We start from the raw sequence: 115,343 nt of genomic DNA, 5'->3' as shown, positions 1-115,343 counted from the left end.
AGCGGTGGTGCTTGTCATAACCATAACCATAACAATAACCACAGCCATGCTGCTCACCCACAGCAAGCTTGTTGCCATGCTGCAAAAGGTGAAGCGCATAGTGATAGTGGTTGTTGTGGTCATGCCAAGCGTGCACAGCCGAAAATTGGCATGACGCGTTTTGGTCGCTGAGGAGAAAACATCATGATTTATCTAATCGCCTTCGGGATCTTCGGCATTATGATTTTACTGATGATGATTGGTCAGCTGCTGACCAAACGCCAGATACAGGGGAGCTGCGGGGGCTTAAGCCAAGCCGGTATTGAGCGAGTATGTGACTGCGAAGAAACCTGCGCCGAACACCGCCTATACCAAATCAGTGAACCTTCCGCCGCGCCTTCTGCGCCAGAAACGGCGGCCAGCAAAACTGCGCAGCAATAAACGCAGGCAACCCGTTATCACACGCTGCAAAGCGGCAGACGGAGTGACCGATTTTCTGATACCATGCGACACAATATGTTCCGCGTTAACACGCGCGTTTAAGAGAGAGTGACGCCATGAGCCAATTAGGAAATGATCTGCAGGCCAATCTGGCCCTGTTTGCCGCTGAAACCCAGCAGACCGGCGTGGTCTGGGGCCTGTGTCAGGATGAAGTGGACTGGCTGTCAATGGAGTCGACCCAGTTTGAAGACGGCGAAGTGATGCCGTTTTGGTCTAACGAGGCGGATGCCCGTGTCCATTGCGATGAAGAGTGGGCAGATTTCGTGCCAACGCCGATCCCTCTGAACCTGTTCATGAACGAATGGCTGCTGACCCTGACCGAAGATGGCGTTCTGCTGGGTCTGAACTGGAATGCCGATCTGGAAGGTGATGAGCTGGAGCCAGAAGCAGTCGCTAAGCTGTTTATCTAACGGTGTATGCCACTAATCTCTGCGCAGCCCCACGTGGTTGGTTGAGATAAAATCGCTCAGTATCGACATGCTGTATGACTGATAACAAAGGGCTGCGCTAACGCGGCCCTTTTCTTTTCCGTACGCGCAAGTAAGTACAAGTAAGCGTGCATTCTCTTTTCCCGCTTGATCTCTTCCCTAATATTCCTGTCGCCCATTTCTGATTCTTTTTATGCATGCCCGTTTTCACCGCATACAGCCATTAGCGCAAAGATTATTCCCGTATAGGCCATCACCGTAAAAGGTAGACTGCGATCAACAGGTTATCTACCACCGCCACCTTCCCTTCTTCTTCGGTATATTCATATTTAGGCATACATTTTGCTTAACTCATTAAAAGTCATACAAAACAGTTTAATAAAACCTAAAAACACGACGTTATGACGAAAAGTGACAAATAAATAACTCTTATTCTCATTTGCCGCCGAAAACAGGATGTAATTCATGACAGCATGCCGGTATTTTGTCGCAGCCACACTGTTAGTCAGTAGCGGATTATTCTGCCAAGGATTACATGCGCAAGGGCTACTGGGCGCGGATGTGCCGCGGCAAGCGATTCAAGACAGCAGCCGCCAGCTCAATCGCTGGTTGGAAGAGCAGCGCTATCGCCAGTTAGAACAAGGCAGCAGTGCGCCGCTATCCGCGCCCGCCGCCGTGCTGCCCGAATCAGAACAGTGCCTGCCGCTATCCGCCGTCTATTTGCGCGGCGTAACGTTACTGGATAAACAGAGCCTTCACGCTTTGCCACAAGTATCGCCGCAGTGCATCACTACCGCAGCGCTCAATGCGTTGATCCGCCAACTCACCGAGGCTTACTTGCAACGCGGTTACATCGCTGCGCGCGTGATTTTGCTGCCAGTAGATGCAAAAGGCGCCCTCACCTTGCAGGTGATTGAAGGGCATCTGGAGGCAATTGAAGGCGATAGCACACTGGTCAACAGCGCCACCTTGCTACCGGGGAAAACGGGGCAGCCGCTGAATATCCACGATCTGGATCAAGCGCTGGATCAAGCCAACCGACTCGCAGCGAACCACGTGCAAGCCGATATCCTGCCAGGACGCACCCCTGGTGGCTCGGTGATCCATTTGCTGAATACCCCCGACAAACGCTGGCACCTAACCGCCAGCACCGACAACGAAGGCCAAAAGAGTACCGGCCGTTGGCAAACTCGCCTGAGCGCTGCGTTGGACAGCCCCCTCGGCCTGTCAGACAGCCTGAATATGAGCGCGGCCACCACGCTAACCGATGATACCGAACGCTATAATCGCAGCTATACCCTGCTCTACAGCGTGCCTTATGGCTACGCCACTTTCAGCGCATTTGCCAGCCACAGTGATTATCTCAACACGCAGCCGCTGCAGATTTACTCCGTGCAGCTCAGTGGCCACACCGATCAAGCCGGACTGCGCGCCGATTATGTGGTGGCGCGAGATCAACGCAGCATCAATACCCTGTCAGTGCAACTGACGCGCAAACAAAGCCGTAATTACTTCGCCGATGCTTTACTGGGGATCAGCAGTCCAACCCTGAGCGTGCTGTCACTCAGTGCCGCGCGAATGCAAATTCTCGATCGCGGCTTAGTCAGCCTGAGTGCCTCGGTCGATCAAGGTACGCCGTGGCTTGGCGCTGATGCGCCGCCACCGAGTGGCCTGTCTGGTCTGCCCGACAGCCACTTTACCAAATTCACGGTAAATGCCGACCTGTACCGCTACTTCCAGCCTGCCGGTTTGAACCTGCAATGGCACAGCCAGCTGGCGGCGCAATACAGCGCCGATCCCCTGCCGGGGATCGAGTGGTTTACCGTTTCAGACACCTATGCCGTCCGTGGCTTTTCATCGAGCAATGTGGCCGCCGACAGCGGCGCATTCTGGCGTAACGATCTCACCTACCGACGCCCGCTGCTGGGCGGCGAGCTGCGCCTGCTAACCGGTGCCGATATCGGCCAGACCTTACGCGGCGCGACTCATAACCCGACTTACTATGCCGGCGGCCTGACCGTTGGCTCCGATTACCAATATCAGGCCGTACAGGCCGGAATCCGTGTCAGCCGTGGCCGTATGTGGTCAGCAGGCCGGCACACGACCGAACCGCTGCGGGTACTCGCCCGTTTTAGTGTCAGCTTCTGACGTGCGGATCAAGGAGAACAGTGTATGACTCACTTTAAACTTTCAGCTGCCGGCAAACTCACCGTGGCGTTAGCCATTGCCCTTACCGTTACCACGCCGGCCAGTGCCGCGGGGATCATTGCGGGTGGTACTAATCAGCCACAGGTCAGCACCAATGCGCAGGGAACCGATATCGTTAATATCGTTGCGCCTTCCGCATCCGGGCTATCACATAACCAGTATCAGAACTATTCGGTGGATGGTTCAGGCGCAGTCCTGAACAACGCCCTGCAAGCCGGTCAATCGCAACTAGCCGGTCAACTGCAAGCCAACAGCAATTTGCACGGACAAGCCGCTAAAATCATCCTGAACGAAGTGGTAACCCGTAATCCATCGTTGCTGCTCGGTCAGCAAGAGGTGTTCGGTATGGCCGCCGACTTTGTGCTGGCTAACCCAAATGGCATTACCTGTAATGGCTGCGGCTTTATCAATACACCGCGCTCTTCTCTGGTGGTCGGTAGCCCCAACGTCAGCGATGGCAATTTGCACGGCTACACCACATTGAATAACCGCAACGCCCTGCAAATTGGTCAAGGCGGGGTGCACGGTGCCGATGTGCTGGATCTGATCGCACCGAAAATCGATGCCCGTGGCCCAATTACTGCCGGACAAGCCATTCACGCCATCAGCGGCCTGAATGAGGTCAGCCTTGACGCCAAGATCACCTACAGCGTCCCTGTCGGCGGTAATGGCCTCGACAGCTATTACTTAGGCGGGATGCAAGCCGGCCGTATTCGACTGGTTAGCACCGCTGCGGGCAGCGGCGTCAACATCAGCGGCGCACTCAAAGCCGCGCAAGGCATTGATGCGGACAGCCGTGGCGATATGACCCTAACTGCCGCCAACTTGCATGGCGGCGACATCAACCTCACTGCCCAGAATCTGACACTGCGCGGCGAAGTGCAGCACCACGAACAATCATCACAAGGTGCGGATAACTACCAAAATTACCGCGGCGGTATCGATCGCGGTAGCCATCAGCAAGAAGAGAGCCTGACCCGCAGCAGCCTGCACGGTAATGACATTAAATTAGTCAGCCGTGACAATCAGCACCTCTCCGCTACTGATGTGGACGGCCAGCAAGTCACCCTACAAGGGCGCAATGTCACTCTCGACAGCCAAGTCACCCGCAACAGTCAGGAAAAACACGATAACCAGTGGTTCTATTCGTGGGAGCATAACGAGTCATCCTCATCACTGAATGAAACCCAGCACGGCACCCAAATCCGCGCCGCCAAACAAGCGCACGTGATTGCTGACCAAGATGTGACCCTCACCGGTAGCCGCATTGATAGCGGCAACGATCTGAGCGTTAAAGCCGGCGGTAAACTGACCTTACAAGGCGCGCAGGAGCAACACCGTAGCCAACACACCCTGTATGTGAAAAATGAAACGGCGGCCCTGCGTAGCGGCACCGAACGCCAAGAAACGCAAGACGATAAACTGCAGCAGGCAGCTCTGCACAGTGGTGGGCATTTAACCTTACAAGCGGGAGATAATCTGCGCGCGGATGCCGCCGATTTGAAAGCCGCCGGAAATCTGAATCTCAGCAGTGCAAAACAGCTGCAACTGGGCATTCAAGAAGTCCAAACCCTGAATGCCAACGAAAATAACCATCGCTACTGGGGTGGCATTGGTGGCGCAAACGAAGCAGAGAAAAGCCGTCGTAGCACACAGGTACAAGGGACACACCTGCAAAGCGGACAAACGCTGACCCTGAACGGTCAACAAGGTGTCGAATTGGTGTCTGCCGATGCGAACGCTCGCCAAGGGGCTTATGTCAGCAGCAACGGTGATATTCACATTCGAAGCGCTAACAGCAGCACACAAGAGCGGGATCACAGCCGTACCGGCACTGCATTTAACATCACCAAGCACGCTGAAACCACTGCTGCGCAGGATACCCGCAATCAAGGCAGCGATCTGCGAGCAGAGCAAGACCTGAAAGTCAGTGGCGGGCAAGACGTCACCTTAACTGGCAGCCGCCTGCAAAGCCAAGGCACCACCGAGATCAACGCAGGCAAAAACCTGCACATTGAGCAAGGCTCCAACACTCATCAAAGCAGCAAAGAAACCGCCGACTTGCACGGCACCACCTATGCGCACAAATCCGGTGACAGCGAATACCGCGCCGGCGCAGGTTTAGAGTTCACCCGTGACAGCCACAGCGAAAGCGCGCAAACCGCCGCGCACAGCCAGCTCAGCGGCCAAGACCTGACCTTGAAAGCCGGTGAAAACGTAAGCGTACAAGGCGGTGAGCTGAGCAGCAAACAAGACGCCACGCTGAGAGGCAAAAATATTGAACTGACCGGAGCGAAAGAAAGTCACAGCCAGCAAGATTCCCATCTGCAAACCGGTGCCGGAATTTATGTACGCGGAGGACTGGATCAAGCGGGCTTAGGCTTAGAAAGCAGCACCACTCACAGCAGTGAGCAAAGTGCGTCGCAAACCGAACAAGGCACCCGTACCCACACCGGCGGTAACCTCACCCTGAACGCCAGCGACACCTTAACCCAACAAGGCGCGCAACATAGCGTGCAAGGCAACTATCAGGAAAATGCCGCGCAAAGCTCGCATCTGGCCAGTGCCAACCATAGCCAGAGCAGCACATCGCACACCAGCGTGACCACCGATCTGGGAGCTGCGGTCGATTACAGCGCTATCACACGTCCAGCCGTAGAGGCGGTGAAAAAGATCACCCATGCGGATGTCGACGGCGGCAAAGCCTCCTTCAATGAAGCGAAACAAGGCATTCCAGAGCTGCAAGGTACGCTGCAAGTGAATGTCGATCACAAGACCAACAGCCAAGAGCAAACTACCCAGCAGGGAACCCAAATTCAAGCCGGTAACATTGCTGTGAATACGCAAGGAAAACTGACCGACCAAAGCAGCCAATATCAGGCCACCGCCGGTAATATCGATATCAATAGCGGTAGCTATGAACACCGCGCCGCGCAAGATGAAACCCGGACTCACCAAAGCCACACCACCGGCAATCTGTCGGTGACAGCAGCCACTACCACCGGTGAAGATCTGCGTTTAAGCGGTGAACTTGGCATCAACCATCAAGGTGAAAACCAATCCCAGCAGAATAGCCATCAAGGCTCTTTGCAAGCCGCGCACAACGTGAATATCACCAGCCACGGCGATAGCACACTGCAAGGCGTCGCAATCAACGCCGGACACGACGCTAACCTGCAAGCAGGCCAAAAGCTGACTATCCAAGGCGGTGAAAGCCACGCGCAAGGTAACAGCTACCATGCGGGCGGCAGCCTGAATGCGAAAGGCACGGTATTGCCTGTTCCTACCGACGTCAGTGGCGGCGGCTCACTCAATCTGGGTTATGCCAGCAACAGTCAAGATGGTGGACAAAGCACGCAGATTACCGCCGGTAACAACCTGAATCTGCATAGCGGTCAAGGCCTCAGCGTACAGGGAACAGACTTGCAAGCTGGCCACAACGCGGCGCTGCGTAGCGATCAGGGCAGTGTCAGCCTCAGTGGCAGCCAGTCGCAGCAAAACGCGCAAGGCGGCAATATCGAACTGGCACTGAATGCCAACCGCAAACAAACTCCAGCTTCTGATAATGCTGTAACCGAAACAGCACCTAGCACAGCCAGCGCCGTCAGCAAGGTGGTCAAGACTGGCAGCGGCTCAGTTAAACTCGATGGCAATTTGCACCGCGAAACCCGCCAGCACAACAGCAGCGTGCAAGCGGCTAACGTAACCATCGACAGCGCGCAAGACACTCGCTTGCAAAATAGCAGCGTAAAAGGCGAGCAAGTCGCTATCACCAGTGGCGGTAACCTGCAACTCGATAGCCGTGAAGATAGCGTGCTGGATCTGAGCGCTAAACTGAACGCCGGTGCAACCCATACCGATGCCAAGGATGACAAAGGCAATAGCGCGACCCTCGGTCAATCCATCCTGAAAAATGGCACTTTAGATAGCGAAGGCCACGCCCTGCGTAGCCATGAAGTGACCCAGAGCAGCCAAATTGACGCACGCGATGATGTGACATTGCAAACCGGCGGCGAAACGCGCCTGCACGCAGCGCAAATTCACAGCGAGCAAGGTCAGGTTAAACAAACCGGCAGTGCCGCCGTGCTGACCGATAACCAAGGCCACAAAGACGAAGCCAGCTGGAAAGCGGATATCGCCAACAGCCTGCGTCGTCTGTTCGGGGGCAAAGACAGTGAATCAAAAGAAAAACTGCCCGTTTCCGGTCAATATCAACCCACTGATAGCGTAACTCATTCCTCCATTACCGAAGGTAAAGCGCAGTCATAAGCCTGCGCGAGCATATCGCTTAAAACACGAACGGGGAGCTTAAGCTCCCCGTTTTTTGTGCAATCGGTTCTTTTGTGCAATCAGATTTTCCGCTCACATTCCCAGCAGCACGTATTTGGTTTCCAGATAATCCTCTAAACCGTATTTCGAGCCTTCGCGGCCTTGTCCGGACTCTTTCACCCCACCAAACGGCGCCACTTCCGTTGAGATGATGCCACGATTAATGCCCAGCATGCCCACTTCCAGCTCGTCAACCAAACGCCAGATCCGCTTCATATTCTGGGTGTAGGCGTAACCGGCCAAACCGCTCAGGGTGTTATTGGCACGCACAATCACTTCATCGTCATGATGGAAGCGGAAACAGGCGGCAATCGGCCCAAACGTCTCTTCTTGCGCAATCAGCATACTGTCTTGCATCTCACTTAATACGGTAGGAGCAAAGAAATTGCCGCCCAGCGCTTTGCCGCCACAGCGCAGCACCGCGCCCTGCGCCAGCGCATCAGTTACGTGCGCGCTGACTTTGGCTACCGCATCGGCATTAATCAACGGGCCAATCTCGGTGTGCGGGTCTAAACCATTACCTACCCGCAAGCGGCTCACCGCTTCCGCCAAACGTGAGGTAAACGCCTCATACACCGTATCGTGGACAAAAAAGCGGTTCACGCACACGCAAGTCTGGCCGGCATTACGAAACTTGGCGGCCACCGCCCCTTCCACTGCCGCATCAATATCCGCATCGTCAAATACGATAAACGGCGCGTTACCGCCCAGCTCCAGCGAACATTTTTTCAAGGTCGGCGCGGATTTTTGCATCAGCATCTTGCCCACTGCGGTGGAGCCAGTGAAGGAAATCTTCCGCACTTGTGAGGATGACAACCACACCTCGCCAATGGCGCGCGCATCGCCGGAGATCATATTCAGCACGCCATCGGGCACGCCAGCTTGCTGCGCCAGTACGGCCAGCGCCAGCGCACACTGCGGCGTTTCTTCAGACGGCTTAACCAGCAAAGTACAACCGGCGGCCAGCGCAGCACCGGCTTTACGGGTGATCATCGCCAGCGGGAAATTCCACGGCGTAATAGCGGCGACAACACCAATCGGCTGTTTGACCACACAGATACGGGTATCGGCCTGCACCGAAGGAATAATATCCCCGTACACTCGCTTGGCTTCTTCGGCAAACCACTGCAGGAAACTGGCCGCATAACGCACTTCGCCCCTAGCTTCTTGCAGGCTCTTGCCCTGCTCTTCACTCATCAACACCGCCAGTGCTTCGCTGTTATCCAGCATCAGCTGATACCAACGATACAAAATCTCGCTACGCTGAGCAGCAGGCAACTTTTTCCACGCCGGTAACGCCTGCTCCGCGGCGGTCAGCGCTTGGGCGGCTTCGGCTGCGCCCGCAAACGCAACCCGTGCGCGCACCTCTTCAGTTGCAGGATTAAACACCGGATAGGTATTTTCGGAAGCAATCCACTGCCCACCGATAAAATGGGATTCTTTTAGCAGGTTATTCATCACGTTATCGCCCCATTGTTCTTCTGGCTGAAAATAATAATTTGTATAATAAAAGATTAGGCGTTCGCAGAGATAGCGCTGTTGAAGAGTTCTGTTGTAAGGGAAGATGAGTGCCGATGGATTTTTCTGCTGCGGCTGCCGCCTGTTACCCCGCCCAACATGCCCTGTATCGCACATGAGGCCCACCAACCCAATAGGGCTAGGCTGCCGATATAGCGCCGCGATTCACACACTGTCACGGACATCATCACAGTACATACACGCGTTATACCCTAGCAGGCCACTTTGTTTTTGGCTCTGATCGGTGCCGCAGTATCAGTTAAGGATAATCAGGATGTTGCCATCTTTCGTTGGTCACCGGTCGTGCCGGTCACTCAGTTTGCCTCGTTTGTCTTATCCGGTGCGCCGCGCATGGCTTGGCATTGCCCTCGCCGTCAGCAGCGTGCCCGTCTGGAGCGCCGAGCCGACCACCAGCACACCGCCTGCCGCCAGTGCTTTGCTTCCCGCCAGTCAAGACATCAGCTGGCCAGCCGGTACCCCGCTGACCATCGAGCTGGAAAAAGGTCGCTTAAGTGTGATTGGCCGCGATGACGATAAGCCTACTGTCACCCTGACCATCGACTCCATGGAGCTCACGCGCCCAGAAAACGACCCGGCGCGCAAGTTGTCAGAGCTACCACCACTGGTGCGCGAGGTACGCATCCAGCCCGAGGGCAAAGGCCAGCGCGTGATTTTACCGACGCCGCCATCACTGGATCTGATGCAAGTCAGCGGCGTTCATGCCAACTTGAGCGTTCCTAAACACTTTACCGGCGTGCTGAATATCCGAGGCAAGCTGGTAGATCTGGATCTGCACTCGTTCTCCGGTACTGTATCGGCCAGCACGTTGAGCGGTAAAACTACCGCCCGCGATTTGCACGGCATTATCCATCTGTACAATCAGCTCGGTAGCCTGCAAACCCACAATCTGAACGGCACCCTGCGTCTGCAACAAGCCGTAGGCGCACTTACCGACACCGCCAGTCAAGGCAAGGTCTCTTATAAGGTTATCCGCGGTCAGCTAACGGTGGATAGCCAAGCCAACGAGATCAGCATCGAGCAAGTTGACGGCACGCAAAAAATCCAAACGACACAAGCCACTCGCTTGAGCGATAACCTGCAAACCGGTCAGGCCACACTACTGCTGCCCGCCAGCCTGCAACAGGGCGATATTCAGACCGTCAACGCCGCGCTGTCGATACAAGTCGCGCCAGAATTTGCCGGTACGATACAGCTCAATGGCGGCGCCGGTGGCGACATCGTCAACCAGCTGACCACTGAACAAGCGCAACCTATCCATCTGCCATTGCCAGACAAAGCCCTGACGCTACAACGCGGCGCTGCCGATACCAAAATCACCGTCAGCACCATCAACAGCACGATCACGCTGCTACCGGCACAGGCACAGTGAGATGTCATCACGCGCACCAATTTTACGCATGTCCGTTTTTAAGACAGGGAAAAGAATGATGGATACCCGATTAGCGCGCAGTCGCCCGCGCGCTCACGCTCGCTTGCTGTTTGTCAGTGGGCTGCTTAGCTGCATCGCCCCGTGGTCGGCGCACGCGGCGCAAGAGAATACGGCTGACAGCGCAGTGAACGCCACCGCCACGCGTGCGCTAACCGCGCCGGCCAACCACCCAGCAACCAAGTCAGAGCCTCCCTCGTTCGACAGTTTGCTGCAAAGCAAGCCGGTGCATGGGCCGTTAACGCTACCCAATAGCGATGAGCAAGCGACGCTGGGCTTTTATCAGCAAGGTAATCAGGTCTACGCCCTGTACAGCCGCCCCGATTATCAAGATGAAAGCCAGACCTATCACGATCTGATTGATAGCTTTACCGATGCTCACATCACCGCGGTATTTTTCCAAGATCTCGATGGCGGCGACAATAATGAAGTGGTGGTGATGTACAAAGATAAGCAAGGTCAACACCTGCGCGCCTATGCCATGATGGATGGCAGCTATATCCCGCTCAACGCCATGCAATCCAAGCTCAATGCGCTAGCGCCCAGCATCCAGCCCTTTACGGTAGCTGCCAGCCGCAAAGCCTTGCGCACCTTACAACCGCAAGATTACCGCGTCAGCTATGACTTACCGGCAGATAGCCCATCGGATATCAAAGCGCTGTTACGTGGCGAACTGCAAAGCCCCGCACAACCGGCCGGCTATCTGGATGAGCAAGGCTACCCTGTTGATAAGGCCGCGATCGCCACATTTGCCATTACTCGTTATCCAGCACTGACGCGCTCCGTCACCACCGCCGATGGCCGAGTCCTGACCTATGTGTTAACCCAAGTCTTAGCCCGTAACGGCGGCTGTCAAGGTGAAGATTACAGCTTTAACACCTTGAAAATCGGCTATATGCGCGCCGACCTCCCGCCCGCCATATTTGACTACGACGACGAAGCGTCATTAATCAACCATCCTCCGTCGCCCAAACCAGAATACGACGGCCCGTATCTGCAATTCAGTGTCACTAACTGCTATGCCATGCCACAGGAATACGGCAACTACGTGCAAGGTAAACAGCAAGGACGCTGGGAATCTGTCTATCCCGACGAAGGCATTTTGCAATCCGCCGGCAACTATGTTGACGGCCAACGCCAAGGCACTTGGACCGAATGGGATGACGCCAGCAACAACAACTGGCACGGCCAGTATAAAGACAATTTCAAAGAGGGATTATGGCTGCTCACCACCGATAGCCAACCGCCGGTGGTGCTGGCGCGGGAAAATTACCGTCATGGCCTGCGTAACGGCCCTGCCGAACGCTATACACAGCTTGCCGAGGATGATGCACCAAGCTCGGCGAACACCGCCAATGCGCTGCGGTTGATCTATAAAGGCGAATACCGCGATGAGAAGAAAGTCGGTCATTGGATAGAAACGGTCGATGGCAAACGCCAAGAGTCAGACTATCAGGATGACGTCCTGCACGGCGTCCAGAAAAAGTATAACGCGGACAATGTACTGATCCAGCAAAGTACCTACCAGCATGGCCAGCTGCAAGGTGAAACGCGACGTTTTTATTCATCGGGGCAATTATTGCAAATAACCAATTACCAGCAGGGTCAACCGGTGGGCGAAGAGTTTTATTTCTATGATGGCCAAGTCAAAACCGGCCCATTACGGTCTTGGCAAAACTGGAAACTGATCAAACCGGCTGACCCCAATGCCCACTGCGATCCGCAAGACGAAGAAGAGTGTACTCTGGCTGGCAAGCCACGCCCCGTCAGTATTCTCTTCGGCGAACAGCGCGAATATGCGGAAAACGGCCGCCTGACATCTTTGTCTTACCAAGCGGGGGAGACCAAAGAAGGCAATGCCTACCGCTTTAATGATCGCGGCCAATTATACGATGTGTCGGCGTATTATCACGGCAAACAGCAAGGCCTCAGCTCAGGCTATGACGTCGACAAAAAAGAGCCCCGTTTGGTGCGAGTCATGTCGCAATGGGACAACCGGATCTCCGGCGTGAGTTACGGCTTTGATAGCAATAAAAACAGCCTGCGCTACATCGGCCAAGCCTGTCAAAAACCGGATGAAACCTATGCCGGCCAGCCTTATCTCTGGGATAACGCCGGCGCCAGCTGTGGCTCACAATTTACTTTCCATCCGAACGGACAGGTAGAGCGGATCACGTGGAAAGACAGTGACTGGGATATCACCGAAGTGGTCTACGGTGAAAGCGGTGACCTCGGATTCGAACTGCGCTATGCGGGCAATAATGTCTTTTTTAAAAACCGCTATATGACGGGCAGTAAGAGCGAGTCTATATGGATTACCAAACTGACCAGCCCTAAGACCCGTACCGAGAAAGGTCGCACCTTTAGCATACCGGTCAACTCCGATAGCGACGGGATTGGCTATAAAAAATACTATACCGATGGTCGTCTACTCGATGAGTCCATCTTCAACGGCACCGACCACCACTGCTGGCGGCGTTACGCCAAAGACGGCAGCATCGAAAATAGCAACAACAATTGTGACGGGGTCCCCCCATTGACAACAAACCCAGCAGAGACTGCAAACTCAGCAGAGGCCTCCGTCAGCCAATAAACGAGCAGCGCACATAAACGCGACCTAAAAATCAGCGATAAATTGCAATAAATCGCACAAAACAAAAAGCGGCCTTCGTATCTCGACGTGCCGCTTTTTTATCCTAGTGCATCATTCAGGTCTACCAGCGCCGGACGCTCGGTTACCGCCCGCGCCCTTTAACGGTACAAACGGATCATCGGCAGACAGATCTCCAACTGATACTCCAGCTCCGCTAAAAAACCGCCTAATATCCGCGACAGTGCGGGGTAAAAATCCCCTTCGGTGGCCTGCTGCAACAGCTGCACAAAGCGCCAACTCCACGGCAACAGATGCTCACGTAACAGCTCAATGACCGCCTCTTCGCGCTCTTGCTCCAACAGATAGGCCAGCGTCAGCAGCATCAGACCGATGTGATCTTCCGGCTCACCGGCAGTGTGGTGCAATAACAGTTGCTGGGTCTGCAAAAAAGCGCGATAGCGCCGAGTCGAGGCCGCATCCAGACGGTTTTCCGCATCCTGATAGACCGAGCCCCACGGCGGAACCGGTGCCAAACCCTGCTCCGGTGCGGTAAACAGCACCCGAAACGAATAGGCTTTATCTTCCGTAGTCAGGTGCAACACGCGACACCAATACGGAACTTCATCTTCCTCGGGCCAATCGGCCAATTCCGGCAAGCGGGTCAACGCCGCCAAAAATGGCTCCGCTGCCGCCGAGTCCGGCGCGTAATACAACAATCCACCCAGAATGCGGGCTACACTGGCACTCATAACGGCCCCTGCTCCTGTAGGCATCAGCGGTAACGATGTCGGCCTGATCCGCCTTTGCGTTACCGGCACTCCTGTCCGCAGCGCAGTTTCCCGCTACGGACAGACTCATCCTTGTATTTGAACATCACTCTTGTTAAATAAGCCTCCGCCATCAGCGGCGCAGAGCTTTATTCGTATTACCTTACGTCAGACCCTATTTTATCTGCAACTGGGCATAGCAACATTTTGCTCACATACCGCATCAGTTGCTCATTCTATAAACGGCATGCTCACCCACGGCTCTGATGGACGACTTTTCAGGAAGTCACTTTCCCATGCCCACTGCTGATGCGCCCGCAAAAAAGCCGGTGCATCAAAGGCATGCCCATTCGCCCGCCCAAAGCGCGCAATAATCGTCAGCTGTTTAATATCCTGAGCATCGGCCACTTTACCGTCGACAGAGCCCGCAGGTTGATACGGCACATTCCACACCGCATTCGGGTCTGACACATACGGTTGTGGATCTTTATCGTACTCAGCACAAATATCACGTGATGACGGATGATCGGCTTTATTCAGGTAGACATCGTAGGTGTCGGCCAACATCGCTTTACCAACCTCGGTATTGATCTTGCCGTCATATTTTTCCATCAGCTGGATCCAGCGCAAACGGCGCGCGCCCTCTTGCTGACGGATATCGTTGTAATCGGAATCCGTGCCTTCGATATAACGGATCCGTGGATCTGCCGAGACGTTTTCACCGGTGTAATAGCCTGACGCTGTCTCGTTAAAATACTGGTACACCCGACCTTGGCCAAACTTAGCAATCCGGTTGTTATTAATATCGCCAATCAACCAAGTATTCGCATAACCGCCGTTATTGCCCTCTTGCATCAGCTGCACCCACTTATCAATGTTGGGCGCATACTGCGCAGCTTGCCGTACCCGAATAAATTCAGGGATCCCGCCCGCACTCCAATCTGACACATTGGCAATAGTGGTTTCGACAAACGCCAGCCCAGCACCGGTTTCCCAAAAATCGGTACCAGACTCAATCATGCCCGGCACAGTCTGGAAGGCCATCTTGTAGCCTTTATCTGGCGTGATATTCAAAATCACATTATCAAATTGCCCTGACCAGAAATCATCGAACGTTTCATGCCCAATCACGATCCCCTTGCCAGCGGTGGCCTTACCGGTCGCCACAAAGGCGCTGCAATTACCGTGCGCCTCAGCGCGCAGTGCGGGCGCAGCCAACTGCCCCAGATCTTGCTTGTTCACACTGGGATAAGGCGACGGAAATTTCGAAGCATTAATCAGCCCCGGCTCCACCCACTTGCTGTACTCTTGCATCCCCACCGATGGCCACCAATAACCGGTCAGCTCAATCAAATCGTTCCAAGTGACAATGTCATCCAGCGAAACCTGCAGCCCCGCAGCGCTCAGGCCATCGGCCACCCCTTGCATCTCTTGCAACAACTCGGCGGGGATCTTCCCTTCGGTCTGCTCTATCGCCGCTTTTTTCCACGCGTGATAAGGCACACCGGAGGTTAAGTAGGTCATGCTCCATAACCCTTTCCACGCCGATTTAAAATCGGGCGCAATCAGATAGCCATATTGAAAACCACGGGCATAGGGCTCGCCTTTAATCCCCACATGCCACCAACCGGCTTTTTTCTCTAACTTGCCACCTGCCAGCCATTTTTTCTGCTGTTCTGTCAACGCCTTTTGATACAGCTCACCGGCCACCGGCAGATTAATTTCAGCCGCCGATTCAGGCGGAATATAGTTCTCTTGTTGTTGGTTAACCTCAGGCGCTGCCTGCGCAGCTAATCTCGGGGTAGCTAAGGCCGGAGTGGCCAGCATCAGGCCGGCCATGCTCAGCGCTGCCGCCACTGATCCGGCCAACCGAGAAATTCGGTGATTTGCATTCATGTTCAATAACTCCCTCTGCGTGCCCACAGGCACAGCACATTACGTGGAAAGACGGGGCGAGATCTGAATATCACGCTACTGCGCATGACTATGCGCGCATAACCGGCAGGAAATCCTGTGCCGCACCATGTACGAATGTAAGCAGACACACAAACTGTGTCTGGTCGCCGAGGGAAAAGCCAAGCAAAAGAAAATAAAATCAAAGGGATGAAAAGCAAAAAGCGGCTTTTATTTGCAACGCAGCGCTATCTGCTGAAGCACAATCCCACCACTTTCACAGATAACAACATTCTGTTGCAAAAATAAGCGAAATGCGCAAATCTCATGCAGAGGGGCCACGCATCAACCATACTTAACGCTAGGCAAACCGACAGCCAGCAGCGTAATCGGTGATAGATAGCGTAAGCCCATTCACGGACGAATTTTCCTCTTCGATAGGCGGTGTGACGATGCAGACAGTATCTTTCTCCGTTATGTCGCAAGCTCTTAGCCTGAGCGCGACAACACAACATATCCGGCATGCAAGCGTACGCGGCTTGGCGCGGTGTACCGCTCTGGGGCTAGCCTTGCTGGCATGCGCGTTACCGACGTATGCCGCAACGCAAAGCGATGCCAGACAAGAGCGAGTGCACTATGAGTGCGGCGTATTTACCCCACAAGCGGTAGAGGCTACCTATCAATACAGTGAGAGCGGCCCACAGCACGTGGTGTTACGTTATCAGGGTGAAGAGTTGATATTGCCCTATGTCGAGCGCAATGGACGCGTACTGACTTTTATCAGCGAAGGACACAAGTGGGAAGTCGACTACCCGCATCCTGCGGTCCCCGGCCCACTGGATAATGGCCGCCTATCACAGCGCCAGCCACATCAAGTCAAAGGCTGGCTCTTGGCTATCGAACAGCCATTGGAGCGCGAATGCATGGCGCATACCCAAGTTGCCACCAGCGGGTGAGATGAACGCCAGTACTGGCTAAGCGCGATCTTGTGCGCTGACGAGAAAATTGGCCGCGGATCTCAGCGAGTATCAATCAAGCGCATATGAATTACAGATGAATAAATAGCTCAGCCAAAAACAACCACGCCGCAGTCAGAACTCCCAACTGCGGCGTTTTTTTATCTTTAGCGCATGTATTTAGCCATGCGATTTAGCATACCTTGTGACCACAAGGATTATTGCCTCAAAGGTTATTACGACAAGAGTTATTGCGACAAGGATTCGGCCTGCTGGGGCGTGGATGGCTCGATATTCAGCACCCGATTGGCAATGGTTGCCGCCATGATCGACCCATTCACATTGAGCGCCGTCCGCCCCATATCCACCAGCGGCTCGATCGCCATCAACACCCCCACCAGCGCAATCGGGAAGTTCAGCGCCGACAGCACTATCAAGGCCGCAAAGGTACCGCCACCACCAACGCCGGCCACACCAATCGAGCCCAGCGCAATCGCCGGTAACAACGTGGCTAAAAACGCCGGATCGAGCGGGTTAATCCCCAAGGTTGGCGCAATCATCGCCACCATCATCGCCGGATAAATCCCCGCGCAGCCGTTTTGCCCCATGTTGGCGCCAAACGACGCGGCAAAGTTAGCGATACTGTCTGGGATCCCCATACGTTTTTGCGCTTCGATACTGAGCGGAATCGACGCGGCACTACTGCGAGAGATAAAGGCAAAAGTCAGCACTGACCAAACATTTTGCAGATAATGCAGCGGATTTTTCCCCAGCAGCAACAAAATCAGCATGTGCACCACAAACATCAGCAACATCGCGGCGTAACACAAACCGATAAAACTCAGCAGGCTCAAAATATCTTGCAGACGGTAATGCGCCACCACGTTGATCATCAGTGCCATCACCCCATACGGAGTCAGGGCAATCACGGTGCGCACCATCTTCATCACCCACAGCTGCACGGCATCAATGCCTTTACCGATCAGCGCGCCTGCCTCCGGCTTATCATGGCGCAGTTGCAACAACGCCACCCCAGCCAGTACCGAGAAAATCACCACCCCAATCACTGACAATGAACGGCTACCGGCCAGATCGGCAAACACATTGGTGGGGATCAGCGATAACAACAATTGTGGCAGACTCAAATTCTGCACTTCTGCGGCGCTGCTTTGCAGCTCAGCGCTATTTAGCCCGCCGTGGCTGAGCAGCCCTTGCGCGGTCAAACCGCCAAGCGAGGTCGTCAGCACACCGACAAAACCGGCGATCATCACCAACACCAGCATTGCCGCAATCACCACCGCGCTGATCCGCCCCAGCGAACGGGCATTTTCCAGCTTATTAATGGCCGACAAGATGGAAATGGCGATCAGCGGCATCATCACCAACTTCAGCAAGCTGATGTAGCCGCCTCCAACAATTTTCAGCCAGCTCAACGCCAGCACGACCTGCGGATCATCGGCGCCAAAGAAATACTGCATGCCGGCACCAATGGCGACACCCAATACCAAACCGATTAATACCAGACGGGATAATTTACACTCTGCGGCCTGCAGTTTGATTAACAGCCAGCAGCACAATAGGAAAAGGATACAAACAGAAAGGGTTAACCAGGGCATGTTACACTCGAAATAGCCTTGCAGGTCAATACTGCAAATTATTCATTACCATAAGAGTACCGTGTTCAACAGACGGCACTACCTGTGCTTACCGCCGCGCTAATCGCGCAGGCGGCTTTCTGCCCTACTTGTCGAAAGACGAAATAGCGAAGTCGAAATTGGCAAACCCGAGAAAAAACGCATTTATCTCTCGCTGCTGTATACGAATAACATCGCGGTAAGGCAGAAATACACGCCGGTAGTTTATTCCTCTTGTTTCACATAGTCACAATAAAAAACAATATAAACAGGACGATAAACCAGCGCTAACCCTACTAAAAATTAGATAACTAGCATATTGCTCGATAAATAGCCGCCAAACAGGTATGTATTGGCCTGTGTTTGGGCGGCTATTGCGTTTTTATCGTGGGCACAGATAGGCAACACCAATGCCGTTTTTCTAACGGCAATTCATTCTGCGCACGATAATGCGGCGTTACTGCGATTTTCCCTTTACCGCCTGCGACTGCCAGCGAATTTGCTCACCGGAAGCCAACTGCGCCAGTACACTGAGTGGCGGCAAGGTGTTGCCCGCTACCTGCTGCGCTTGCTGACTAAAATTGGCGGTAATCAACGAACCATCACTGAAACGCGTTTGCTGAACTAGCCCATTGGCGGTCAACCAGCGCAACTGCTCCAGTTGCTTATCCCACAGCTGGCGGTGCAACGGTAAAAAGGCTTGCTGGTAATGTTGCAGCGCCTTAATCCGAACACTGCCGGCTTTCGCCGTATTGCGATTTAAGTGCACCATCGGCGGCGTGTTGTAGAGCATCGCGGTGATATCACGCCAGCCTTGCACATCACTGAACTTCAGGCTGTCGCTGTGCCAGTGGTGGCTGCTGATGATCTCGTCATGAAACACCGCTTGATACAGCGGTAATCGGTATTGCGGCGCAAACAACAGCTGCTGATACGGCGCTTTAACCTGTGCCGGACGAAAGAAAAAGTCTGGCTGATTATCCGGATACCACGCACCGAGAAAATACGGCGACTGACGATTTTTGGTCATCTCCGGATCGCCCCAGCCAAACCCGACCGTCTCCAGACCATGAGCAAAGGCCAAGCCACGTGCCGTCACCGCATTGCCGTCTTCCGAGCCAGTCACCCAGCCTTGCGCCGCGAGCCATTGTAGACGCGCGTTAAAATCTGCCGCCATCACACTGGCATGCTGATCCAACGGCGGCTGCGCGTTTGATTTTGACTGCCCTTGTGACTTGTCTTTTGTCTTCTGTTTTGACGCGAGAGCGCTGCGTGAACGGTAATCATTCAGCGCCATGCCAGCGGCATCGACATCCATAAACAGGCTATTAAACTTGCCAGTCTGCATCAGCGCCTTCACCCGCGCCTCGGCATACGGACGGATACAGCCCGGATTCAAATAACTGCCCTTACCACGAAACCCCGGTAACGGCTGACCGTCGGCTTGGATAATACCGCAGCGTTGGCGCCACGCATCGGGGATCTGCGCGCTCAACCAACTGTCATTAACGCCCGCCGGAATGGCCGTACCATACGAGTCATAACTGGCCAGCAAATATCCTGCCGCCCGCCCCGCCTCAACCACCTGCGGCTGATAAAACGCCGGCATCCAGTTATCCAGACCTAACCACAGATGAGTTAATCCTGCTTGTTGCAACGCGGTCAGCATGCCCTGACTCAATCCGCTGCCCCACAAATTATCAGCCAGCAACCAAGCACTGGCGTGCTGGCGCAGATAGGCACGCCGTTGCTGCGCCGCCTGAAATTGTGCCGCGATACTCTGCGCGCCTTCCGCGCGCGGTAATGACACCGGAAACTGCGCATTCAATGCTTGATTAAGCGCCTCGACCAACACCCGGCGCGTATAGCGATTGGCCGGCTCTTTTGCGCTAGCTAGCGGCGTCAGCTCACGTCGTGTCGCGGCATCAAGATGACGGGCTAATTGCGGATCATTGAGCAAAAAGGTGGCTAACGCGGGCCAGTTGGTCACATCATCCACATCAATCAGATCGCGTCCAAACAGGTAGACGTGCGAGGCACCGATTAATTTGGCCACCTCGGGGTTAGCAGCAATCTTGGCACTTAGCGGCTCGCGCAGACCAACCTCTTGCCGCCACTGCCGATAACGGCGCGCACCAGACAGCCAATCATTGCCGGTATGCAGCAAAACCGTCAGCTCGGGAGCCGGACTGAGCGGGTCAAAACGATGCTCAGCTTGCATCGCCACGTTGCCATTTTGACGGGCGGCAAATGCCAACTGATTATCAAACGGCGTCAGTAAAATCAGACTGGTATAGAGCGCAGCGTTTGCACTCGTTGTGGTAGCGTGAGTTGTAGTGGTTGCCGTAGCGGCCGTATTCGCCACACCTATATTGGCAGCCCCTAAATTAGCCAAACTTAAGCGCAGCGTCCAAAACGGGAGTTTCAAATCTTGAGTGGTATTGCTGCCATCGTAAGATTGCTGCAAAAATGTCGCCCAGCGCCGATCGGCAACCGGCACCCGCATCCCTTCACTAAACGGCAACGCCAGCTCACTGACCTGCGGTGCAAGGCTAAACCAGCGCAGTGTTATGGGTGCAGCCTCTAGCGAACGCGCGCGCACCGTCAATCGCACATCACCATCTTCACTGCGTGCTTCGACTACCGCCTGTGGCCACTGCCACTGCGCCCGTGTCGCTTGTACCTGCAACGCGCTGACCGCGCGCTTTTCACCCCCATCACTCACCGGATATGCGACAGGCGCATCTTGCCCTGCCGCATCTGGTAGCCAGCTAATCGCCAAGGTCTGAGGTTCAATCAGATACTGACCACCGGTTGCCGGCAAACTGATAGCGGGTTGGATAGGCTGCGCATACAGCGGCTGCGCTGCTAACACGCCACTTATCAGCAACGCGGCAGTACGCCAAGCTGAAGGACGCAAAAATAAAAGTCGCAAAACTAAGCGCGACGGTATTTTTCTGGCCGGTACCAACAGTGAGCCGGCACCAAGCAAGCAGCGCAAAGAGATAGACAACATGACGATATTCCTTGTAATAGGCGATACCACCGTATTACAGCGCATGCCAACCGGCCAATTGTCATCGCAATGTCATCAATGCACACTCGCGTTACTCATCACGTGCTGCATGTTGCTGTCTTACTGCTCCCCTTGCGCGCTGCGCACCCAGCGTAGCGGTAAGGTCAGCCGCTGCTGTTCGGCAATGCGCAATTGCCCTTGATAGCGGGTCTGCGTCACCACCGCACTCAGCCACACCGCCTTGGCGGGGATCGTCTCTGGCAATTGCGCCGCGCCCTGCGCATTTAACCGGATCGGCCACGGCGCACCGAGCAGACGATATTCTGCATCAAACCACTGCCACTGCAACGAGACCGCCGGACAGCTGCGTACCGTCACTGGCGGCGTCAGTTGCAGTCGATTACCCTGCCCGTCCAACTGCACCCAGTGCTGCTGCGGCCACGGAGTTAGCAAAATCGACGCCGTCCCCGCGCTTGGCCCCGCACTTGGCGCCGCGACGACTTGCTGCTCCGATGGGTTCGATGACTGTGCAGAGCGCGTGATCTGATATACGCCAGAAGGCAGTGGTGCGGAAAGCTCAGTGCTTTCTAACTCGATGTCCTCGGCCTCTTGCTTGGCGTGATTAGCCACGCTCACCGCTGCCGCGTCCGGCATCAAACGAACGGTTGTCGATGCCCCTTCCAGCCGCATCGCCTGATCCGCAGCACTGCTCCAACGCACCTGAAATGCTTGATGCTCCCCGCTGCTACGCTGCTGTAACGATAAGCTGGCCGGACTTTCCGTCACCGACGGCAACAAACGGCCACACTCACTTTCTTCCAAAATCGCCTGATACAACGGCTGCCAAGCGCTGACCGGAACCGACTGCGCACGCACCGCCGACAGCAAATACTGCCACGCCAGCGCACTGTCGCCAGCGGCCAAGGCTTGATAGGCCGGCGTCAAAGCGCTCGCAGCAAACCAGCTACCGGCAAAGCCACTGTCGGCACGGGCATTCAAGCTGCTGCCGAGCACGCCAGCCAACAGCAGCCCAGTCATCACTGGTGACCGAAAAGTCTGTCGGATTCTCATCATCTCTCCTGTGCATCTGCGGGATTCAGGCGATAGCCCATGCCGCGGACGGTATCAATGTGCAATAGCGGCAACTTGCGGCGTAAATTCAAAATATGGTTATCGACCGTGCGGGTCGACGGAAATGCCTCATACCCCCACACCAGATTCAGCAGTTCATCGCGATGAAACACGCGCCCGCACCCACGCAGCAGCAGCGCTAACAAACTGAACTCTTTGGGTTTTAATGCCACTTCCTCGCCATCAAGCCACGCTTGCTGACGAGCCAGACTCACCGTCAGCTGCTGCGGGCCAACCCGATATTGCAGCAACACTTCACCGACCGGACGCAGCTGCGCACGAACGCGCGCCAGCAGTTCAGCGGCGACAAACGGTTTGAGCACATAATCGCGCGCGCCGGCTTGCAAACCCGCGATCCTGTCTTCCACCTCGGTGCGCGCAGTAAGCACGATCACCGGCAGCGCCTTGAGCGACAGCCAATCCGGCAGCCACTGCAGACTATCGCCTTCGGGCAATTGGCGATCCAGCACCACCAAGTCGGCGCGCATCCAGCACTCCGCCACATCTGCGCAGCGACGCACCCAGCTCACCTCCAGCCCATCTTGTTGCAAACAGGCCGCCACCCCTTCGCCCAGCGGAACATCATCTTCCACCAGCAGTATCCGACTCATCGTGGTAACTCCAAGGTATAGCGGGTTGGACGGCGCTGTACGCGCAATCGTCCGCCGGCGCGTTGCATCATGCGCCGCACCAAAAATAGACCAATCCCCATGCCTGATGCGTGCGATGTGGTTGTACTCGAGATAGCACGCGACGCTCCCTCACCCGCATCTTCCACCGTCAACGACAAACGCTGCGCTGATAATTGCACCCGCAAGGTAATCGGTGCACGGCCATGCTGCAGAGCATTGCGGATCAGGTTATCCAGACACAAGGCCAGCCAATAGGCTGGTACTGTCACCAGCTGTGACTCAATCGCCGCCGAGTCGACATCGACAGTCAGCAAATCGGTGTATTTCTCGGTCACGCCTTCCAGCCACTCATCCAGCAACACAGTCTGCGTCGGCCAACGCGCCCGGCCGGATAAGCTTAAAAACTCGCGACTGGTTTGCGTCAAACGTGCCAAGCGCGCCCCATCACCTAACGCACGCCCCAACGCCAGCTGGCCCGCCGGAGACAACGCGGCATACTCATCGCGTAACGTCTCGAATGCGAGCGCTAAACTCGCCACCGGAGTGCGCAGTTCGTGCGTTAATAATTGCAGCACAAAGCGGCGCTCCTGCGAGGCCCGTCGCCGTAACCACAATAAACGCGCCACCCACAAGGCACACAGCGCCAACGCGCCCCACAGTAACCAACCACGATTAAAGCGCGTGGGAGCTGGCAGCACACACAGCGCCCCCACCGGCAGCGGACATTGTGCCACGCTATCGCGCGCCACCAGCGTAATCCCTGCTTGATGTGCCAACGCCTGCCACTGTGCGCGCTCAAGTCGCTTAAGCCCAACTGGGCTGCTCAGCCACAAACGCTCGGCACTATCCAGCACCCAGCTATCGCCACTGAGCAGCAGATCGCGCTGCGCTGGTGCTAATGACGCCAACGCCTGATGCAACGGATGCGCGCTGTCGTCGACACTCAACCAATTGGCGTACTCTGACCGCAGCGTTGCCATGGGAGCCACAAGCCCCCGCGCCTGTAACCAGCGCAGATAACGATCCGCATAGCTGCCACCGGCAGGATAACGTAGCGGCGCTTGAGTCAAAAAGGGGCGTAATTGCGCTGTCGATAAAGGCTGGCCCTGACACAGCGCCGCCTCAAAGCGATACGCCTTATCCAGCCCAGCAGGCAACGTCACCGGCGAGGTATTATCCATTGTCAGCGGACAATCACGGCTAAAACGGTAGAGCGCGCGCAAGGTAGACCAACCATACTCTGACGTCATCGGATACCGGCTACCACTTAGCAGCAGCCCCTGCGGAAACTGATTCAACGTCTGCTGCGTCACCACCGTGGTCGCATGACTCTCGGCGCGCTGACTAAACTGCTGCCATGGGGGCAACAAGCGTTGCGCCAGATTATCCCCCTCACCGAGATGCACGGCTGGTGCGGCTAACGCGCTAATCGGCAAGCTGAGCGCCCAAAGCAGACCTAAGATCCCCAACAGAGCCGACTCCCAAAACATATTGGGCAACGTATAGCGTGCGCGGGCATACGTCCATCGCGTCCAGCGGGTTTGATCGCGGCAATCCTCAGCCATCGCTCACGTACTCATAAAAAGAAAAGAAAATTATACGCATAAATTGATGGCAACGGCAGGCAGCTCTCTCGCCACAGCAAGGCGCAGATCCAGCCCCTAGGCAACAGACACGCAAAGCACAACGAAAAGGAAAGGGATGAATAGAAGAAGCAGCAGAAGAGAGAAAAACGAAAGCCGCCCTAAACAGGACGGCTTTTATTGGGAGAAATCGGCTTTGTTGAGCACAGTGTCAGACACTGTTACCACCATCCGTCTCACCGTTGCGGAGAGTGCTCGTCGGGATGGTCGTCGGTCACCAATCACATTACCTCGGCAAAGCAGTTAGATTCCATTTTCTTAGCCACAGCAAAAACCTGACCTTTCGCGGCATGCGGCTTTAACTGTGCCAGTTCACCATCATTCAGCGGATGGGTTTGCTGATGATCTGGGTGTGGCTTGGACACAGTCCACTGATGCTCACCACTGCTAAATACCAGCGTCTTGCCTTGTGCTTGATTTACCGGCAGTACCAGCTCTTGATCCGCATACTGCAGAGTCACCTGAGTCACTTGATCACCGGCATAGTGATAAGTCGCATTCACTGGGTTTGGATTAAACACCCCACAGCTGTACTGAACTTGCTGTTGAACCACTTCAACGTTTTGCGCACTGGCCGGAGCCGCCGCAGCCAGCAGCATGGTCGTTGCCGCAGCCAATACACTCATATTCATCGTCATGTCACATATCCTCATCAATTAATGTCTTCATTACAGGTTCTACACCACCGTCAGACCGCTATGGCCAATAACGCAAATGGTGTCGAGAAACATATTATAAATTGAATAATTACGCTCAATTTATGAATACATATTTATTTATGAGGTATAAGACATCAAGTAACTTAATGTAACAAAATGTTTCCTTGGGTTTTATGGTGTGATGGAGTTCACAAAACAAAGAGTGGTTAAAATGAAATATGATTGAAAATCAATCAATTAAATCTGAATGAGCGATCTGTGCTATTTTCTACCCAATAAAAGAAATCACAGTAATAGACACATGGTCACGCAATAAAAGTGAATTTAAATGCTATTTTTAGCCGTACATACTCACAAGCAGCATACTAACCGCACCCACACAAATTGCATACATATTCGTTACTGATATTTCCATTTATGACAGGCCAGCGCGATTTACCGTGTAATACCGCCAGCAACAGCACAAACCTAAAAGACGTAAAAGCCAGAAAAAAGGGAAAGGGAAAGGGAAAGGGAAAGGGAAAGGGAAAGGGAAAAATTAGCGCACAACAGCTGACCACCAAACCCACACACCGTGCAGAATCACAATAACGCCCCTGTCAGCTTCGCGCGCCTAGGGGCAAACCCGCCACACAAGCACACCTAAGCGTGCCTGACAAAAGAGATCACTCGACCCGTACCGCGGTTCCCGTAACACTGACCATCAACATCCCACCATCTTTACCGACGGTTTCATAATCCACATCGATACCCACCACCGCATTGGCGCCTAACTCTGCCGCCTGTGCATTCATATCGGCGAACGCCATTTCGCGCGCTTTACGCAGTTCATCTTCATACGCACCAGAACGGCCACCGACAATGTCACGGATCCCCGCTAAAAAATCCTTGAAGAAATTGGCCCCCAAAATCGCCTCTCCGGTGACAACGCCGTGATAAGAGCGAATAGTGCGCCCTTCCAATGAAGGGGTGGTCGAATTAATCATCTGCATACTCCTAAAATACCCTCTTGCGGCATTTATCATGCGCCATAATTTGGCATTACACCACTGCGGTTAAAACACCTTGGCTTATTCCATTGTAAAGCCCGTTTTATAAACGACATACCGCATTATTCTTATGCTAGTTTAACTATGGTTAATAGTTATTAGCAGATACTGGTTAATGTCTAACGCTGCGCATTATAAAAACACAATGTTGCATAATTATATAAATAAACGCTGATCTCAGCGGTATATCAGAGAGGTTACCGTGAAAAGAAAAAAGAGATCATTTCTTCTCAGCGCATTCGCCATCGTGTTGCTGGCCAATACGATTTATTTTCTTATTGGCCACACCCTACTCAATGATAACGACAGCCTAAAAATTAAAATTGACTCTCTGTTGCAAAAAACCATCCCGGCCTTAAATTTATCCGGCTCGTTAATGATGTCGACCGACGAATTACGCTATGCCTTATTAGATCTTCGTCTGCAAGGAAAACCGTCTGCCCAGATCCGCAACAGCAAAGAGCAACAAGCCGTCAGCACCGCCATTACTGACTACTATCCGCTGATTGAATCCACCGAAGAGCACCAAATTTATCGCCGCCTGCAAGATAACTGGCTCCTGTATCTCGATGGTCTGAACGAGCAGGTGCAAAGCGAAACAGACTTTCTCCGCAGTATCGATTACCTGCGCAAAATCGATAATCTCAGTTACGCCCTAGTGCAGAAAAATAATGACTATATTGGCGAGATCCGCTCTCACGAAAACCAATCGCATTTAAAAGCCGCACAACTGTTTGGCTATGGATTTATTTTTAATCTCATCTTCCAAGCGATTGCCGTCACCCTGCTGTATCGGCTGTATATCAGTAAAAATGACGCCATCTTATCCGCTGAAGTTGACCCACTAACCGGTTTGTATAACCGCCGCAAAATTGCGCGTATCTGGGATAAAATCAACATCCACAACAGCGCCATTGTAGTACTGACCGATATCGATTTTTTCAAAAAGATCAATGACACCTATGGCCATGATGGCGGAGACTTTATTTTGCGTGAGGTTGCCTTGCTATTTCAGCAAATTATTGGCGAGCAAGGCGTGATAGCCCGCGTCGGTGGAGAAGAGTTTGCTTTTTTATTCAAAAAACATACTGTCAATCAAGCCTTTGCATTAGCCGAACAGATTCGTGAGAGCGCCGAACAGCGCCAATTTGACTATAACGGCACCCCAATCCAGCTAACGTTATCCTTTGGGATTGCCCGCGCCACCAGCAAACATGATAGCTTTGAAAAAGTGTACTCAGCAGCGGACCGTCTGCTGTATCAGGCTAAACACAGCGGCAGAAATCGCGTCTGCCGCTAAAAACGCCATGAGCCAGCGCAGCAAAGGCCGAATCAATACGTATCCGCCCTAGCCCCTTACGAAGCTTTGGCTTCAAAGCGCAGCAAATATTGCTGCGTCAAACGGCGCGCATCCACCAACTGGCTTGGCGTCATCTCTAACTCCACATCTTCGCGAGTCGCCAGCGCCCCTTGCAAACCATTAGCACCCGCCACCGATAACCACGCATACGCCTGCACAAAATCGGTCGACGTGCCTTCACCGTTGGCATACATCAACGCCAAACTATACTGCGCATCGGCATCATTTTGCAGTGCCGCTTGCTGATACCAGTACACAGCTTGCGCATTATCCTGCGCAACGCCCTGACCGGCGGCATACCACAGCGCCACGTTGTATTGCGCCTGCACATCGCCTTGCTCAGCCGCTTGGCGATACCAATCAAATGCCTTTTTATCGTCGCGCCGGATCCCTTGCCCATTAGCATACATCGCGCCCGCATTACATTGCGCCACCACATCACCCTGCTGCGCCGCTTTCTCATACCAATACAGGGCTTTTTTGGCATTCAACGGCACCCCGCGCCCCTGTTGGTAAAGGCGAGCTAAATTATTCTGCGCCTTCGCGTTACCTAGCTCGGCGGCTTTTTGGTACCAATCACGCGCCAGTTCATCATCTTGCGCAACGCCCAAACCGTATTCGTAGGCACTGCCCAGATTGTACTGTGCCAGCGCAAAATTCTGCCGCGCCGCCTTCTGATACCACAGCACAGCTTGCGCCGGATCTTGCGCCACCGCGCGCCCCACACTGTAGAAAATCCCCACATTGTACTGCGCTACCGGCTCGCCTTGGTTCGCCGCTTGCTGATACCAGTACAACGCCTGCGTATCATCTTGCTCCACGCCGACACCATCGTCATAACGCACAGCTATCGCAAACTGCGCTTCCACATTCCCTTGCTTAGCCGCCGCCAGCGCCACCGCAACGGGCTTTGGCCACCATGGGTTAATCTGCGCCTCTTGTTCGGCATGCGCCACATTAGCCTGCCCCAGCGTTAGCGCACTGAGTAACACCGAAAGCACTCGTTTTTTCATGAGATCCCACTGCTTTTATTTTTTTGTCAGACAATATTTTATCGTGGTAACAGCCTGATCGCTGATGCTTTTCCGTGGCAAACGCCGTTATCTGCCGGTGAAAACGGCAAAACGTTAGCCAGATCACAGCTAAAGACAGAAGACCGAATTATCAGGAGGATATGTCAGAGATAGAAAAACAACGTGAAGAAACACAAGGAATCGTAAATATATAGAGGGAAACACAAAGAAGAGATTTGCAAGGAAGCGAGAAGAATGGGGTGGCTGATGGGGCTCGAACCCACGACAACTGGAATCACAATCCAGGACTCTACCAACTGAGCTACAGCCACCACTGAAGGTGTTTTTTGGTACTACCTTTACCACTGGCGCGGTAAAATGGCGCACCCTACAGGATTCGAACCTGTGACCCACGGCTTAGAAGGCCGTTGCTCTATCCAACTGAGCTAAGGGTGCACTCACTATTGAATAGTGGTCGGTGAGAGAGGATTCGAACCTCCGACCCACTGGTCCCAAACCAGTTGCGCTACCGGACTGCGCTACTCACCGACTCTCGCCACGCATCAATAATCGAATACCTGACTTGATAGGGACGGGATTATACTGAGATGCGGTGGCGAGTCAAAATGTTTTCGCCCCGAAAGCGACTAAATGCTTAAAACTCCAGCAAGAATATGATTTTTTGTGCAGTCTGGTTTTAAACTATGAAGTCTGCTGACTCTTTTGCCTGTTTCTGACACAATACGGCTTCCTTAAATGTGTGGGAGATCGCAGGTCTGATGGCTGGTATGATTATTGATGGGAAAACGATTGCGCAACAAGTCAGAGCGACAGTTGCCCAACAAGTACAACAGCGGATTGCACAAGGTAAACGTGCCCCCGGATTGGCAGTAGTTCTGGTCGGTCAGGACCCCGCCTCCCAAATCTACGTCGGCTCTAAACGCAAGGCCTGCGAAGAAGTCGGTTTTGTGTCCCGCTCTTACGATTTACCGGCTGACACCACCGAAAGCCAACTGCTGACCTTGATTGACGAGCTGAACGCCGCGCCTGATATCGACGGCATCTTAGTACAGCTGCCCCTGCCTGAAAGCATCGATACCACCAAGGTCATCGAGCGTATCCATCCCAACAAAGATGTGGACGGCTTCCACCCGTACACCATCGGCCGTCTGTGCCAGCGTATTCCGACGCTGCGCCCTTGCACCCCTGGCGGCATCATGACCTTGATTGAAAAAACCGGTATCGACACCTACGGCATGGAAGCGGTGGTCGTTGGCGCATCGAATATTGTCGGTCGCCCTATGTCACTGGAGCTGCTGCTGGCCGGTTGCACCGTCACCACCACTCACCGCTTTACCCGCGATCTGGAAAGCCACGTGCGTCGTGCCGACCTGTTAGTCGTGGCGGTGGGTAAACCACACTTTATTCCGGGTGATTGGATCAAGCCAGGCGCAGTCGTGATTGATGTGGGCATCAACCGCCAGCCAGATGGCAAAGTGGTGGGCGATATCGATTTTGCCACGGCCAAAGAGCGCGCCGCATGGATCACTCCTGTACCGGGTGGTGTCGGCCCAATGACGGTGGCGACGTTGATGCAAAATACCCTGCTGGCCTGCGAGAAATACCACGACCAGTAACAGCATTGCACTGACACGCAAAAAAATCGGTCATAATTAACATTTCGTGCGGGTTAATTTGCATTAACCCGCGCTTTGCGGCATCAAGAAGCCCTTGCAACCGCTGACGGATGTTTTATGTCTGAACCACGTAAATTTCGCCACCGCCTGTACCGCTTTTTATTCGATGCTTCGCGCCCTTCTGGCCGCGCCATTGAAATACTGTTGTTCTTTGCTGTGCTATTCAGTGTCGCCGTACTGATTATCGGCTCCACACTGGAGGCCGGCTCACCGTGGTACCGCCCTTTTATCTTTTGTGAGATTGTCTTCAGTATCCTGTTTAGTCTGGAGTATTTGCTGCGTCTGTACTGCTCGCCTAAGCCGCTGCGCTATGCCAAAAGCTTTTACGGGCTGGTCGATCTCATCTCTATCTTACCGGTCTATCTGTCGCTGTTCTTACCGGGCGCGCAGTACACCTTGATGCTGCGAGTACTGCGTATTTTCCGCTTGTTCCGCATTCTCAAACTGGTGCGCTACATGTCGGAAGCCAATCTGCTGTGGCGCTGTTTGATCCAAACGCACCGTAAAGTGATGGTGTTCTTTGGTGCGGTCGGCCTGATGGTGTGCCTGTTCGGCAGCTTGATGTTTGTGGTCGAAGGGCCGACTAACGGCTTTACCAGTATTCCAATGGGCATTTACTGGGCTATCGTAACTCTGACTACCGTGGGTTATGGCGATCTGGTGCCACACACCCCCGCTGGGCGAGTGATAGCCTCACTGGTGATCTTGATTGGTTACTCGATCATTGCGGTTCCTACCGGCATCTTGACCGCGCAGCTAACCGAAGAGCTGCAAAAGAACAAAGACCGGATCCGCTGTAACAGCTGTCATCGCACCGGCCATGATGCCGACGCGCTGCACTGTAAATTCTGTGGCGACAAACTGCCGCATAGCCATCATCATTTAGCGCATGAGGCCGCGGAAACCGAACTCGCCGCACAGAACACGCCGCGCTCGGTATAAATGCCGTTATCCCGTTGTGTTTTACGCGCATAAAAAACCGCCTTACGGCGGTTTTTTATTTTCTCATGCAGATAACGCATCAGCTGAGATTAAGCGCGACGCCATGTTGTCCCTTGCGGACCATCTTCCAGCACAATGCCCATCTCGGTCAGACGGTTACGTGCCGCATCTGCCGCCGGCCAATCTTTCGCCGCACGCGCATCGTTACGCGCTTTGATCAGCGCTTCGATTTCCGCCGTTTCGCTATCATCAGCACTAGCGCCGCCTTGCAAGAACACTTCTGGATCTTGTTGCAGCAGACCCAATACACCTGCTAACTGACGCAGTGCCGCGCCCAGAGCGTTAGCCGCCGCCAGATCATCGGCTTTCAGACGGTTCACTTCACGCGCCATGTCAAACAGCACGGAATAGGCTTCTGGCGTGTTGAAATCGTCATCCATCGCCGTACGGAAACGCTCTTCAAACGCTTCACCACCAGCAGGTGCCGCACTCAGATCCAGACCACGCAGCGCAGTGTACAGACGCTCCAGCGCAGTGCGCGCTTGCTTCAAGTTCTCTTCGCTGTAATTCAGCTGGCTACGATAGTGACCGGACATCAGGAAATAACGCACGGTCTCCGCATCGTAGTGATTCAGCACATCACGGATAGTGAAGAAGTTACCCAGCGATTTGGACATCTTCTCGCGGTCTACCATCACCATGCCCGAATGCATCCAGTAATTCACATACGGCGTGTCATGGGCACAGCAAGATTGCGCGATTTCGTTTTCATGGTGCGGGAACATCAGATCGGAGCCACCGCCGTGAATGTCGAAGTGCTCGCCTAGCTGCTTGCTGTTCATCGCCGAACACTCAATGTGCCAACCCGGACGACCCGCGCCCCACGGCGAAGTCCAGCTCGGCTCACCCGGCTTAGACATCTTCCACAGCACGAAATCCACTGGATTACGTTTGGCTTCATCCACATCAACGCGTGCACCGGCTTGCAACTGCTCCAGATCTTGGCGTGATAACTTGCCGTAATCTTTAAAGGTATCAACCGAGAACATCACATCGCCGTTGCTAGCCACGTAGGCATGACCGCGATCCAGCAGACGCTGTACCATTTCGATGATTTCGGCAATGTGCTTGGTCGCACGCGGCTCGATATCCGGACGCTGCATGTTCAGCGCATCAAAATCGGCATGCATATCGGCAATCAGACGCTCGGTCAGCTGATCGCAGGTTTCACCGTTTTCTGCCGCTCGCTTGATGATCTTGTCGTCCACATCCGTGATGTTACGCACGAAAGTCAGGTCGTAACCCAGATAGCGCAAGTAACGCGCCACCACATCAAACGCCACAAAGGTGCGGCCATGGCCGATATGACAGAGATCATAAATGGTCACCCCACACACATACATGCCAACCTTTCCTGCATGGATCGGCTTAAATTCTTCTTTTTGTCGTGTCAGCGTGTTGTAAATTTTCAGCATCGTATAAATACCCGTTTGCTTGTGGGATGATGAGCATAATCAGGGTATTGAACCCAGAAAACAGCCCCAATGCAAGCTGACTTATACTGGAAAGTGGGATCGGTCCGTTTCGCTGCTGTCATTTAGAGCGTACAGCCGGTATGCCGGTTTCCCCGGCCGCGCCATTTGGGTACAATCCCGAGCCTGATCGGGCCATTTGCGGCCCGTAACCGGACTAGGCCGGTGTGTCATCCAGATATATCGTCTGCTCAGCACGCCAGCTACAGCCAAACTGATAACTCCAAAGGACAGCATCAGATGATCACTTTGCACACCAACCACGGCGACATCGTTCTGCAACTGAACCACGAAAAGGCACCGATCACTGCCAAGAACTTTGAAGACTACTGCCGTGAAGGTTTCTACAACAACACCATTTTCCACCGCGTGATCGACGGTTTCATGATCCAAGGCGGCGGCATGGAGCCTGGGATGGTTGAGAAAGAGACCAAAGCCAGCATCAAAAACGAAGCTAACAACGGCCTGAAGAACAAGCGTGGCACCATCGCCATGGCACGTACTATGGATCCGCACTCAGCCTCTTCCCAGTTCTTCATCAACGTTGCTGACAACGATTTCCTGAACTTCCGCGCGGAAAACCGTGACGGTTGGGGTTACTGCGTGTTCGGTGAAGTGGTTGAAGGTATGGACGTGGTTGACAAGATCAAAGGCGTTTCTACCGGCTCTTACGGCTACCACCAAGACGTGCCACGTGATGAAGTGATCATCAACAGCGTGACTGTCAGCGAGTAATTTTTCTGTTACTGTTGCCGATATTATAAACAGGGGGCGTAATGCCCCCTGTTACTTTCGAGCTTTACCTGATAACTCCCCTGTGAAGACAGGTTGATGAAACCGGATTATGCGTACGACGTTGTTTATTGCTGATTTACACCTAAGCGAGGCCCAGCCCGAGATCACGGCGGCCCTGCTAGATTTCCTGCAACATAAGGCTCCGGCTGCCGATGCCTTGTATGTGCTAGGCGATCTGTTCGAATATTGGATCGGCGACGACGAAGAGACCCCATTGCAGCAGCAAGTGGCTGAGGCCTTTTTGCACCTGCACCAGCAGGGGATCCCGGTGTACTTTATTCATGGCAACCGAGACTTTCTGCTCGGTGAGGCCTACGCGCGCCGCTGCCGCATGATCCTGCTGCCGGAAACTGCCGTGATTGACCTGTACGGCACCCCGACACTGATTGCCCATGGCGATACATTCTGCACCGACGATGAAGCCTATCAACGCTTTCGTCAGCGTGTCCATCTGCCGTGGTTACAATGGCTGTTCCGCCGCTTACCGCTTAGCTGGCGGCAACGGATCGGCGCGAAAATGCGCCAACAAAGCAGCCGTCACAACCAGCAAAAAAGTGCGTCCATCATGGATGTGAATGCCAGCAGCGTGGATAACGCGCTACGCAGCGCCGGCGTGCGCCGCTTGATTCACGGCCACACCCATCGCCCACATATCCATCACTGGCAATTAGATGGCGAGCCCGCCGAACGTATTGTGCTAGGTGATTGGTATCAGCAAGGCTCGATGCTGCGTGTCAGCCCTGATGGGGTGCGCCTCGACGTGCTGCCTTTTGCGCCGCGCAACTAATAACCCGCGCCGCCCCGCGTTTTATCGCTCACGCCTGCACTACTCGGTCGTTGCCCTAAGCGTGATGTCCGCACACCGAATCTCTGCCAAACAGTAGAAAAGCAAAACGGGCTCATTGAGCCCGATTTATGTCTACCTACGTATTCCGATGTTGCGCCTAGCGAGTTCTACATTGCGCTATTCTGCACGCGGCGCTTTTTTCATGCGGCGCTTTCGTCATGTGGCTCCGGTGGCAATGGCAAACCGCGCTGCTTGCAGGCGGGCAAGGCATAACAACGCTCTACTCGCTCACGCAATTCAGCTGGCACCTGACTCATGCGCATCGCAAATTCTTGCTGCTTTTCTACGCTGATCTCATCGCTGATCCCGGCCGCCAATAAATTGGATGGGAACAGATGATATTGCTCAGTAATATGCTGGTCTATCCACGCCGCCAACTCTTCCGGTGAGTTCATCTCTTCGCGCATCACCGGGCCAAATGACACCTGCACCCGACCTTTATAGCCGACAATCCCTTTCACAATGCTGTCTAAGTCTTCGAATTCGGCTTTAACATAGGTCTCACCGCGCGCCTTTTGCGCCAGCTCCGCCGCCTTCTCCACTTCGCCGGCATCATATTCATAAGAAATGGCCACCGGCACGATATTCAGACTGCGAAAATAGTCCGCCATCGGGATCTGTTGCTTTTTGCCGTTCATATAGAACATTTTCAAAATCGCAGGATCCGTCTGATCATTACCGTCTTTCGCGCGCCCTTCTTTTTGAGCAATCCAAATCGACTGCTTCTCATCCAAAGAGTGGCGAATATACGCGGACAACTCGGTAAACGCGGCCAACATCTCACGCACGCCTTTGGCCGAACGCTTCACGATAAAGCTCTTATTCAGACGCATAATGTCGGAGGCATACGGTTTACGCAGCAAGTTATCGCCGATTGCAATGCGCACCGTGTCATGGCCATTATGGTACAAGCCCCAGTTCACCAGCGCTGGATCCATCGCAATATCGCGGTGGTTGGAGATAAACAGATACGACTCACCCGGAGTGAGATTTTCCAAGCCGCTGTAGGTCACACCATCGGTGGTGGTATCAATCATGTGCTGCATATAGCGTTCAACAATTTGTTGGAACGCCCGCACGCTGGTGATATTACGCGCACGCTGCTGCAGTACATAACGCACTACCGGTTTCAGCAACCAGCCGGCCCAACGCGACAACCGCGGATAGCGAAAACGGCAGATAGCATGAATAAATTCATCATCACTGAGGATGCCGGCTAAGACCGGCGCGACTTCCGCATCATGATACGGGCGGATGTCGGCAAAAAGTTCATTGTTGGTCTGGCTCATTATTGTTTATGTTCGTTATTGTTATCCATCATACTGACGCACATTATACGGCTAATCCCTTTAAAACCCACTGTTGACGCCGTTTCTGCCGATCTGATCCGACCTCCGTCACAAATTTTCGCTTTGCGCACGCAGTGACGCAAACGTTTTCCTCATCTGCAGTTCATGTTATTCTTGCCGCCCGCAGTGGTTGTCCTCGCACACCAGCGACAACCCTGGTCAGCATCCCAATGAGTACCGGATTACAGGAGTTTTCAACCATGCAACCTAACGTTGCTGTTGTTATGGGTTCTAAAAGCGACTGGGCTACCATGCAAGCCGCCGCTGATATCTTAACTGCACTGGACATTCCGTTTCACACCGAAGTCATCTCCGCCCACCGCACCCCCGATAAACTGATGGATTTTGCCGGTAACGCTGCTGCCGCGGGCTTTCAGGTGATCATTGCTGGCGCCGGTGGTGCTGCGCACTTGCCGGGTATGCTGGCATCAAAAACCGTGTTACCGGTGCTGGGTGTGCCGGTCAAAAGCGCCAGCTTAAACGGGTTAGACAGCTTGCTGTCGATTGTACAAATGCCCAAAGGCATTCCAGTTGCCACGCTCGCCATCGGCACTGCGGGTGCCGCCAATGCCGGTTTGCTGGCGGCACAAATTCTGGCACTGCACGATCAAGCACTGCGCACGCGTCTGCAAGCCTGGCGCGACGCGCAAACTGACGCGGTACTCAATAACCCCGATCCGCGGGAGGAGGCATGAAACCGGTTTGGGTTTTAGGTAACGGCCAACTCGGCAACATGCTACAGCAAGCGGCCGCGCCGCTTGCCATCTCGGTCACTCCGTGCGGGTTTGATGACACCCCACCGCAGCTGCCAGACAACGCGATGATCTCCGCCGAGATTGAACAGTGGCCAGATACTCCACTGACCCGCGCGCTGAGCCAGCACCCTGGCTTTGTCAATCCACACACCTTCCCGCGCTTGGCTGATCGGCAAACCCAAAAGCAGCTGATCGATAGTCTGCAATTAGCCACTTCACCGTGGCAAGCCCTCGACACGCCGCACGATTGGCCTGCGCTGTTTGCCCGTTTGGGCGACACCGTGATGGTCAAACGCCGTACCGGTGGTTATGACGGCCGCGGTCAGTGGCGGATCCATGCCCAAAATATCGACAGTTTCCCAACCGAGATGTACGGTGCTTGCATTGTCGAGCAGATGATCCCGTTTGAGTCGGAAGTGTCGTTAGTCGGTGCGCGCAGTCGCGATGGTCAGTGCGTGTTCTATCCACTGACGTGCAATCTGCACCAAGACGGGATCTTGCGCGCTAGCGTCGCGCGCCCTGAGCACATCCCTGCATATTTGCAGCGCCAAGCCGAGCAGATGTTGGGCAGCCTGATGCATGCACTCGAGTACGTTGGCGTGATGGCGATGGAATGCTTTGTGCTGGGCGATCAGTTGTTGATCAATGAGTTGGCGCCGCGCGTACACAACAGTGGCCACTGGACACAAGCAGGCGCATCCGCCAGCCAGTTCGAGCTGCATGTCCGCGCCCTGCAAGACTTACCGCTGCCGACACCGGTCGTCAGTGCGCCAGCCGTGATGATCAATCTGATTGGCACAGCGCTCAATACTGACTGGCTGAGCGTGCCGCTGGCCCGTCTGCACTGGTACGGCAAAGAAGTGCGCGCCGGACGCAAACTGGGTCACATCAATTTGACCCACCCTGAGCCACAGCAGCTGTGCGCGGCGCTGCAAGCGTTACAACCGCTTCTGCCTGAGGAATACCAAAGCGGACTGGCTTGGGCGCAGCAGCAATTGCGCTAACTCGCTCACTGCCAGCACAGCGTAACCGCGTATGTTGCCGGCGATGATATGCGACCGAATAAGCACGGATTTGCCTATAGCTCACACTCTCTAGACCGCCATTCGGCGGTCTATCACTTTATCCTGTGACCTGACCGGCATTCTTACTCCGAATTGGTATAAAAATCGGCTGAATCGATTAAGTTGCGAGATATCCATCACAGCAAAACGCGTAGCGAGCTTGTTACACTGCCAACATGCCCATCACAGCAAAGGACCTGACCGAGATGATTAGAGCGTTTACTGCCGACGATATGAATACCGTCATTAATCTGTGGCTGGCCGCATCGATTGATGCACACGATTTTGTCGAGCCGGATTACTGGCACAGTAAGATTGATACCGTACGCAATGACTATCTGCCTGCATCCTCAACATGGGTCTATTGTGAGGACGATGAGGTGAAAGGCTTTTACAGCCTGCTGGAAAATAAACTGGCGGCGCTGTTTGTCGATCCCAAACATCAGCAAAACGGGATCGGCTCTGAGCTGCTGCAACATGCGATCGCCCAGCAAGACGACCTGCATTTGACCGTCTACGCGCAAAATTTCGATGCCGTGCGTTTATACAAAAAGCATGGTTTCACCATTCAAGGTGAACAAGTGAACATGTATACCGGCCATCCTGAATTTATCATGACCCGCGCATAATTCGTGTTATCGGGAGGTCAGGCGTAAATACACTGCCATCTCAGTGTAATTTACGGCTGGCCTCCCAACCACGCGCATGTTTCTCTTTGCGCTGGTAAGCGCCTTTCCCTTTACGATTACGCTCTACTCGCTGCTGAAACACAGGACCTGTTACCAGTGCTTTGAGCGCGTTGTCTTGAATTTTACCTCTACCGGTTTCCACTTTATTCGTCATAACAGTCACCTCGTAAAAAACTGCGCATTTTGCGCATAGCTCTTTGTTCCTCGTTTTTTATACATATTTATTTGTACATAACTCTTTGTGCACAGTTTCTTTGTGCATCAAACGGCGAAATCATAAGCTTTTTTTAGCTGATTCGCTAGGTTTAGCACACCCGCGGGTACATTTTTCATCCAGACAGGAGCGCGGTTTCCACACCGACTTGCCGATAGAAACACTCATTGAATTTCTGAAACAGTTATGCGCACACATTCATAGCCAATGGTGGTTAAATACTTGAAACTTCAACGATGATGTTAGCCATGAATCATTTTTGTTCTGTGTCTGTAACGCGCATAAAATATCATCTTTCTCGCAACGATAAGATGGATACCTCGACAATACATATCACTCATACTCTGCTGCAACATTTACCACTGACTTCCTGATCTTTCTTGTTAAGAGAACCATGGTATTAGCAGGGAATTTCCCATGGTCGCCAATACATCGACAATTTCTCAGATTCTATGAATAAACACTCGACATATATGAGTAAAAAACTAAAAGCATCACCGTGGGTATTATTCAGTAATACTGAAATGCGCAGGGTTCGAAAAACAAACCTCAACAAATAATCTCAAGGATAAGGAGATAACAAAAATAGAAATTATTTCAGGATGGAATTATTGCCACACTCTAACCTCAACGTAATTCCAAACCCACTCGAGAAGAAAAGAAAGCAATGCACTAAATACGTGCAGTTTGACATCGGGACGACACCCCATAGCAGGCTAAAAACGTAACAGCGAACCGATTTTATTTGTATGATAAATAAAAATAACTCTTTTATGCTGCATAAAAAAGACAATCGTAACGCATTAATTTGCATTGTTTTTTTCATAATTCGCTGACAGATGAAGCCATTGTTTGATACGCATCTCAAAACCGATGGAAACATTTTGCAAAAAAACTTTAGCATTACGTGCGCCAATCGGGTTAAAATTCGGCTCGTGTTACATTCGACAGGCCAAGGACATCTTGTGAAAAAGTATTGGATTCCTGTGGTATCAAGCATTGCAGCATTTGTTCTGATTGTACTTATGCTGGGCCTGATTAAGCAGACAAGCAGTGAAACACTGCTCATTGATATCTGGGACACTGTCAAATGGCTGACTTTTGCACTGGTCTTTAATTTCCAAATGCCATTTTGGCTAGCGCGGATCAGTGTACTGGTATTATTGGTGCTCCTGCCGCTGTTGGTTTTCTTTATCAGCAAAGATTTGTTATCCAAGCTGTATAAAGACGCCACTAGCGAAGTCAGTGAATAACGACCATCATCCACTCAGCCTAACGCGATATTATCTTAAGTCTTCATGCCGTGCGTGAATGACGTAAAAAAGGGGCGCACACGATGTGTACGCCCCTTTTTGCTATCTATTGTTCGACTCGCGGCACTTTGTAAGACAAAGCTTGGAAAGACTGTGTTTGGTAAAGTGCATGGCGCTCTATCTCGCTGCCACGGTGTTACCTTATCGCCTTATTGCCGTCGTCGCACTCAGTACGCAGTGGCCGCGAACTTAATGCGGCCACCAAACTGACAGCACAGACTTAGATAGCCCAGCCACCTGCGTAGAACACCACTAACGCGATGGCGATGATGACAGTGCCAAGGTTAAGCTTCTTAAACTCACCAGCAAAAATACGGCCAATGACCAGTGACGCAAAGCCCAGCATTATACCGGTTACGATGTTACAGGTCAGTACGATAAATACCGCGCACAGCAGACCAGACAGCGCATCCACATAGTCACTGAAATCCAGCTTAGCCACATTGCTCAGCATCAGCAGACCCACGTACATCAGCGCCGGCGCCGTTGCGTAGGATGGCACTAAGTAGCTCAGCGGTGACAAGAAAATCATCAGCAGGAACAGCACGCCGACCACTGTCGCCGTCAGACCGGTTTTACCGCCCGCAGCCGTACCGGCGGCAGATTCGATATAAACCGCAGCCGGTGCCGCGCCCACAAAGCTGGAGAAAATACTGCTGACAGAGTCAGCCGTCAGCGCTTTACCGCCATTGATGATATGGCCACGCTCGTTCAGCAGATTAGCTTGACCGGCTACCGCACGAATCGTACCGGTGGCATCAAATACCGCCGTCATCACCAATGCCAGCACACTTGGGATCACCAGCGGGCTCAATGCGCCCATCAAATCAAACTGGCCAATCAACGCACCACCTTCGCTAGACAGGTTTGGCATGGCGAAGAAACCGTTGAACTTCACATTCGGATCGAAAATCAGCCCCAGAATGGAGATAGCGATAATCACCATCAGGATCCCGCCCGGTACGCGGCGGCGCTCCAAACCAAAAATCGCAGACAGACCCAGCAGACTCATGATCACGGGGAAAGAGGTAAACTCACCAAACTGCACTGGCAGACCGGCATTAGGGTTTTTCACCACCAGATGCACGCTGTCCGCCGCAATCAGCAGCAGGAACAGACCGATACCGATGCCCGCACCGTGCGCAATACCGGTCGGCAGGTTACGTAAAATCCACTGACGAATACCGGTGACGCTGATCAGGGTAAACAGAACCCCCATCCAGAAAATCGCCCCCAGCACTACAGGGATGCTAATTTTTTGTCCCAATACCAAGCTAAACGCGGTAAACGCAGTCAGCGAGATAGCACAGCCAATCGCCATCGGCAATTTGGCCCACAGACCCATCAGCAAAGAGCCGAAAGCCGCAACCAAACAGGTAGCAATAAATACCGCCCCCTGATTAAAGCCAGCTGCGCCCAGCATGTTTGGTACAACGATGATGGAGTACACCATCGCCAGAAAGGTGGTTAAGCCGGCAATGATCTCCTGACGAACCGAACTACCACGCTCGGAAATCAGAAAATAGTTATCCATTGCACTACGGGTTGCGTCCTCACGCGAGGAGGATGACGAAGGGTTCGTTGCCATGAACCAGTTCCTTAGGTAAACGATTGCGCAAAAATTTAGAGAGACAAACTAAAAGCGGCATCACAATATCATGTACAGAAAATATGTATAGCCATTGCAGATTAACTGAACAAAAATTCACCGCAAACGTTTTCTTACGCTTTAAATCACTGTGAGAAGTACCGCTCACTCTGGATGTATCCACGCCTCTGCCGCGCAGAAAAAGTGAACAGTCAGTCTAAAGAGTGGGAAAAGACTCATTAATCACCAAGAGTGGTGAGTCACCTAGGGCCAGTCAAGTAGGGTCAGTGAGGAAGCGCTGAAGACAAACGTAGAGAAAAACGTGAAGACAGCAGCAAGAGAAGCTTGCTGCTGCCCGATAAGCGTGCGGTTATTCCGGCGTTTGCCAACGGCGAAACAGATCTTGCGGTAACTCAATAGCAAACTGATCCAGCACTCGGTTAACGGTCTGGTCAATAATGTCATCCAAGGTTTGTGGACGATGATAAAAGGCTGGCACTGGCGGCATGATCACCGCGCCTAACTCTGCCGCTTGTGTCATCAAGCGCAAATGCCCCAGATGCAGCGGTGTCTCGCGCACCCCTAACACCAAGGTACGACGCTCTTTTAACACCACATCGGCAGCACGCACCAACAAATCATCAGCGTAGCTATGCACAATGCCCGATAAGGTTTTTACCGAGCACGGCAAAATGACCATTCCTGCGGTACGAAATGAGCCAGAGGAGACCGAAGCGGCAATATCGCGCACATCATGGTACACATCCGCCAGCGCCGTCACCTCACGCAACGAAAAATCGGTTTCCAGCGCGATCGTGCGCCGCGCGGCCTGACTGATGATCAGGTGCGTTTCAATCTGCGCGAGTGGCTGCAACACCTGCAATAAACGGATGCCGTACTGAGCACCACTGGCTCCTGAAATTCCGACAATTAAACGCGTGCGTTCCATACCTGTTTGAATCTCTCTGATTTAACGTCAATGGCCACTCGCTGCCCCAGCCCATTTTGATTATCCAGCCACAACAGCGTGCTGATCTCTAGCTCAAACCAGCTGACTTTGTTCATTGACTGCAACAGCTGCGGATCTTGGGCGATGAATGCAAAGCGCTCTAGATAGCCCTGCTTGGGGCGATCGCGCGCGTCGCCTTGCAACAAACGCACTTGCCCTTCCCCCTGCAAGCCGCGGATTTCAGTCCACTGACAGGCATCGGAATAGATACTAAAGGCCGCCTGTGGATGATGCAGCAACGCCTGCCCATGTCGGCTATCGAGGCGCGAGAGGAAAATCAATTTATCGCCATCCAACACAGCGTAGTAAACCGGAGCACTCCATGCACCTTCATGATCTTGTACCGCCAGCGCCATCACTTGATGATCCGCCAGATAAGCGGCTACCGTGCTTAATTGCATGCATCCCCCTTAACAATCTTGGCTGTTATACCACAGCAGCCAAAGCGCCGACCAGCAGCGATCTCTCTGCGCTGGTTAGCCTCAAGCTAACTCACCCGGCTTGGCGCTAACCATAAAAAAAAGCCTGCTTCCCCGTACGGGAAACAGGCTCAACGTCAGAGATGCGGCATGAAGCGCGATATTCAGCTTAATCCGTGCGGATATTAGCGCTCGTTATGCAGCTCCAAACTGGAGGTATTTTGCAGCTGCGCCTTGGCATCATCGTTACGCAAGGAATCAAGGTATTCCAGATAGCCTTGGTCAACATCCTGCGTGATATACACGCCGTTAAAGACCGAGGTTTCAAAGCGCTGAATTTCTGGATTCTCTTCGCGCACTGCGGCCACCAGATCGCTCAAATCTTGGAAAATCAGCGCATCGGCGCCAATCATCCGCGCGATTTCCGGCACTTCACGGCCATAGGCAATCAGCTCGTGTGGGCTTGGCATATCGATGCCGTACACGTTCGGGAAGCGAATTTCTGGCGCAGCAGAGGCAAAATACACCCGCTTAGCCCCAGCTTCACGCGCCATCTCGACAATTTGCTCCGAGGTGGTACCGCGTACGATGGAGTCATCCACCAGCAACACGTTTTTACCGCGGAACTCGGATTTAATCGCGTTCAGCTTACGCCGTACGGACTGACGACGAATTTGCTGTCCGGGCATGATAAATGTACGGCCAACATAGCGGTTTTTCACATAGCCCTGACGGTACGGCTTGTCTAAGATCCGCGCGATCTCCAGCGCGATATCGCATGATGTCTCGGGGATCGGGATCACCACATCGATATCCAGATCTTCCCACTCCCGTGCGATCTTCTCACCCAGACGCTGACCCATGCGCACGCGGGCGCTATAGACCGAAATTTTGTCGATAAACGAATCAGGGCGCGCAAAATAGACAAACTCGAAAATGCACGGGCAAATCTGCGGATTCTCCGCGCACTGCTCAGTGTACAGCGCGCCATCAAAGGTGATGTAAATCGCTTCGCCCGGCGCCACATCGCGCACGAACTCAAAGCCGACCGCATCCAGTGCCACGCTCTCTGAGGCCACCATGTATTCGGTGCGGCCACCATCCAGCAATCGTTTGCCTAGTACCAACGGACGAATACCGTTCGGGTCACGAAACGCCAACATCCCGTGACCAATGATCATCGCCACACAGGCATAAGCGCCGCGCACATGACGGTGCAGCGCGCGTACCGCCGCGAACACATCTTGGTTAGTCAGCGGGTAATGCTCAAAGCGATCCAGCTCGTTAGCCAGTACGTTGAGCAGCACTTCGGAGTCTGAAGTGGTGTTGACGTGGCGACGCGCCACTTCAAACAATTTTTGCTTAAGTTCAATGGCGTTGGTGAGGTTGCCATTGTGCGCCAAAGTGATACCAAAAGGGGAGTTTACGTAGAAGGGTTGTGCTTCGGAGGCGCTGGAGCTGCCGGCGGTAGGATAGCGCACATGGCCAATCCCTACATTGCCTTGCAGCCGCTGCATATGCCGCGCCTCAAATACATCCTTGACCAGTCCATTGGCCTTTCGCAAGCGAAAGGCATTCTGGCTATCGATGGTCACGATGCCTGCGGCATCCTGACCCCGGTGCTGAAGCAGTGTTAACGCATCATAGATGGACTGATTGACCGGGGTGAAACCGACCATACCGACAATACCGCACATGTTTCCTCATTTCCTCTACAGGTGTCCCCTGCCGTATCACTACATAGGAATTACTACATAGGAAGTTTAGGCAGGAAACTGGATGAGTTTTTCAGGTATTCAAAAAACCACTGAATGACAATCCCGAACTGCGGGATCAGTCTGGACTTCTGCCACCACTCAGCCTTGGAAAAGTCGGTAAAGGAGTCGAGGAAGAACAGCAAGGCGGCAATAATCAACACCCCGCGCAGCGCCCCGAAACAAATTCCTAGCACCCGATCAGTACCGGATAATCCGGTCTTTTCCACTAGCTGACCGATCACATAATTCACCACTGAACCCACAATCAAGGTAGCAACAAACAGCGCCGCAATAGCCAGCCCGTTGCGCAGCATCGGGTCTTGGAACTGGGTGAAATACAGAGCAAGTTCGGTATAAAAATTACTGGCGACAAAAAATGCGACCACCCAAGTCACCAACGAGAGTGCTTCCCGCACAAACCCGCGGATCAGACTTACCAGCGCAGAAAAACCAATAACACCCAAAATTGCGTAATCAACCCAGTCCATATTTATCCCGGCGCGTCTGTCGCGCGCATTCTAACAGAAAAAGAAAACGTTTGCGTATGTGAATTTGACGGTAAAACCGGCTTTTATGGCCGCACCGGATCGAAGCTACGAACCTGGCCGCGCAAGCCGGTAATTCGCTGCATATCATCCAAAGCGAAGACCAATTTCTCTTTCGAGGTGTCCGGTCCGACATAGATGCGGTTCAACTGACCGGCAGCCGCTGGCGACGGTTGGCTGTACGCCTTGTAACCCGACGAACGTAACTTGGCGATGATTTCATTCACCTTGTCCGCGTTTTTCAGCGCGCCTAGCTGTACCACGTAAGCTTTACCCGATGGTGCCGGCTCCGGTTTTGGTTTCTCCGGCGCCTTTTCCACCACCTTCTCCGGCACTTTAGCCACTTCCACCGGCTTAGCCGGCTTCACAGGTTGCGGCTTACTGACCACCGGCGGATTCACCGGTTTAGCTGGCGCAGGGTTTGTTGACGCAGTGGTGGTTGGCGCGACCGGTGGCGGCGCAACATCTGTCGCCCCGTTATTGGCGGTATGCGCCGAATTATTCCCCTGCATCGGATCCACGGTGGCCGGCAAGTCCGGCTGCCCTGATGGCAGCGGATGCAGAGGTTGGTTCATCGCTGGCGGTAAGTCCGGCGAGTTCTCCGGCTCCTGCAAAGATGGCTTTAACGGGATCGCGGCAAAATCCTGCTGATGCTTTTTCTGGGTATCCAGAATATCCGGCAGAACGATGACTCCGATTGCCACCAGAACAATGGCTCCGACTAAACGATTTTGAAACTGACTGGCCACGTTAGTCCCTCGGTTGGTTATTGCGGGCGTCCAGCGCCTCCATGACATGGGCTACAGTGTAAAACGAGCCAAACACAATCACCAAATCCTGTTCATCCGCTTGCGCCATTGCGCTGTCCCACGCCTCAACCACCGAGTCGTAAGCGTGCGCGTGATCCGCCGGTAAATGGGCTAACAGCGCCTCACCCACTTGACCACGTGGGCCTTCTAATGTTGCGCACAGCCACTGGTCGATATGCGGCACCAACACGCTGAGCGCGCCAGCCACGTCTTTATCAGCCAACATGCCGACCACGCCATAAACGCGGCCGGTTTTCGGCTGCTCTTGCAGACGAGCGGCCAAATAGCGCGCTGCATGTGGGTTATGCGCCACATCCAAGATCACGCGCGGTTTATCCTGAATTTGCTGGAAACGCCCCGGCAAGGCGGCTTGTTGCAAACCGGCGCGAATAGCCTCTTCGCTTACCGCTAAGCCACTCATGTGCAGCGCCGTCAGCGCGGTGGCCGCATTAGCCAGTGGCACTTGTGGCATAGGTAAATGCGTCAACTGATGTGTGCCACACTGCCACTGCCACTGCCACTCGCTTTGCGTGCTGTGATTTAGCGCACTGCTCGCGTCATCGGCACTTGGCTGGCGAGCGTAATTCCATTCATGACCGACACGCAGCAGCTGCGCACCAACCTCGGCAGCCACAGTGGCAATCGAGGCTGGCATATCGGGTTCACCGACGATCGCAGGCTTTGCGCCTCGTAAGATCCCAGCCTTTTCACGGCCAATGGTTTCACGGTCATGGCCCAGCCAATCGGTATGATCCAGATCGATACTGGTGATCACCGCCACATCGCAGTCCACCAAGTTAGTGGCATCTAAACGTCCGCCTAAGCCGACTTCCAAGATCACCACATCCAGCGCGGCATCACGGAACAGTTTCAACGCCGACAGTGTGCTGTACTCAAAATAGGTCAGGGAAACGTCACCGCGGCCAGACTCAATCCAGTCAAAGGCTGCGCTGTGCAAAGCTTCATCCAACTCTTGGCCTTGAACGCGTACCCGCTCGGTATAGCGCAGCAAGTGAGGCGAAGAGTAAACGCCCACGCGATAACCGGCTTGCAACAAGATGATTTCCAAGGTGCGGCAGGTGGTGCCTTTACCGTTGGTACCGGCGACCGTGATCACCAGCGGCGCCGGTTTTTGCAGAGCCAGTTGCTGGGCGACCTGACGGATCCGATCCAAACCCAGATCGATAGTGGTGGAGTGCAAACTTTCCAGATAAGAAAGCCACGTGGCCAGAGGCGACGTGGCTTGAGGACGGTTCATGCTGTTCATTAGCCTGTTATCCGGCGCGGCCCACAGGCCGCGCGTTAGAAAATGATGAAGTCCGTTTTATTCGTCGTCGGCTGCTGGTTCGGCCGCAGTTTCGGTCGGCTCAGCCTCCACTGGTTGCGGACGCTCGGCTGGGACAACCAGAGGCGATGTCTGCCCGGTCATCTTCGCCAGCAAACCGGCCAAACGCTGACGCATTTCCAAGCGAGGGATGATCATGTCGATCGCCCCTTTTTCCAGCAGGAATTCACTACGCTGGAAGCCCGCTGGCAGCGTTTCACGCACGGTCTGTTCGATAACGCGCGGGCCGGCAAAACCGATCAGCGCTTTTGGCTCACCGATGTTGATGTCGCCCAGCATAGCCAGACTGGCGGAAACCCCACCCATGGTTGGGTCAGTCAGTACCGAAATGTACGGCAAGCCCAGCTCGCTCAGGCGCGCCAGGGCAGCACTGGTTTTCGCCATTTGCATCAGCGAGAACAGCGCTTCTTGCATCCGCGCACCGCCACTGGCAGAGAAGCAGATCAGCGGGGTTTGCAGCTCAATGGCTTTTTCCACCGCACGTACAAAACGCGCACCCACCACGGAGGCCATGGAGCCGCCCATAAAGGAGAATTCGAACGCGGCACAAACCACTGGCATGCCCATCAGGGTACCCTGCATGACCACCAGTGCATCTTTTTCCCCAGTCTCTTTCTGTGCGCTGCTCAGACGATCTTTATAGCGCTTGGAATCCTTGAACTTCAGGATGTCCTTTGGCTCTAGCTCTTCACCGAATTCAACGGTAGAGCCTTCATCCAGCAGAGTCAGTAAACGACGACGCGCGGTAATACGCATGTGGTGTCCGCATTTCGGGCAGACTTCCAGATTGCGTTCTAACTCCGCACGATACAGAACTTGTTCACAACCGTCGCATTTGGTCCACACGCCTTCAGGAATACTGGCCTTGCGTGAGGAGACAATATTGGTTTTGTTGATAATACGCTCAATCCAGCTCATGGACGACCTTTCAACCTTGTGTGTTAACGGCACCGCCTGGCGCACTGTAAGCTCAGGAAATGCCGCACATTAAACCACAACAGATTAACACTGTGGACAAAAAACTGGTCATACCCGACCAACCCGATTTCAGCTTGCCGTATTTTTGCGGCGGCGCTGACGCCAATACTCAATCAGCCCCGGTAGCACCGATACAAAAATAATACCGAGGATCAGTAATTCTAAATTTTGTTTCACCACCGGCATGTTGCCAAACCAGTAACCGGCATAGACAAATGCGGTGACCCAGACGATGCCGCCGGTCACATTAAACAGCGCAAAATGGCGATAACTCATTTTGCCCATTCCGGCGACAAACGGCGCAAATGTCCGCACTATCGGTACAAATCGCGCCAGAATAATCGTTTTACCGCCATGACGTTCATAAAAGGCATGGGTGCGCTCTAAGTACGCCTGCCGGAAAATCCGTGACTGTGGATTGCTAAATAAACGCTGCCCGAATAAACGGCCAATGCTGTAATTTACCGCATCACCCAAAATGGCCGCCACAATCAGCAACGCCACCAAGGTATGGGGATTCATCTGTCCGGTCGCGGCCAGCGTACCGGCGACAAACAGCAAGGAGTCGCCCGGCAAAAATGGGGTCACCACTAATCCGGTCTCGCAAAAGACGATCAGAAATAAAATGGCGTAAATCCAAATCCCATAAGTGGCTACCATGGCGGCCAAATGCACATCAATGTGCAGTATAAAATCAAACATGGTCTGCAGCAGACCCATAGCTCACATCCTTGCTGGTCTTCCGTGCTAATAAGCGCAGCGCTAATGACGCTGCGCGTCTCTTTTTTATTACTTAGCTATATTGTTACTTAGCTATGCTTATGAATTATCTATTGTTACTGCTTCTATGTCGTGCTGATTAGCATAGGTTTCAGTGCTACCGAAGCAGCGCCGAAGACGAGACTAATCCAGAACAAACAGAGGGCCCGGCGCCGGTTTTGGCAGATTAAAGTGTTCAGGGTAATCCACTTCCACCAGATACAGGCCTTCAGCTTTGGCTGTTGCTGCCGCCAAATTACGATCTTTTACCGCCAGCAGCCATGCAATCCACTCTTCCGGCTGATTACCGGCGCCCACTTCCAGCAAACTGCCGACGATATTACGCACCATGTGATGCACAAAGGCGTTCGCTTTGATATCGACAATCACATAGTTGCCTTGGCGCGTGACTTTCAGGTGGTGCACATTGCGCCACGGGGTACGCGACTGGCACTGTACCGCACGGAAAGAGGTAAAGTCATTCTCTCCCAGCAGATATTGCCCAGCACGCTGCATTTTTTGCTCGTCGAGCGGCAAATGGTAATGAGTCAGACCGCGACGCAAAATCGCCGGACGGTAGCGATGGTTATAGATGATATAGCGGTAACGGCGCGCCGTTGCACTAAAGCGAGCGTGGAACTCATCAGAGACCGGCTGCACCCAACGCACGGCAATGTCATCCGGTAAGTTGGCATTGACGCCCATCGTCCACGCGACATCTTTACGCACGGCATCGGTATCAAAGTGAACCACCTGACCGGTGCCATGCACACCCGCATCGGTACGCCCAGCACAAAACACATCCACCGGATGATTGGCGACTTTCGACAATGCCTTTTCCAGACGGCCTTGTACGCTGTCCACTTCCTGCTGACGCTGCCAACCGAAATACCGGCTGCCATCATATTCAATGCCCAGCGCTATACGCATAGTCCACTTACCTTCATTAACTGAGTCTACTGCAAGCATTTACTGCGAAAATTTACAGTAAAAGAAACGCGATATTATAAACAAAAATACGGTGCCTCTCAGCACCGTATTTTAGGCTCTTACCTTGATATCACCGTTATCCGGCGATTTTCAGGCCATTTCCTGCAGCATTTTACGCGCTTGCGCTTGTTGCTCAGCACTGCCTTGCTTAAGCACCGATTCTAGCAGCGGTTGTGCGCCTTCAGGATCATCGATATCCAGATACGCACGCGCCAAGATCAGTTTGCCGACCAAATCATCGTCCGCTTCAGTCTCTTGCGCTTCGGCTTCGACAAAGCTTTGGGTAAAGGCATCGCGCTCTTCTGGCGTCACCTGTACCGCAGCATCCATCAGGTTATCCTGCGCCGCCCAATCCTCATCAGCAGAGGCAGGCTCTGGCGGTAAGGGCATCCGCCACTCATCGGCTGGCGCGGACATCGGTGCGGACAAATCAAAATCGGCCTCGGTCATCTCCGGCAAATCCAGCAACTGCTCAGCAAACAGCTGTTTTTGCTCTTCCGGTGTCAGCAAACTGTCGTGCGCGCGGTAATCGCTTAAACGCGCTGTCTGCGCGGCAGCGTCAAGCTCATCATGCAACGGGTTCAGGCTCGCTGAGTGCGCAGAAGCCGTCGTGTCCCCCATCGGCACAGAAACCGCGCTCGCATCGGCTGGCACTGTTTCTGATACTTCTGGAGTCTGTGGCTCTGACGTCTGCGGTGCACGCTGACGCGCTCCGGCTAACGCTGCGGCCAAGGCGCGTTCCGTTTCCGAACGAAACGGTTCTGATTCAGAATCAGGCTCTGATGCCATATCGGGCATATCTTGCATATCCGCCACTTCAACCGGTTCAGCGGCTGCCTTGGCAGAAGACATCTCTGTCGGCAGCTCGGTGTCATCGGCGACGGGCTCGCTCAATGTTGACGTTGCCGACTGAGCGTCTGGTTGAGTATCCATCCCTCCTGCCGCGCTTTCATCGGCCAGCAGTTCCGTGCCCAACAGATCAGTCTCTAGCATCTCTGTCGCCAGCAGCTGCGGCTCAGGCAAGCGGGTCTGCGCTAATGTTGGCGCAGGCTCATCCGGCGCCGCCACGGGCGATGCTAATTGCAGGTCATTGTCATCGGCCAGATCAAACATGTCTGCAATCTCGGCGGCGGAGGACTTAGCGGCGACAGGCAACAGCTCAGGCTCGGCGCTTTGCTCGGTATTATATTCGGTACAATACTCAGCACTATGTTCCGTACTGTGCTCATCTGACGCAATCTCGGTAACAGCAAGGTCATCGGCCGTGGCTGTCGGCGCGGCCGGTATCTCTAGCGCGTGGTCTGCCGCCGTATCGGTTTCCGGCAGGTTCAGCTCTGCGGCTACCTCCGGCTGCATTGCGGCAGCGACTGGCGCGACCGGCTCAGGCTCACGCGGTGCACCGGCAGGCGCTGCAGCTTGCTCTGGCGTCTGCGCAGCGGCTTGTGGCTTCGACTGCGCGGCAACATCAGCCTTATCCGCGTTGGCAATCTCATCATCTACCGCGGATGGTACTGGCGCTGACGGTATCGTCTCGACCGATTTAGCCTCGACCGATTGTGCCTTGACCGGTTTTGCAGCAGCAGAGGCTGCGACAGATGCGGCCAATGCACTGGCGGCGATCGCTTGCGCAGACACCGGTGGTTTATCCGCTCCGTTAGGCTGAGCAGGTGCGGTGTTGTCCGGTGCAGTTGGCGCCGGAGCCGCTACCGCAGGCTCAGTCTCCGGCTCAGGCTTTTTTGTCTGTTCCGGCTCAGGCGCAACAGCGCTCTGCGATTTTTCTACCGTAGCCACAGGCGCCGCTTTCGCCGCAGGACTTAACGATTCAAACAAATCCTCATCGCTCAGCGACAATATTGGGTCTTCATCATCCATATCGGCCAGCAGACGAATATCGTCATCCTGATCCAGTGGTGAACCGTTAACCAGTGATGGCGTTGACAGGATCACATCAACAATCTCATCACCGCCCAGCATTTCGTCATGAGCCAGATCCAAGTCCACCAGCGAGGCCAACTCGGCGCTTTCTGGCGCGCTTGACGTGCTGCCCGTTGGATGCGCTAAGTCAAAATCATCCTCATTGATTTGCTCGCTCTTGGCGTCGCGACGACGGCTATTGAGCAGGGCCTCATCATCATCTTCCGGCGTATCGTCATCATCCAGACCCGGTAGCGATGCAAACAGCGATGGCGGCTCCGGCAACTCAATGGCCGCAGGCGCGCTATTTTCCGCCGGATGCTCGGAGGTATCCGTGTCTTCCCATGGCATCTCCATGTCATCTGGACGGCTTAGATCAGGAGTATCATTGCCCAGCGCAAAGGCGGCTGCGCCACCAAAGTCTTTAGGCTGATGCTCTTCAAATGCCTGAGACAGCAGCGCATTTTGTCGACGCTGACGCACGCGATACAGCAACCACAGCAATGCACCCAGCAACACCGGCGGGATCACGCCCACGCCAATGGCTAGCGGCCAGCTGCGTGACATCTGCTGGATCAGCGAGCCGGATGACTCTTCCAGCATTTTGTTCTTCATCCGCTCCAGTTCTAGTGCCTTGGCTTGCTCTTCGGCATGGGCCATCGCCTGACTGGCTTCTTTACGAAACGCGGCTTCATTATCCAGCTCAACTTGCAGCTGTTTAACGCGAATTTGCAGCTCGCTCACTTGATTAGTCAGGCTGACATTGTTTTCGGTCAGGCGGCTGATTTCAGTGGCCGAATCCACCAGCTGTTGCCGTAACTGCTTGGCCTCCTCGGCAGTCAGAGGCAACGCTTGCGCTTCTTTTTGCTCAGTATTGGCCAGCATACCGGCGGAGACTGCCAGTGGCACAATCGGCTGCGCTTGCTGCGCCAGTGGCGCGCTGCTAGCCAGCGAAGTGCCGCTAGTGACAGCGGCAGGTACCGACGCTGGAGTATCAGCAGGCACCGGCACATTTTCTAATGCCGCGTATCGCTCCGCCACATTACTGACCGGTGCAGTGTTAGTTGAGGCTGGGCTGGTTGACGCCGCAACACTTGGCGTCACCGCAGGTGCGGCTGGCGCAACGGGGCTATTAGCCGGCAACGGCGTGATCAGATCAGGCTCAGCCGTTGCAGCTTGCACGGCAGCAGTGGCCACACCGGCCGTTGCCGCTACAGCAGCGATTTTCTTGGCGCTGCTTGCCGCTGACGGTGTATTGGCCGCACTAATTGTTGATGCACGATTTTCAGGCGAGTTGCTCCCCGCCACATGGGTAGTCGCGAGCGGTTTGCTGACCGATGGCGCTACTAGGTTACTACGTGCCGCAGTCTTTTTATCTTGCGTTTTTTGTGCTTGTGCTTGCGCACGTTCACGCGCCTGTTTTTCTCGGCTATAACGCTCCCACGCTGGCTTTTCTCGCTCTAAGCGCACATTCACGGCTGCGGTATTTTCCGCCCGAACTTGGCTCAACGTAGGTAAACGCAAACGGCTACCCGGCTTAAGACCGTGCAGATTATCTAATTCAAAAGCCGATGGATTGAGGCGATACAGCGCCCCGATGGTTTGCTGCACCGACACTCGATTCGACGGGCGGACACGACTGGCGATCGACCATAATGTTTCCGATGCTTTGGTCGGGCCGTACACACGACCCCGCGACGCAGTGTGGCCGCTGGTCGCTGAACGTACTGGTGCCGGCTGGGTGATGGCCGTGCGTCCCTGAGCCGCGGAAGGTGTTCCGTCCGGCCCTACTACCTCCATCTGATACGCTGACACCGGCAGGGCGCAACCGGCCACTGCCCACAGCGCTATCAGACGCGCAATTTTCGTCATGGTCACAACTCATACCCTCTGAGACGAAAGCCAGTCCTTATTGAAATCACCGAGGTTACCGGCCAGATTATTCAGGCAATATCTGACTGCAATCTTCAATAACAACAGATTCAGGAGCTCTTATCACCGGACGGCAGCTTGACGCCATCCGGCACTGAAATTGGGTTTTCGACATGCTTTGCACATATCGCGGCCATTGCCGTGTATTTTTTTGACGCTTTGGCGTCGTCAGTAACAGACTGACCCCAGTTTAAAGCAAAAAATATGCCGGAGATCACCAGCTCCGGCATGATAATTAGCATAAATCACCCCGGCCAATACAGCCGCGCGTGGTATTTATGCAGCGCAGATTACATTTAGCGTTACAGCGACAAATCAGAGATAGTCGCGGATCAGCAACTCAGCGCTGTGCACGGCCATTAATGCGCCGCCAAACTGAACGTTGTCTGCCACTGACCAGAACTGCACCGCTTGCGGCAGACCATAGTCATTGCGCACGCAGCCGATGGTCAAATGTGGATTTTGCGTGGCATCGCCCACTGGCGTCGGGAAGGCGTCGCCTTCTTGCAGCTCGATACCTTCTACGTCACGCAGCATCTCGATGCATTCGAGCTGGCTCAGCATTTGATCGGTTTCCAGCATCACCGCTTGCGCGTTGCCGTAGAAGACCGGCGCTTGCACGCACTGCACCGCTACTGGCAGAGTTTCATCCTGCAGAACTTTACGCACTTCATCAACAACCCGGCGCTCTTCGCTGACCACGCCTTCGCTGTCCATACGCGCAGCACATGGCAACAGGTTAAACGCCAGTTGCGCTGGGAATAAGACCGGCTCGACCGGATAGCCATTCAGCAGACGAGTCGCCTGACCGGCCAGTTCGGTAACACCGCGCTTACCGAGTGCGGAAGCCGGTTGCAAGTTAGTCAGATTCAGACGCTGCAACACCGCTTGCTCCAGCAGTGGTTTCACGGCGGTCAGCGCTTGGCATACCGCGGCACCGGCCACAGCAATAATATTGCGGTTGCGGTATTCGCTCAGCATGTGCGGGTTAACGGTCGGTACCACCAATGGCACAGACGGATCCATCGCAAACAGGCCGCTGCTATCAATTACCAGACAGCCAGACTCTGCCGCCAGATCAGCATAACGGGCACTGGCTTCTTGCGACGCGACGAAAAATGCCAGTTGTACTTGCGCCCAATCAAACTCCTCGGCTGCCTGTACCGCGACGTTTTTACCGTTGAACAAAACGGTGTCCGCTTCATCCGGCTGGCTGGCCAGAGGAAACAGCTGACCCACCGGAAACTCGCGCTCACTCAGCAGCGTCAGCAGGGCCTCACCAACGGCACCTGTTGCACCCAATACTGCGATATTCCAACCTTCAGTCATACTGACTCTCTCCGCCCTGTTTTATTCTCTATTGCGATATGCCGGCATGGTACTGCTCTGTCAGTGACAAATCAGGCCACCCGGCTGGAAAACCCGATATTCTGCAGCAAATTTGCGGTTTGTGCATCATCGCAAACGACAGTGAGGGATGCCCACTCGCGTCGCTCGGGGTAAAACTTACGCAGACGGTCAAATTCGCCGTCAATGGCCGCGCCACGGCGCAGTGGCGCATCGTCGCGGCGCACGTCATACACCAGATGTACCAAGCGCGTCAGCATGGCTTGATCCAGCGCGCCGTGCAGACGGATTTCCGCCACATCCGGCACCGGTAACAAGGTACGAATATCGGCGCGTGGACTGCGACCTAACGATTCGCACAGCGCATCAAACACCTGCGCAGTACCGCGCGCTTTACCTTCTAAGCTATAACCGGCAATGTGCGGGGTAGCGACCGCCACATAGGGCAGCAAAGGCAGCATAATCTGCGGCTCGTTTTCCCAAGTATCCATAATCAGATGCCAACGACGCCCATTTTGCAGTGCGTTCAACAATGCTTGATTGTCGATGATCCCGCCACGACCGGCGTTAACTAAAATGCGATCATCTGGCAGCGCTGCCAAGACATCAGCGTCAATCATGTGGAAGGTTGGGTGTGCGCCGCGCTTAATCAGCGGGGTGTGCAGCGTGATGATGTCGGACTGTGCCAACAATTCCGGCAAAGTCACAAATCCATCCAGCCCTTCTCGCTCGGCACGTGGCGGGTCACACAGTAAGGTACGGATACCCAGCGCGCGCAGGCGCTGGTTCAGGCGCGAGCCCACATTCCCTACCCCAACAATCCCGACCGTTTTATCGCGCAGCTGAAAGCCATCTTGCTCAGCTTTAATCAGCAATGCCGAAATCACGTACTCCACCACGCCAATGGCGTTACAGCCCGGTGCCGAGGAAAACCCAATTCCGGCCTGAGCCAGCCACTCCAGATCGACATGATCAGTACCGGCTGTAGCCGTGCCCACAAACTGAACCGAGGTATCACGCAGCAAGTCAGCATTGACCTTGGTCACCGAACGCACCATCAGCGCATCCGCATCGGCTAATTCAGCCTGCGGCATAGGCCGGCCGGAAACAGGAAATACCTGTCCAACCTGACTGAATAACTCACGGGCGTACGGCATGTTTTCATCTACAACAATTTTCACGACCTGACTCCATCGGCATCGATTTTCTGTGATAAATGATACCATGCACGACAGCGATTGCGCCGGCGCCAGCCCACACTTGGCAGTGTGCTAAATGTCAATAAATGTGACAGAGGCCAAAGGCTTGCATCTTGTTGCCTATCATTGCGACCAACTTATGCGAAATTGTGCATTACAAGTCATTGATAATTTGAAACCTGGCCCCCATATCGGTGTCATACCTACCAGACTGTGATCGTTTTGCGCCGTCAAACGGCAACACCAAAAGCTGCGTGGGATAGACGCTACGATCATGTGATGGTTACCGGAAGGCAGCCTGATATCTGCCTTCGCCGCATCAATAACGGGAGATTTAATGATGCAATGGCAACTCTCTGATTTACTTCAGCACCTGCAAGCGCATGCCGGTTGGCATACCGAGCCGCAGGGCGATACGTTAGTGATCCGTAACGATGAAGGTCTGGAAGCCTATCTGGCCATTGCCGGTGAACAAATTCTGGTGGAAAGCCTGCTGTTCAGTGCAGCGCAAGTCAAAGATTGCGCCGCGCTGGATGCTTACATCCTGCGTACACATAAACTGTTTCCGCTAACCAGTATCGGGATTAACCGGATTGACGATACCGAATACTACACGGCATTCGGGGCGCTCTCCTCCCACTCCTCATTCGAGGCTATTGATGCGGAAATCGCGACATTATTCCGTAATATCGCCGCATTTATTGACCTTTACGACGATTATTTACAGTGAGTTATCCATTATGAGTATTTGGAAAAAGTTATTTACCGCCGTAAAAGGTGGCGTGAACGAAGCGGCTGAAACCATTGCCGACAGTCAGGCGCTGCGCATTTTGGATCAAGAAATTCGTGAAGCCAAAGAAGAGCTGCGTCAATCTGACAGAGCACTGGCCAGCATCATCGCCAAGCGCAAACTGTCTGAGCAGAAAGTGCAAGCGCTGGCACAAAGCATCAGCGAGTATGAGCAACATGCCATCAGCGCAATGGAAAAAGGCGAAGAAGCGCTGGCGTTAGAGTGCGCCGAGCGTGTCAGCAAGCTGCGCGATGAGCAAGAAGGCGAGCAGCGTTATCTGGATCAGTTCAGCCACTCGGCAGATACCCTGCGTAATAACATCACGCAGGCGAAAGAGAAACTGCGCCAGTTAGAGCAGCAAGTGGATGTGGTCAAAGCCACCGAAACCGTGCAAAAAGCACAAGCGGCGGTCTCTGCGCGTAACGTGGGCGCGAACTCCAAAATGCGCACGGCCGTAGAATCATTAGATCGCATCAAGCAAAAACAAGCCGAACAACAAGCCAAGCTGGAAGCGGCAGCTGAGCAATACGCCGAAGAAAGTGGCGATGCTCTGCAAGCGAAACTGAAGCAAGCAGGGATCACCGGCAGTGCCAATAATTCGGCCAAAGATGAACTGGCCCGCATTCTGGCCCGCAAACAGTAATCGCAGCCACCGGCTGCGCCGAGACGTTCCTATGACTCCGGGCATCCCTATCAGGTGCGCCGGGGTTTTGTCTTATTGACGGTTAAATAGCGTTAATAACGTCTTAACACAGCGCAACGTGTGATGCCGCACCTAGACTAGAATAGCGCGGTAGTTAGCATGAACCGTTAGCGCAAAAAATAGACGCTAACACAACAAGCTCACCATCTGTGGCATAACAACACTCCATAGCTGTCAGCATCAAGGTAGGACTGACTATGTTTGACTGGTTCAAAAAGAAAACCGCGCCAGCACCGACTACGCCCAGCACACCAGAAGTGCTCGGTCTGCGCTTAGGCGGCGTGGTGGAATTCGATGATCTGGCACTGCGCTTAATTGAGCCGCATGTGATTTTTGAAGGTGCGGCGCGCAGCCAGATTATTCAAGCGGTAGGTGAAGTGAAGCTGGACGATAACAGCCGCCTGCTGCGTTTTTACACCGATGATGAAGGCTTTATTCAGGTTTTACAGCAAGGTGGAACCGAAGACAGCCACGTCATTGATGTCAAATTGTGGTATTTTTATCAGACGCAAGCGGTCGATACTCAGGCCAGTTGGGATGATTTGCTGCAAAACGGCATTGTGCGCAGCGAATGGTCACTGGAAGGGGAAACCTTCGAGAAGGTGTGGCATAACGAGCGGCCGGTCGCCATGACCGAGAAAACCTGGAATGCCGGTACCCTGTACCCGTCGGAAACCGATCAATTCATTATGCTGTATCAACGGCATGTGAATGATTCGCTGGATGAGTTCGTGATGATCTCTGCCGAAGAAAAACTGATCTTCAACGATCAGGAGCGCGCATTGGTGATCAGCACCGGGATTAACCTGACCCCGACCGACTTTAAAGTAATCTAACACTACCGCGACGTACATTAACGCAGCCTAAACCTGCGTGATGGAAAAGACGTGTTTACATCACGCACGGCATTTCACCGCGTAAAATGACGTGCGATTTACCATATAGGCAGCTGCTGCCAAGGAGAATGACTGTGGCGTTACTGGCCGGACTCGGATCTTTTGCTCTGTACTTTTTTACCGCACTCATCATGTTGATGGTGTTTAAGTGGGCTTATGTGCGCGTCACCCCTTACGATGAGTGGGCGTTGGTTAAAGAACAGAAGAATGTTGCAGCGGCGGTGACGCTGGCCGGTGCCTTTATCGGTTACAGCTTGGCCATTGCCAGTGCCGCCAGTAATTCCGTCAGCCTATTTGATTTTATTGTCTGGGGCATTGTGGCGCTGTTTGCCCAGATCATCGCCTTCCTGATTGTCCGCTTTGGCTTGATGCCAAGCTTTGTCGAGCGGATCAACAACAATGAAATTGGCGCAGGCATCGTGATGGCCGGTATGTCCGTGTCCGTCGGTTTGCTGAACGCCGCCTGTATGACCTACTAAAGGAGAGCAGAATGAAACGCAGTCAGAACATTCTGCGCGAAAAGTTACGTAAAACTTGGCGTCCTTTTAAACTGGCACCGTTGACCGTGGCGGTCAGCAGCATGGTGCTGGCCGGTTGTGGCGATGAAGCCCAACCACAGGTATCCGCCGAAGTGTTCAAGAACTTGTCGGAATGTATTAATCAGAACCCGACCTTGGCCGCCGAGTGTCAAACCGCTTACCAGAACGCACTGGCCGAAGCAGCGAAAACTGCGCCGCGCTATAACAGTGAATCGGACTGTGTGGCCGAGTTTGGTGCCGGACAGTGCGTGCAATCACCGGGCACCGGCTGGTTTATGCCGATGATGGCCGGTTATATGTTCGGTAAATTGATGAACAGTGGCCGCCCAAGTTACAGCAACGTGCCGGTGTTTATCCCCAAAGATCAACGTAATCCCAACTACGGTAAATGGACCACCTCCACCGGTTATAGCTACGGCAACGCCGGCACCAGCAACCGTAATGTCACGCTGGATAACAATGCGCTGAAGGAAAAACCGGCCGCAACGCGCACCTTGTCGCGCGGCGGTTTTGGCTCCACCGTAGAAGCCAAATCCAGCTGGGATAAGCGTGATGATCGCTCCAGCAGCAGCTCCGGTGGCAGCGGCTGGTCATCGTCGTCTTCCCGTAAAAGCTCTTACAGCGGCAGTAGCAGTCGCAGCTGGGGTGGCTGATGTTCCGCGTTCCTTGTAAAGAACGCCCGAACTGGCGCGCGTTAGCCGCCGAGTTCGGGTTTGGTTTTCATACCATGTACGGCGAGCCGTATTGGGATGAAACCGCCTATTACCAGTTCAGTCTCAAACAGATCGAGCAAGATCTGGAGCAGCCGACCCAAGAGTTGCACCAGATGTGTCTGGAAATTGTCGATCAGGTGGTGCGCGATGAAGTGCTGCTGCGTCGCTGCCAGATCCCCGAGCCGTTATGGCAACAAGTGGCCGACTCGTGGAAACGGCGCGATCCGAGTCTGTATTCGCGTTTAGATCTGGCTTATGACGGTAAATCACCGGCCAAGCTGTATGAAAACAACGCCGATACGCCGACTTCCTTGTTTGAAACGGCGTTTTGGCAGTGGCTATGGCTGGAAGATAACGTCGACAACGGTCAGCTACGCCGCGATACCGATCAGTTCAATCTGGTGCAAGAAGCGCTGATCCGCCGTTTGCATCAGTTAAACCAGCACAGCCCACACACACTACACTTTGCCTGCTGTCAGGATACTGAGGAAGATCGCGGGACGGTGCAATATCTGGAAGATTGCGCCAAAGAAGCGGGCCTGAATACCAAATTTGTCTTCATCGAAGAGATTGGCTTAAGCGCCGATGGCCGCTTTACTGATACCGATGATCAAATTATCGAGTGGATGTTCAAGCTCTATCCGTGGGAGTTCATGTTCCGCGAAGCCTATGCCGAACATTTGGCCAGCGCGCAGGTACAATGGCTGGAGCCGATGTGGAAATCGATCATCTCCAACAAGGCGCTATTGCCGCTGCTGTGGCAACGTTTCCCGAATCACCCGAATCTGCTACCGGCTTATTTTGCCGATGATCCGGCGCGCAGTGCGCTGAAAGATTATGTGGTGAAACCGCTGTTCTCCCGTGAAGGCGCCAACATCAGCATCGTGCAGGATCAAAAAACCGTGTACGAGGTGGATGGGCCGTATGGTGAGGAAGGGATGATTTGGCAAGCTTATCATCCACTGCCCAAATTTGGTGATAACTACACCTTAATTGGCAGTTGGTTGATTGATGATGAGCCAGCGGGGATCGCGATCCGTGAAGATGCCAGCTTAGTAACGCAAGACTTGTCGCGCTACATCCCGCATATCATTTTGGATTAAGCGTCGGAATGATGGCGTTGGCCTGCCCGCAAGATACGTAGACAGGCCAACGTGATGCGCTTACCAATATGGGCTTAACACTGAGAGTAGCACTAAGATTTACTCGGTAGTGTCATGCAGTTGTGGATCAGAAAAGAAATCCAGATTAAAACAGGTATCGTCGGTCAGTAAGGCAATTTTGTGCCAGTACTGCGGCGGCGCGACCAAAAACTGCCCTGCTGCCACAATCACTTCCCGCTCAATCTCCTGCGTTTCACCGCGAAAACCGGTAAAACAGATCCCACCACGCATCACCGATAATCGCGCATACACCCCAGCACGTGTGTTATGCCAACTGAGCAATGCCGCCGGTACGCTATCGCGATTAAAAAATGGGGTCTGCTTGTGACAGGTAAAATAGTCAGGAATCGTTACCATCGTCTTATCTCCTTTGCTGCGTGTAGCATAACGCAGATGTTCATGCATAATTGCTTCATCCTGTGACAAAGCACGTCACCCTCGTTATATTTCTTTAAAATCAATGATTAACAGATTGATTACTCGCGCAAGAACCGCCTAATCCTCTGCCAAATCAAAAGTCCGGCCAAGATTATAAGTTGCATTATAAATACACCTTTAATATCATACGCCACATAAGATGCATTTTAAATACACTTTATAGTAAGGCCGTCTACAATGCACATTCAGTTAAAGAACAATATTCATTGGGTTGGTCAGCGTGACTGGGAAGTGCGTGATTTTCACGGCACCGAATACAAAACCACCAAAGGGACGAGCTACAACAGCTACCTCATTCGTGAAGAAAAAACGGTCCTGATCGACACGGTTGATCATAAATTCAGCCATGCTTTTGTCGCCAATCTGAAGCAAGAGATCGATCTGCGCAGCATTGATTACATCGTTATCAACCACGCGGAAGAAGATCATGCTGGCGCGCTGTCCGCGCTGATGGCCGAGATCCCCAATACCCCGATCTACTGTACACGCGCGGCGATCGATTCGATTACTGGCCATCACCACCATCCCGAATGGAATTTTCGCACCGTAAAAACCGGCGATACGCTGGATATTGGGAATGGGAAAGCGCTGGTATTTGTGGAAGCCCCGATGCTGCACTGGCCTGACAGCATGATGACCTACCTGACCGGTGATGCGGTGCTGTTCAGTAACGATGCTTTCGGTCAACACTACTGTGATGAGCGACTATTTAATGATGAAGTCGACCAAGCCGAGCTGATGGAGCAGTGCCTGCGCTACTACGCCAATATTCTGACCCCGTTTAGCCAACTGGTCACGGCCAAAATCCAAGAAGTGCTGAGCTTTAATCTGCCGGTCACCATGATCGCCACCTCGCACGGGATCGTATGGCGCGACAATCCGGTGCAGATCATCGAACAATACCTGCGCTGGGCGGATCAATACCAAGAAGATAAGATCACGTTGTTCTATGACTCGATGTCTAACAATACCCGCATGATGGCCGATGCGATCGCACAAGGGATCTCCGAGCGCGATCCGCGAGTCGCCGTGAAGATCTTCAATGTCTCACGCCATGACAAAAACGAAATTCTGGCGCAAGTCTTTTGCTCCAAGGGCATTTTGGTCGGCTCCTCGACCATGAATAATGTGATGATGCCGAAAATTGCCGGCATGCTGGAAGAGATCACAGGCCTGCGTTTTCGCAGCAAAAAAGCAGCCGCCTTTGGCTCGTATGGCTGGAACGGCGGCGCGGTCGATCGCATTCATGCGCGTTTGACCGATGCCGGTTTCATGACTTGCGAAAGCATGAAAGCCAAATGGAAACCGGACAGCAACATCTTACAACTGTGCCGCGACTATGGCCGTAAACTGGCAGAAGAATGGGCCTTAACCCCCCTTCCTGAACCTGCTGCGATTAATGTGCAGACAACCACGACTAAGGCCCAAGTCGAGAGCGAAGCAGTATCCGCCACCGCAGACGCGCCCTCACCGCAGATCAGTGCCCTGCGCCCTGCCTGTCAGAGCAGCGCAAACGGCGTTCTCAGTGGCAGCAAGATGATCTGTACTGTGTGTCAGTGGGTGTACGATCCCGCCGTTGGTGAGCCAAACCAAGGCATCGCCCCCGGCACCGAATGGGAGGCGGTACCGGATGATTTCCTCTGCCCTGATTGTGGGTTGGGTAAAGACGTCTTCGATCCGCTGCAAGACTGAGGAGACGCCTACATGCCGACTTTACACATGACAACGCCACCGGCACAAATCAACACTACCTTGGTTGATGCCCCTATCATCATCATCGGGAGTGGTTTCGCAGCGTGGCAATTGGTGAAAGCGATGCGCCGCCAAAACGCCCAGCAACCGATACTGCTGATCACTGCCGATGATGGCAGTGACTACAATAAGCCGGATCTGAGCCATATTTTCACGCGTCAGACTGAAGCGGACAGCATGGTACGCGCGGATGCGGCCACACTGGCTGCCGAGCTGAATATCGAGATCCTGACCCAGACGCGGGTTACGGCGCTGGAGCCAAAACAGCATCGGCTGCACACGGCGAGCGCCACCTTGCGCTACAGTAAACTGGTATTGGCCGTTGGCGCGCACAGTGTTATTCCGCCGCTACCGGATGATGCCGCTCAACATTGTATGACCCTCAACAGCTTGCAGGATTACCGCCAGCATGCGGCACGTCTGCAACAGATGCCGTCAGTCTTGATTGTGGGCGGCGGTTTAATTGGCACCGAGCTGGGTATGGATGCGGCCTTAGCCGGTAAACAGGTGATTATGACGGATCTTGCGCCGCGCTTGCTGGCGCGCCAACTGCCGGCGCTAATAAGCCAAGCCTTGCAGCAGCAAATGCAAGAGCACGGGGTGCGTTTCAAACTCGGCTGCACGCTGACCGCACTACAACGTTGCGACAGCGGTGAGTGGGCAATCACCTTCAGTGATGGTAGCCGTTATCAGGCAGCCGAAATTCTGTGCACCGCAGGGCTGCGCCCAGAGATCACCCTCGCGCAACGCGCTGGTTTGCAGACCGACCGCGGTATAGTCACTGATGCGTATTTGGCGACCTCGGAGGAAGACATATTCGCACTCGGCGACTGCGCGCAGGTTGCAGGAGAAGTCTACGCTTACTTACAGCCGATTTTGCTGTGTGCCGCGGCGCTGGCGAAAACCTTACTCGGTCAGCCAACCGCCGTACGCATTCCAACCCAGTCGGTACGGGTCAAGACGCCGCTATTACCGCTACAAATTGCCGGTACACTTGCCGGTCATCTCGCCAGCGAAGAGGTGGGAACACAGCAAATCGTGCTCAATGATCCCAAAGGGATGACCTTGTGGCAATTGGATGCCGAGCAGAAGCGATGCGGCTTTGTCGCTGCCGGTGAGCACCAAAAACAGGCGATGGCGATGCTAAAAATGCTGGGACAACCGTTCGAGATAGCGCCACGCTAATGGCTGATTGACTTATCGACCTCACATTGACGCGCATAAAAAAGCCCGCCTCTTTTCAAAGACGGGCTTTTTTGTTGTCTGTTCGGCGCTAATTGTTGAGCACGCGCCTGAACAAGACGACTTATTCAACACTTATTCTGCGAGACGACTATTCCGCGATACGACGCGGTGCACGCTGACGTGGCGCGCGTGGGGTACGGTTTTCGCCACCACGGTTCTCGCTGCGTCCTTCGCTGCGACCTTCGCCAGTACGGGCGCTGTCGTTACGGCGGGCATTCGGGTTACCCTGACGACGTGGACGGCCTTCGCCACTGCGCTCTGACGCACCGTCAGCCGCGGCACGTGCACCTTGTCCGCGATTGCCACCGTTACCGCCATTGCCGCCTTGACGACGACCATTACCGCCCTGATTGCCATTACGGCGATCATTGCGCTGACGGCCATTGGCAATCGGCTCGGCTTTGATGGATGGATCCGGCGCAAAACCGTCCAGCGCTTCACGTGGGATCTCTTTTTTCAGCAGACGTTCGATATCACGCAGCAGTTTGTGTTCATCCACACACACCAGTGACAACGCCAGACCTTCACACCCTGCACGGCCAGTACGGCCAATACGGTGCACATAGTCTTCCGCCACATTTGGCAGCTCGTAGTTCACCACGTACGGCAGTTGGTCAATGTCCAGACCACGCGCCGCGATATCGGTGGCCACCAGCACGCGCACACGGCCATTTTTAAAGTCATCCAGCGCACGGGTACGCGCACCTTGACTCTTGTTACCGTGAATCGCTGCGGCGGTGATGCCATCTTTACCCAGCTGCTCGGCCAGATGGTTAGCTCCGTGCTTGGTACGGGTAAACACCAGCACCTGACGCCACTGATCGCGGCCAATCAAAAACGACAGCAGTTCGCGCTTACGCTTACGATCGACAAAGTGCACACGCTGCTCAACCTGCTCGGAAGCGGTGTTACGGCGAGCCACTTCAATCAGTTGTGGGTTTTTCAGCAGTTTGTCTGCCAGACCTTTGATCTCATCCGAGAAGGTCGCGGAGAACAGCAGGTTCTGACGCTTGGCCGGCAGCAGCGCCAACACTTTACGGATATCGTGGATAAAGCCCATATCCAGCATGCGGTCAGCTTCATCCAGCACCAGTGTTTCCACTTTTGCCAGAGAAACGGCGTTTTGCTGAACCAGATCCAACAGACGGCCAGGCGTGGCAACCAGAATATCAACCCCACCACGCAGCTTGATCATCTGCGGGTTAATGCTCACACCACCGAATACCACCAGCGAGCGCAGAGGCAGGTATTTGCTATATTCGCGTACGTTTTCCCATACTTGAGCGGCCAGCTCACGGGTAGGCGTCAAGATCAACGCCTTAACTGGACGACGGCCATTAGGCTGAGCCTGTTGGCTCAAGCGCTGTAAAAGAGGCAGGGTAAAACCTGCGGTTTTGCCTGTTCCCGTTTGGGCACTGGCCATCAAATCGCGGCCCTGCAGCACCACCGGAATGGCCTGACGCTGAATCGGCGTCGGTTGTGTGTAACCCTGCTCGGCTACCGCGCGCAGCAGTTCATCACACAGGCCAAGAGAATCAAACGATTCTAGATTTTCAACAGACATACAACATATGCTCCTGAGCCCAGCGCCCGTCAGTAAAAGGGTCGGTCAGGCTGAACTCATTAATCAGAGGGCGGCCGCAACAAGCGGCCGACACCGACATCAGGTACAGACCGAAGCGTACCGTGAACGGCGATTGTAACAGAGGAATGGGATTGGTGTGAGATTAATCACAAATGACAGGATCGCGGCGATGAATGCGAATCGCAAAGTCCGTTTCACAGGCAAACTCACTTTGCGCCGCTAAGTGCTCCCACACCTGCGCCGACGCGCGCCAAGCGAACGGCGTCATCTGCAGCAGTTGCACCGCCGCCTGTGCACTAAGACGCATCGGATAGGCCAAACGCAAATCCTGTTCGAGCGTAAAACCGTCTAAAGTCTCAACCGGACATGAGTGCAACACCACATCCCCATACACCTGCTCTTTTAGCTGATACAGATGCCGCGGCGCAGGTGATACCGTGATCACCACCCCACCCGGTCGCACACAGCGCGCCAGCTCTTGTGCCTTGCATGGGGCATAAATGCGCACCACCGCATCCAATGACGCATCAGCAAACGGCAAACGGTGGCTAGACGCCACACAAAACTCCACATTCGGATAGCGTTTGGCCGCATAGCGTACCGCCACTTTGGAAATATCTAACCCGAATACCTGACCGGCCACCTGCGCTTCGCCATTGGAAATCATTGCGTGCTCAGCCAACACACGGGCCAACGCCGCCGTGTAGTAACCTTCACCACAGCCGATATCCAACACTTGTACTCGATGCGCGTCTGATGCTGACACCGCAGTCAGAGATTCTTGCAACAACGCCGCGACTTTATCGCGCAGCGGTTGATAGTGGCCGGCTTCCAAAAACGCGCGTCGCGCCTGCATCATCTCTTTGTTATCGCCCGGATTTTTCGAATGTTTGTGCTGTACCGGCATCAAGTTGACATAGCCTTCTTTTGCGCAGTCAAACTGGTGACGTGCGGCACACTGCCAGCGACGTGGCTCACCACGGCACAGCTGCAAAGGCTGATGACATAAAGGACACTGGTAACTAAAGGCGCTGAACATGCGAATATCCTGACAAGCGAAGGGGAAAACCGGCAGGCAGTCTAAAGAAAAAATGATCCCTCATCCAGTGCTAGCGGCCAGCAGGCGAAAAAATGGGCAGAAAAACGGCATAAAAAAGGCCCGAAATTATCGGGCCACCCGTCAAGGAAAATTAAAGAGGAGCTAACACTTCAGCTCCTGTTAACCAACTTTGCTTATTGCTTGAATTTACGCATTACCAAAGTGGCGTTAGTGCCACCGAAGCCAAAGCTGTTGGACATGACGGTAGTCAGTTCACGCTCGGTGGTTTCGGTAATGATATTCAGGCCCGCGGCTTGTTCATCCAGCTGCTCGATGTTGATGCTTGGCGCAATAAAACCATGCTCCATCATCAGCAGGCTGTAGATAGCCTCGTGTACCCCTGCCGCACCCAGTGCGTGACCGGTCATCGACTTGGTCGCCGAAATTGCAGGGCAGTTTTCAGCAAACATTTCTTGGATAGCACCCAGCTCTTTCACATCACCGACCGGCGTAGAGGTGCCGTGGGTGTTGATATAATCGATTGGGGTATCAATGCCTTGCATCGCCATCTTCATGCAGCGCACCGCGCCTTCACCTGACGGCGCTACCATGTCGTAACCATCAGAGGTTGCGCCATAGCCAACGATTTCAGCATAAATCTTCGCACCACGCGCCAGTGCGTGCTCCAGCTCTTCCACTACGACCATACCGCCGCCGCCAGAGATCACGAAACCATCACGGGCCGCATCATAAGTACGGGACGCTTTTTCTGGCGTTTCGTTGTACTTGGTAGATAGTGCGCCCATGGCGTCGAATTCCATCGCCATTGACCAGTCCAGCTCTTCGCCACCACCGGCAAACACGATGTCTTGCTTGCCCAGCTGGATTTGTTCCAACGCGTGGCCAATACAGTGCGCGGAAGTCGCACAGGCAGAGCTGATAGAGTAGTTGATACCACGGATCTTAAACGGGGTCGCCAGACAGGCAGACACACCAGAGGTCATGGTTTTTGGCACCATGTACGGACCCACACCGCGCAGGCCACGCGAGCGCATTGCATCGGCAGCGGCGATTTGGTTACGTGGTGAACCACCACCGGTACCCACAACCAGACCAGTACGGTCATTGGAGACCATCTCGTCAGTCAGACCCGCATCCGCAATCGCTTCTTGCATCGACAGGTAGGCAAACGCCGACGCATCGCTCATAAAACGAAAAACTTTACGGTCAATCAGCCCGGTCAGATCGAGTTTGATGTCCCCCCAGACCTGACTGCGCATATTCATATCGCGCAGCGTTTCAGAGAAGGTGATCCCGGAGCGTCCGGCTTTGAGTGATTCCAGAACTTCTGTTTTGTTGTTACCAATGCTGGAAACGATTCCGAATCCTGTAATTACGGCTCTTTTCATGCCTAAAACATCCTTAACGCTTTGCATTTGGCCAAAGTTTAACGGTTTTGTTGTCTGCAAGTGGTCAGCTTTCCGCGTTTTGCCAAGTGGTCGGTGCTGTTACAATACCGTCAAGTTCCATTTTTGAGTATTTCCTGCCGTGAATACATCTTCTATTCAACAGGCCACGCTGCGCTTTAACGAACAAGGAACGCCCGTGTCCGCCGAGTTTGATGACGTTTATTTCTCCAATCAAAACGGACTGGAAGAGACCCGCTATGTCTTTCTAAGCGGCAATCAGTTACCCGAGCGCTGGCTGCACCATCCTGCAGATCGCTTTATCGTAGCAGAAACCGGCTTCGGTACGGGGCTGAATTTTCTTACCTTGTGGCAATCTTTTCGTGAATTTCAGCGAAATCACCCAGATTCCCAGCTAAAACGTCTGCATTTTATCAGCACCGAGAAATTCCCGCTGTCGGCGGCTGACTTGGCGCTCGCGCATCAAAGCTGGCCAGAGCTTGCCGAAATGGCTGCCGAATTGCGACAAAACTGGCCACTGCCGATTAGTGGATGTCAGCGCTTACTTCTCGATCAAGGCCGAGTCATTCTTGATGTGTGGTTTGGTGATGTCAATGAGACCTTTGGCGATTGGGGCCGTGACTATGAGGGACAAATTGATGCTTGGTTCCTCGATGGTTTTGCGCCATCTAAAAACCCAGACATGTGGAATGAGCAGCTGTTTGCTCATATGGTGCGCATGGCGAAACCGGGGAGCGGTACATTTGCCACCTTCACCGCCGCCGGTTTTGTGCGCCGCGGCCTGCAAGCGGCTGGATTTGAGATCACTCGCTTAAAAGGTTTTCGCCACAAGCGCGAAATGCTGTGTGGCCGTCGCCCAGCACAGAGCCTGACACCGAACGAACCTGCTCCGTGGTATGCACGCCCTGCGGCTTCTTCGCTGCAAGACGTCGCAATCATTGGTGGTGGCATCGCCTCGGCGCTGCTGGCACAAGCCTTGTTACAGCGCGGCGCGAAAGTCACCTTGTACTGCGCTGATGCGCAGGCGGCGCAAGGCGCGTCCGGTAATCGGCAAGGTGCGTTGTATCCGCTGTTAAACGGCGCTAAAGATCCGCTCGCGCGCTTTTTTGCCCACGCCTTCCAATTTGCGCGTCAACGCTACGATGCACTGGACGCGCAAGGTATTGCCTTTGATCACCGCTGGTGCGGCGTGTTGCAACTGGCGCACAATGAGGCTGCCGCCAACAAACAAGCTAACTTGCAACACGCCGAGTGGCCTGAGTCGATGGTCAGCATTCACTCACCTGAAAGTGCTGAAACGCGCGCCGGAGTGCCGTTGGGTTTTGCGGCGGTGGAATACCCACTGGGTGGCTGGCTGTGTCCAGCGCAGTTAACCGCCAACTTGTTGCAACATCTGCAGCAACAAGGACTAAGCATTCACTATCAACACACCCTACGTCATCTGGCACATACCGCCACTGGATGGGATTTACAGCTGGAAATAGTAGATGCTCATGAACAACGCACTAATATCACGGCCAACCATGCGGTAGTTGTGCTAGCCAATGGCTATCGCATCAGTGAGTTTGGCGAAAGTGAACACTTACCTGTGTATCCAGTACGTGGGCAGGTTTCCCATATCCCCACCGACACTAATTTAAGCCAGCTCAACACCGTATTGTGCGCCGAAGGGTATCTGACGCCGGTAAATATCCGCGGCGATCAGCACTGCTTAGGTGCGACCTATGGCCGCGGGGATACCAGCACAGATCTGCGCGACAGTGACCAGCAAGAAAATCTGGCTAAATTACAGCGCAGTCTGCCTGCTGTGGCATGGGCGCAGCAGGTACGCGTAAGCCAAGAGCCGCAACCAGAAATCCCTGATGCGCGCGCCGCCGTGCGCTGTGCCACGCGCGATCACTTGCCACTGATGGGTGCACTGCCAGATTATGCCGCTACGCTGGCGCAATACGCCGAGCTAGCCACACAATTAAGCAGCGCGGTGCCAGTCGAGGATGCACCTTATTACCCCGATCTGTTTGTGCTCGGCGCGCTCGGCTCACGTGGCTTAACCTCTGCGCCCTTACTGGCCGAAGTGCTAGCGGCGCAAATGAACGGTGAGCCACTGCCTTTGGAGCGAGACATCTTAAATGTACTCAACCCGAACCGTTATTGGGTGCGTAAACAGCTCAAAGGCAAGCCGGTACAAAATGAGCCACGTGGTTAGCTGCTAATAAAAACGCGTGTGCTAGGCGACGAAGCAAGCAATAGCGACTTAATTCACCAATACCGCTAGCCTCAACAAAAAAGGCGCTCTCACGCACTTCATTTCGAAGTGGGTGTAGCGCCTTTTGTATGTCTAGCGTTTGTATGTCTAGAATTTGGTATCGTCGTTTATATCGACGATAGAAGTGCGATTAAGCCGCCGCTTGCTGATACAGCTGCTGCCACAGATTACGTACCAACACCTGATCCGGTGGCGATAACTCGCCCTTGGCAATCGCCGTATCCAAACTGGCATTCACGCGCTGCGCCAATTCGCTCAGGGAGCTCACGCCATCGGCTTCTGCATCGGCAACCGCTAGCGTCAGGTGTCCACGCAGATAGCCACCGGCAAACAGTTCATCATCGGTACCGTGCTCAACCATCTCATCAATCAGGGCCAGTACCCGCTGTTCAAATTGCGTCATCATCAGATTTATTCTCGTTGCCAGAGTGTTACCGAAAAATTCTGCCGCAGACTATAACAGCAACTGCGTATGCTCTCCAGAGAGCGCCGAGCTATTACTGATGCGCCGCTAGGGCAATCTACGGCTCGACTATACGACTCAGCACAGGGCATTTTTATCTCTTTCTCAAGAGAAACCGCCGCGCATCATCTTGGCGCCGTACACACTCCACCTGCTGCAGCCCTTTGCGCAGCGTGATCAAACTCTCATTTTTCTGAACGCGCCGCGCATAAATAAATGAAATAAACTAATGCATAGATAACATCTACCACAGCCAGAGCAACAGATGGGCGCGATAAGGAGAATAGATTATTTTTATAAATGACCATTTTTTAAAATTTACACCCAGCACCTATCCTAATCACGCGCAACGAACTCTATAAATCGGCTATTAGCACTTATTTTTTGCTGTATGCAACTTCATTTACTATGTGATATCACAATGTCACATTTAAAACACAATCAATAAATGATTAGTATTTGTAATGCGACAAAAGAAAAATCAGCAGTAAAATAGCGCGCATTCGCCAACCAGCAGCCAACGTTAGCCGCGTAATAAAGAAGCGTCATACTGTGTGCTGGCCTGTGTTGTCTCACTCGCGTTTTCACTGATGGACTGAGCCACTTTCCCCATGTTACTGACTATCTTATATCTTATCGGGATCACCGCTGAAGCCATGACCGGTGCGCTGGCCGCTGGTCGTCGTAAAATGGATCTGTTCGGTGTGATTATCATCGCCAGTGTGACTGCCATCGGGGGCGGCTCGATCCGTGATATGTTGCTCGGCCATTACCCGCTCGGCTGGGTCAAACACCCGCACTACATTGTGATTGTGGCCTGTGCTGCGGTGATCACGACGTGGATCTCACCGGTCATGAAGCACCTGCGCAAAGTGTTCTTGGTGCTCGATGCGCTGGGTTTGATCGTTTTTTCCATCATCGGTGCGCAAGTGGCGCTGGATATGCACCACGGCCCAGTAGTTGCGGTGATTGCCGCAGTGATCACCGGCGCATTTGGCGGGGTATTGCGTGATCTGCTGTGCAATCAGATCCCGCTGGTATTCCAAAAAGAGTTGTATGCGGGGATCTCATTTGCCGCCGGTTTGCTGTATGTCGGCTTGCAACATACCGGATTAGATCACAATGCGGTGACCATGATTACCCTTTGCAGCGGCTTTGTGGCCCGTTTGCTGGCGATGCACTTTGAATTAGGCTTACCGGTGTTTAACTACACCCAAAGCGAAGAGTCGTAATCGTCCGCCCATCGCGCCTTCAACAACACACCGCAACACAGCTATAAACAACACACACAAAAAATGGCCGGAGCAACACTGCTTCCGGCCATTTTTTTAGGCAGCTTGATGAGGGCACTCTTTGTTTATAACGCTTCGTTTGTACGGCTTCGCTTGCAGCGCTATCTCTTTTCGCCCGTCAAACTCATGCAAGCCGCATCATGCGACCAGCGCCGACAACCACTGATAAATCTCCGTGCCGTGACTGTCGTACACCATTTTACAGGTCATCAGCAGGGAAACCGTCACAATCATCGGCCGGATAAAGGACTGGCCTTTGGTCAACACCATGCGCGCTCCGAGACGCGCTCCGATAAATTGGCCAACCATCATCAGCAAACCGACACTCCACACCACTTTGCCCCCCAGAGCAAAGAACAGCAGTGAGGCTACGTTTGAGGTGAAGTTCAGCACCTTAGTGTGCGCGGTGGCTTTAGCCAGATTAAAACCCAGCAACGTGACAAACGCGATGGCAAAAAATGACCCGGTGCCCGGCCCAAAAAAGCCATCATAAAAACCAATCCCCGCACCGGCGGTGAGCGCAAACAGGCGCGCAGAGATGCGGCTGTGGCGGTCAGTTTCGCCGACGCGCGGTGAAAACAGGAAATAGCCGCCAACGGCCAAAATCAAAAATGGCAGCACTTGGCGCAATACCGAGGCATCTATCATCTGCACCAAAATCGTGCCCACGACCGAGCCAATAAAGGTACAAATGATCATAAAGGTGATATCCGACAGATTCACCGCGCCACGCCGGACAAAATACCAAGTCGCAGAAAACGAACCGGCGGTGCCTTGCAGCTTGTTAGTCCCCAAGGCCATCGCGGGCGGTAATCCGGCCGCCAACAATGCCGGTACGGTTAGCAATCCTCCGCCGCCGGCAATGGCATCAATAAATCCGGCCAACGATGCCGCCGCTAGCAACAGCAGCAGCATTTCCCACGACAGAGCCAATTCCACGGTATTTTCCTTAATCTGCGACAGAGGATGAGAGTGCTGTATGGTAACGGGTTATGTGCTGAGCAGCAATGCAACAACGGCGTCACCGCAAACGATGACGCCGCATAAACAGGCAGTTACGAAGGATTTATTCAAAATTAGCGGTAACTTGCATCTCACCGTGCTGCAGTAAAACCTGTCCACCGGCAATCAGGGTATCCAGAGAAAAATCAGGGTTAAACAGGCAAACATCAGCATCTTCCCCTGTAGCAAGGCGACCTTTGCGCAGCCCCAGTGAATCGGCCACATTACTGGTCATCAGGCGCAGTGCAGTAGTGATCGGCACATCGCGACGCACCAGCTCGACCAGCAAATCGAGGTTACCGGACACATCGGCGGCGGTTATACGCTCCATCTCGCCTTGCGCATTAAAGACCGGCAAACTGCCATTACCATCAGAGCTGACGGTGAGGCGCTCTGGCGCAGCGCCCGCTTCCAGCGCATAGAGCACCGCATCGGCAAGAGAAGCAAACGCACACGAACCGGCACTGGTGATATCGATGTAGCCACCTTGCGCGCAAAACGCAATGGCGTCATCCATCAACTCGCGGGTACGTGCAACGTGCGTTGGCGAGAAGTGATGCGCGGGGATGCCGGCGGCCAGTGCCGCGTTAATTTCGGCAAATGGTGCATCCAATCCGCCCATGTGCATATGCAAAACTCCGCGCTTACCGGCCAACATGCCACCCATACGCACATCGGAAACCAACCGCAGCATCTCTTGCGCGGTAGGGAAAGAGCCGCGGTGATCAGCAACCGCTAATTTAACGCCCAACACCGGCGCTAACAAAACCAGATCGTCGCGCACCGAGCCGGTTACCGTGACGGTCGGCAGTTGATAGGAGCCGGTGTGCATGTAAACCGACAAACCTTCTGCGCGCAGCCCCATTGCTTTGGCGTACAGATCGCGCGGTGATCGCGTTGAGCCATCGGTGCCCATCACCCCGACCACGGTAGTCAGACCCGCTTGTACCAATTTGCCAAAGGTGACCGCCGGAGTGCGAGTGGCGAAGCCGCCTTCCCCACCGCCGCCAATTAGGTGAATGTGCTGGTCAATCAATCCTGGCGTAGCGATTTTTCCCTGCGCATCAATCACGGTGCAAGGCACACTGCCAGTTTCAATGTGCGCAGCAATCTGCACCACTTTGCCGCCAGCCAGTAAAATGTCCTGCTGGCCAAGGAATTCAGGTGCATACAAGGTGGCATTTTTAATCAGGGTCAGAGCGTTCATCAAAAGTCGTATCCTTACATTTCTTGTTTTAGCTATTATTGAGTTAGCTATTGATTGGTATTTGCAGCCATCAACACGTGCAAGCCTGACGTCATCAGGCCACGCACGCTTGTGCCGGCGCTAGTTCGCTCAATTGCGGCGCTTGATACCACTGCACGCAGGCTTGCGCTAATTCCGCTAACGAATCAATCACTGTTTCAGGGTGAGCGTTGGCATGCGCTTCCAACGCCAAGGGGATCTCGGTGCAGCCCAAGATAACGGACTCCGCCCCCTGCTCGCGCAGCGCTTGATAAGCCTCAAACAAGCAACGCTGACCGAGCGCCACATCACCGGCTTTCACGGCAGCAATCCCGCGCATCACTTTTTGCTGCATTAACGCATCGGGTAGCACGCACTCAATGCCGAGTGGACGCAATTCCTGTTGGTACAATCCGCCGCGCACCGTAGCGGTGGTGGCCAGCAACCCGACACGACGTAAACCGCGGCGGCGAATAGCGCCCACCACGCAATCAATAATGCTGATCGCCTCGATGCGTGAGTAGTACGTTAATCGCTTAAACCAAAAATGCGCGGTGTTACACGGGATCACGAATAATGTGGCGCCGGCCTGCTCCAACTGTCGCAGCAGTTGCAACAGCGCTGGAAACGGATCTTCCGCGGCATCGAGGATCGCTTGGGTGCGATCGGGGATCTGCGGCACATTCGCCACCACCATTGGGATATGCGCTTGATCCTGTCCCGCCGGCGTGCTTTGAATAATTTTGCGCATAAAGTCGACGGTCGCTAATGGCCCCATGCCACCTAAAATTCCTAACCGGCGTGCACGCTGCTGTTGCATAACAACCCCCTGTAACTTATCGAATTCCATTTTAATCAGTGTGTTATATCTATCTTGTGTGACATAACCGTACTGGCTCTTGGCTTTCACCTTAGTCGTTTCGTCAGTGAGGATGAAATGCTGATTCTGTTGCCGCTATGCAAGAAAAGCATAACGCGATGCGCGATAATGACATGTCGCGAGATGCGCGATACATCCTGAACGCAATGCTGCACAGGATGCGCTGCACTCATTAGGCCTGCACGCAACAGAACCCGACAATACCGACCCAGGAGCCCGCGCTATGTCTGCCGAACATCTGCCCAACATTGAAACCAAGTGGTTACATGATTTTCTGGTGTTAGCCGAAAAGCGTAATTTTTCCGCCGCAGCAGCACTGCGTAACGTGACGCAACCGGCGTTCAGTCGCCGCATTCGTGCCTTGGAGCACGCACTGAATACCGAACTGGTGAACCGCGATACCCACCCGCTGACGCTGACCGCCAGTGGCAAGCAATTTCACGCCACCGCCCGCTCACTGCTCAATCAGATGGAAGAAGAGATCGGGCGTTTAGCCGGTTTGTCATTGCTGGGTGGCCAAACGGTGCGCATCGCGGCGGCGCATTCGCTGGCGACACACCTGCTGCCGTATATTCAGCCCAAACTGGCAGCCGAACACCCGAATGTAACGCTCAATGTGGAAGCGGTGGATGCGGATGATGCAGTGGAAACCTTGCGCGAAGGGGCGTGCGATATCCTGCTGGCCTTTGCCGCCGATCATCTGTCCAGTGCGCCATATCAATCTCTGTGTTTAGGTCGCAGCCACCTTCATTTGGTTTGTCGCCAGCCTGCGCCGTGGAGCTCGGCCATCAACACCGCGCCTGAGAATGATGGCAAGACCGAGCTGCCCGCATCGCCCATGTCGAAACCAATGCCTTGGTTGGCTTATTCACCGAGCAGCTATATGGCGCGCGCGATTGCGCCGGTACAGCGGCATGTTGAGCTGCAACCAGTCTTTTCTTCCTCGATGTCAGATTTGATTAAACAGTTGGTCTTGCAAGGTGCTGGCGTGGCGTGGTTGCCGCAATATGCGCTGCACCAAGAGCAGCGTCAGGGGCAGTTGCAGGTATTACACCCAACTCACTGTTCGGTACCGCTGTGGCTGTATGCGTACCGTTTTGAAAGCCGTTTACATCCGGCAGGGGAAAAAGTCTGGCAAGGATTAGCGCGTCTGGCACAAGACCCGGAATTTAGTGCATTACTGTAAGATATAAAATTATAATTATTTTGTTATTATTATTCGCATAAAAATAATGACACATTCACATAAAGACATTATGTCTTAATATATAAATGGAGGCTTCACACACTATTTAACTCACGCAGTGAATAGATATTATTTTTAAGCTTAATAAATGAATCAATCAAAACTAATATCACACAAATTAAATACGGCGACATAAATGCACTTCTTTGCATAGCGTAAAAATACTATTTTGTGAGCAGTGCCTTTTTTAATCCATGTTGATTGGATCAATGTCACGTTACTCTAGGTTTGCGGATTGACGCTATTTAGTGCTTTATGAGAAAGTCGCGCAGCGCAAAAGCGCAGCAAACAAGCATTTGAATACAAACAAGCACAAGAAATATTAATTATTGAAGTGATTCATCGCTTAGATTCATCGCTAAGCCATGTCTCGTTGCCGTGCTGTTCATCTTATATTAAGTGCCCTCTATAACTTGTTATATATATGACTATTAATGATCGCTCTGTTTATCAAAACAAAATGGTCATCAATAGTCGATAATATATCATTATCGTTACAAGGACATCGTCTCAATGGTAGCACTAATTAGTTTAGTCGTTATTTTAGTGACCGGTTACCTGATCGTAAAAAAATACAACCCGCAAATGGTTTTATTTATCGCAGGTATCGTTTTACTCGCTTCGGCAATTTTGTTGGGTGTTGGTACCCCATTGCCAGAAGCTAAATCCAGTGGTTCTGTGTGGCTGGATATTTTCACCTACATCAAAGGCATGATGGGCAGCACCGTTGCCGATCTGGGCCTGATCATCATGGCGGTTGGCGGTTTCGCTAAGTATATGGATCACATCGGTGCATCGCGCGCCTTGGTGGCCATTTCAACTCGCCCACTGTCTGTGATCCGTAACCCGTATCTGGTTATGGCGATGGGCTATATCCTCGGTCAGCTGCTGAATATCTTCATTCCAAGCGCTGCGGGTCTGGGTCTGTTGCTGATGGTGACCATGTACCCAATCATGACCAGCCTGGGTGTGAGCCGAATGTCAGCGGCGGCGATTATCGCCACCACCGCGTGTCTGGATCTGGGTCCAGCGTCTGGTAACGTAAACCTGGCGGCCAAGATTGCCGACATGCCAGTCACCGAATACTTCCTGTCTTACCAAGGTCCAGTGGCTATCGCTTCGATGATCACCATTGCCGTGCTGCACATGGTAGTACAGCGTTGGTTCGACCTGCGTGAAGCCAAAAATCCAGTCGCGTATGAAGCTACTGAGGAAGATACCAAAGAGCTGGTGACTCCACCGCTGTGGTATGCCCTGTTCCCAATGATCCCTCTGGTACTGATCTTTACCTTCAGCAAGATGGTGATCACCACCGTTAAAATCGACGTGGTTACCGCGATGCTGATCAGCTTCGCTGTTGCGATGGCGGTCGAAAGCATCCGCTTTGGTGGAAAGAAAGTCTTTAAAGATATTCTGGTGTTCTTCGATGCGATGGGTAAAGCCTTTGCTCGCGTAGTCAGCCTGATCATCGCAGGTCAAACACTGGCGCACGGTCTGAAAGCTATCGGCATTCTGGATATGGTGATCCACGGCGCTATCGCGTCCAACATCTCTCCAGTGTATCTGGTGGTGTTGATGGTGATCATCATTACTGTGGCGGCCTTCCTGATGGGCTCCGGTAACGCGCCATTCTTCTCCTTCGCGGCAATGGTACCGGATATCGCGGCCAAAGTGGGGATCTCTTCCGCCTCTATGCTGCTGCCAATGCAGCTGGCTGCAGGTCTGGGCCGTACCATCTCCCCAATCACTGGGGTGATCGTAGCGGTTGCCGGTGCCGCGGGTGTGTCACCGTTTGATCTGGTTAAGCGTACCGCTATCCCAATGCTGGGCGCGCTGCTGGTTTCTACCGTGTACTCACTGGTGTTCTACGTATAAGCTCTGAGCACCTAAGCAACACGTCTCTGCCATAAAAAAGCCCCGTTCTCGATAAGAGTGCGGGGCTTTTTCTGTTCCTATTTTCCCTTTTTCCCCTTCGCCTCTTCACGTCATGCGGAGGGCTTCATGCTTGGGTTTTCTTCGCACACAGCAGGCCGACGGCTTGAGTATCAACAGCGCGATTACTGCGTATTACGTACCGTTACGCTATTTCCTGTACCCATTACGCTCTTACCCGCAATACCCGCATCGTTGGCGTTATTTTTCAGCGGCTGGTGACTGAGTAAGACACTCTGACAAACTGCGGGTAACGGTGGCGGTAAGCTCGGCAGTTTTGGCTTGCTAAGCTTCGGTTTACCGGTTTGCGCCGTGACTACCGGCGGCCGCAACCAAGACGCTAACTCATCGCCACAGCCATCACCGACCGGCGGCGGAGTTTGTGCTTGGCAATCTTGCGAGCCAGGCGGACACGCTAAACGCACATGCATGTGATAATCATGCCCACCCCATGGCCGGACTTTGCGCAGCCAGCTGCGCTCATGCCCGGCAGTACTTACGCACAGCTGCTGCTTGATGGCGGGATTGACAAAAATCCGCGCCACTTTCGGATCGCTGGCCGCCAGCTTAATCAGTTCGGTATATTCCGGCTGCCACAAATCACTTTTTACCTGCATCCGCGGAAAGTCGACCAGACTGACCGCTTGCGGCGACTGCTTTTCTTGCTCGCTAAGTTTGCTACGGCTAAAACGCAGCCAGATATCCACATCCAGCCCGTTTTGATGGCTGGCATGCCCAGAGCTAAAACGCCCGCCCGCAGGCATCGCCATGTCGCCCACCCAGAAATTCGGTAGTCCAGCCTGACGGCTGTGCTTAGCCAGACGCTGTACAAAGGCAATCAGCTCCGGATGGCCAAAATAGCGCATCCGCTGGCTGCGGATCAGCTCATAGCCTTTCCCCTGCAACGGCAATGGCTGCGCGCCAATCACGCAGCCATTACTGTAGCCGCCCACCGCTTGTGGGGTACCGGCCACCGGCGCGCTGAATTCACTCCACGGCGATGCCTGTACGCTGCTGGCCATGCAAAGCGCCACCAGCACTGCGCTGCCCGTTGAATAACTGTGGGTTAAATAATCAGCCAAGCGGGATAACGCACTCATGCCAGTAAGCCATCCCAGCTTGGGGCGGGCGTACGCGCACCACCACACTGTGCGCGATGGCGCAACAGGTGATCGAGCAGCACAATCGCCATCATCGCCTCGGCAATTGGCACAGCCCGAATGCCGACGCACGGGTCATGGCGACCTTTAGTCACCACTTCAACAGGCTCGCCACGGGTATTCACCGAACGCCCCGGAATGGTGATACTGGAGGTCGGTTTCAAAGCCAGATGCGCCACCAGCGGCTGACCGGAGCTGATCCCGCCCAGAATGCCGCCAGCGTGATTGCTCAGAAAACCTTCCGGCGTGATTTCATCACGGTGCTCGCTACCGCGCTGATTCACCACCGCAAAGCCATCACCAATCTCCACCCCTTTCACCGCATTGATGCTCATCAGCGCATGCGCCAGATCGGCATCTAAGCGATCAAACACCGGCTCACCTAATCCCACCGGTACATGTTCAGCCACGACCGTGACTTTGGCACCAATCGAATCGCCGTCTTTTTTCAGATCGCGGATCAGTGCATCCAGCGCCTCAATTTTGTCTGGATCAGGGCAGAAAAACGGATTTTCTTCGATGGCTTGCCAATCAATTTTCTCGGCTTTGACATCGCCCATTTGCGCCAGATAACCACGCACGGTAATGCCAAATTGCTCATACAGGTATTTTTTAGCAATCGCGCCCGCCGCTACGCGCATAGCGGTTTCGCGAGCCGAAGAGCGACCACCGCCACGGTAATCGCGCAGGCCATATTTGTGATGGTAGGTGTAATCGGCATGCCCAGGGCGGAACTGCTCTTTAATCGCCGAATAATCTTGCGAACGCTGATCGGTGTTTTCAATCAGCAGCCCAATGCTGGTGCCAGTGGTTTGCCCTTCAAACACGCCGGATAAAATCCGCACCTGATCCGGCTCGCGACGCTGGGTGGTATAGCGCGACGTACCGGGACGACGACGGTCCAGATCATGCTGTAAATCCGCCTCGTCGAGCTGCATGCCCGGCGGTACGCCGTCCACAATACAACCGAGTGCCGGCCCATGCGATTCACCAAAGGTGGTCACGCGGAAAAGTTGTCCGATACTGTTCCCTGCCATCTGTTAATCCGTGTTTATCTGGTTCATCGGTGCTCCGGCAGCCTGCTCGGCTGACGGAAAGAAAAGTATCCTTGATAATGCGCAAATAATTCGGGCAGCTCAAGGCTGCCCGAGGGGAAATTGCACATTTTCTGCCGCATCAGCTGCGGCTATCGCGTGAACAATCAGTCACGAAACGGCGCAAAGTGGTGGTAATGATCCACAATCTGCTGACGTGTCAGCATGAATACGCCCAGACCACCGTGCTCGAACTCCAGCCATGTGAATGGGATCTCTGGATATTGCGCTTCCAGATGCACCATGCTGTTGCCCACTTCGCAAATCAGCACGCCATCTTCAGCCAGATAATCTGGCGCACCAGCCAAAATGCGCTTGGTCAGCTTCAGACCATCCATACCCGAAGCCAAGCCGATGGCTGGCTCGTGGTGATATTCATCCGGCATGTCGGCGATATCTTCTGCGTCAACATACGGCGGGTTAGTCACGATCAGGTCATACTTGTCCTGCGGCAGATCGCGGAACACATCAGAGCGGATCGGGATCACGCGCTGCTCCAGCGCATGCGCATAGATGTTTTGCTCGGCCACTGTCAGGGCATCGGTAGAGATGTCGACCGCATCCACTTCTGCATCAGGGAACTCGGCGGCACACGCAATGGCGATACAGCCGCTACCGGTGCACATGTCCAAAATACGCAGCGGTTCGCGTGGCAGCAGGCCATCAAAATGGTTTTGGATCAGCTCGCCAATCGGAGAGCGTGGGACCAGTACGCGCTCATCCACATAAAATTCCATGCCGCAGAACCAGGCACTGTTGGTCAGGTATGCCACCGGCACGCGATCGTTAATGCGGCGCAGCACGCGCTCGACGATGCGATGACGCTCGCTCGGCGTCAAACGGCAGTTACGCATATCTGCGGGGAAATCCAGTGGCAAAAAGAGGGTCGGCAGCACCAGTGCTACCGCTTCATCCCACGGATTATCGGTGCCATGACCGTAATACAATCCGGCAGCATTAAAACGGCTGACTGTCCAACGCAGCATATCCTGAATGGTATGCAGCTCGTTGACCGCCTCGTCGACAAAAATCTTATCCAATTTACCCTCCGAAACGCGATAATCTGCCGCTGATTTCCATATAATTAGCGTAATGAGTTCAGACACAGACAATCACATGAAGAAAAAACACACACTGTCCGAAGACGATACCACCCTGTTTCGCGACGCGATTCAGGGGGCGAAAAAGATAAAGCAGGATACCATAATCCGGCCACGCATCCAGCGCCCTGAGCGGGTAGAGGTGCGCGAACAGCAGGAACAGCGTGATGCCAGCTTCTATTTTTCTGACGAGTTTCAGCCCCGTCTGAGCGAAGAAGGCCCAATGCGCTATGTGCGCGAGGATGTCAGCCATTATGAGCTCAAACAGTTACGCCGTGGCGATTTTACGCCGGAGCTGTTTTTGGATTTGCACGGATTAACGCAAGAGCAAGCCAAGCAAGAGCTCGGCGCGCTGCTGGCCGCCTGTCGCCGCGAGCACGTAGCCTGCGCCTGCGTGATGCACGGCTATGGTCGTCATGTGCTGAAACGGCAAACGCCGCTGTGGCTGGCGCAACATCCACAAGTGCGCGCTTTTTATCAAGCGCCGAAAGAATGGGGTGGAGATGCCGCGCTGCTGGTTCTGTTAGATGTGGTGGAATAACTGGCGCTGGCATGCGAGAAAAACCAAAGAAGACGCAGGAATAACGGGCTTACATGAAGTAAGCCCGACGCTATGGTGTGCGCGTTACAGCAAGTTTGCCGGTTGGATAATTTGCAGCAACTTGCCATGACCGATGTCGGCATCCAGCTCAATGCAGGCCACACCGGAGGTTGCAAACATTGGCGGCACGGTGCCTGGGCACAAATCAGCCACCAAATACCCCACCAGCGGCAGGTGGGACACAATCAGCACGCTCGGCACCCCATCAGCGGCCAGCGCGGTCAGATAATCCGCCGCCGGCTGTGGATTGCCTTCCGGGATCAATGAATCCCACACCTCTTCTGGCTGAGCCACCGGCAACACCGCACGCACGGTATCCCAGGTTTGCTGCGCCCGCAGATACGGACTCACCAATGCCTTTGCCACGCCACCTTCGGTTTGTCCGCTCAGCCATTCCGCCATCAGACGGGATTCCTGACGACCACGCGGGGTCAGCGCACGCTGAGCATCACTGGCCGCATGGGATTCCGCCTCACCGTGGCGCATAATAAATATGTACATAAATAACCGTAATGTTATGTTTTTTATCGCATTATCCGGTCTGTTTTACTTATTTAACACAACCGGATCCTGTCATTGCCCGCTCATTGTGCCTTAATCCGTTCAATAACTAAACGTTTCACCGGTGAAAGTGCGGCCTGCGGCGAGCGGATATAGGTATGACTAAAGAAAATTGCACCGCACTGATTCCCGCTCCATAATGGGAGTCAGAAAGACCATTCTCTGTCACGAGCGCCGTCCATACATCTGATAACAACGAGGCACCGCCGTGTATCAAAGCCCGAACGATCATAAACAGTACCGTCATCTGGTATTAGCCAATCAACTGCGTGTGTTGCTGATCCATGACCCGTCCACTGCGCGGGCGGCAGCGGCGCTGTCGGTGCGCGCCGGTCACTTTGATGATCCGGTCGACCGTCAGGGAATGGCGCATTTTCTTGAACATATGCTGTTTCTCGGCACTCAAAGCTACCCGCATCCGGGGGAATTCCAGCAATTTATCAACCGCCACGGCGGCAGCAATAATGCGTGGACCGGCACCGAGCATACCAACTACTTTTTCGAGATAGTGCCCGATTATCTGCCGGAAGGGCTGCAACGTTTTGGCGGTTTCTTTACCGAACCTTTATTCAATCCAGAATTGGTGGATAAAGAGCGTCAAGCCATTGATGCCGAGTACAAACTCAAACTCAATGATGACACGCGGCGCTTGTATCAAGTGCATAAGGAAACCGTCAATCCCGCGCACCCATTTGCCAAATTTTCAGTCGGCTCTCTCGATACGCTGGCCGACCGCGAGCACGCGTCGGTGCGCGATGATCTATTGCGCTTTTATCAGCGCTATTACTCCGCCGATCGCATGTGCTTAACCATTTTAAGCGCCCACGATCTGGACAGCCTAGAGCAACTGGCCGAGCACTGCTTTAGCGCCATTCCGTGTCAACCCGCATCGGCACCAGAGACCTTGCCACCGCTGTATCGCGAGCAAGATTTAGGCATTTTGATCCACGCCAAGCCGAAAAAAGAGACCCGCAAATTAACCCTGACCTTTGGTTTACCCAATTGCGATCAGTTTTATCGGCAAAAACCGCTCTCTTTTATCGCTCACCTGCTCGGTTATGAAGGCCAAGGCAGCCTGCTGTCATGGCTCAAACGCCAAGGTTGGGCGAACACCTTATCCGCCGGAGGCGGGATCAGCGGCAGCAATTTTAAAGATTTCAGCGTTAGCCTGCTCCTCACTCCAGAAGGAATGGCGCATGTGCCAGAGATCGTCAGCCAGATTTTTGCCTATCTGGATCTGATCCGCCAACAAGGTCTGCAGGCTTGGCGCTACGCGGAAAAGCGCAGCGTGCTGGATACGGCATTCCACTTCCAAGAGCCGAGTAAACCGCTGGATTTGGTCAGCCATCTGGTGATGAATCTGTTTTTGTATCCGCCAGAAGATCTGCTGTGTGGCGATTACCTGATGCAGACTTTCGATGAAGCGCAGATCCAACACTTCCTCAGTCAGATGCAACCCGATCGTTGCCGCCTGACATTGATCGCCCCCGATCTGCCTACCGATCGCCAAGCGCAGTGGTATTTCACGCCGTACAGTGTGCGCCCACTGCCTGCCGAATGGCTGGCTCAGTGGCTACAACCGCAGAGCAATCCGGCGCTGTATTTACCGCCAGAAAACCCGTATTTGGTGGATAATCTGCAACCGCACCCGTTGCACGATGACAAGCCCTACCCAACTTTGCTGCAAGACCAGCCCGGTTTTCGCTTGTGGCACTATCAAGAGCCAGAATTTCGACTGCCGAAAGGGCATATCTATATTGCGATCGACAGCCTAAACGCCGTCAGCTCACCGCGACATGTAGCGCTGACCCGTTTGTGTGTTGAGATGCTGATTGATTCGCTGACTGAAGCGACCTATCCGGCAGAATTGGCGGGAATTGGCTATAACATTTACGCCCACCAAGGCGGCGTGACATTGCAGTTATCCGGCTTTAGCGCCAAACAGCCACTGCTGCTGCAAACCATTTTGCATCGCTTTCGCCACCGCGAGTTCCGGCAAGAGCGTTTCGATACCATCCGCCAGCAACTGCTGCGTAACTGGCGGAATGTGACGGAAGAAAAGCCGATTTCCCAGCTGTTCAATCAGCTTACAGGCTTACTGCAACCGAACAATCCTCCGTACAACAAGCTGTTACCCGAACTGGAAAAAGTGACGCTGGCGGAGTTACCGCCTTTTGTTGAGCAGATGTTCTCGCATGTGCACATCGAAATGCTGATGTTTGGCGACTGGCCGGAATCGCAAGCGCGGTTACTGGGCGAGATGCTGACCACCCATTTGCTGACCGACAGCAATCCGGGCCATGAAACTCGGCGTCAATTGGTCAGTATTCAAGGTCGCGGTAGCCTGCTGCGTCAATACGATTGCGCGCACCATGACTCGGCGCTGCTGGTGTATTACCAGTCTGCGCACTACGCGCCGCGAGATATTGCGCTGTCTATCTTCACCAATCACCTGATGTCTGCCACATTCTTCCATGAACTGCGCACTCGCCAGCAATTGGGGTACATGCTCGGCTCAGGTAATCTGCCGCTCAACCGCTTTCCGGGGCTAATTTTTTATGTACAATCACCGGTCGCTGGCCCGACGCACTTGCTGGAATCGATTGATGATTTTATCAATGCCTTCCCACTGGTATTGCTGGAGCTGACCGAGCAGCAATGGCAAGCCAGTAAACAAGGGCTGCTGGCACAAATTAACGAGCCAGATACTAACTTGCGCACCCGCGCTCAGCGTTATTGGGTCAGTATCGGCAACAAAGACTGGACGTTCGATCAACGCCGCCGCATTGCCCATGCGGTGGCGTCTCTCACCCGTGCCGAGGTGATCCGCTTTATCGTCACCCAGCTCAAACCGCGCACGGCCGACCGTTTAATCTTGAGCAGCCACGGTGAGGCGCACTTAAACCAAGAGCGACTGCGTGTTGAGCATGTGATTACCGATGCGGGCGCCTTCCAGCGCCAAAGCCGCAAGCTGGAAACGCCGTAGCGGATATCAATATCGCCAAGCTCGCCAACACAGACGCTGACCGCGTTAACCGCGCGGTCATTCTTTTGGCATCTCTATGGGTATCGCGACGCTTAAAGATTTAACGGCTTAAAGTATTAACGACAACTGCGCTGATAGCTGACTAACCAACGATCGAGCTCACCGGCAAACGCTTGGCGATCACGTTGACTAAAGGCCGCCGGCCCGCCGGTTTGGATCCCACTGGCGCGCAGGGTATCCATAAAATCACGCATGTTCAAACGCTGACGGATATTTTCACTGGTATACAGTTCGCCGCGCGGATTCAAGGCAATCGCTTTTTTTTCCAGCACTTCCGAGGCTAACGGAATATCGGCGGTGATCACCAAATCTCCCGCCTGTGCACGGCGCACGATTTCGTTATCCGCCACATCAAATCCGGCCGCCACCTGAATACTTTGAATATAACGTGACGGCGGCACCGCCAACGGCTGGTTGGCCACTAAGGTCACCGCAACACCTACGCGCTCAGCGGCACGAAACAAAATCTCTTTGATCACTTTTGGACACGCATCGGCATCCACCCAAATTTGCATAGCTTGACTCAACCCGTCAGGGAAAAACGGCAGCATAACAGTGGCGGCGGCATAAAAAAACCAGCCTTACGGCTGGTTAACAAAAGGAGTGATTTTAAAGGAGGTTATCTTATTATTCTGAATAGAATTTCTCATTCCCCTGCGCCATCTGCAACAAGCGCTCACAAGGTTCAAAGCGTTGGCCAAACCGTTTCGCATGTTCCTGCAGACGGGTTGTCAGCTGTGCAGCGCCGATGCGATCCATGTAACGGAACGGGCCGCCTAAGAACGGAGGGAAACCAATCCCGAAAATCGCCCCAATATCCCCATCGCGTGGGCTGCGGATAATCCCTTCATCTAAACAGCGCGCTGCTTCATTAAGCATCATTAGCACACAGCGTTCGGCCAATTCTTGTGGCTCTTGGTTGGAACTCGGCTGTACACCCAGGACCTTGTACACGGAGGTATCCGGCAGCTTCTTCCCTTTACGCATTTTTTTGCCGTACAGGTAAAAACCGCGCCCATTTTTACGCCCTTTACGATCATCTTTGAGCAGGGCGCTAAAGGCGTCAGGCGCAGCAAAACGCTCACCGAGCGCTTCTTGCAAAATAGGCGAAATCTTAGCGCCGACATCAATGCCCACTTCATCCAGCAACGTAATCGGGCCTACAGGGAAGCCAAAATCCATCAGCGCGGCATCAATATGCTCGATACTATCACCGGCCAACAGGCAGCGCGCCGCCTCATTCATGTACGGAGCCAGAATCCGGTTAACATAAAAACCGGCCTGATCCGCCACCACGACGGGGGTTTTGCCCTGCTTACGCGCAAATTCGACCGTGGTTGCGATGGTCTGCGCCGACGTGCCGGCATGCGGGATCACTTCCACCAACGGCATTTTATCGACTGGACTAAAATAATGCAGCCCGATCACATTTTCAGGTCGCTGCGCCTGCGCCGCAATCTGACCAATCGGCAATGAGGAGGTATTGGAGGCAAACACGGTATCGACTCGGCAATATTGTTCAACATCCGCCACCATCTTTTGTTTGAGTTTCAAATCCTCAAACACAGCTTCGACCACCAGATCGCGTTCGGCAAACGCAGTGTAATCCAGCCCGCCGGAGAGCATCAGCATCTGTTTTTGCATCTGCGCAGGCAGCAGGATTTTCTTCTTCACCCGTTTGTTCAAGATATCGTAGCTGTAGCGCAGCGCGTGGTTAATCCCCGCACTGGCCACATCTTTAATGCGCACCGGTAACCCGGCTTTGCTGGCGGTCACAAAGGCAATCCCGCCGCCCATCAAGCCGCCGCCTAATACACCAATACTCTTGAGTGGCAGCGGCGTAGCGCCCGCTTCACGCTCTTTTTTCATCTCGGTGGTGGCAAAGAAAATCGAGCGCAGTGCGGCAGACTCTTGGGTCATTACCAGCTCACCGAACTCACGCGCTTCGGCCTCTAAACCGGCGGCCACGCCCTTTTCTAAACCACAACGCACCACATCCAAAATCTTCTCAGGCGCGGGATAATTGCCACGGGTTTTACTTAAAGTTTGCTTGGTCGCCTGATTGAACACCAGATTACGCCCCGCGCTGTTGCCTTCCAGCAACCAGCCCATCGCACCGCCCGGTTTACTGCGTTTCGGTTTCGGTTGCAACGCCAACTCTGCGGCGGCCTGCAGTAAAATACTCGGCGGAACCACATCATCCACCAGCCCCATTTTACGCGCTGATTTTGCCCGTACACTGCGCCCAGTCAGCATCAAATCTAAGGCCTTGGCAACGCCAATCAGACGCGGCAGACGCTGCGTTCCACCAGAGCCAGGCAACAGACCGAGCTGCACTTCCGGTAACCCTAGTTGGGTTTTATCATGCTCGGTACACACGCGAGCGTGGCAAGCCAGCGCCAACTCTAGCCCCCCGCCTAAGCAAGCGCCATGAATCGCCGCCACCACGGTAAACGGCAGTGCTTCTAGCTCAGCCATCACCGCATGCCCTTGGCGCGATAAAGTTGCCGCTTCATCGGCGCTACGGCAGGCGGCCAACATGCTGATATCCGCTCCGGCGACAAAAGAGTCGGTTTTGCCGGAAATTAGCACCAGACCGCGAACATCATTACGATTTTTCAGTTCGGATAAGATCGCGCGGATCTGTTCGCCAAACTCGGCTTTCAAGGTGTTAACACTATCGCCAGGAACATCCATGGTCAGTACGCCGACCCCGTCATCCCTGACCGTTAAGGAAAATGCGCTTTGTGTAGTCATTATTCGCTCTCCAATACCATGGCGGCGCCCAATCCGCCGGCGGCACACGCGGTGTTCAATGCTAATCCACCGCCACGGCGCTTCAGCTCACGCAATGTCTGGGTGATCATCCGCGCGCCGGTGGCCGCAAACGGGTGGCCATAGGCTAAAGAGCCGCCCAGCACGTTGAATTTGTCCATATCCACCTCGCCAATGGCTTGGCTACGGCCTAATTTGTCGCGTGCAAAATCCGCACTGGCAAACATCCGCAAATTAGCCAAGGTTTGCGCGGCAAAGGCTTCGTGCATGTCAATCAAGGTCAAATCGGATAAGGTGACACCCGCGCGCTCAAGCGCCAGTGGCGTGGCATAAGACGGCCCCATCAGCATGTCTTGCCACACATCGATAGCCGCAAAAGCATAGCTACGAATAAAGCCGAGCGGGGTCAGGCCAAGCGCCTTGGCGCACCCTTCGCTCATCAACATGACGGCAGCGGCGCCATCGGTCAACGGCGTACTGTTTGCTGCCGTCACCGTACCGTGGCGGCGATCAAAGGCTGGTTTGAGACGAGCATAATCGGCGAGTGTGGAGTCGCTGCGGATATTGTTATCTTTTTCTAGCGGCGCTTTGTACGGAGCCGAATACGCCGTCATCACTTCATCGGCCAGCAAGCCATCGGCCCAAGCACGCGCAGCCAGATGGTGCGATCGCAACGCCAGCTCATCTTGCTCGGCGCGGCTAATGTGATAGGTTTTGGCCATCTGCTCGGCGGTTTGCCCCATTGATAAGCCGGTGGAATACTCTGCCACCGCCGGAGGAACCGGCAGTAAATCGCGCAAACGCAGGCTGGAGAAAATCTTCAATCGCTGGCTGAGACTGCGCGCTTTATTTAAATCCACCAATGCACGCGCTAATTTTTTCGACACGCCAATCGGCAGTACGGAAGAGGAATCGGCGCCACCGGCAATGCCAGTTTCGACCGTGCCGCTGACAATGCTGTCACAAATATTGGCGACAGCTTGAAAGCTGGTCGCGCAGGCGCGTGAAACGCTGTACGCATCGGTATGAACGCTCATTCCGGTGCCTAACACAATTTCCCGGGCGATATTGGGCGCTTCCGGCATCTGCACCACTTGGCCGAACACCACTTGATCAATCAGTTGTGGATCAAGGCCACTACGCAGCAGCAGCTCATTGACCACCATTTTTCCCAGATCCAACGCCGGTACGCCGTGAAATGCCGTCGCCTGACGGGCAAACGGGGTGCGTAATCCTGCCACCACCGCAATACGCTCACCGCTACGCGTGGTAAGGTTTTGTACCGCTTTCATGTGAACTCCTTTCAGAAATAGGCGCGCCAGTCTGCCGTGCTGGTCAGACCTGAACACCTTGAGTGTAACCTCTTGTTCACAATATTCAAACAACTGTTTGAGGCAGAAATGGCTTAGCCGGTGAGTAGAAGATCTTTCCCTCGTGTTTAGCCAGAAGGCCAACCACACCGACAATGAAGACACAATGACGCTGTCATTTTTTTGACTGCGCGGTGTCAATTGTTACCCGCACCACGAGCCACAATGACTACGGCCACCGATGGCCGTGACTAACTCTCACCGTGGCCTGCATTCGCGAGTTGATAAGGCGGACTCACCTCCTCCACCTTGTTCCTTACTTCCCTTACCTTGCCTGACCTTTCTAAGATAAGGCATATTTTTTGCTTACTTTTTTCTAGGAAAAGTTTCCATTACAGCGTCGCCAATACGCCGCTCTGTTTGTGCTGATACGTGGCCGGTTATCGACCGGTTACAGGATGCGTGTTATTTCACTCGATTCGGACATAGTCACCATTATGCTGATGGTACGCGATACCTTGCGCTCAATAACACTCTGGAAAACAGGGATAGCCTTGCTCTGCCTGAGCCTCAGCCCGCTGGCACAGGCCCTGACCAAACTGGATATCAGTATTGATAAAGAGCCGGTGGAACAAGGGCAACCTTTTACCCTGACCATCACCGCCGATGATCTGCTGCCCAATGAGGCGCTGGATCTCTCCCCGCTGTTTGGGCAGTCATTTGTGGTCGGTAACACCGAATATAACCAGATCCCTGCCGATAAAAAGCAACCGGCGGCAACCCGCTGGAAAACCACGCTGATGCAGGATCAAACCGGTAATTACCAAATTCCGGCACTGACTATCGATAACATCGCCAGCCAGCCACTGGCCTTTAATGTGGTGCCGGCAAAAGTGGAAGAGAAAAAAGAAGAAGTACCTGCCGAGCCAGCAAAACCGGTGATCACCTTGGATCAAGCGGTACTGAATACGCGCCTGTCTAAGCCGGTCGCCTATCCAGATGAAGCGGTATATCTGGATATCGATTTGGAACTGGCCAGCGAATTGCTCGATGGCGTGCTCTCTACGCCTGAGCTCAGCAACGGCACCTTGCGCCAAGTTGGCCAAGACCGCTCTTGGAGCTTAATGCGCGATGGTAACCGCTACCAGATTGTCAGCCGCCGCTATCAAATCATGGCGCATGAGCCGGGTAACATCACCATCAGCAATATTCGTTTTCGCGGTACTGTGCGTGGTAGCAGCCAATTGCAGCCACCGCTGAATGCCTACGCGGAAGCCATGCCGGTTACGCTGAACGTCCGCCCACTGCCAAAAGATTTAGCCGCCAACTGGCTGCCAGCGGAGAAAGTTTCGTTAGAAGAGACTTGGTTCCCACAGCCTACTGCCGCGAAAGTCGGGGAGCCACTGACCCGTACCATCCGTCTGCGCGCTCGTGGGTTGGGTGATAAGCCACTGGTGATGCCAGAGATTGTCTACCCTGCCGAACTCAGTTTACATGCCCAACCGGTGGAGCAACGCCGCACCGTCAATGGGGAAACCGAGCTGGAAATTCGCCATATTCTGATGCCGAAGCGCACCGCCAATAATGTGATGCTGCCGGAAATCAGCCTAACTTGGTGGAATACCCAGACCGAAAAAGCCGAAACTGCCGTACTGGCAGCTCAGCCGCTGGTTATCAGCAGTAATCCAGCGCTCAGTCAGCCGGTTGTGCCGATGGTGAAACCGAAAGAGAACTACGCCAACCTCTTTGGCTACATTGCGATCTTCGGTGGTTTCTTACTGGCCGGTGGCCTGTACTGGCATTTCAGTCAAAAACGCAGCTTGCGTAACGAGCTGAGCCGCCTGTCATTGATGATGCCAAGCGAGCCGGAGCCGGAAGAAAAAGCCTGGTTGGAATTAGAGCAAGCTCTCAACAGCCATGAGCCGGCACAGATCACCCGTGCGCTCAGCCAATGGGCGCGTCAACGTTGGCCGGGGCGCAAGTTCACTCACTTTGCCGAATTGCCAAGTGGCGATGCTATCGATCGTGAACTAACCCGTTTGCGCCGTAGCAAAGATAATAAGAGCAGCTGGAATCCACAGACACTGCGCCAGTTACTGCATCGAATCCGTGGGATCCGCAGCTATAACAGCAATAGTGCACCGACAGTCAGTACGCCGGTCACCGATTTACGCCGTGATGATGATTTTCCAAAAATCAGCCTCAAGCTGGATGACAAGGATTAATCCGATTCACTAGCGCATTAATAATGCGCTACATAACAAAAGGCGTCTAAGAAAAGATGCATGAAAAAAGGCCGTATCCAAGGATACGGCCTTTTATTTTGTTCACTATTTTACCGTGTCGGCAGACAAGCAATAAAACCTCGCCCTACACAGTGCGACCAACACCCGCAACGCATGCAGGTTTATCGCGTGATTAACGCAGCGCCAGCTGGAAAATCATCGTTTCAGCTTGGCAGGAGAAAGAGAAATCTGCACTCAGCTTGAAACCATCAGCAATCTCAGTGATATCGCTGGTGATATCACACGGTTCAGATTCGATATCACGAGCTTTTTGAGTCCATTTGGCCAAAAATGCTTCCGCCTCGTCTTTGGTCGCAAAAACTTTCTCAAGGCTAGCAGTGCAATCGGTGTTATCCAGAATGGTGCCAACATCCATACAGCAGCAAGCAGCGGTTTCTTGTGCGCGGCAGATATCATTAGACATAAATAGGTCCTCTCGTGAGCCGAATAAAATCAAACAGCCAAAACCTCAAATAAGGTATGGGATTATCATACACGGCTCATCAGTCTGACCCAACAGGAATTATGTGCTTCATTTTTAGCACTGGATTTGATTGCTCAAGTGTTAACAAAAGATTGAATTATGTATTATCTGAATGAATCAGCGTGAAAAAATCCACGTTTCAGCTCACATTCCGCGTAATATCTACGTTTCAGTTGAAATATTTATAAATACCTGTTTGCAATAAACTTTTAATTATCATCTTTATCCAATTAAAAATGATAACGTTACTCATGGTCAATATGAGTTTGTTTTTCGAACAAAACAGCCTGAAAAAGTGTTAACAAAAGGTTATTTTGCGCTTATATTGACCACTGGTCTGATTTCAGCAGACCGGCTAAGCCCCTACAATCCGCGCAACCCTCCATGAAGGGGGGACCGCAAATAATAATCACAGACAGAGAATCTGTATATGAACAAGAAGAACCTGTTAACCAAATCAGCTCTGGCTACCGCAGTGGCCTTATTATCCGCCAATGCCAGCGCCGCCGGCTATCAGATTGGTGAGCACTCCGCTTCCGGTCTGGGTCGTGCTTTCGCCGGTGAAGGTGCCGTGGCCGACAACGCCGCAGTCGTGATCCGCAACCCAGCCGCCATGATGATGTTCGATGCGCCGTCTATCTCTGGTGGTTTAACCTATATCGATCCAGAAGTGGATGTTAACGGCACGACATCTCGTCCACCTCTGGGCAAAATCCCAGGAAAAACATACAGCGCTAACGCTAGCGATATCGCTCCTTCTGCCGTAGTGCCGTTTGGTGCGGTTATTTATCCAATCAATGAACAATGGGCCTTAGGTGGCGCGCTGTTCTCAAACTACGGTCTGGCCACTGACTTCCCAAGCAATTTCAACGCCGGTTTCTTGGGTGGTAAAACTGACCTGACTACCGTTAACGCTAACTTAAGTGCGGCCTACCGCGTTAACCAACAGTTCAGCTTAGGTTTAGGTCTGAACGCAGTATACGCTGATGCGGAACTGGTTCGTCACGCAGGGATCCTGAGCTCCGATCCAGTACTGGGCTCCATCTCCAAACTGCCTTCCCCATCGACTGAGATCTCCTATCTGAAGGGTGATACTTGGGCATTTGGCTGGAACATTGGTGCGATGTGGGAAATCAACGAAGCCAACCGCTTGGCGTTGACCTACCGCTCTAAAGTGAAGCTGGATTTCGACGGTGACTACCGTGGTACTTCTTCAGTAACACCAAGCGGCTTTAACACTGTTCCAGCAAACCTGAAAGTAGATCTGCCTGATATCTGGGAAATCTCTGGCTACAGCCGTCTGAATCAACAGTTTGCTCTGAGCTACGGTATCATGCGCACCGGTTGGGACTCTTTCAAAGAGTTGAAAGCCACCAGCAGCCAGTGCCGTCCGGAAGAATGTCTGCAAAAAGACGAGAAGTTTGAAACCGCTTACCGTTATGCGCTGGGTGGTACTTACTACTACAGCCCAGAGTGGACTTTCCGTGCAGGTTTCGCCTACGACCAGAAAGCGTCTAAAGAGCATCCATCCATCTCTATCCCAGATCAGGATCGTGTATGGTACACCTTGGGTGCGACCTATGCCTTCGATAAGAACCTGAGTGTAGATGCTGGCTTTGCGTACCTGAACGGCCGCGGTGCTAACTTCAAAGAGAACCAAGCTGTTGGTCCAGTCACCATTCCTTCCGAGTTTGACTCCAAGGGTGATGCGTACCTGTACAGCGTGGGTCTGAACTACACCTTCTAATATCGCGTATCGGATACATCCATGCATTCTCGGGGATGTTTTCTGAATGCAAAAAGCCGGTCATCATGACCGGCTTTTTTGTACCTGTTACTCCTGCCTAACATTACTATCAACTCATCGTAATGGCGCACAGTGGCAACAAAATATTCCCATTCATTTTGATATATCGATAGCTTATTGAGCGAACTAAAATACTTCAGCGATTCTATAAATCGGCATGTAATAAGCATCATCGCGCTTAAAAATCGCTTTAAAATCAACCAATTTCAGCGTACACCGTGAAAAACAGCTGTACGCTGAAATTCAATTTGAGCGTACAAGCATTCGCTGACATTCGATATAAAACTTCATTTAATTAAAAAATTATAGTTTTAAACTCTGTTTTTATACCCATTACTGAAGAAGATTTGTATTAGGGATTGAGCGCACTACCATGCCGATACACATTTTCTCCATTCCAACGACATCTACTTATAATGAACAAGAAGAATATTGCGCGTTTGATTACCGGTGCGCTTTCCGGTGGACTGTTAATGCAAGCCCATGCCGCAGGGTTTCAATTAGCTGAATACTCAGCTACTGGCCTTGGCCGCGCCTTTGCAGGTGAAGCCGCCATCGCTGACAATGCTTCCGCTCAAGCCCGTAACCCAGCGCTGTTGGCGCAATTCGATTCGCTGAATGTGTCTGCTGGCGCGATTTACGTTAACCCGAATATCGACCTGAAAGGCACCACTACCACGCCACTGCATACCAAAATCGCAACCCAGGCTCGTGATGTAGCCGGTGATGCGTGGATCCCGAATGCCTATGCAGCAATGCCAATCAACGAGCGTTGGTTTGCAGGTTTAGCCATCAATTCTAACTTTGGTATGTCGACCGATCTGGAAAGCTCCTTTGCTGGCACCCAGTTTGGTAACCACACCAAAGTTCGCACGGTTGAATTTAATCCGAACATTGCTTACAAACTGAGTGACGAATGGCAACTGGGCGCCGGTGTTCGCTACGTACAAGGTGAAGGCTCAATTGGTGCTAGCGCGCCTTACTATCTGAACGCCTTGCCACAAACTAGACCATTTGCCGGTAAAACCCTCAAATACATGGAAGGCGATGACCATGCCTGGGGTTGGCAAGCCGGTGCTGTTTGGCAACCAACAAAAGATACCCGCATCGGTGCCGCTTACCATTCACAAATTAAACTGGACCTGAGCGGACACGCTGAAGGACTGGTTTATGATATGGCGATGCAGCAACGCAATGGTCAATATCCTGGTGTATTGCCACTGACCTTGCCTGCCAGCGCTGAATTGGCGGCATTCCATCAGATCACCCCACAATGGGCGGTGCACGGTAGCCTGAACTGGACCGAGTGGAGCAAATTCAAAGAACTGGTTGCTGATATCCAAGGTCTGGGTAATGACACGGTGAAAGTTGAAAACTGGCGTAATAGCTACCGCTTAGCGTTAGGTACCACTTATACACTGGACGATAGCACTCGCCTGCGCGGTGGTGTTGCTTACGATCGCTCAGCGGTTGATAGTGCAAACCGTACCTTAAGTATTCCAGAAATGGATCGCTACTGGTTCAGCGCCGGTATTGGCCATGATTTCACCCCGAACCTGACTGTTGATGCCGCATTGACTTACATTGCCGGTAAAAAAGCGGATGTCTCTGAGCCACGTCCACACATCGCGAACGATGCACAAGCGGGCATGATGGGGACATTCACCGGACAAGCCAGCGGTGATATCTGGTTGACCGGTGTGCAAGTGACTTACCGCTTCTGATCCACGCATCAGTCGCCATTGCAGGATAAAAAAAATAAAGGCACCTAACGGTGCCTTTATTTTTTGCTTTAGCGTCAATGATGGCTGACCGTTTCTGGCCTGTCGACCATGTTGTCATAACATCAAACCTCTCAGCACAATGTCATCGCATCAATCAATTTCATCAATGACGTCGTTGAGCTCTTTGGCATTCGGATTTTCAGTGGTCGGCGCGCGGCCACCGCTGACAATGAAGTTCTGATTTTGGAAATAAGCGTCACGGAACAAGATATACGAGTCTGGCGAATTACGCAGCAGAGCATCTTTATCCAGCGCATCCGCACGGCTATCAATGCCTTCCAACGCCCACTTAGCCACGCTACCCCATGGTGTGATCAGCGCCAACGGTACATAGGTGGAGTCCACCAAGCCGCCGATGTCCTGTCGTGGTGTAAATGAGCCATAACCCGGCACCATCACGTATGGACCAAAACCGACGCCATAATGGCCCAGCACATGGCCAAACTCACGCTGGTTTTCTTTTTGCATACCGGCAGCGCCAGCCACATCGACCAGACCTAACAGACCAAAGGTGCTGTTAATCCAGAAGCGGTTGAAATGGACAATGGCTTCTTTGGGCTGCCCTTGCAGCAAGTAGTTCACTGCTGAAGCAGGCTCATCCAGATTACTCAGCACATTACGAATGCCGGAAGTAATCGGCTTAGGGGTGTTACTCCAACCGACCGCTAATGGACGCAGAATATACGGGTCCAGTACGTCGTAGTTGAATTTCCACATCGTACGGTTAAACCCTTCAAACGGGTCATTAATCTGGCTATCGACCGCACTGCTCGCTTGCGCTTGATCAGGTTTTGCCGCGCAACCGGCTAATAACGATGCGGCCACCAGTAAACTGACTGCAGTTTTTTTATCCATGTTGTTCCATCTGCGAAAACCGGACAACAGTGCAAGTCCGGCTGTATTAAGGTTTTGATTATAAAAGCGTAAAGCGAGTACACCGCGTTGATCATGCGCACTCTGATCACGTACTGCTCACGCCAGTGCAGAATAACTGTCTCTGCGTCATCGTCCTGATATTGGTCAGCGAAGGCTGTTTTCGCCTTGCCTGCGTGTCCGTCCCCCTCTTTCCATTACGACGCTCTTGAATTCGCAAGAAACGAGGGTATTGCTTAATGGTAACAATTTTAGCATAACTTTACTGCTTCTGATGTGTAGTGCGACATACTGACAGGAATGAAGCTAGCCCTTCTGCAATGACTCAGCGCTTAGTTTTCAGAACACGCCATCCCCCCCAGAAAACCGAGCACCCTAACGGCGGACGATTAAACAGCTCATCAACACTCGGAGTAAAAGTCAGACAGGGAAAACTTATGAGGAAAACAGAGAGGGAAAGAGAGAGAGACAAAAAAGCCGCATACCGGGACGCATACGGCAAATACAGCGGAACAAAACGCAGTGTTAGGCCAGACCTCATCGGTGACATGACCTAACACCGTAGACCATCAGCCATTAAAGACCGGCAGATGCCCCAGCATAGACAGAAAATGGAACACGGCCGTCAGCAGACCAAACAGAATCACCATAATGATCATCGGCTGGCCACCTGGTGCGATGAAGCCCTCTTTTCCACCTTTCATAGCACGTGATTTATACGCCAGCAACGCGGGGATAATACAAGCCCATACGGTGGCGGCCGCACCTGCGTAACCGATTGCCACCACGAAACCAAAAGGAAACAGCAATGACATCAACAGCGGTGGGAAGAAAGTGACGGCCCAAGACTTGGTTCGGCCCACTTTGGTGTCATCAAACTTGAAGAAATCCGCCAGAAAATCGAACACCCCAAGACCCACACCAATGAACGATGAGAGAATCGCAGCCATAGAGAACGCATGAATAGCTTTAGCAATGCTAGCCGATTCAATCACACTGCCCAGCTGCTTTAACAGCACATCAACGTTCCCACCTTGTTGGATCACCGGACCAAACTGATCGCGTGGTAAGTTGCCAAAAATACTCACCAACCACAGGCAATACAGCGCCAGCGCAATCACCGTACCGCCCAAAATGGCGCGCTTGGCTTTATGCTCGCAGCCGTAATAGGCGCGCATAGAGGACACCGAATGGTGATAACCGAACGAGGTCAGGGCTACCGGCAACATCGCCATCGCATACGGCGCATACTGATGTTCTTGGCTCACCGAGTCGAACAAGATAGACAAATTCACTTTGCTGGCTAAACCCGAAACGCCGAACACGAAACTTAATACCATGAAGGCAATCAAAATAACCGAAATACGGTCTACGGCGCGGGTGGAATGCCAAACGAATAATGAGAAACAGAGCACAAATAAAACGGAGGCAATTTTACTGTTTATCCCCATCAAATCTTGAATAATTAACCCAGAGGAAGTGATATAGGCATACAGTAATATTCCGCCGACAAAATAGACGGTCAGATTATTGAAGAAATTAACTTTCTCGCCGAGGAGTTCTTTGGTAACGGAGTTAAAAGAGACTTTCAGATCGTAATGTTTAAAGGCTTCTAGCAGCATCCAGCCAGATATCGTCATCACCACCATGGTAATAGCGATTGCCAAAATTGACCACAGCGTCCATGCTCCGGCCCCGGAACTGGGTAATCCCAGCATACCTGCACCGACACACACACTGGCAATAATACAAGAACCACCTATTAAAGAGGGACTCCGTTCCATATTGTGCTCTCTCATTATTCAGATTATCGGGGGGATTTATTATTTTTACGCAAAAAAAGAGCGCAACATTGCTGTTGCGCTCAGAGAGATTTACAGTGCTGCTTCTAATTCAGCGCCCGCTTTCACGTTAGCAGGGGCAATTTCTTTCAAGCGTGCCGTAAAGTGGCGTAATACGGCTGGCTCATAAGTAAATTCCAACCCTTTCACATGATGGGCATTTTTCTTCACCTCTTGGAACGCTTCGATGATGAAGTCCATGTGCGACTGGGTATAGGTTGCGCGTGGAATGGTCAGGCGCAACAACTCAGCCGGGCATGGATGCTGTTTGCCCGTTGCAGGGTCACGACCCAGCAGCAGAGAGCCGATTTCCACCGCGCGGATCCCCGCCACTTTGTACAGCTCACAAGCCAGTGCATGTGCTGGGAACTGATCGGCTGGGATGTGCGGCAGCAGTTTGCCTGCATCCACGAATGCCGCGTGACCACCGGCTTGCTGACAGACCACGCCGATCGCTTCCAGACCATCCACCAGATACTGTACCTGCTGGATCCGATAGGCCAACCACTCCTGACGCATACCGTCGTACAGACCCACAGCCAGACGCTCCATCGCGCCGCCTTCCAGACCACCGTAGGTCGGGAAGCCTTCTTGCACCACGCACAGGGTGCGGCAGTCGGTGTACACATCCATCATGGATTCATCTTTAAAGCACAGCAAACCGCCCATCTGTACCATGGCATCTTTCTTGGCAGACATCGCCAGACCATCAGCGTACTTATAAGTTTCGCGGGTGATCTCTTCGATGGTCCAGTCTTGATAGCCCGGCTCGCGCTGCTGAATAAAGTAGGCGTTTTCGGCAAAGCGCGCGGAGTCCATGATCACGGGGATATCGTATTTACGCGCGATTTCATACACTGCTTTGAGGTTAGCAATAGATACTGGCTGACCACCGGCGGAGTTACAGGTAATGGTGCTGACAATATAAGGGACGTTAGCTGGACCGGCTTCCAGAATCGCCGCTTCCAGTTTCTCCAGATCGAAGTTACCTTTAAAATCTGCCGTCACCGAGGTGTCGAACGCTTCTTTGGTGTAGACGTTTTTCGCTACACAGCAATTCACTTGCGTGTGGCCTTGCGTGGTATCAAAGAAGTAGTTAGACAGCGCCACCATCTTGCTGCGATCCAGCCCTTTTTCTTTTTCACGCTTTTTAATCAATACCGGGATATAAATCTGCTCAGCACCGCGCCCTTGGTGGGTTGGAATAGTCAGCTTATACCCGAAAATATCTTTCACTGCATTGGCCAGCGCATAGTAACTGCGGCTACCGCTGTAAGCTTCATCACCGCGTAACATCGCCGCCTGCATGTCTTGGGTAATCGCACCGGTGCCGCTATCTGTCAGCAGGTCAATAAACACATCTTCACTGTCGAGCAGGAACGGGTTCATCCCTGCATCAACAATCGCTTTTTCACGATAGGCACGGGTAGTACGTTTTACTGGCTCAATAACACGAATACGGAAAGGCTCTGGTAAGTGTTTGAAGTTTTCCATGGTATGACCTTATTTTATTTAATTTGATAAATTAAACGGAATATTTAATCGCAACGAAAAGTTAATGTTATAGGCGAATAATATCCCGCCGAGCCACTAGCTCGAGATAAATTGGACTCACAACGAATCTGGTGTTAATTAACAATCAATAAATCACTAACCGCCGAAATAATTATTTTCGGAGCACTATAGTTATAATTGACTGTATGCAGGCGCAGAGATGCATGACGCATATCTGGCAAAGAGATTATGCAGCAGGAATAAAGAAAGCGATTTTGTGGTCTAGTGTAACCCAACTTTTAGACTGATTTGAGTTAGCCATTTTATTTTCACCCTAAAATATATCTATTTCAGTGAACAAACTCATTATGGAGAGGGAATAATAAATCGTCATCTGCTAATGCATGAAAGTGAGATGTCGAGTACAAAAAATAAAAACTCTTTCCCGCCCGATTTATGGCTTTTTTATTTATAACAGGAATACGGTGTTTTTTGTTACTCAGGCACGGCGAGATGTCACATTTATACTCTGCTTTCTTTCGGTCAATCGGCTACCGCACCGACCTCGGCCAGTTAAGGTTAATGACAAGGATTAAAATCGCAGACACAAAATCATAGACACAAAAAAGGAGGCGGTATGCCTCCTTGCTGTATGGATGAGAGTCAGTAGCGCGTTATGCATACGCCTCGGTGTTGATCCACGCATGCTCGGGCTCCCACGTAAAACGCCATTGGCGCACAGGACCAGCCATCACATTCAGATAATAGTTATCGTAACCGGCCAACGTCGCGACCGGATGATAACCGCGCGGCGCCATCACCACATCTTTGTCATACACCGCCATCGACTCATCCAACGAACGATCATCGGTGTACACGCGCTGGAAACAAAAACCCTGTGGCGGGTTGATACGGTGGTAATAGGTTTCTTCCAGATAAGTTTCGTGTGGTGGATTGGCGGTGTCATGCTTATGACTAGGATAAGAGCTGGTACAGCCCTCTTCGGTGAACACTTCCACCACCAGCAAACTATCGGCCTGCGCGGTGTCAGGCAAAATATTGTGCACATAGCGCCGATTGTGACCACGGCCTCGCGCTTCCGCGCCGATATCCACCGGTGTAATCAGACGCGAGGGATAGGTGCCTTTGCCCGGTGCACGGCATACCGCCAACTCCAACGGCGATAAGGCGGTGATCTGGCAGCTATCGCCTTGCGTTACATATACGGCATAGGGCTTTTTATGCTGCCCGCCAGACTGCGCCGATTCACAGGCAAATGGGTTATCTCGCTCACCGATTGCAGAATATTCAACATGTGGCGTGGTGACCCTCGCCATCCCTCCGAGTAATACCAGACAGCGCTCATCGCTATCGGCAGCAAACGACAGCTGCTGGCCCGCTTGCAATTCATACACAGTAAATCCGACATGCTGCCAGCCCGCCCGCGCCGGCGTGATATTTTGAGTTTGCCCGGTGGCATCAGGCTGCTGGTAACGGGATAACAGGCTTGGCATGTTCAGCTCCTTAAACCTTAGCATGTAAATATCGCGGTTAAATTTGAGACTTAAAAAGTGCGGTTTAGATGCAATCACAGCCAGTATGGCGAGCATACCGGCTGAGTGGTGACCACAATAAGGGTGACAGCAATCGTGGTTAGAACAATCGCGGTTAGAACAATGCGCGCTCACCTAAACCCGATGAGCGCTTAGGTGACCCTTACAGCAAGCCGGCATCCTCGGCAAAGCGATGTAAATTGTTATAGCCAAGGCGCGCGTAAGTCAGCGGATGGGCAATCGCTGGATCTTGCTCCGCTTCCACCACCAACCAGCCTTGGTAATTTACCCGCTTAAGCTCACGGAATACCGCCGGATAGTCCACACAACCATCACCCGGTACGGTATAAACACCGGCCAGTACCGCATTGAGGAAGCTCATTTTTTTGTTCTTCACTTCGGCCAAGACCGCTGGGCGCACATCTTTACAGTGCACGTGGTTGATGCGTTTTGCCCAGCGCGCCGCCACGGCTACCGGATCAACCCCAGCAAAAGTCAGGTGACCGGTATCCAGCAGCAATCCCACTTCCTCACCGGTATGCTGCATCAGCAGATCGATATCCTGCTCAGTTTCAATCATGGTGCCCATGTGATGGTGATAGGCAATCTGCACCCCCTGACTTTGGGTATAGCGGGCAAACTCGGTCAGTTTGGCACCATATTCCGCCCAGCGCTCGGCAGGGAAATGCGGACGCTGATTGACCGGCACTTGCTGCTTACCGTGAATACAATCCGTCACTTCACAGAACACCATCACGTTGGCACCGAGCTCGCGCAGTAAAGTCAGGTGATCTTGCACTGCGGCAATTTCCTCCTCCACACTGCGCGTCAGCAGTTCACCGGAGTACCAGCCAGACACCAGTTTCAGTTGGTGACGCGCCAAAATCGGGCCCAGCAAACTGGCTTGGCGCGGGAACTTGTTGCCGAGTTCAAAGCCTTCGAAACCAGCCAGTTTACCTTCGCTCAGGCAGGTTTCTAGCGGGGTTTCCGCCCCCAGAGAAGGCAGGTCGTCATTGGTCCAGGTCAGCGGGTTAATGCCCAGTTGTACGGTCATGATCGTGCTCCTTGAGATAAGACGGTTCCGGTATCGAATCAATGTAGGTTTGATGTTTTAAATCCTGATTTCCGTAACAAGCTCAATAATGGTTTTCTGATCCAATCTTCTGAAAAGCCCAAGTGATGAGCTCTTCAGAGGCAAATCACTGCGCTTTGCGCTGCCGCCACAAGGCAATCAGACGCAAATAGTTATCACTGATCCGCGCAATTAGGGTGTCATCATCAATGTTGCCGGCCAGCCAATCCCGTGACGGCTGTCCAAACAAGGTGCGGCCCACGGCAAATCCTTTCACGCGGCTGGACGCTGCCGAGGCGGCAAATCCGGCGGCCAGCTCACTTTCTGGCGCATCCAAGCCAAGCAGCACCACACCGCGACAATGTGGATCGCGCTCGGCAATCAAGGCATCCAACGTCTGCCAACTTTCAGCCTGCAGCGGCGGTAACTTCCACCAATCTGGTTTGATGCCAAGGTTATAAAAGCGCTGTACGGCGCGCAGATACAGATCATCGGTGCGCGGCATGTTGGCCGGTAAAATCACTTCCAACAGCAGCTCATGGCCGCTTTGGCAACAGGCGTTATACACTTCGCTGACCATACACTCTTGTTCGCGGCGCAATTGTGGTTGGTCTTCGGGATGGAAGAACACCAGACACTTCACCACGTGCTCTAGCGGCCAGCTCACCAGCTGAGAGCCAATATCGCCGTGCTCCAACGCCAGCGGACGTGACCCTGGCAGCTCAATCGGTCGGCCAATCCACCAGCCGCGACCGGTAACATCATTGAGCACATCCTGACCGTAGGTGCTATCGCACAATAACCCCGCCTGCCCTTGTAGCCCAGCCATCTCAGCACTGCGACGGCTGGCGGCATAGATCAGCGATTTCAGCTGCGAAATACGGCTGAGCGGCGCTCCGGCCTCACGCGCCATATCGACAAACTGACTGCGATGATCGAAGGCCATCACGCACAGCTCATCCCAGCGCTGAGCACGCGTGGTCACGCGGTGCAAGTGATTAAGACGCTCATCCAAATCCGGACGCGGCACTTCTGCGGCGCGGCTTAAATAGTCGTCTAACTCTTCAGCGGTTGGCATCGCTGGCGCACAGCCGTGGCGCGACACCACCAATGCGCCACAAGCATTGGCATAGGCGCACGCTTGCTCCCAGCTCTCACCACGCAAATAACCGCGCAGCAAACCTGACATAAAGGCATCGCCCGCGCCCAACACATTCAGTACCGCCACGCGCACACCCTGTACGGTGATCCCCTCATCCAACGTCGCCGGAATAGCATCGGTAAAGACCGAACAGCCGAGCGGACCGCGCTTGCACACCAGTACCGCGCCGGTCAACTCACGCACCTTACGCAAGGCAGCGATGGTATCGGTTGAGCCACCGGCAATGTGGAACTCCTCCTCGGTGCCGACAATTAAGTCAAACAGCCCCAACACCTCTTGCAGCTGCGCGGTGACTTGCTCATCGGCGATGAAACGGGTTTCACCATCCCCCAAGGATGTCAGCCCCCACAGTACCGGGCGGTAATCCAGATCAATAGCGGTTTGTACGCCGTGACGGCGGGCATAGTGCAGCGCAGTCAGTACGGCATCGCGAGTTTTCGGGTGTGACAGGTGGGTGCCGGTGATCGCCAAACAACGTGCAGAAGCGATGTAGTTTTCATCCACATCGGCACGGGTAATCGCCATATCGGCACAATTTTCACGGTAGAAAATCAGCGGGAAAGTCTCTTGGTCTTTAATGCCCAGCAGCACTAAAGCAGTCAGGTGTTCATGGTCAGTGATCAGATGGCTGGTATCACATCCTGCGCGGTTTAACTCTTCACGCAGGAAACGGCCCATGTGTTCATCTCCCACCCGCGCCAGCATGGAAGAGCGCAACCCCAAGCGCGCGGTGCCAAAGGCAACGTTGCCAGATGAACCGCCGAGATATTTGGCGAAGCTACCCATGTCTTCCAGACGAGAGCCAATCTGCCGGCCGTACAAATCTACCGCCACTCGCCCCATACAAATCAGATCAAACTTTTTTTCACTGTTCATGACTGACTCCATTCTCCATTACCCGCTGGGTAAACAGCAAAAGTGCAGGCTGCGCTTACTCTTGCCGGATGATTTTCGCCGAATGCTCCTTGGTGCTCACCCAAGCTAGCTCCCCGCTCCGGCATTTCATACCAATCACGATACGGAATATTTATTTCACTAACAATGATTTTTGAACTTAAAATTTCAACATGTGATCAGACAGGAACTTTTGTTTCGCCAGAAGTCACAACACCGCACTCATCCCCCATCGCGTCAGATCAATTCACTATGCAACGAACCCAATAGACAGCTCACTTAACACGCAGAGCCAAAGTAAGAGAAAAAGAAAAATAAGGAGTAAGAGGGAAAAAGAGAGAACCCCGCGGATGAAATGAAATGCATGAAACGGCAGGTTAAGTGCTCAGCGAGTCAAGGCAAACTGCGGGCAACAACACTGCAGAATAAGAGACAGCAGGACATGAGATAGTTCGCATTCTGCCTAGCACGAAATCAGTAAAATAAATTTTTAATTCATAGGGATAGAATGACGTGACCGGTAGCGTATTTGCCGCAATTTTGCTGGCCGCTTTTTTACATGCACTATGGAACGCGCTGGCCAAACGTCATCCACAAGGACAAACCGGGGTACAGTGGGTCGCCCTGTTTTCGGGGGTATTTGCCCTGTTGCCACTGCCATGGGTCGGCTTGCCACACGCGGCGGAATTACCTTGGCTGATGCTGTCACTCCTGATGCACACCGGTTATCTCTTATTTTTAGGCAAAGCCTACCAATTGGGGGATTTCGGCCAGATTTATCCTCTCGCACGCGGTAGCGCACCGTTACTCACCCTGCTGGCCGGTGCAGTGCTGCTCGGGGAATGGCCCCCCGAAACGGCGGCGCTAGGCGCAGTAGTGCTGATTGGCGGCATTTTATTGATGGCGCGAGCCAGCGCGGTGCGCGCTGTGTCACCGATAGCGGGCACGCCGCAAACCACCGCAGTTCAAGCCCCAACAGTAAGCCGAGTGCGCTTAATGGCCACCATCGGCGCGACCGCCTTGTGCACCACCGGCTATTCGCTGGCTGATGGCATGGGAGCTCGAGCCGGTGACATGCCGATCCGCTATGCGCTGTGGCTGTTTTCCTTAACTGCGTTGCTCACGCCATTCTTACTACGCCGCTATGCCGGTGTACATTGGTGGCGACCGGGGCGTCGAGTGTTGGTGCGCAGTGCCATTGGCGGTGCGCTGTCACTTATCGCTTACGGGATCGTAATTTGGGCGATGAGTCAGGCTCCGATTGGCTTAGTCGCGGCCCTACGTGAAAGCAGCGTGCTGTTCGCGCTACTGCTTTCGGTTGTGTGGCTCGGCGAGCCGCTACAGCGGCGGCGACTGTTAGCTGGCCTGACTATCTTAGCGGGGATCTTGCTGCTCAAGCTGGGTACGTGAGTACCCGCTTACCTTAACGCGTCACGACAGACTACGCCGATACAGCTCACCCAGTTGCGGACGCCGACCGGCAAAGATGTGTTTCATCTGTACCAACAGCAATTCCCCCGTCGCGACGGCATCGGCTAGGGCATTGTGCGCCAGATAAGCGGGCAATCCGTAACTGCGGCGAATCTCACTGAGTCGATAATCTCGCCGAGCAGAATGTCGATTGCTTACCAGCGAGCGTTCCAGAGCCAAAGTATCGAGCCACAGCAGCGGTAACTCCGCCTGTAGGCCGAAGCAGGTACTCACCCACTGCTGCAAAAACTGCTGTTCAATGGCCGCGCCATGCGCAACTAAAATGGGAAAACCAGCATGCGCAGGCTCTGTACGCATTGCGCCATGCGGTTGAACCTCGCCCCTAACTCCGCACTCAACATCGGCCATAGCACGAGCGGTATTCTGACCGGCTAACACAGTGAACAGGTGCATCAACGCCTGTGAGGCGCTCATCCCTTGTTGCAGGGTTTGCGGCAAGATGTGGTTAATCACAGCGGTATCGGCGCGCACCTGCGCACAGGCATCCAAATACAGGTGTTGTGATTGGCCCAGCTGCACCATGCCAGCACGGATCGGCACCATCCCGAGAGATAATACGCTGTCTTGCTGCGCATCTAGCCCCGTGGTTTCCATATCCAACACCAGCATATCCAACGACCACGGGTCGACATCGCTGGCGGGCAATGGTGGCAACAAAAACTGATGAACTAAAGGCTGCACTGCCTGCAATGTAAGGAAGTGCTCACGTCGTAAGGCCAAGCGCGACAGGGGATCGCGGCGAAAATGGCGCAAGGCGCTAAATATGCTCATCGCAAAATCCCCTGCGCATGAAAACGCTGCATTGCCGCTTCTTGGGTACGTGCAATGATCCGAAACGCGTCTTTCAAATGGTTGCGCTCAAATTGGGTTAAATCCGCGGGCGAAACGCTATTGGCAGGGCGGCGACCTTGCAACATGGCTTGTCGCTGATGGGTAAAACGTACCTGATTGATAAAATAAAACGCCTCACACAGCTCACGCCGACTGCCTTCGCTAATAATACCGGCTTGCACCGCGCCACTGAGACGACTGTCAGTATCGGTGGCACGGCAATCACCGGCTAAAGCATAAATACGGGCTAATTCGACAATCAGGTTCACCGCCTGCTTTTTAATGTGCAGCACGCTGCGATTTTCGCCATCGCGCGCCAACACAAACTGGCGAAACATGCCGAGCGGCGGGGTGATCCTCAGCGAATTGGCCACCAGCACCGCAATAAAGCGTCGATTGGCCGCCGTTTCGGCATACAGATAGCGCTGCAAACGCTCGACCAGCGCCGTTGAGCCATACAGCGCCCGCAAATCGAGAAATACGCTGACATTCAATAGCGCCTCAGCTTCAGGCTCTCGCACCCAGTGCCGGTAATAGCCTTCCCAAGTACGAATATCGGTACACCACTGCGGATTTGACGCCATCATATGCCCCGGGCACAGTGGATAACCGCACTCGGCCAGCGCATAGCAAACCCACTCCGCCAGTCGGCGAAAATACTCTTTCTCTTCGCCGCTGACCGGCCGACCGGTGATAATGGCATTGTCTTGATCCGAGAGCGGATGCATCTCTTGGCGCGCCTGAGAGCCGGCCACCATCCACGCATAGTCGCACGGCGGCGCGCCCAGCTCGCGCTCGGCCAATTGCAGTAAACGCTTATTAAAGGCATCAGCAATCAGGGTCATCATCTGTTGAATGGTGCGCACATGAGCGCCATTTTCCACCAGCGCTTCAAAAATCGCTTGGCGCTGCACGCCCAGCGCCCGTAGGGCTGTGACGGACTCTTGCCGATAAATACGGCTGATCAGAAACACCGCCTGCACCCGACTTTTGCTGACCAAACTGGTGGCGGTCAGTACGCCGCACACCTTGCCCAGATCCACCACCGGCAAGCTGCGCACGTTATGCTGCATCATCAGCTCCACGGCGCGCAGCAGCGGTTCACGGGCATCAATGGTGCACGGCGACACCGTCATCACCTCGGCCACTGGGCCGCTGAGGTCGCGTCCCTCGGCGACCACCCGTTTGGTCAAGTCGCGATCGGTGATGATGCCGAGCAGCCGTTCATCGTCCATCACCAACGCCGAGGAGCGATGACAGCGCACCATCTCGCGCGCGGCGGCGCTAATCGAGGAGTGCGGCGTCACTACGGCCATATCGCGATTGACCATCTCGGCCACCGGCTTGAGGTACAGCAAATCATCGTCGGTGAGGCTGGTACGTGTCTGGCCGCCGGCCAGACGCTGATGCTCGGCGGTAGCAAAATGGTGCTGCAACGCCGGGTTGTCAGTCATCACCTGATACAGCACCGCTTTGGGGATGCGGTACAGCAAGGTATTTTCCAATGCGGTCACGCTGTAGGCACTGTCGCCCTCGCGCTCTAGCTGACTAAATCCGAACAAATCGCCACTGCCCAGACGGGCGCGCAAGGTGCGATCAGGATGGCGCTGCTCGACCGCGCCGCTTCGCACTAGATACAGCCCTTGTCCCACCAATAATGTGGCCGGTAGCGTTTCCCCCTGCACCCAGTACGAAATATCAATCTGCGCTGCCAGCTCGGCGCGCACTGCGTCTGGCAAAGCATCAAACGGGTCGATTTGTGATAAAAACAGGCAGATATTGGGCAGCAACGACTCATCCATCACCGGAATGCTCCTTTTTGATCTTGTCATTTTTTATCTTGTACTCTGAACATCCCCTGACTCTCGCTAGCCAAGGCACGCCAAATAGCAACGCCCCCGCGCGACGTCAAAGCGATAGCGCAGGGGCGTGATGACACTCAACTTAGGTTGGCCAATACTCGGCATCCCCAAATTGTGGGCTCGCAATTAAGCCTCATCCTCCAACTCTGGCACCATTGGCTGATTACGCTGCATACCAAACAGCTCGCGCCCAATGCCCCAGAACACATAACCCAGCGCTGCCACCGCGAAGGTGTAATACACCGCCATCAACCAGCCCGGTACGTTTTGCGCCAAGAACACGTACATAGACACTGAACCCAAGGTGATCAGCACCGCCACCGGACGCACCAGCGACCACGGCTGAATATCCACCTGCTTGGTGTACACCTCTTGATAAGCCTCTTGCGGGAAGAAGTGACCAATCAGCAGCATGAATACCACGTTCAGCAAAAACAAAATGCCGAGCAGATGGAAGAAGTGGATATCGACCTTGAACACGAAGTTAAACAGGATATAGGCCGACATGCCGAACAGCAGACCCAACTTGGCGGCAATTGCCGGTACGCGTTTGGTCAGCAAACCGACCAACACCACGCTCAGAATTGGCGCGTTGAAAATACCTTGCAGCTGTTGGATCAGGTAGAACAAACCATCTGGCGCATTCGCCACCAGCGGTGCCACGATCATGGAAATCAGCGCCAGCCCTAAGCCCAGATATTTACCCACGGCCACGGTTTGCGCTTCGGTCGCATCCGGTTTGAGGGATTTTTTGAAGATGTTGACGGTAAACAACGTCACCGAGGAGTTCAAACCGCCGCTGAAAGTTGAGAATACCGCCCCCACCACGACTGCGGCGAAGAACCCAACCAACACTTCTGGCAGCACCAGTTGCACCAGATTCGGGTACGCGTTATCAGGATTATCAATCTGCCCTTGGAAAATATGGAAGGCGATAATGCCCGGCAAAATGATGATGGATGGGATCATCAGTTTGAAAAAGGCGCACAGCAGAACCCCTTTTTGCCCTTCAGCCAGATTCTTGGCTCCCAGCGCTTTTTGCACAATCGACTGGTTCGTACACCAGAAAAACATGTTGGAGATGATAAGACCGGTGAACAAGGTGGAAAACGGCACCAGCGAATCTTCCGCACCGATAGAGTTAAACTTGGCTGGGTTATTGGTGTACACCTCAACCATACCAGTCCACACGTTGCCGTCGCCAACATAAGCCAGCGCAAACAGCGTTACCATCAAACCACCGGTGATCAAACCCACCCCGTTGATGGTATCGGCCACCGCGATGGCTTTGATCCCGCCAAATACCGCGTAAATCGCGCCCAAACCGCCCACGCCCCACACCATGATCCACAGCGCGGTGGTTTTATCCACGCTGAACACATGCGAGACTTGAAACAGGCTTTCCAGCGCAATCGCCCCGGTATACAGCACGATCGGCAGCAGCGAAATCACGTACATCCCCAAGAATAAAATCGAAGTGATGGTCAGCGTTTGCTTATCAAAGCGCCGTTCAAGGTATTCGGGAATGGTTGAGATCCCCAGTTTTAAGTATTTCGGCAAGAATACGATAGCGAATAACACAATGGTCATCGCCGCCATCACTTCCCACGCCATAACGATAAAACCGGTGCGAAATGACAGGCCATTTAAGCCGACCAAGTGCTCGGTGGAGAGGTTCATCAGCAGCATAGAGCCGCCGATATAGATGCCGGTCAGCGAACGTCCGCCCAGAAAATAGCCTTCGGCGGAATCGGTCAGATGAGCATTATGGGTTTTGTAATACGCAAATCCGGCCACGAACAGGGTAAAACCGACAAACGAAATAAAAGCTAACATTGTGTGCTTCTCCGTGTCTTTCGTTTCTGTTTTACGTTACCGCCCCTTCCACAGGCGGCACGGACACTCTCTAAGAGGGGTACAATCGGATCAGACAGCAGGGGCGTTGCCGCCCCTGACAGATAAGGGAATTACAGCTGAACTTCTTTGCCGCTGCGTAGGGATTCCAGCGCTTTGTCCGCCAGATACAGGGCTTGTTCGCCATCATAGCCGCTGCATTGTGGCTCGGCGCGACCGGCCAACACATCGGCAAAATGCTCCCACTCGGCCTGATAGGCGGCGGCATAACGCTGCAAGAAGAAGTGTTCAGGTTTAGCGGCTACGCAGCCCGCTTCGCTCCACTGCTCAACGGCGTTTTCGTGGATATTTTTCGCCGTCAGCAAGCCTTGTGAACCGTGCAGCTCAATGCGCTGATCATAGCCATAACCGGAGCGACGGCTGTTGGAGATCGTCGCCATAGCGCCCGATGGGAAGGTCAGCACCACAAACGCAGTATCAATATCACCGGCAGCGCCGATGGCCGGATCCACCAGATTGCTGCCTTTGGCGTACACGGCAACCGGGTCTTCGCCCATGATGAAACGCGCCATATCAAAGTCATGGATGGTCATATCGCGGAACATCCCACCGGAGACTTTGACATAGGTGGCTGGCGGCGGCGACGGGTCACGGGAGGTGATCACCAAAGACTCCGCCTTGCCAATCGCGCCTGCGCTCAGCATTTCGCGCACTTTACGAAATTGCGGGTCATAACGGCGGTTAAAGCCGATAAATAGCGGGACATTGCACTCACGTACGGTAGCCAGACAATCGCGCACCCGCGCCAAGTCCAGATGCACCGGTTTTTCGCAGAAGATAGCCTTGCCGGCGCGCGCCGCTTGCTCAATCAAATCGGCATGGGTATCGGTGGCCGAGGCAATCATCACTGCCTGCACATTCGGATCGGCCATGGCCTCTTCGGCACTCTGCACTTTGGCGCCATACTTGTGCGCCAACGCTTCAGCACCGGCCTGGTGCGGGTCAATCACCGAGTACAGGCAAGTTTCCTTGTGTCCGGCAATGTTCACGGCATGGACCTGTCCGATGCGGCCAGCTCCGAATAACGCGATATTGTACATAGCAACTCCTTGATACTGTGTATCCGTAAGGTAGAGAGGCAGAGGTCAGCGCATGGGCGCGGCATCTGCTGTTGTTCTGTTGTTATGTCCCAGCGCCGGTCACCCTATCGGCCTGCTCGCAAGCCCTTCGTGTCGGCATCCATGCTGGTATGCTAAAAACATAGCACGCGAAACGTTTATTTCAATTTAATTTATATTGGATATTTTATTTTTGCTGGCGAGGTAACAGTTTGCATCAATTCACGCTGAACCGATGTCAGCGCGGTCGCATAACGTAATTAATTCAATAAAAAACATTGTGTTACGAGTCTGATTGGACGCTATTCGGCTCGAGTCCCGCAGCATCGCCCTGCGCAAGATCACGCCACCATGATGAAACTGCTAAGCCATACAACCATAAAATTGAAGAAATGAAAGTTCCATTTTTACTGAATGCGAAATACAAGTGCAGCAAATGACACGCGAAGCGTAGCGGCAAGAAAAAGGGAGCAAAGAGAATAGAAAAAGACGATAAAGGCAATTGAATAAGATAAAAGAAAGAAAATAACGCAAAGAACAACAAGGCGCAGGGAACGAAAAAAGGGGGCCTACGCCCCCGAACAGCAGAAACAGGCCAGCGCACACGAATCAGCACGCCGTCTGAACAGCTAAAGCAGAGCGATTAACTCCGCAGGCTCACTCACCATGGCCGGTCGCCCCAGCGCCCGGCCTATACCCATGACTTAAGCATTAATCCATGACTTAAGCATTAATATTGACGCGCTACCGTACGCAGCACCTGCTGAATATCCTCGGCCGCCGCCACAATGGCCGGATTATCCGCCACCTGCGCCGTGCCGGTGCGCCACCAGGCGGCGTAACCGTGGGTCATGGTTTTGGGCAGCACTTTGATATCTATCAGCACCGGCGCGGTTTGCTGCGCGGCATCGGCCAATGCAGCCAACAATTCGGCTTCATTGTGCACTCGATAACTCACGCAGCCATAACTGGCGGCGTTGGCCGCAAAGTCCACCTTCACAAGTGGCCCACTCATCTGGCCAGTACGGGGATCGCGATGCCGGTTTTCGGTGCCGAAACTGCCCATTCCCTGCCCCATTTGCAGGTTATTGATGCAACCAAAACCGGCGTTATCAAACAGCAGCACGGTAATTTTGATCCCCTCTTGTACTGCCGTTTGCAGCTCAGAATGCAGCATCAGATAAGAGCCATCGCCGACAAAAGCATACACCGGCTGCTGCGGAGCGGCGATCTTCGCGCCCACCGCGGCGGCAATCTCATAACCCATGCACGAATAGCCGTACTCCATGTGGTAAGTGTCAGCCACTTTCGGTCGCCACATGCGCTGCAAATCTCCTGGCAGCGAGCCGGCCGCGCCGACCACAATCGCATCCGGTGCTAAGACTTGGTCTAACAGCCCCAGCACGCGGGTTTGCGTCAAATGGGTTTGCAGGGTATCCATATACTCCGGCAGGCGATCATCGAGCTGACCGGCCACTTCCGGCACAAACTGCTCATCCACCTCAATGGCAGCCAAGCGTTGCCACTCTTGCTCCCACGCGGCTCTCGCTTGGGCAATCTCGTTGCCATAAGCGGCCTGATAGCCGGTTGGCGCTAACACGCCATGCAGCGCTTGCAGCGCAGCGCGCGCATCAGCTACCACCGGCACCGCATCGAGCTTCATGGCATCAAAAGCCGCGATATTGATAGTCAGAAAATCCACCTGTGGATGGCGGAACAAGCTTTTTGATGCCGTAGTGAAATCAGTGAAACGGGTTCCGACCCCGATAATCAAATCCGCTTCTGCCGCCAAGGTATTGGCCGCCAAACAACCGGTGGTACCCAGCCCGCCACAGTTGAGCGGGTGATCGGCAGGGATCGCCCCTTTACCCGCTTGCGTTTCCGCAAACGGAATGCCAAAGCACTCGGCGAAACGGCGAAACGCCTCATGCGCCTGCGAGTAACGCACCCCACCACCGCACACCAACAGCGGTTTTTTCTTTGATAGCAATAAAGTCAGGGCATCATCCAGCATCGCCGCGGTTGGCGGGCGGCGCTCCAAACGGTGCACGCGCTTGCGAAAGAAAGAATCGGGGAAATCATAGGCTTCGGCTTGCACATCTTGCGGCAGACACACCGTAACCGCGCCCGTATCGGCCGGATCGGTCAGCA

Annotated in this window: 91 protein-coding genes and 3 tRNA genes (2 of these 94 cut by a window edge); 35 read left to right on the top strand and 59 right to left on the bottom strand. The window is 53.5% G+C overall.

Annotated features, from left to right (window positions below; all coding sequences use genetic code 11):
• The 5 genes from NCTC9997_RS04805 to NCTC9997_RS04785 form a co-directional block, all read left to right on the top strand.
• Positions 1–171, top strand: the 3' end of a protein-coding gene (locus NCTC9997_RS04805; protein WP_064977454.1) for a NifB/NifX family molybdenum-iron cluster-binding protein. Its footprint begins 384 nt before the window's first position; the window shows 171 of its 555 coding nt (coding positions 385–555); its start codon lies off the left edge, out of view; the stop codon is at positions 169–171.
• Positions 172–183: 12 nt separating this feature from the next.
• Positions 184–420 carry a (Na+)-NQR maturation NqrM gene (gene nqrM / locus NCTC9997_RS04800; RefSeq protein ID WP_064977453.1) on the top strand — a complete coding sequence of 79 codons (237 nt, stop codon included), beginning with the start codon at positions 184–186 and terminating at the stop codon, positions 418–420.
• 116 nt (positions 421–536) lie between these two features.
• Positions 537–890: a DUF2750 domain-containing protein gene (locus NCTC9997_RS04795; RefSeq protein ID WP_039046309.1), complete on the top strand. Its 354-nt coding sequence runs from the start codon at positions 537–539 to the stop codon at positions 888–890.
• A 483-nt stretch (positions 891–1,373) separates the two neighbouring features.
• Complete coding sequence (locus NCTC9997_RS04790; protein WP_064977452.1) at positions 1,374–3,056, top strand: ShlB/FhaC/HecB family hemolysin secretion/activation protein; 1,683 nt, start codon at positions 1,374–1,376, stop codon at positions 3,054–3,056.
• A 24-nt stretch (positions 3,057–3,080) separates the two neighbouring features.
• Positions 3,081–7,385: a hemagglutinin repeat-containing protein gene (locus tag NCTC9997_RS04785; RefSeq protein ID WP_064977451.1), complete on the top strand. Its 4,305-nt coding sequence runs from the start codon at positions 3,081–3,083 to the stop codon at positions 7,383–7,385.
• 93 nt (positions 7,386–7,478) lie between these two features.
• Here the strand turns inward: NCTC9997_RS04785 and NCTC9997_RS04780 are convergent, their stop codons facing one another.
• Positions 7,479–8,903: an NAD-dependent succinate-semialdehyde dehydrogenase gene (locus NCTC9997_RS04780; protein ID WP_064977450.1), complete on the bottom strand. Its 1,425-nt coding sequence runs from the start codon at positions 8,901–8,903 to the stop codon at positions 7,479–7,481.
• A gap of 334 nt (positions 8,904–9,237) precedes the next feature.
• Between NCTC9997_RS04780 and NCTC9997_RS04775 the strand changes: the two genes are divergently transcribed.
• On the top strand, positions 9,238–10,353 hold the full coding sequence (locus NCTC9997_RS04775; RefSeq protein ID WP_064977449.1) for a DUF4097 family beta strand repeat-containing protein: 1,116 nt from the start codon (positions 9,238–9,240) through the stop codon (positions 10,351–10,353).
• A 58-nt stretch (positions 10,354–10,411) separates the two neighbouring features.
• Positions 10,412–13,003 (top strand): toxin-antitoxin system YwqK family antitoxin, encoded by a 2,592-nt coding sequence (locus tag NCTC9997_RS04770; protein ID WP_064977448.1) that lies wholly within the window; start codon positions 10,412–10,414, stop codon positions 13,001–13,003.
• Positions 13,004–13,161: 158 nt separating this feature from the next.
• Here NCTC9997_RS04770 and NCTC9997_RS04765 read toward each other — a convergent pair whose 3' ends face one another.
• Together NCTC9997_RS04765 and NCTC9997_RS04760 are read right to left on the bottom strand one after the other, a co-directional pair.
• Positions 13,162–13,752, bottom strand: coding sequence for a molecular chaperone TorD family protein (locus tag NCTC9997_RS04765; RefSeq protein ID WP_010862089.1), 591 nt, complete (start codon positions 13,750–13,752; stop codon positions 13,162–13,164).
• A 249-nt stretch (positions 13,753–14,001) separates the two neighbouring features.
• Positions 14,002–15,666 carry a C45 family autoproteolytic acyltransferase/hydolase gene (locus NCTC9997_RS04760; protein WP_082935476.1) on the bottom strand — a complete coding sequence of 555 codons (1,665 nt, stop codon included), beginning with the start codon at positions 15,664–15,666 and terminating at the stop codon, positions 14,002–14,004.
• Between the two features lie 449 nt (positions 15,667–16,115).
• Between NCTC9997_RS04760 and NCTC9997_RS04755 the strand changes: the two genes are divergently transcribed.
• Positions 16,116–16,619, top strand: coding sequence for a hypothetical protein (locus tag NCTC9997_RS04755; protein WP_156669239.1), 504 nt, complete (start codon positions 16,116–16,118; stop codon positions 16,617–16,619).
• A 248-nt stretch (positions 16,620–16,867) separates the two neighbouring features.
• On the opposite strand, the gene NCTC9997_RS04750 is transcribed toward NCTC9997_RS04755, so the two are convergent.
• The 7 genes from NCTC9997_RS04750 to NCTC9997_RS04720 all read right to left on the bottom strand — a co-directional run bounded on the left by NCTC9997_RS04750 (position 16,868) and on the right by NCTC9997_RS04720 (position 26,320).
• Positions 16,868–18,235 carry a cation:dicarboxylate symporter family transporter gene (locus tag NCTC9997_RS04750; protein WP_064977445.1) on the bottom strand — a complete coding sequence of 456 codons (1,368 nt, stop codon included), beginning with the start codon at positions 18,233–18,235 and terminating at the stop codon, positions 16,868–16,870.
• A gap of 475 nt (positions 18,236–18,710) precedes the next feature.
• Positions 18,711–21,269 (bottom strand): glycoside hydrolase, encoded by a 2,559-nt coding sequence (locus tag NCTC9997_RS04745; RefSeq protein ID WP_082935475.1) that lies wholly within the window; start codon positions 21,267–21,269, stop codon positions 18,711–18,713.
• A 120-nt stretch (positions 21,270–21,389) separates the two neighbouring features.
• Positions 21,390–22,340 (bottom strand): DUF2861 family protein, encoded by a 951-nt coding sequence (locus tag NCTC9997_RS04740; RefSeq protein ID WP_178088344.1) that lies wholly within the window; start codon positions 22,338–22,340, stop codon positions 21,390–21,392.
• Positions 22,340–23,011 (bottom strand): response regulator transcription factor, encoded by a 672-nt coding sequence (locus NCTC9997_RS04735; protein WP_047708209.1) that lies wholly within the window; start codon positions 23,009–23,011, stop codon positions 22,340–22,342. The genes NCTC9997_RS04740 and NCTC9997_RS04735 overlap by 1 nt, the downstream gene beginning before the upstream one ends.
• On the bottom strand, positions 23,008–24,597 hold the full coding sequence (locus NCTC9997_RS04730; protein ID WP_064977443.1) for an ATP-binding protein: 1,590 nt from the start codon (positions 24,595–24,597) through the stop codon (positions 23,008–23,010). The genes NCTC9997_RS04735 and NCTC9997_RS04730 overlap by 4 nt, the downstream gene beginning before the upstream one ends.
• 299 nt (positions 24,598–24,896) lie before the next feature.
• Positions 24,897–25,313, bottom strand: a complete 417-nt coding sequence (locus NCTC9997_RS04725) for a hypothetical protein (RefSeq protein ID WP_039046319.1) — start codon at positions 25,311–25,313, stop codon at positions 24,897–24,899.
• 686 nt (positions 25,314–25,999) lie between these two features.
• Complete coding sequence (locus tag NCTC9997_RS04720) at positions 26,000–26,320, bottom strand: heavy metal-binding domain-containing protein (RefSeq protein WP_010862098.1); 321 nt, start codon at positions 26,318–26,320, stop codon at positions 26,000–26,002.
• Positions 26,321–26,585: 265 nt separating this feature from the next.
• On the opposite strand from NCTC9997_RS04720, the gene NCTC9997_RS04715 reads away from it, so the two are divergent.
• Positions 26,586–27,683, top strand: a complete 1,098-nt coding sequence (locus NCTC9997_RS04715) for a GGDEF domain-containing protein (protein ID WP_156669238.1) — start codon at positions 26,586–26,588, stop codon at positions 27,681–27,683.
• A gap of 56 nt (positions 27,684–27,739) precedes the next feature.
• Here the strand turns inward: NCTC9997_RS04715 and NCTC9997_RS04710 are convergent, their stop codons facing one another.
• The 4 genes from NCTC9997_RS04710 to NCTC9997_RS04695 all read right to left on the bottom strand — a co-directional run bounded on the left by NCTC9997_RS04710 (position 27,740) and on the right by NCTC9997_RS04695 (position 29,305).
• Complete coding sequence (locus tag NCTC9997_RS04710) at positions 27,740–28,756, bottom strand: tetratricopeptide repeat protein (protein ID WP_064977441.1); 1,017 nt, start codon at positions 28,754–28,756, stop codon at positions 27,740–27,742.
• 256 nt (positions 28,757–29,012) lie between these two features.
• A tRNA-His gene (locus NCTC9997_RS04705) sits at positions 29,013–29,088 on the bottom strand.
• 47 nt (positions 29,089–29,135) lie between these two features.
• A tRNA-Arg gene (locus NCTC9997_RS04700) sits at positions 29,136–29,212 on the bottom strand.
• A gap of 16 nt (positions 29,213–29,228) precedes the next feature.
• Positions 29,229–29,305: transfer RNA gene (locus tag NCTC9997_RS04695), tRNA-Pro, on the bottom strand.
• Between the two features lie 230 nt (positions 29,306–29,535).
• Here NCTC9997_RS04695 and folD point away from each other — a divergent pair.
• Positions 29,536–30,393: a bifunctional methylenetetrahydrofolate dehydrogenase/methenyltetrahydrofolate cyclohydrolase FolD gene (gene folD, locus NCTC9997_RS04690; protein WP_010862101.1), complete on the top strand. Its 858-nt coding sequence runs from the start codon at positions 29,536–29,538 to the stop codon at positions 30,391–30,393.
• 117 nt (positions 30,394–30,510) lie between these two features.
• A complete protein-coding gene (locus NCTC9997_RS04685) occupies positions 30,511–31,395 on the top strand; it encodes an ion transporter (protein ID WP_064977440.1) in 885 nt (294 codons plus the stop codon).
• An 89-nt stretch (positions 31,396–31,484) separates the two neighbouring features.
• On the opposite strand, the gene cysS is transcribed toward NCTC9997_RS04685, so the two are convergent.
• Entirely contained in the window at positions 31,485–32,870 is a 1,386-nt protein-coding gene (cysS, locus tag NCTC9997_RS04680; protein ID WP_047708097.1) for a cysteine--tRNA ligase, read from the bottom strand.
• A gap of 297 nt (positions 32,871–33,167) precedes the next feature.
• Here cysS and ppiB point away from each other — a divergent pair, with 297 nt between their 5' ends.
• Together ppiB and lpxH are read left to right on the top strand one after the other, a co-directional pair.
• Positions 33,168–33,662 carry a peptidylprolyl isomerase B gene (ppiB, locus tag NCTC9997_RS04675; protein WP_010862104.1) on the top strand — a complete coding sequence of 165 codons (495 nt, stop codon included), beginning with the start codon at positions 33,168–33,170 and terminating at the stop codon, positions 33,660–33,662.
• Between the two features lie 109 nt (positions 33,663–33,771).
• Entirely contained in the window at positions 33,772–34,509 is a 738-nt protein-coding gene (gene lpxH / locus NCTC9997_RS04670; protein WP_010862105.1) for a UDP-2,3-diacylglucosamine diphosphatase, read from the top strand.
• A 200-nt stretch (positions 34,510–34,709) separates the two neighbouring features.
• On the opposite strand, the gene NCTC9997_RS04665 is transcribed toward lpxH, so the two are convergent.
• Complete coding sequence (locus tag NCTC9997_RS04665; protein ID WP_064977439.1) at positions 34,710–35,858, bottom strand: 1-acyl-sn-glycerol-3-phosphate acyltransferase; 1,149 nt, start codon at positions 35,856–35,858, stop codon at positions 34,710–34,712.
• A 260-nt stretch (positions 35,859–36,118) separates the two neighbouring features.
• Between NCTC9997_RS04665 and purE the strand changes: the two genes are divergently transcribed.
• The 3 genes from purE to NCTC9997_RS04650 all read left to right on the top strand — a co-directional run bounded on the left by purE (position 36,119) and on the right by NCTC9997_RS04650 (position 38,366).
• The gene (purE, locus tag NCTC9997_RS04660) at positions 36,119–36,613 is read left to right on the top strand and encodes a 5-(carboxyamino)imidazole ribonucleotide mutase (RefSeq protein WP_047708101.1); all 495 of its coding nucleotides are present in this window, start codon (positions 36,119–36,121) and stop codon (positions 36,611–36,613) included.
• Positions 36,610–37,677 (top strand): 5-(carboxyamino)imidazole ribonucleotide synthase, encoded by a 1,068-nt coding sequence (purK, locus tag NCTC9997_RS04655; protein ID WP_064977438.1) that lies wholly within the window; start codon positions 36,610–36,612, stop codon positions 37,675–37,677. Before purE ends, purK begins: the two co-directional genes overlap by 4 nt.
• A 266-nt stretch (positions 37,678–37,943) precedes the next feature.
• Positions 37,944–38,366 (top strand): N-acetyltransferase, encoded by a 423-nt coding sequence (locus NCTC9997_RS04650; RefSeq protein ID WP_010862110.1) that lies wholly within the window; start codon positions 37,944–37,946, stop codon positions 38,364–38,366.
• Between the two features lie 40 nt (positions 38,367–38,406).
• Here the strand turns inward: NCTC9997_RS04650 and NCTC9997_RS04645 are convergent, their stop codons facing one another.
• Positions 38,407–38,580 (bottom strand): alternative ribosome-rescue factor A, encoded by a 174-nt coding sequence (locus tag NCTC9997_RS04645; protein WP_010862111.1) that lies wholly within the window; start codon positions 38,578–38,580, stop codon positions 38,407–38,409.
• A gap of 1,025 nt (positions 38,581–39,605) precedes the next feature.
• On the opposite strand from NCTC9997_RS04645, the gene NCTC9997_RS04640 reads away from it, so the two are divergent.
• On the top strand, positions 39,606–39,893 hold the full coding sequence (locus tag NCTC9997_RS04640) for a hypothetical protein (protein WP_039046041.1): 288 nt from the start codon (positions 39,606–39,608) through the stop codon (positions 39,891–39,893).
• A 280-nt stretch (positions 39,894–40,173) separates the two neighbouring features.
• Here the strand turns inward: NCTC9997_RS04640 and NCTC9997_RS04635 are convergent, their stop codons facing one another.
• The 14 genes from NCTC9997_RS04635 to pdxB form a co-directional block, all read right to left on the bottom strand.
• Complete coding sequence (locus tag NCTC9997_RS04635; protein WP_010862113.1) at positions 40,174–41,487, bottom strand: NCS2 family permease; 1,314 nt, start codon at positions 41,485–41,487, stop codon at positions 40,174–40,176.
• Positions 41,488–41,911: 424 nt separating this feature from the next.
• Positions 41,912–42,490 carry a UbiX family flavin prenyltransferase gene (locus NCTC9997_RS04630; RefSeq protein WP_010862114.1) on the bottom strand — a complete coding sequence of 193 codons (579 nt, stop codon included), beginning with the start codon at positions 42,488–42,490 and terminating at the stop codon, positions 41,912–41,914.
• Positions 42,472–42,951 carry a pyridoxamine 5'-phosphate oxidase family protein gene (locus tag NCTC9997_RS04625; RefSeq protein WP_064977437.1) on the bottom strand — a complete coding sequence of 160 codons (480 nt, stop codon included), beginning with the start codon at positions 42,949–42,951 and terminating at the stop codon, positions 42,472–42,474. Before NCTC9997_RS04625 ends, NCTC9997_RS04630 begins: the two co-directional genes overlap by 19 nt.
• Positions 42,952–43,154: 203 nt before the next feature.
• Complete coding sequence (purF, locus tag NCTC9997_RS04620; RefSeq protein ID WP_064977436.1) at positions 43,155–44,666, bottom strand: amidophosphoribosyltransferase; 1,512 nt, start codon at positions 44,664–44,666, stop codon at positions 43,155–43,157.
• A 53-nt stretch (positions 44,667–44,719) separates the two neighbouring features.
• Complete coding sequence (cvpA, locus tag NCTC9997_RS04615; RefSeq protein WP_010862117.1) at positions 44,720–45,214, bottom strand: colicin V production protein; 495 nt, start codon at positions 45,212–45,214, stop codon at positions 44,720–44,722.
• Positions 45,215–45,297: 83 nt separating this feature from the next.
• Positions 45,298–46,020 (bottom strand): cell division protein DedD, encoded by a 723-nt coding sequence (gene dedD, locus NCTC9997_RS04610; RefSeq protein WP_064977435.1) that lies wholly within the window; start codon positions 46,018–46,020, stop codon positions 45,298–45,300.
• A 1-nt stretch (position 46,021) separates the two neighbouring features.
• A complete protein-coding gene (gene folC / locus NCTC9997_RS04605; protein ID WP_064977434.1) occupies positions 46,022–47,347 on the bottom strand; it encodes a bifunctional tetrahydrofolate synthase/dihydrofolate synthase in 1,326 nt (441 codons plus the stop codon).
• A gap of 57 nt (positions 47,348–47,404) precedes the next feature.
• Positions 47,405–48,343, bottom strand: a complete 939-nt coding sequence (gene accD, locus NCTC9997_RS04600) for an acetyl-CoA carboxylase, carboxyltransferase subunit beta (RefSeq protein WP_039046037.1) — start codon at positions 48,341–48,343, stop codon at positions 47,405–47,407.
• A gap of 129 nt (positions 48,344–48,472) precedes the next feature.
• A complete protein-coding gene (locus NCTC9997_RS04595; RefSeq protein ID WP_039046036.1) occupies positions 48,473–49,123 on the bottom strand; it encodes a DedA family protein in 651 nt (216 codons plus the stop codon).
• A 183-nt stretch (positions 49,124–49,306) separates the two neighbouring features.
• Complete coding sequence (gene truA / locus NCTC9997_RS04590; RefSeq protein ID WP_010862122.1) at positions 49,307–50,092, bottom strand: tRNA pseudouridine(38-40) synthase TruA; 786 nt, start codon at positions 50,090–50,092, stop codon at positions 49,307–49,309.
• Positions 50,093–50,242: 150 nt separating this feature from the next.
• A complete protein-coding gene (locus tag NCTC9997_RS04585; RefSeq protein WP_064977433.1) occupies positions 50,243–53,938 on the bottom strand; it encodes a FimV/HubP family polar landmark protein in 3,696 nt (1,231 codons plus the stop codon).
• Between the two features lie 110 nt (positions 53,939–54,048).
• Positions 54,049–54,240, bottom strand: coding sequence for a hypothetical protein (locus tag NCTC9997_RS04580; RefSeq protein ID WP_064977432.1), 192 nt, complete (start codon positions 54,238–54,240; stop codon positions 54,049–54,051).
• A gap of 73 nt (positions 54,241–54,313) precedes the next feature.
• A complete protein-coding gene (locus NCTC9997_RS04575) occupies positions 54,314–55,327 on the bottom strand; it encodes an aspartate-semialdehyde dehydrogenase (protein WP_010862124.1) in 1,014 nt (337 codons plus the stop codon).
• A 71-nt stretch (positions 55,328–55,398) separates the two neighbouring features.
• Positions 55,399–56,526: a 4-phosphoerythronate dehydrogenase PdxB gene (gene pdxB, locus NCTC9997_RS04570; protein ID WP_064977431.1), complete on the bottom strand. Its 1,128-nt coding sequence runs from the start codon at positions 56,524–56,526 to the stop codon at positions 55,399–55,401.
• Between the two features lie 355 nt (positions 56,527–56,881).
• Here pdxB and NCTC9997_RS04565 point away from each other — a divergent pair, with 355 nt between their 5' ends.
• The 6 genes from NCTC9997_RS04565 to NCTC9997_RS04540 all read left to right on the top strand — a co-directional run bounded on the left by NCTC9997_RS04565 (position 56,882) and on the right by NCTC9997_RS04540 (position 61,288).
• Positions 56,882–57,274, top strand: a complete 393-nt coding sequence (locus NCTC9997_RS04565; protein WP_197665242.1) for a DUF2170 family protein — start codon at positions 56,882–56,884, stop codon at positions 57,272–57,274.
• Between the two features lie 10 nt (positions 57,275–57,284).
• Positions 57,285–57,977: a PspA/IM30 family protein gene (locus NCTC9997_RS04560; RefSeq protein WP_064977430.1), complete on the top strand. Its 693-nt coding sequence runs from the start codon at positions 57,285–57,287 to the stop codon at positions 57,975–57,977.
• A 257-nt stretch (positions 57,978–58,234) separates the two neighbouring features.
• Positions 58,235–58,873 (top strand): YjfK family protein, encoded by a 639-nt coding sequence (locus tag NCTC9997_RS04555; RefSeq protein ID WP_010862128.1) that lies wholly within the window; start codon positions 58,235–58,237, stop codon positions 58,871–58,873.
• A 128-nt stretch (positions 58,874–59,001) separates the two neighbouring features.
• Positions 59,002–59,412 carry a DUF350 domain-containing protein gene (locus tag NCTC9997_RS04550; RefSeq protein WP_010862129.1) on the top strand — a complete coding sequence of 137 codons (411 nt, stop codon included), beginning with the start codon at positions 59,002–59,004 and terminating at the stop codon, positions 59,410–59,412.
• A gap of 11 nt (positions 59,413–59,423) precedes the next feature.
• Positions 59,424–60,125, top strand: a complete 702-nt coding sequence (locus NCTC9997_RS04545; RefSeq protein ID WP_064977429.1) for a DUF1190 domain-containing protein — start codon at positions 59,424–59,426, stop codon at positions 60,123–60,125.
• Positions 60,125–61,288 carry a glutathionylspermidine synthase family protein gene (locus NCTC9997_RS04540; RefSeq protein WP_064977428.1) on the top strand — a complete coding sequence of 388 codons (1,164 nt, stop codon included), beginning with the start codon at positions 60,125–60,127 and terminating at the stop codon, positions 61,286–61,288. Before NCTC9997_RS04545 ends, NCTC9997_RS04540 begins: the two co-directional genes overlap by 1 nt.
• A 99-nt stretch (positions 61,289–61,387) precedes the next feature.
• Here the strand turns inward: NCTC9997_RS04540 and NCTC9997_RS04535 are convergent, their stop codons facing one another.
• Positions 61,388–61,705, bottom strand: a complete 318-nt coding sequence (locus NCTC9997_RS04535) for a DUF1971 domain-containing protein (RefSeq protein ID WP_039046052.1) — start codon at positions 61,703–61,705, stop codon at positions 61,388–61,390.
• A 258-nt stretch (positions 61,706–61,963) separates the two neighbouring features.
• Here NCTC9997_RS04535 and norV point away from each other — a divergent pair, with 258 nt between their 5' ends.
• Both norV and norW read left to right on the top strand, forming a co-directional pair.
• Positions 61,964–63,478, top strand: coding sequence for an anaerobic nitric oxide reductase flavorubredoxin (gene norV / locus NCTC9997_RS04530; RefSeq protein WP_039046030.1), 1,515 nt, complete (start codon positions 61,964–61,966; stop codon positions 63,476–63,478).
• Positions 63,479–63,490: 12 nt separating this feature from the next.
• A complete protein-coding gene (gene norW / locus NCTC9997_RS04525) occupies positions 63,491–64,723 on the top strand; it encodes an NADH:flavorubredoxin reductase NorW (protein WP_052242245.1) in 1,233 nt (410 codons plus the stop codon).
• 148 nt (positions 64,724–64,871) lie between these two features.
• On the opposite strand, the gene rhlE is transcribed toward norW, so the two are convergent.
• The 3 genes from rhlE to fabB form a co-directional block, all read right to left on the bottom strand.
• Positions 64,872–66,347: an ATP-dependent RNA helicase RhlE gene (rhlE, locus tag NCTC9997_RS04520; protein ID WP_052242243.1), complete on the bottom strand. Its 1,476-nt coding sequence runs from the start codon at positions 66,345–66,347 to the stop codon at positions 64,872–64,874.
• A gap of 163 nt (positions 66,348–66,510) precedes the next feature.
• Positions 66,511–67,407, bottom strand: coding sequence for a 23S rRNA (guanine(745)-N(1))-methyltransferase (gene rlmA, locus NCTC9997_RS04515; RefSeq protein WP_064977427.1), 897 nt, complete (start codon positions 67,405–67,407; stop codon positions 66,511–66,513).
• A gap of 194 nt (positions 67,408–67,601) precedes the next feature.
• Positions 67,602–68,816 (bottom strand): beta-ketoacyl-ACP synthase I, encoded by a 1,215-nt coding sequence (fabB, locus tag NCTC9997_RS04510; RefSeq protein WP_010862137.1) that lies wholly within the window; start codon positions 68,814–68,816, stop codon positions 67,602–67,604.
• A 139-nt stretch (positions 68,817–68,955) separates the two neighbouring features.
• Here fabB and mnmC point away from each other — a divergent pair, with 139 nt between their 5' ends.
• Positions 68,956–71,040 carry a bifunctional tRNA (5-methylaminomethyl-2-thiouridine)(34)-methyltransferase MnmC2/FAD-dependent 5-carboxymethylaminomethyl-2-thiouridine(34) oxidoreductase MnmC1 gene (gene mnmC / locus NCTC9997_RS04505; RefSeq protein WP_064977426.1) on the top strand — a complete coding sequence of 695 codons (2,085 nt, stop codon included), beginning with the start codon at positions 68,956–68,958 and terminating at the stop codon, positions 71,038–71,040.
• A gap of 190 nt (positions 71,041–71,230) precedes the next feature.
• Here the strand turns inward: mnmC and NCTC9997_RS04500 are convergent, their stop codons facing one another.
• Positions 71,231–71,506: a YfcL family protein gene (locus tag NCTC9997_RS04500; protein WP_047708117.1), complete on the bottom strand. Its 276-nt coding sequence runs from the start codon at positions 71,504–71,506 to the stop codon at positions 71,231–71,233.
• 668 nt (positions 71,507–72,174) lie between these two features.
• Here NCTC9997_RS04500 and NCTC9997_RS04495 point away from each other — a divergent pair.
• A complete protein-coding gene (locus NCTC9997_RS04495) occupies positions 72,175–72,795 on the top strand; it encodes a trimeric intracellular cation channel family protein (protein WP_010862140.1) in 621 nt (206 codons plus the stop codon).
• A gap of 198 nt (positions 72,796–72,993) precedes the next feature.
• Here the strand turns inward: NCTC9997_RS04495 and NCTC9997_RS04490 are convergent, their stop codons facing one another.
• The 3 genes from NCTC9997_RS04490 to cuyB all read right to left on the bottom strand — a co-directional run bounded on the left by NCTC9997_RS04490 (position 72,994) and on the right by cuyB (position 75,902).
• Positions 72,994–73,770 (bottom strand): TSUP family transporter, encoded by a 777-nt coding sequence (locus NCTC9997_RS04490; protein WP_047708138.1) that lies wholly within the window; start codon positions 73,768–73,770, stop codon positions 72,994–72,996.
• 151 nt (positions 73,771–73,921) lie between these two features.
• Positions 73,922–75,064 carry a beta-aspartyl-peptidase gene (gene iadA, locus NCTC9997_RS04485; RefSeq protein ID WP_064977425.1) on the bottom strand — a complete coding sequence of 381 codons (1,143 nt, stop codon included), beginning with the start codon at positions 75,062–75,064 and terminating at the stop codon, positions 73,922–73,924.
• A 94-nt stretch (positions 75,065–75,158) separates the two neighbouring features.
• A complete protein-coding gene (gene cuyB / locus NCTC9997_RS04480; RefSeq protein WP_047708140.1) occupies positions 75,159–75,902 on the bottom strand; it encodes a cysteate racemase in 744 nt (247 codons plus the stop codon).
• 283 nt (positions 75,903–76,185) lie between these two features.
• On the opposite strand from cuyB, the gene NCTC9997_RS04475 reads away from it, so the two are divergent.
• Both NCTC9997_RS04475 and dcuC read left to right on the top strand, forming a co-directional pair.
• Entirely contained in the window at positions 76,186–77,148 is a 963-nt protein-coding gene (locus NCTC9997_RS04475) for a LysR substrate-binding domain-containing protein (RefSeq protein WP_064977423.1), read from the top strand.
• 573 nt (positions 77,149–77,721) lie between these two features.
• Positions 77,722–79,083 (top strand): C4-dicarboxylate transporter DcuC, encoded by a 1,362-nt coding sequence (dcuC, locus tag NCTC9997_RS04470; protein ID WP_010862145.1) that lies wholly within the window; start codon positions 77,722–77,724, stop codon positions 79,081–79,083.
• Positions 79,084–79,265: 182 nt separating this feature from the next.
• On the opposite strand, the gene mepA is transcribed toward dcuC, so the two are convergent.
• The 3 genes from mepA to prmB form a co-directional block, all read right to left on the bottom strand.
• Positions 79,266–80,162, bottom strand: a complete 897-nt coding sequence (mepA, locus tag NCTC9997_RS04465) for a penicillin-insensitive murein endopeptidase (RefSeq protein WP_152136000.1) — start codon at positions 80,160–80,162, stop codon at positions 79,266–79,268.
• 74 nt (positions 80,163–80,236) lie between these two features.
• Complete coding sequence (gene aroC / locus NCTC9997_RS04460) at positions 80,237–81,337, bottom strand: chorismate synthase (RefSeq protein WP_039046024.1); 1,101 nt, start codon at positions 81,335–81,337, stop codon at positions 80,237–80,239.
• 164 nt (positions 81,338–81,501) lie between these two features.
• On the bottom strand, positions 81,502–82,434 hold the full coding sequence (gene prmB / locus NCTC9997_RS04455) for a 50S ribosomal protein L3 N(5)-glutamine methyltransferase (protein WP_039046023.1): 933 nt from the start codon (positions 82,432–82,434) through the stop codon (positions 81,502–81,504).
• 76 nt (positions 82,435–82,510) lie between these two features.
• On the opposite strand from prmB, the gene smrB reads away from it, so the two are divergent.
• Complete coding sequence (smrB, locus tag NCTC9997_RS04450) at positions 82,511–83,035, top strand: endonuclease SmrB (protein ID WP_039046022.1); 525 nt, start codon at positions 82,511–82,513, stop codon at positions 83,033–83,035.
• Between the two features lie 84 nt (positions 83,036–83,119).
• Here the strand turns inward: smrB and sixA are convergent, their stop codons facing one another.
• Entirely contained in the window at positions 83,120–83,596 is a 477-nt protein-coding gene (gene sixA, locus NCTC9997_RS04445) for a phosphohistidine phosphatase SixA (protein WP_064977421.1), read from the bottom strand.
• Between the two features lie 268 nt (positions 83,597–83,864).
• On the opposite strand from sixA, the gene NCTC9997_RS04440 reads away from it, so the two are divergent.
• Positions 83,865–86,642, top strand: coding sequence for an insulinase family protein (locus NCTC9997_RS04440; protein ID WP_064977420.1), 2,778 nt, complete (start codon positions 83,865–83,867; stop codon positions 86,640–86,642).
• Between the two features lie 116 nt (positions 86,643–86,758).
• Here NCTC9997_RS04440 and NCTC9997_RS04435 read toward each other — a convergent pair whose 3' ends face one another.
• The 3 genes from NCTC9997_RS04435 to fadI form a co-directional block, all read right to left on the bottom strand.
• Positions 86,759–87,217: a YaiI/YqxD family protein gene (locus NCTC9997_RS04435; protein WP_010862152.1), complete on the bottom strand. Its 459-nt coding sequence runs from the start codon at positions 87,215–87,217 to the stop codon at positions 86,759–86,761.
• Positions 87,218–87,329: 112 nt separating this feature from the next.
• Positions 87,330–89,459 carry a fatty acid oxidation complex subunit alpha FadJ gene (fadJ, locus tag NCTC9997_RS04430; protein WP_064977419.1) on the bottom strand — a complete coding sequence of 710 codons (2,130 nt, stop codon included), beginning with the start codon at positions 89,457–89,459 and terminating at the stop codon, positions 87,330–87,332.
• Positions 89,459–90,769 (bottom strand): acetyl-CoA C-acyltransferase FadI, encoded by a 1,311-nt coding sequence (fadI, locus tag NCTC9997_RS04425; RefSeq protein ID WP_064977418.1) that lies wholly within the window; start codon positions 90,767–90,769, stop codon positions 89,459–89,461. The genes fadJ and fadI overlap by 1 nt, the downstream gene beginning before the upstream one ends.
• 476 nt (positions 90,770–91,245) lie before the next feature.
• Here fadI and NCTC9997_RS04420 point away from each other — a divergent pair, with 476 nt between their 5' ends.
• Positions 91,246–93,012, top strand: coding sequence for a BatD family protein (locus NCTC9997_RS04420; RefSeq protein ID WP_081632794.1), 1,767 nt, complete (start codon positions 91,246–91,248; stop codon positions 93,010–93,012).
• Between the two features lie 193 nt (positions 93,013–93,205).
• Here the strand turns inward: NCTC9997_RS04420 and NCTC9997_RS04415 are convergent, their stop codons facing one another.
• Complete coding sequence (locus NCTC9997_RS04415) at positions 93,206–93,496, bottom strand: YfcZ/YiiS family protein (RefSeq protein WP_010862156.1); 291 nt, start codon at positions 93,494–93,496, stop codon at positions 93,206–93,208.
• Between the two features lie 490 nt (positions 93,497–93,986).
• Here NCTC9997_RS04415 and NCTC9997_RS04410 point away from each other — a divergent pair, with 490 nt between their 5' ends.
• Positions 93,987–95,303 carry a porin gene (locus tag NCTC9997_RS04410; RefSeq protein WP_064977417.1) on the top strand — a complete coding sequence of 439 codons (1,317 nt, stop codon included), beginning with the start codon at positions 93,987–93,989 and terminating at the stop codon, positions 95,301–95,303.
• Positions 95,304–95,779: 476 nt separating this feature from the next.
• Entirely contained in the window at positions 95,780–97,087 is a 1,308-nt protein-coding gene (locus NCTC9997_RS04405) for an outer membrane protein transport protein (RefSeq protein ID WP_064977416.1), read from the top strand.
• Positions 97,088–97,237: 150 nt separating this feature from the next.
• Here NCTC9997_RS04405 and NCTC9997_RS04400 read toward each other — a convergent pair whose 3' ends face one another.
• From NCTC9997_RS04400 to NCTC9997_RS04370, 7 genes are all read right to left on the bottom strand, one after another.
• A complete protein-coding gene (locus NCTC9997_RS04400; RefSeq protein WP_010862159.1) occupies positions 97,238–98,002 on the bottom strand; it encodes an MlaA family lipoprotein in 765 nt (254 codons plus the stop codon).
• Positions 98,003–98,589: 587 nt separating this feature from the next.
• Positions 98,590–99,804, bottom strand: coding sequence for an aromatic amino acid transporter (locus tag NCTC9997_RS04395; RefSeq protein WP_064977415.1), 1,215 nt, complete (start codon positions 99,802–99,804; stop codon positions 98,590–98,592).
• Between the two features lie 90 nt (positions 99,805–99,894).
• Positions 99,895–101,355: a tryptophanase gene (tnaA, locus tag NCTC9997_RS04390; protein ID WP_064977414.1), complete on the bottom strand. Its 1,461-nt coding sequence runs from the start codon at positions 101,353–101,355 to the stop codon at positions 99,895–99,897.
• Between the two features lie 247 nt (positions 101,356–101,602).
• Positions 101,603–101,677 carry a tryptophanase leader peptide gene (tnaC, locus tag NCTC9997_RS15470; protein WP_071596455.1) on the bottom strand — a complete coding sequence of 25 codons (75 nt, stop codon included), beginning with the start codon at positions 101,675–101,677 and terminating at the stop codon, positions 101,603–101,605.
• 352 nt (positions 101,678–102,029) lie between these two features.
• Positions 102,030–102,869 (bottom strand): 5-deoxy-glucuronate isomerase, encoded by an 840-nt coding sequence (gene iolB, locus NCTC9997_RS04380; protein ID WP_064977413.1) that lies wholly within the window; start codon positions 102,867–102,869, stop codon positions 102,030–102,032.
• A 202-nt stretch (positions 102,870–103,071) separates the two neighbouring features.
• Complete coding sequence (gene iolE / locus NCTC9997_RS04375) at positions 103,072–103,962, bottom strand: myo-inosose-2 dehydratase (protein WP_064977412.1); 891 nt, start codon at positions 103,960–103,962, stop codon at positions 103,072–103,074.
• Between the two features lie 145 nt (positions 103,963–104,107).
• Positions 104,108–106,018 carry a bifunctional 5-dehydro-2-deoxygluconokinase/5-dehydro-2-deoxyphosphogluconate aldolase gene (locus tag NCTC9997_RS04370; protein WP_064977411.1) on the bottom strand — a complete coding sequence of 637 codons (1,911 nt, stop codon included), beginning with the start codon at positions 106,016–106,018 and terminating at the stop codon, positions 104,108–104,110.
• Between the two features lie 531 nt (positions 106,019–106,549).
• Here NCTC9997_RS04370 and NCTC9997_RS04365 point away from each other — a divergent pair.
• Positions 106,550–107,446, top strand: coding sequence for a DMT family transporter (locus tag NCTC9997_RS04365; RefSeq protein WP_064977410.1), 897 nt, complete (start codon positions 106,550–106,552; stop codon positions 107,444–107,446).
• Between the two features lie 21 nt (positions 107,447–107,467).
• Here the strand turns inward: NCTC9997_RS04365 and NCTC9997_RS04360 are convergent, their stop codons facing one another.
• The 5 genes from NCTC9997_RS04360 to iolD form a co-directional block, all read right to left on the bottom strand.
• Positions 107,468–108,298, bottom strand: coding sequence for an exonuclease domain-containing protein (locus tag NCTC9997_RS04360; protein ID WP_064977409.1), 831 nt, complete (start codon positions 108,296–108,298; stop codon positions 107,468–107,470).
• Complete coding sequence (locus tag NCTC9997_RS04355) at positions 108,295–110,160, bottom strand: DUF294 nucleotidyltransferase-like domain-containing protein (protein ID WP_064977408.1); 1,866 nt, start codon at positions 110,158–110,160, stop codon at positions 108,295–108,297. Before NCTC9997_RS04355 ends, NCTC9997_RS04360 begins: the two co-directional genes overlap by 4 nt.
• 186 nt (positions 110,161–110,346) lie before the next feature.
• Positions 110,347–112,056: a solute:sodium symporter family transporter gene (locus tag NCTC9997_RS04350; protein WP_010862168.1), complete on the bottom strand. Its 1,710-nt coding sequence runs from the start codon at positions 112,054–112,056 to the stop codon at positions 110,347–110,349.
• A gap of 131 nt (positions 112,057–112,187) precedes the next feature.
• Positions 112,188–113,174 carry an inositol 2-dehydrogenase gene (iolG, locus tag NCTC9997_RS04345; protein WP_010862169.1) on the bottom strand — a complete coding sequence of 329 codons (987 nt, stop codon included), beginning with the start codon at positions 113,172–113,174 and terminating at the stop codon, positions 112,188–112,190.
• A gap of 748 nt (positions 113,175–113,922) precedes the next feature.
• Positions 113,923–115,343, bottom strand: partial view of a 3D-(3,5/4)-trihydroxycyclohexane-1,2-dione acylhydrolase (decyclizing) gene (gene iolD / locus NCTC9997_RS04340; protein WP_064977407.1) — the 3' portion only. Its footprint extends 514 nt past the window's final position; 1,421 of the gene's 1,935 nt are visible here — the last part of the coding sequence; its start codon lies beyond the right edge, outside the window; the stop codon is at positions 113,923–113,925.

Source organism: Plesiomonas shigelloides (assembly GCF_900087055.1).
Taxonomy (GTDB): Bacteria; Pseudomonadota; Gammaproteobacteria; order Enterobacterales; family CAMTGL01; genus Plesiomonas; species Plesiomonas shigelloides.
Note: the sequence above shows the minus strand (reverse complement) of the source record. Positions and strands in the feature narration are given on the sequence as shown.

What these genes read in the sequence shown, in the direction of transcription:
- nqrM (WP_064977453.1), top strand. Translation starts at nt 184, where the DNA reads ATGATTTATCTAATCGCCTTCGGGATCTTCGGCATTATGATTTTACTG.
- NCTC9997_RS04795 (WP_039046309.1), top strand. Translation starts at nt 537, where the DNA reads ATGAGCCAATTAGGAAATGATCTGCAGGCCAATCTGGCCCTGTTTGCC.
- NCTC9997_RS04790 (WP_064977452.1), top strand. Translation starts at nt 1,374, where the DNA reads ATGACAGCATGCCGGTATTTTGTCGCAGCCACACTGTTAGTCAGTAGC.
- NCTC9997_RS04785 (WP_064977451.1), top strand. Translation starts at nt 3,081, where the DNA reads ATGACTCACTTTAAACTTTCAGCTGCCGGCAAACTCACCGTGGCGTTA.
- NCTC9997_RS04780 (WP_064977450.1), bottom strand. Translation starts at nt 8,903, where the DNA reads ATGAATAACCTGCTAAAAGAATCCCATTTTATCGGTGGGCAGTGGATT.
- NCTC9997_RS04775 (WP_064977449.1), top strand. Translation starts at nt 9,238, where the DNA reads ATGTTGCCATCTTTCGTTGGTCACCGGTCGTGCCGGTCACTCAGTTTG.
- NCTC9997_RS04770 (WP_064977448.1), top strand. Translation starts at nt 10,412, where the DNA reads ATGGATACCCGATTAGCGCGCAGTCGCCCGCGCGCTCACGCTCGCTTG.
- NCTC9997_RS04765 (WP_010862089.1), bottom strand. Translation starts at nt 13,752, where the DNA reads ATGAGTGCCAGTGTAGCCCGCATTCTGGGTGGATTGTTGTATTACGCG.
- NCTC9997_RS04760 (WP_082935476.1), bottom strand. Translation starts at nt 15,666, where the DNA reads ATGAATGCAAATCACCGAATTTCTCGGTTGGCCGGATCAGTGGCGGCA.
- NCTC9997_RS04755 (WP_156669239.1), top strand. Translation starts at nt 16,116, where the DNA reads ATGCAGACAGTATCTTTCTCCGTTATGTCGCAAGCTCTTAGCCTGAGC.
- NCTC9997_RS04750 (WP_064977445.1), bottom strand. Translation starts at nt 18,235, where the DNA reads ATGCCCTGGTTAACCCTTTCTGTTTGTATCCTTTTCCTATTGTGCTGC.
- NCTC9997_RS04745 (WP_082935475.1), bottom strand. Translation starts at nt 21,269, where the DNA reads ATGTTGTCTATCTCTTTGCGCTGCTTGCTTGGTGCCGGCTCACTGTTG.
- NCTC9997_RS04740 (WP_178088344.1), bottom strand. Translation starts at nt 22,340, where the DNA reads ATGAGAATCCGACAGACTTTTCGGTCACCAGTGATGACTGGGCTGCTG.
- NCTC9997_RS04735 (WP_047708209.1), bottom strand. Translation starts at nt 23,011, where the DNA reads ATGAGTCGGATACTGCTGGTGGAAGATGATGTTCCGCTGGGCGAAGGG.
- NCTC9997_RS04730 (WP_064977443.1), bottom strand. Translation starts at nt 24,597, where the DNA reads ATGGCTGAGGATTGCCGCGATCAAACCCGCTGGACGCGATGGACGTAT.
- NCTC9997_RS04725 (WP_039046319.1), bottom strand. Translation starts at nt 25,313, where the DNA reads ATGACGATGAATATGAGTGTATTGGCTGCGGCAACGACCATGCTGCTG.
- NCTC9997_RS04720 (WP_010862098.1), bottom strand. Translation starts at nt 26,320, where the DNA reads ATGATTAATTCGACCACCCCTTCATTGGAAGGGCGCACTATTCGCTCT.
- NCTC9997_RS04710 (WP_064977441.1), bottom strand. Translation starts at nt 28,756, where the DNA reads ATGAAAAAACGAGTGCTTTCGGTGTTACTCAGTGCGCTAACGCTGGGG.
- folD (WP_010862101.1), top strand. Translation starts at nt 29,536, where the DNA reads ATGGCTGGTATGATTATTGATGGGAAAACGATTGCGCAACAAGTCAGA.
- NCTC9997_RS04685 (WP_064977440.1), top strand. Translation starts at nt 30,511, where the DNA reads ATGTCTGAACCACGTAAATTTCGCCACCGCCTGTACCGCTTTTTATTC.
- cysS (WP_047708097.1), bottom strand. Translation starts at nt 32,870, where the DNA reads ATGCTGAAAATTTACAACACGCTGACACGACAAAAAGAAGAATTTAAG.
- ppiB (WP_010862104.1), top strand. Translation starts at nt 33,168, where the DNA reads ATGATCACTTTGCACACCAACCACGGCGACATCGTTCTGCAACTGAAC.
- lpxH (WP_010862105.1), top strand. Translation starts at nt 33,772, where the DNA reads ATGCGTACGACGTTGTTTATTGCTGATTTACACCTAAGCGAGGCCCAG.
- NCTC9997_RS04665 (WP_064977439.1), bottom strand. Translation starts at nt 35,858, where the DNA reads ATGAGCCAGACCAACAATGAACTTTTTGCCGACATCCGCCCGTATCAT.
- purE (WP_047708101.1), top strand. Translation starts at nt 36,119, where the DNA reads ATGCAACCTAACGTTGCTGTTGTTATGGGTTCTAAAAGCGACTGGGCT.
- purK (WP_064977438.1), top strand. Translation starts at nt 36,610, where the DNA reads ATGAAACCGGTTTGGGTTTTAGGTAACGGCCAACTCGGCAACATGCTA.
- NCTC9997_RS04650 (WP_010862110.1), top strand. Translation starts at nt 37,944, where the DNA reads ATGATTAGAGCGTTTACTGCCGACGATATGAATACCGTCATTAATCTG.
- NCTC9997_RS04645 (WP_010862111.1), bottom strand. Translation starts at nt 38,580, where the DNA reads ATGACGAATAAAGTGGAAACCGGTAGAGGTAAAATTCAAGACAACGCG.
- NCTC9997_RS04635 (WP_010862113.1), bottom strand. Translation starts at nt 41,487, where the DNA reads ATGGATAACTATTTTCTGATTTCCGAGCGTGGTAGTTCGGTTCGTCAG.
- NCTC9997_RS04630 (WP_010862114.1), bottom strand. Translation starts at nt 42,490, where the DNA reads ATGGAACGCACGCGTTTAATTGTCGGAATTTCAGGAGCCAGTGGTGCT.
- NCTC9997_RS04625 (WP_064977437.1), bottom strand. Translation starts at nt 42,951, where the DNA reads ATGCAATTAAGCACGGTAGCCGCTTATCTGGCGGATCATCAAGTGATG.
- purF (WP_064977436.1), bottom strand. Translation starts at nt 44,666, where the DNA reads ATGTGCGGTATTGTCGGTATGGTCGGTTTCACCCCGGTCAATCAGTCC.
- cvpA (WP_010862117.1), bottom strand. Translation starts at nt 45,214, where the DNA reads ATGGACTGGGTTGATTACGCAATTTTGGGTGTTATTGGTTTTTCTGCG.
- folC (WP_064977434.1), bottom strand. Translation starts at nt 47,347, where the DNA reads ATGAACAGCATGAACCGTCCTCAAGCCACGTCGCCTCTGGCCACGTGG.
- accD (WP_039046037.1), bottom strand. Translation starts at nt 48,343, where the DNA reads ATGAGCTGGATTGAGCGTATTATCAACAAAACCAATATTGTCTCCTCA.
- NCTC9997_RS04595 (WP_039046036.1), bottom strand. Translation starts at nt 49,123, where the DNA reads ATGGGTCTGCTGCAGACCATGTTTGATTTTATACTGCACATTGATGTG.
- truA (WP_010862122.1), bottom strand. Translation starts at nt 50,092, where the DNA reads ATGCGTATAGCGCTGGGCATTGAATATGATGGCAGCCGGTATTTCGGT.
- NCTC9997_RS04585 (WP_064977433.1), bottom strand. Translation starts at nt 53,938, where the DNA reads ATGACGAAAATTGCGCGTCTGATAGCGCTGTGGGCAGTGGCCGGTTGC.
- NCTC9997_RS04580 (WP_064977432.1), bottom strand. Translation starts at nt 54,240, where the DNA reads ATGCTAATTATCATGCCGGAGCTGGTGATCTCCGGCATATTTTTTGCT.
- NCTC9997_RS04575 (WP_010862124.1), bottom strand. Translation starts at nt 55,327, where the DNA reads ATGACTGAAGGTTGGAATATCGCAGTATTGGGTGCAACAGGTGCCGTT.
- NCTC9997_RS04565 (WP_197665242.1), top strand. Translation starts at nt 56,882, where the DNA reads ATGATGCAATGGCAACTCTCTGATTTACTTCAGCACCTGCAAGCGCAT.
- NCTC9997_RS04560 (WP_064977430.1), top strand. Translation starts at nt 57,285, where the DNA reads ATGAGTATTTGGAAAAAGTTATTTACCGCCGTAAAAGGTGGCGTGAAC.
- NCTC9997_RS04555 (WP_010862128.1), top strand. Translation starts at nt 58,235, where the DNA reads ATGTTTGACTGGTTCAAAAAGAAAACCGCGCCAGCACCGACTACGCCC.
- NCTC9997_RS04550 (WP_010862129.1), top strand. Translation starts at nt 59,002, where the DNA reads ATGACTGTGGCGTTACTGGCCGGACTCGGATCTTTTGCTCTGTACTTT.
- NCTC9997_RS04545 (WP_064977429.1), top strand. Translation starts at nt 59,424, where the DNA reads ATGAAACGCAGTCAGAACATTCTGCGCGAAAAGTTACGTAAAACTTGG.
- NCTC9997_RS04540 (WP_064977428.1), top strand. Translation starts at nt 60,125, where the DNA reads ATGTTCCGCGTTCCTTGTAAAGAACGCCCGAACTGGCGCGCGTTAGCC.
- NCTC9997_RS04535 (WP_039046052.1), bottom strand. Translation starts at nt 61,705, where the DNA reads ATGGTAACGATTCCTGACTATTTTACCTGTCACAAGCAGACCCCATTT.
- norV (WP_039046030.1), top strand. Translation starts at nt 61,964, where the DNA reads ATGCACATTCAGTTAAAGAACAATATTCATTGGGTTGGTCAGCGTGAC.
- norW (WP_052242245.1), top strand. Translation starts at nt 63,491, where the DNA reads ATGCCGACTTTACACATGACAACGCCACCGGCACAAATCAACACTACC.
- rhlE (WP_052242243.1), bottom strand. Translation starts at nt 66,347, where the DNA reads ATGTCTGTTGAAAATCTAGAATCGTTTGATTCTCTTGGCCTGTGTGAT.
- rlmA (WP_064977427.1), bottom strand. Translation starts at nt 67,407, where the DNA reads ATGTTCAGCGCCTTTAGTTACCAGTGTCCTTTATGTCATCAGCCTTTG.
- fabB (WP_010862137.1), bottom strand. Translation starts at nt 68,816, where the DNA reads ATGAAAAGAGCCGTAATTACAGGATTCGGAATCGTTTCCAGCATTGGT.
- NCTC9997_RS04500 (WP_047708117.1), bottom strand. Translation starts at nt 71,506, where the DNA reads ATGATGACGCAATTTGAACAGCGGGTACTGGCCCTGATTGATGAGATG.
- NCTC9997_RS04495 (WP_010862140.1), top strand. Translation starts at nt 72,175, where the DNA reads ATGTTACTGACTATCTTATATCTTATCGGGATCACCGCTGAAGCCATG.
- NCTC9997_RS04490 (WP_047708138.1), bottom strand. Translation starts at nt 73,770, where the DNA reads ATGCTGCTGCTGTTGCTAGCGGCGGCATCGTTGGCCGGATTTATTGAT.
- iadA (WP_064977425.1), bottom strand. Translation starts at nt 75,064, where the DNA reads ATGAACGCTCTGACCCTGATTAAAAATGCCACCTTGTATGCACCTGAA.
- cuyB (WP_047708140.1), bottom strand. Translation starts at nt 75,902, where the DNA reads ATGCAACAGCAGCGTGCACGCCGGTTAGGAATTTTAGGTGGCATGGGG.
- NCTC9997_RS04475 (WP_064977423.1), top strand. Translation starts at nt 76,186, where the DNA reads ATGTCTGCCGAACATCTGCCCAACATTGAAACCAAGTGGTTACATGAT.
- dcuC (WP_010862145.1), top strand. Translation starts at nt 77,722, where the DNA reads ATGGTAGCACTAATTAGTTTAGTCGTTATTTTAGTGACCGGTTACCTG.
- mepA (WP_152136000.1), bottom strand. Translation starts at nt 80,162, where the DNA reads ATGGCCAGCAGCGTACAGGCATCGCCGTGGAGTGAATTCAGCGCGCCG.
- aroC (WP_039046024.1), bottom strand. Translation starts at nt 81,337, where the DNA reads ATGGCAGGGAACAGTATCGGACAACTTTTCCGCGTGACCACCTTTGGT.
- smrB (WP_039046022.1), top strand. Translation starts at nt 82,511, where the DNA reads ATGAAGAAAAAACACACACTGTCCGAAGACGATACCACCCTGTTTCGC.
- sixA (WP_064977421.1), bottom strand. Translation starts at nt 83,596, where the DNA reads ATGTACATATTTATTATGCGCCACGGTGAGGCGGAATCCCATGCGGCC.
- NCTC9997_RS04435 (WP_010862152.1), bottom strand. Translation starts at nt 87,217, where the DNA reads ATGCAAATTTGGGTGGATGCCGATGCGTGTCCAAAAGTGATCAAAGAG.
- fadJ (WP_064977419.1), bottom strand. Translation starts at nt 89,459, where the DNA reads ATGACTACACAAAGCGCATTTTCCTTAACGGTCAGGGATGACGGGGTC.
- fadI (WP_064977418.1), bottom strand. Translation starts at nt 90,769, where the DNA reads ATGAAAGCGGTACAAAACCTTACCACGCGTAGCGGTGAGCGTATTGCG.
- NCTC9997_RS04420 (WP_081632794.1), top strand. Translation starts at nt 91,246, where the DNA reads ATGCGTGTTATTTCACTCGATTCGGACATAGTCACCATTATGCTGATG.
- NCTC9997_RS04415 (WP_010862156.1), bottom strand. Translation starts at nt 93,496, where the DNA reads ATGTCTAATGATATCTGCCGCGCACAAGAAACCGCTGCTTGCTGCTGT.
- NCTC9997_RS04410 (WP_064977417.1), top strand. Translation starts at nt 93,987, where the DNA reads ATGAACAAGAAGAACCTGTTAACCAAATCAGCTCTGGCTACCGCAGTG.
- NCTC9997_RS04405 (WP_064977416.1), top strand. Translation starts at nt 95,780, where the DNA reads ATGAACAAGAAGAATATTGCGCGTTTGATTACCGGTGCGCTTTCCGGT.
- NCTC9997_RS04400 (WP_010862159.1), bottom strand. Translation starts at nt 98,002, where the DNA reads ATGGATAAAAAAACTGCAGTCAGTTTACTGGTGGCCGCATCGTTATTA.
- NCTC9997_RS04395 (WP_064977415.1), bottom strand. Translation starts at nt 99,804, where the DNA reads ATGGAACGGAGTCCCTCTTTAATAGGTGGTTCTTGTATTATTGCCAGT.
- tnaA (WP_064977414.1), bottom strand. Translation starts at nt 101,355, where the DNA reads ATGGAAAACTTCAAACACTTACCAGAGCCTTTCCGTATTCGTGTTATT.
- iolB (WP_064977413.1), bottom strand. Translation starts at nt 102,869, where the DNA reads ATGCCAAGCCTGTTATCCCGTTACCAGCAGCCTGATGCCACCGGGCAA.
- iolE (WP_064977412.1), bottom strand. Translation starts at nt 103,962, where the DNA reads ATGACCGTACAACTGGGCATTAACCCGCTGACCTGGACCAATGACGAC.
- NCTC9997_RS04370 (WP_064977411.1), bottom strand. Translation starts at nt 106,018, where the DNA reads ATGAACAGTGAAAAAAAGTTTGATCTGATTTGTATGGGGCGAGTGGCG.
- NCTC9997_RS04360 (WP_064977409.1), bottom strand. Translation starts at nt 108,298, where the DNA reads ATGAGCATATTTAGCGCCTTGCGCCATTTTCGCCGCGATCCCCTGTCG.
- NCTC9997_RS04355 (WP_064977408.1), bottom strand. Translation starts at nt 110,160, where the DNA reads ATGGATGAGTCGTTGCTGCCCAATATCTGCCTGTTTTTATCACAAATC.
- NCTC9997_RS04350 (WP_010862168.1), bottom strand. Translation starts at nt 112,056, where the DNA reads ATGTTAGCTTTTATTTCGTTTGTCGGTTTTACCCTGTTCGTGGCCGGA.
- iolG (WP_010862169.1), bottom strand. Translation starts at nt 113,174, where the DNA reads ATGTACAATATCGCGTTATTCGGAGCTGGCCGCATCGGACAGGTCCAT.